This is a genomic window from Streptomyces sp. NPDC002868, from assembly GCF_055563295.1.
In genome coordinates this window covers 1-114,891 of the sequence record NZ_JBVHDR010000002.1, presented here as the reverse complement: position 1 = coordinate 114,891, position 114,891 = coordinate 1, and the positions used below count along the sequence as shown (strand labels likewise).

Below are 114,891 nucleotides of genomic sequence, written 5' to 3'. Positions count from 1 at the left end.
ACGAGCGAGGCCACCTGAAGCAGGATCACCGAGCCGAACGCCAGCGTCACCATCGCCAGCGGGCGGGTCCGGCGCCACAGGGGCAGCAGGCACAGCCATACGGCGAACACCACCGCCACCGGCCGCCACACGACGTTCTCGCGCAGGGTGGCCTCCAGCGCCACACCGGCAAGGCCCGCGGCGAGCAGCGCCCAGTCCCGCCGCACCCGGGCGGGCGCGTCGGGCGGCCGGGGTTCGGTCCACAGGGTTCGCAGGTCGTCTCGGAGCACGGTTCTCAGCCTAGGGACCGCGGCGTGCCGCGCATCAGCCGAAAGGACGGGTCGTCACTCCGCCCCGGGGCCGACGGATCCGCGGCCCGCGGGCCGATGCCGCGGAGCGCCGTGGCGACGAGCCTCGGCATCGGCGGCCGTACAAGGACGGCCGACGAGGTGGTTGGAGGACCCGATGCTCTCGAAAGCCCTGTTGCGCCTGGGCGCAAGCGCCGCCCGCCATCCCTGGCGGGTGATCGCGGCATGGCTGATCGCCGCCACGCTCGCCGTCCTCGCCGCCGTCGCCTTCGGCGGGCGGACCGCGGACTCGATGACCGCTCCGGGACTGGACTCCCAACGGGCCGCGGAACTGATCGAGCGGGCAGGCACCGGCCAGGAGGGGATGACCGCCCAAGTGGTCGTCACCCCCCTCGACGACGGTGCGACGTTCTTCGACGACGACGGCGCGCGCACCGCTCTCACGCGGCTGCAGACCGAGGTGAAGCGGCTGCCGCACGTGCTCGGCACGAGCGACCCGGCGGGGGCGCTCGACGCGGGCGGGGACACCGCCGTGCGCGGCGGCCTCGTTTCGGCCGACGGGCGGATCGCGGTCGTCCGGGTGCAGTACCCCGACCAGAGCCGGCTGTCGGCCGAAGACCTCGACGCCCTCGTCGATCTCGGCGACCGGCTGCGCGCCGAACTGCCGCTGCGCATCGAGATGGGCGGGAACCTCTTCTACGCCTTCTCCGACCCCGACGGCGGCGCGAGCGAGCTGATCGGCCTCCTCGCCGCGGCCGCGATCCTGTTCCTGGCGTTCGGTTCGCTCGTCGCCGCCGCGCTGCCGATCGGCATGGCGGTCTTCGGGCTGACCGTCGGGGTCGCCACGATGACGGTACTGGCGGGGGTGACAGAGGTCCCCACCTTCGCACCGGTCCTGGGCAGCATGGTCGGGCTCGGAGTGGGCATCGACTACGCGCTGTTCGTGCTCGCCAGGCACCGGGAGTACCTCGCGCGCGGGCTCGATCCGCAGGCGGCGGCCGGACGAGCGGTGGCAACGGCGGGGCGGCCCGTGGTCTTCGCCGGCGGCACCGTCGTCGTATCGATCCTCGGCCTGGCGGTCGCGAACGTGCCGTTCATGACGGTGGGCGGGCTCGCCGTCTCGATCGTCGTCCTGACGATGGTGCTCGCGTCGGTGACGCTGCTGCCGGCCTTCCTCGGCGCGGCGGGCCCGCGCCTGGCCCGGGCCGGCCGGATCGGCCGGGCTCTGCAGACCAGGAAGCTGGGCCGACTCGCACGGCGGCGGGACCCGGCGGCAGGCGCCGCCCACGCCGCCGGGTGGCGTCGCTGGATCGGGCACGTCAGCCAGCACCCGGTGCCGTACGCGGTCGGCGCGGCGGGGCTGCTGCTGACCGCGACGCTGCCCGTGCTCGGCCTGCGCGTCGGCCTGCCCGACGACGGCTCACTGCCCCACAGCCGTACCGAGCGCCGGGCCTACGACCTCGTCGCCGAGGGGTTCGGCCCGGGCACCAACGGTCCCCTCGTCATCGCCGCGGACCCCACCGGTGATCCGGGAGTGCTGGACCGACTCGTCGCAACGGTCGCGGCGGATCCGGGCATCGCATCCGTCGCGCCGACGCACATCGATCGGGCCACCGGCATCGCGACCCTCGTGGTGTTCCCGACCACCAGCCCTCAGGACAAGGCCACGGCCGACACCATCGCCCGGCTGCGCACCGACGTGCTGCCCACGGCGATCGGGCACGGCCCGGCCAGGGCCCACGTCGGCGGCGCCGCCGCGAGCCTGTCCGATGTGGGCCAACGCACCAGCCAACGCCTGCCGGTGTTCGTCGCCGCCGTGCTGGCGATGTCGTTCCTGCTGCTGATGCTGGTCTTCCGCTCGATACTCGTACCGCTCAAGGCGGTACTGCTGAATCTGCTGAGCATCGGCGCGGCCTACGGCATCATGGTCGCGGTCTTCCAGTGGGGCTGGGGAGGCGCACTCATCGGGCTGGAAGCGACGGTTCCGATCGTGTCGTTCATCCCGATGTTCCTCTTCGCCATCCTGTTCGGCCTGTCGATGGACTACGAGGTGTTCCTCCTCTCCCGCGTACGCGAGGAGTACCTGCGCACCGGCGACAACGGCACGGCGATCGTTGAGGGCGTCTCGCGCACCGCCCGGATCATCACCTCGGCCGCCCTCATCATGGTGGCGGTCTTCCTGTCCTTCGCCGTCGCCGAGGACCCCTCCACCAAAATGTTCGGGCTCGGCCTGGCCACCGCGATCTTCATCGACGCCACGGTCGTACGCATGGTGCTGGTACCGGCGACCATGACACTCCTCGGCCGGACCAACTGGTGGCTGCCGAAGTGGCTAGACTGGATGCTTCCCCGCGGCCCGGTCGGCACCGACGACACCGACGCGGAATCCACGGGTGAGGCCCCGCGTCCACGGCTGGTTGACCGTTGACTCAACTCCTGCCCGCCCTTGGCGTCCGGCACCTCAGCGCGTCACCTAGGGGCATATCGAGTCGTGATCATCGGGTGGTCCTGGTGAGGTCCTTGATCCAGATCATCGAGGCGCGCAGGTGGAGACCGGCGAGGTAGCTGTCGGGAGTCTTGTCGTATCGGGTGGCGATGCCTCGCCATGCTTTGAGCTTGTTGATCAGGCGTTCGACGGTGTTCCGCTCCTTGTAGAGATCGGCGTCGTGGCTGACGGGTCGGCCACCTCTGGAGCCCTTCTTCTTCCGGTTGGCGGCCTGGTCCTTCTTCTCCGGGATGACCGCCTTGATACGGCGTTTGCGCAGGTGGGCGCGGTTTCCGCGGGACGAGTACGCCTTGTCCCCGGCGACCGCGTCCGGCCGGATGCGGGGTCGGCCGACGGGCCCGCGTACCCGTACCTTCTTCAGGACGGGGATGAACTGCGGGCTGTCCGCTGCCTGGCCTGTGGTCAGGATGAACGCCAGCGGGCGGCACTTGCGGTCGGCGGCGAGGTGGACCTTGCTGGTCTGCCCGCCTCTGGAACGTCCGAGGAGGGCGGCCTTCAGCCGGAGTTTCCGCCGACGCCGGATGCGTCGTCGTTCTTCCAGCGCGGGATCACTTTCGGTCTCTTGCCCGTTTGCTCTTCGAGGCCGCCCCCTTTGACCTGGCCTTCTCCTCCTCGGCCGCGGCTTTCTCCAGGGCGGTGACGACGTCCTCGTCGAGGTGCATCCCGGCCGCGTCGTGGTGGGCTCGGGCGGTGGTGGAGTCGATGCTGACCAGGGACAGGTCCACCTCACCCCGCTTCGCGGCTTCCGTGATCAGGCCCTCCAGCAGGGCCTCGAAGACGCCGGCGTCACGCCACTGCCGGAAGCGGTTGTGGACGGTCGACCAGGCGCCGAACTCCGTCGGCATCTCCCGCCACTGCCCGCCCGTCTTGAACCGCCAGATCACGCCCTCGAACTGCTGCCGCAGTCGCTCGGGGTACGGGCCGTACTCGCCGATCGGCAGGTACGGCTCGATGAACTCCCAATCCGGATCGGTCAGTTGCACTCGCGTCACGTAAGACCGTCTATCGGACCGGACCGTGCCACGAAGGCACATCCCGCAAATTGATCACGACTCGATACGCGCCCTAGGACGAAGCGGGTATCTCTTCGCCGTGCTTTACGCCAAGAATGTGCTCCTGGGTGCAGCGTTCTATGTGGTCTGACATCCCCGGGGAGTTCGCGAGGTGAGGGTGAAGTTTCGTGCTGCTCGTGATGTGAGCCAGAAGGAGTTGCGCGGCTTCGACGATGGCTACGGATTCGCCGTTGGCGCCGAGATCGGTTTCGTGTAGGTCTGCTCCCGCGAGACTTGCTCCCTTGAGGAAAGCTCCCTGGAGCTGCGCAGATCGGAGATTCGCGTTACCGAGGTTGGCGTGCTCCAGATTGGCATGGCGCAGGTCTGCGCCTTGGTCGAGGTGTGCTCGACTGAGGTCACATCTTGCGAGATTTGCCGATCTTAGATCCGCGTCGGAGAAGCGGGCACCCATGAGCTGCTGCGCCGTTAAAGTCTGAGTTACTCATCTTGGCTTTGGTGAAGTCCGCGCCAAAGAGGGCACTTAGCTCAATGCCTGCGAGACTGACGCCGGCCAGGTTGGCGCGCCTGAAGTTGAGAGCGCGAGTCCTCTCCGTTCCAACGATGCCGTTGTTTCGGCGGGCAATGACCGCGAAGGCGGCTCGGTCGGGCTCGCGAACGGATGAGGGATTCGTGCCCTCGTTCTGCTCCCGCTGCGCCTTGCTGCTTTCCCTGATCGAGCCAGCCAACAACTGGATGATGGTGAGGGCGTCCTCCGGAGAGTCGGCCATGATGCGCTCCAGGGCATAGATACCGCCGAGTTGGGAGGTGGCGCTCTCGGCGGCGAGGAGTCCCACAGCCTTCACGTAGCGCTCGGTGACCTGGCCTTCGCGGGCCAGATCTTGCTTCTCCCTATCGATCGACCGCGTGTGTGCCAGGTTCTTCTGGGCGAGCGTGTGCTGTCTGTTGTCCCTCTCCTGTGTCTGCTCCAGGGCTTGGCGGGTCACCTGCAGGTTCTTCCATGTCAGGTAAGACCCGAGGACGGCCACGGTCGCGAGTCCGAAGGTCACTATCGCAGTGCGGAACCCAGTGACGAGTACCGCTTTTGGAGCGTCGTCTTTGGTCAGCTGGTCCAGGCGGCCATCGTCAAACAACCACACGCCTTGCACCAGCATCCAGCCCAGGCCGGAGATGGCTGCGAGCCCAGCTATCCATCCAAGGATCTGGAGAGTCCGGCTTGGCTTCTTCTTGGTCTGTTGCACCCATGGCCTCCAGGCAGCGGTGACGAGCGTCTCGCGCGATTCTCGCGGCGGGGGTGCCGGTTCGTCACGGCCCGACTTCACTGCTTGGCGACAGGGAGCATGCGTCTTACAAGGGCAGGACAGATGCAGTGGAGACTCACACGCTACTCACACGGGACCAGTGATAGGCAACGACAAAGAGCCGGACCCAGTGGGACTGGGTCCGGCTCTCAATGTCTGGCACATCTGCTGGTCAGCGGGTTGATCACGCTGGTCCGGATGAAGTGCCCCCGGCAGGATTCGAACCTGCGCACACGGCTCCGGAGGCCGTTGCTCTATCCCCTGAGCTACGGGGGCGTACGCCCCGCTGCTGCGCGGCGACGGGTAGAACCCTACCAGCTCCCACACGGTCCCCGTGAACAGGTATTTCCGCCTCCCCGAGCCCCGCCCCGAGCGCCTCCCGACCCCCGCCCCGAGGCCCGTCCCAGCACCCGCCAACCGCCAGCTCAGGTCGCCCGCACGGGGTGGAAGTGGGCAAAACCCGGACGCAGCCCTGCCCGCCGACCTACTCTCGAGTTGTGTCAGGCGCGTCCGGCCGAGTGCTCGTTGTCGACGACAACCGGGTCATCCGGCAGTTGATCAGGGTCAACCTCGAGCTGGAGGGCTTCGAGGTCGTGACCGCGGCCGATGGTGCCGAGTGCCTGGAGGTCGTGCATCGGGTCTGTCCCGATGTCGTCACCCTCGATGTCGTGATGCCCCGACTCGACGGGCTCCGGACCGCCGCGCTGCTGCGGGACGATCCACGGACCAGGCATCTGCCGGTCGCGATCATCAGCGCCTGTACGCAGTACGAGGTGGAGAGCGGCCTCGATGCCGGTGTTGACGCCTTTCTCGCCAAGCCCTTCGAGCCGGCCGAGCTGGTCCGGCTCGTACGGCAGTTGATGCACCGGGAGGGCCCCCCGTCCGTCGACGGCAGGCATGGTGCCGGGCGGGCGGAAAGCGCACGGGGCTGACCGCATCGCGAAACCGGTTCGCGAAGGGCCCCCCTCCCTCCCATACGCTTGTCCCGTGACCCCCGCTGAGCTCTCCCGTACCGTGCTGCACGCCGTGTGCCGCGCGGTGGAGGACGGTGTGCTGCGCGCGCCCGTGCCCGAGAGCGTCAGCGTCGAGCGGCCGCGGCCCGGGGGGTCCGGGGACTACGCCACCAATGTCGCCCTCCGACTGGCGGGGCCCGCCGGGCAGCAGCCCCGCGCCGTCGCCGAAGTCCTGCGGCCCCGTATCGCCCAGGCCCCCGGCATCGCCGGGATCGAGATCACCGGCCCGGGCTTCCTCAACATCACCCTGGACGACGGCGCGCAGCAGGCGCTCGTACGGCGGGTGCTGGAGCGGGGGTCCCGATACGGGCATGGGGACTCAGCCGCCGGCGTCTCCGTTCGCTTCCACGCCGTCGACGAGCTCCGCGCCCGCATCTGGGCCGAGACCGTCCGCCAGCTCCTTCGCTCTCAGGGGGCCGACGTCACGCACGGCGCCCCCGAAGCCCTGCACGTCGTCCCGGCCCCCGCCCCGGACCTCTTCGAGAGGCTCGGCCCCGACGCCGCCCGCTGGGCCCTCCTCCGGCCCGCCGCCCACGATCACCCTTCCGCCGGGGACGAGCTCCTCGTACAGCAGGAGAGCAATCCTCTCTTCAGGGTCCGGTACGCCTACTCCCGCACCCGCGCCCTCACCCGCAACGCCGAGCAGCTCGGCTTCGACAGCGCCCCCCAGACGCACGTCGGCGCCCCCGCCCTCACCACCGCCATAGGCGACTACCCCGCCGTCCTCGCCTCCGCGGCCCGCCTTCGCGCGCCCGACCGGCTCGCCCGGCATCTGGAAAGCACCGCCGACGCCCTTCTCGCCTTCCAGCACACCGTGCTTCCGCTCGGCGAGCTGCCCGTTGGCGACGAGAAACCCATGGCCGCCCACCGTTCCCGGCTCGCGCTCGCCGAAGCCGCCGGGGTGGTGCTCGCCGGTGGCCTGTCCCTGCTCGGCATCACCGCCCCTGACTACCTGTGAGAGAAGAATGAGCCGTTCCGCACACCCCGCCGGGCCCCGCCACGCAGACGTCCTGCCCGAAGGGCACTACACCGCCCCGCCCACCGACCTCAACGTCCTCGACGAGAAGGTCTGGGCGAGGACCGTCGCCAGAAACGACGACGGCGCCGTCACCGTCGGCGGGATCGAAGTGACGCGGCTCGCAGAGGAGTTCGGCACCCCCGCCTACTTCCTCGACGAGGCCGACTTCCGCGCCCGCTGCCGCGCCTGGGCCGACGCCTTCGGCAAGGACGCCGACGTGTTCTATGCCGGGAAGGCGTTCCTCTCGCGGGCAGTGGTGAAGTGGCTCTACGAAGAAGGGCTCAACCTCGACGTCTGCTCCGGCGGCGAGCTCACCACCGCCCTCGACGCCGGCATGCCCGCCGACCGCATCGCCTTCCACGGCAACAACAAGTCCGAGGAAGAGATCGAACGAGCCGTGAGCCTCGGCGTCGGACGCATCGTCCTCGACTCCTTCCAGGAGATCGTCCGCGTCGCGCACACCGCCCAGCGCCTCGGCAAGCGCCAGCGTGTCCAGATCCGCGTGACGGTGGGAGTGGAAGCGCACACCCATGAATTCATCGCGACCGCGCACGAGGATCAGAAGTTCGGGATTCCGCTCGCCGACGGGCAGGCCGCCGAAGCCGTACGACGCGCCCTCAAGCTCGACGGGCTCGAGCTCATCGGCATCCACTCCCACATCGGTTCGCAGATCTTCGACACCTCCGGCTTCGAGGTCGCCGCCCATCGCGTCGTCCGCCTTCTCGCCGAGATCCGGGACGAACACGGGATCGAGCTGCCCGAGATCGACCTCGGCGGCGGCCTCGGTATCGCGTACACCTCCGACGACGACCCGCGTGAGCCGCACGACATCGCCAAGGCTCTCAACGAGATCGTCACCCGCGAGTGCGAGGCCGCGAAGCTGCGTACGCCCCGTATTTCCGTCGAGCCCGGCCGCGCGATCGTCGGACCCACCGCCTTCACCCTGTACGAGGTCGGCACCATCAAGCCGCTCGACGGCCTGCGTACATACGTCAGTGTCGACGGCGGAATGTCGGACAACATCCGTACCGCGCTGTACGACGCCGAGTACAGCGTCTCGCTCGTGTCGAGGACGTCCGACGCCGCGCCGATGCTCGCCCGCGTCGTCGGCAAGCACTGCGAGAGCGGCGACATCGTGGTCAAGGACGCGTTCCTGCCCGCCGACCTCGCGCCCGGTGATCTGATCGCCGTGCCCGCCACCGGCGCGTACTGCCGCTCCATGGCGAGCAATTACAACCACGCACTCCGCCCGCCCGTCGTCGCGGTCAAGGACGGCCAGGCGCGCGTGATCGTCCGGCGTGAGACGGAGGAAGATCTCCTGCGTCTCGATGTCGGCTGATGAAATAGACGTCTCGTAATCTGGACAGGGGATAGAAACTTCCGTCCGGTGCGTGAGACTGGATCGCACTCAAGCTGTGAAGCTGAAGCAAGGAAACGAGGTCGGATGATGCGTACGCGTCCGCTGAAGGTGGCGCTGCTGGGCTGTGGAGTGGTCGGCTCAGAGGTGGCGCGCATCATGACGACGCACGCCGAAGACCTCGCCGCACGTATCGGCGCCCCGGTGGAGCTCGCCGGGGTCGCCGTCCGCCGGCCCTCCAAGGTGCGGGAGGGCATCGACCCCGCGCTCATCACCACCGACGCGACCGCCCTCGTCAAACGCGGTGACATCGACGTCGTCATCGAGGTCATCGGCGGCATCGAGCCCGCCCGCACCCTGATCACCTCCGCCTTCGAGCACGGCGCGTCCGTCGTCTCCGCCAATAAGGCGCTGCTCGCCGAAGACGGCGCGACCCTCTATGCCGCCGCCGAGGAGCATGAGAAGGATCTCTACTTCGAGGCAGCGGTCGCCGGCGCGATTCCGCTGATCCGGCCGCTGCGCGAGTCGCTCGCCGGCGACAAGGTCAACCGGGTGCTGGGAATCGTCAATGGGACGACGAACTTCATCCTGGACAAGATGGACAGCTCCGGTGCGGGCTACTCCGAGGCGCTCGACGAGGCCACCGCCCTCGGATACGCCGAGGCCGACCCGACCGCCGACGTCGAGGGCTTCGACGCCGCCGCCAAGGCCGCCATCCTCGCCGGGATCGCCTTCCACACCCGCGTACGCCTCGACGACGTCTACCGCGAGGGCCTGACCGACGTCAGCGCCGCCGACATCGCCTCCGCCAAGCGCATGGGCTGCACCGTCAAGCTCCTCGCCATCTGCGAGCGCGCGGCCGACGGGAAGTCCGTCACCGCCCGCGTCCACCCGGCGATGATTCCGCTCAGCCACCCGCTCGCCTCCGTCCGCGAGGCGTACAACGCCGTCTTCGTCGAGGCCGAGGCCGCCGGGCAGCTGATGTTCTACGGTCCGGGCGCGGGCGGTTCGCCCACCGCGTCCGCGGTCCTCGGCGACCTCGTCGCCGTATGCCGCAACAAGCTCGCCGAGGCCACCGGGCCCGGCGAGTCCGCGTACACCCAGCTGCCCGTGAGCCCCATGGGCGACGTGGTGACGCGGTACCACATCAGCCTCGACGTGGCCGACAAGCCGGGCGTGCTCGCCCAGGTCGCGACGGTCTTCGCCGAGCACGGCGTATCGATCGATACGGTTCGCCAGCAGGGCAAGGACGGCGAGGCATCCCTCGTCGTCGTCACCCACCGCGCGCCCGACGCCGCCCTCTCCGGGACCGTCGAGGCGCTGCGCAAGCTCGACACCGTGCGCGGTGTCGCCAGCATCATGCGTGTTGAAGGGGAGTAAGGGACCCATGACGACCAATGGCACCCACCAGTGGCGCGGCATCATCGAGGAGTACCGGGACCGTCTCCCGGTGACGGACACGACGCCGGTCGTCACGCTGCGCGAGGGTGGCACGCCGCTCGTCCCCGCGCAGGTCCTCTCCGAGCGCACGGGCTGCGAGGTGCACCTCAAGGTCGAGGGCGCCAACCCCACCGGGTCCTTCAAGGACCGCGGCATGACCATGGCCATCACCAAGGCCAAGGAGGAGGGCGCGAAGGCGGTCATCTGCGCCTCCACCGGCAACACGTCCGCCTCGGCCGCCGCCTACGCCGTACGGGCCGGAATGGTCTGCGCGGTCCTGGTCCCCCAGGGCAAGATCGCCCTCGGCAAGATGGGGCAGGCGCTGGTGTACGGCTCGCGCATCCTCCAGGTCGACGGGAACTTCGACGACTGCCTGAACCTCGCCCGCCGCCTCTCGGAGAACTACCCGGTGGCACTGGTCAATTCGGTCAATCCGTTCCGCATCGAGGGGCAGAAGACCGCTGCGTTCGAAATCGTCGACGCGCTCGGCGACGCCCCCGACATCCATGTGCTGCCCGTCGGCAACGCCGGCAACATCACGGCGTACTGGAAGGGGTACAAGGAGTACGCCGCGGACAAGATGTCGACGCAGGCTCCCCGGATGTGGGGCTTCCAGGCCTCCGGCTCGGCCCCGATCGTCCGCGGCGAGGTGGTCAAGGACCCCTCCACCATCGCCACCGCGATCCGGATCGGCAACCCGGCCTCCTGGCAGTACGCGCTCGCCGCGCGCGACGAGTCGGGCGGTCTCATCGACGAGGTGACGGACCGTGAGATTCTGCGCGCGTACCGGCTGTTGGCCTCGCAGGAGGGCGTCTTCGTGGAGCCCGCGTCGGCCGCGTCCGTCGCGGGTCTGCTGAAGGCCGCCGAAGCCGGCAAGGTCGACCCGGGCCAGCGGATCGTCTGCACGGTCACCGGCAACGGACTGAAGGACCCGGACTGGGCGGTCGCCGGAGCGCCGCAGCCGGTCACCGTGCCGGTGGACGCCGCCGCAGCCGCCCAGCACCTCGGTCTGGCGTAACCGCGCCACTTCTGCTTTCCCCGGGTTCCGGGGTGCCCGCCCCGGGGAAAGCAAGGCAAGCCGGACAACGGCGTACGTAGGGGCACAGGAGGCTTCCGACACGCATCGTGCGCCTACCGTGCGCCCTATGTCGCCACTGAACCTTCCTTCGATAAGCTGTACCGAACCCGCCCCGCCGCATATGCCGCGGTGTTGTTGCCGTTACGGCCCACGGGTGTTCGTACCTCTCGAAAAAATCTCGCAGTCAGAACCAAGGAGAGTCATCGAACGATGGCCGGTCCAGCGTTCCGCGCCGCCGCCGTCCGGGTGCGCGTCCCCGCCACCAGCGCCAATCTCGGCCCGGGCTTCGACGCCCTCGGGCTGTCCCTGGGGCTGTACGACGACGTCGTCGTCCGGGTCGCGGACTCCGGTCTGCACATCGACATCGCGGGCGAGGGCGCCACCACGCTGCCCCGCGATGAGAGCCATCTGCTCGTACGTTCCCTGCGTACGGCATTCGACCTGCTCGGCGGGCAGCCGCGCGGCCTCGAGGTGGTCTGTGCCAACCGCATCCCGCACGGGCGGGGCCTCGGATCGTCGTCCGCGGCCATCTGCGCCGGCATCGTCGCCGCACGCGCCGTGACCATAGGGGGCGACGCCAAGCTCGACGACGCGGCGCTGCTGGAGCTCGCCACCGAGATCGAGGGGCACCCCGACAATGTCGCCGCCTGTCTGCTGGGCGGCTTCACGCTTGCCTGGACCGACGGGGGAGCGGCGCGCGCCATCAGGATGGACCCTGTCGATTCCGTCGTTCCGGTGGTTTTCGTCCCCGGCAAGCCGGTGCTCACCGAGACGGCACGCGGACTGCTTCCGCGCACCGTCCCCCATGTGGACGCCGCGGCCAACGCGGGCCGGGCCGCCCTGCTCGTCGAGGCGCTGACCAGGCGTCCTGAGCTGCTGCTGCCGGCCACCGAGGACCGGCTCCACCAGGAGTACCGCGCCCCGGCGATGCCGGAGAGCGCGGCCCTGGTCAACCGACTGCGCGCCGACGGCGTCCCCGCAGTCATCTCCGGTGCGGGCCCCACGGTGCTCGCGCTGACCGAGGACGGTGTGGCCGACAAGGTCGCACGACTGGCGGGCGAGGGATGGGCGGCCAACCGGCTCACCTTCGACGCCGCGGGAGCGAGTGTTCTGCCGCTCGCCCCGTAGTGACACGAGATTGCCGGTGATGGAGAGGGGGAATGTTTGTTGGAGCCGGTAGTGTTAACCTCAAGTCTGCAGCCGACGTCTTTGTGGCGCAGTGCTTCGTGTCCCCATTCGGGACCAACATTCTTCCGGGAGCCTCCCCAACTGCCTGAGCAGCCTGCCTGTGCAGTTTCGAGCACGCTCCGGAACCGGCACGACCACCCCTCGCTTTTCCAGGAGTGGGCCGAGCAGGGGGACCTCGGGCCGGGCCTTGCATGTTTATCTCTCCGCCGTTAATTCCCGGCGGGACCACCGCCCCGGCACGGTCCGCACACCAGGACCGACGTCGGACAGCACAACCGGTCGCCGAGCCAGAAGGCCGACGTCCGCTCCAGGGAAGGACCCTTCGTGAGCGACACCACCGATCTGATGGGCGTGAGCGCCGACAGCAGTGTCGACACCTCCGCGCCCGCCGCAGGTGCTGCCTCTGGCACCACCTCACGGCGCCGCCGCTCCGGCACCGGCCTCGAGGGCATGGTCCTGGCCGAGCTGCAGCAGGTCGCGTCCGGCCTCGGGATCAGGGGCACCGCGCGGATGCGCAAGAGCCAGCTGATCGAGGTCATCAAGGAGGCGCAGGGCGGCTCCGCCGCTCCGGCCAAGAGTGCCGAGGCGGGCACCGGCAGCGCCGAGACCAAGCCGAAGCGGCGCGCCACCTCCAAGGCGCGTACGGGCGATGATGCCGCCGTCGCGGAGAAGTCCGACAAGGCCGACAAGGCCGAGAAGGCCGTGGCCCAGCAGCAGATCGACATTCCCGGCCAGCCGGCCAGCGACGACCAGCCGGCCGGTGAGCGCCGCCGTCGTCGGGCCACCGCGCAGGCGGGCAGTCCGGACGCCAAGACCGACGTCAAGGCCGAGGGTGCCGTCGACGTGAAGACGGAGGCGCCGGAGGCCAAGGCCGAGGCCGCCACCGCCGTGTCCCAGGACGGCGCCGAGGGCCGTCGCGACCGCCAGGAGCGCGGCCAGCGCGGCGACCGTGGTGAGCGCGGCGGCGAGCGCGGCGAGCGCCGTGACCGTCAGCGCGACCGCCGTGGCGGCAAGGGCGACGAGCAGCAGGGCGGCCAGCGCCAGCAGCGTCAGGGCGGCCCGCAGGGCCCGCAGGGCGCCGGCCCGCAGGACGACTTCGACGACGAGGCGGGCGGCCGTCGTGGCCGTCGTGGCCGTTACCGCGACCGCCGCGGCCGTCGTGGCCGCGACGACTTCGCCACCGGCGAGCCGCAGGTCTCCGAGGACGACGTCCTGATCCCCGTCGCGGGCATCCTGGACATCCTCGACAACTACGCGTTCATTCGTACGTCCGGCTACCTGCCGGGTCCGAACGACGTGTACGTCTCGCTCGCCCAGGTCCGTAAGAACGGTCTGCGCAAGGGTGACCACGTCACCGGCGCCGTGCGCCAGCCGAAGGAGGGCGAGCGCCGCGAGAAGTTCAACGCGCTGGTCCGCCTCGACTCGGCGAACGGCATGGCGGCCGAATCCGGCCGCGGGCGCCCGGAGTTCCAGAAGCTGACTCCGCTGTACCCGCAGGACCGGCTGCGCCTCGAGACCGACCCGGGCGTCCTGACGACCCGGATCGTCGACCTTGTCGCGCCGATCGGAAAGGGCCAGCGAGGCCTGATCGTGGCTCCGCCGAAGACCGGCAAGACCATGATCCTTCAGGCGATCGCCAACGCGATCACTGTCAACAGCCCCGAGTGCCACCTGATGGTCGTCCTGGTCGACGAGCGTCCGGAAGAGGTCACGGACATGCAGCGGTCGGTGAAGGGCGAGGTCATCTCCTCGACCTTCGACCGTCCGGCCGAGGACCACACCACCGTCGCCGAGCTGGCCATCGAGCGCGCCAAGCGTCTCGTCGAGCTGGGTCACGACGTGGTCGTCCTGCTGGACTCGATCACCCGCCTGGGCCGTGCGTACAACCTGGCGGCCCCGGCCTCCGGCCGCATCCTGTCCGGTGGTGTCGACTCGACCGCGCTCTACCCGCCGAAGCGCTTCTTCGGTGCGGCGCGCAACATCGAGGACGGCGGCTCGCTGACCATCCTGGCCACCGCGCTGGTCGAGACCGGCTCGCGCATGGACGAGGTGATCTTCGAGGAGTTCAAGGGCACCGGCAACATGGAGCTCAAGCTCGACCGCAAGCTCTCCGACAAGCGCATCTTCCCGGCGGTGGACGTGGACGCGTCCAGCACCCGTAAGGAAGAGATCCTGCTCGCCAGCGACGAGCTCGCCGTCGTCTGGAAGCTGCGCCGGGTGCTGCACGCTCTCGACCAGCAGCAGGCCATCGAGCTGCTGCTGGACAAGATGAAGCAGACGAAGTCGAACGCCGAGTTCCTGCTGCAGATCCAGAAGACGACCCCGTCCGCCGGAGGCAACGGCAACGACTGAGGTTCGCCGAGGCCGCGTGCGGGAGATCTTCGCCACAGCCGTCAGGCGTGACGCAGCTCCCGCGCCCCGACTCACCGCCCGCCGAACTCGCAGGTGAGGACGGAGAGTCGGGCCCCGCAAGCAGTACGCTGCGCCCACCGTGCACCGCACGGTGGGCGCAACGCGTTCTTAAGGAGTTCTCAGGCTGCTGTGCAACCCTTCATGGTCCCTCGCCGTCTGGACAAGTGCGACAGACCGCGCCTGATCACCACGGCAGGGGGTAGCGGGAACAGCGAGAGCCGAGGAGACCATGGCCGACCAGAGCACCAGCGGCAGCCGAATACGCGGCCGTGGCAAACGCCGTAAAGCGCCCACCAAGAGCCGCAGAGCCATGACCGTGGCCGGATGGTCCCTCGCAGGGCTGGTGCTGATCGGTGGATCCGGTCTCGGTTACGCCTACTTCAAGCTCAACGGCAACCTCCAGGGCGTCGACATCAACGCCGCACTCGGCGACGACCGCCCCCAGAACGTCGACAACGGCTCCATGGACATTCTGGTCCTGGGCTCCGATTCCCGCTCCGGCGCCAACGGCGAATACGGCGTGGACGAAGGCGCTGCGCGCTCCGACACCGCGATGGTCGTGCACGTCTACGAGGGCCACAAGAAGGCCAGCGTCGTCTCCATCCCGCGTGACACCCTCGTCGACCGCCCCCAGTGCGCGGACGGGGAGGGCAAGACCGTCTCCGGCGAGAAGCGTGCCATGTTCAACACGGCGTACGAGGTCGGCGGCCCCGCCTGCGCGGTGAAGACCATCGAGAAGATGTCCGGCATCCGCATGGACCACTACATCGAGGTCGACTTCACCGGCTTCAAGAAGCTCATCGACGAGCTGGGCGGTGTGGAGATCACCACCACCAAGCCCATCAACGACAGCAAGAGCCATCTGGACCTGCCGCCCGGCACGCACACCCTCAACGGGGAGCAGTCGCTCGGTCTCGTACGCACCCGCAAGAGCGTCGGCGACGGCAGCGACCTGGGCCGAATACAGCTCCAGCAGGCCTTCATGAAGGCCTTCATCAACCAGGTCAAGGACGTCGGCGTCCTCACCAACCCGAAGAAGCTCCTCGACATCGCCGACACCGCGACCAAGGCGATCAAGCCCGACTCGGAGCTCGACTCCGTCAACGAGCTGATGAGCTTCGCCAGGGGGCTGAGTGGCCTCGGTGCGCAGGACGTGCACATGATCACGATGCCGGTGGAGTACGACCCGGCGGATCCCAACCGCGTGGTCCCGCTCAAGGCCGCGTCCCAGCAGGTCTGGACGGCGCTGGCGCAGGACAGACCGATCCCCGCATCCGCCGTCAAGGACTCCGCGGGCGACAAGGGCGACGCCGGCACGGTCGTCCGGAGCCGCTAGGGCGCCCCGCCCCTGGGGAATAGTTCCGGCGGTACCCCGGTTTTGGGAGTTACGGCCGGTCCTGGCAGACTGGTACGTCGGCCCCGGTTCACGTACGAGCAATCCGCGCGTGCGACCCGGTGCCCTCCCGAAACTAGGAGACACCCTTGAAGCGCGACATCCACCCCGAGTACGTCGAGACGCAGGTCAGCTGCACCTGTGGCGCGTCGTTCACCACCCGTAGCACCATCGCGTCCGGCACCGTCCGGGCCGAGGTCTGCTCCGAGTGCCACCCGTTCTACACGGGCAAGCAGAAGATCCTCGACACCGGTGGCCGTGTGGCCCGCTTCGAGGCCCGCTTCGGCAAGGCTGCCGGCTCCGCCAAGAAGTAGCGAGCCACTGCGCCGGCCCTCGGCCGCCCCTGACCGGGGGTGGCCGAGGCCGGCGCTTTGTCCGTTCTGAGCAGCCCTTTTCGCGTACCAAACCCAGGAGCCCCCGATGTTCGAGGCGGTCGAGGAACTGATCGGCGAACACGCCGATCTCGAGAAGAAGCTCGCCGACCCTTCGGTCCACGCGGACCAGGCGAACGCGCGCAAGCTGGGCAAGCGCTACGCCGAGCTGACCCCGATCGTCGGCACGTACCGCTCCTGGAAGCAGACCGGGGACGACATCCAGACCGCGCGTGAACTCGCCGTCGACGACCCGGACTTCGCCGCCGAGGTCAAGGAGCTCGAGAAGCAGCGCGAGGAGCTCACCGAGAAGCTGCGGCTGCTGCTCGTACCGCGCGACCCCAGCGACGACAAGGACGTCATCCTCGAGGTCAAGGCGGGCGCCGGCGGCGACGAGTCGGCGCTGTTCGCCGGTGATCTGCTGCGGATGTATCTGCGCTACGCCGAGCGCGTCGGCTGGAAGACCGAGATCATCGACGCCACCGAGTCCGAGCTCGGCGGCTACAAGGATGTCCAGGTCGCGGTGAAGACCAAGGGCGGCAACGGCGCTACCGAGCCCGGGCAGGGCGTCTGGGCGCGGATGAAGTACGAGGGCGGAGTGCACCGCGTGCAGCGCGTGCCCGCCACCGAGTCCCAGGGCCGTATCCACACCTCGGCGGCCGGCGTTCTGGTCACGCCCGAAGCGGAGGAGATCGACGTCGAGATCCACGCCAACGATCTGCGGATCGACGTCTACCGCTCGTCGGGCCCCGGCGGCCAGTCCGTCAACACCACCGACTCCGCGGTGCGCATCACGCACCTGCCGACCGGCATCGTCGCCTCCTGCCAGAACGAGAAGAGCCAGCTCCAGAACAAGGAGCAGGCGATGCGTATCCTGCGCTCCAGGCTGCTGGCCGCGGCCCAGGAGGAGGCCGAGAAGGAAGCCGCGAGTGCCCGGCGCAGCCAGGTCCGCACAGTTGACCGCTCGGAGAAGATCCGTACGTACAACTTCCCGGAAAACCGCATCTCGGACCACCGTGTCGGCTTCAAGGCGTACAACTTGGACCAGGTGCTCGACGGTGATCTGGACGCGGTGATCCAGGCCTGTGTCGACGCCGACTCCGCCGCCAAGCTCGCCGACGCCCAGTAACACCCCCCTGCAACAACCCCCTGCAGTCCCGGAGGACCAAGGTGAACCTGCTGCTTGCCGAGGTGGCCCAGGCCACCCAGCGGCTGGCCGACGCCGGTGTGCCCTCACCGCGCTTCGACGCGGAGGAGCTCGCCGCGTTCGTGCACGGCGTGAAGCGGGGAGAGCTGCACAACGTCCCGAACGGTGACTTCGACGCCCGCTACTGGGAGGCGGTCGCCCGCCGCGAGGCCCGCGAACCGCTCCAGCACATCACCGGGCGCGCTTTCTTCCGCTTTCTGGAGCTGCAGGTCGGGCCCGGCGTCTTTGTGCCCCGCCCGGAGACCGAGTCGGTCGTCGGCTGGGCCATAGACGCCGTACGGGCCATGGATGTCGTCGAGCCGCTCATCGTCGATCTGTGTACGGGATCCGGGGCCATCGCGCTCGCCATGGCGCAGGAGGTGCCGCGCTCGCGGGTGCACGGCGTGGAGCTCTCCGAGGACGCGCTGAGGTGGACCCGTAAGAACGCCGAGGGCTCGCGCGTCACCATTCACCAGGGCGACGCCCTGTCCGCGCTTCCTGAGCTGGACGGGCAGGTCGACCTGGTCATCTCGAATCCGCCGTACATCCCGCTCACGGAGTGGGAGTATGTCGCCCCCGAGGCTCGCGACCACGACCCGGACATGGCTCTCTTCTCCGGCGAGGACGGCCTGGACACGATTCGCGGCATCGAGCGCACCGCCCACCGGCTGCTGCGGCCCGGCGGCCTCGTCGTCGTCGAGCACGCCGACACGCAGGGCGGCCAGGTGCCGTGGATCTTCAGCGAAGAGGCGGGCTGGGCGGACGCGGCCGACCACCCCGACCTGAACAAGCGGCCGCGCTTCGCGACCGCGCGCAAGGCAACGCCATGACCAAGCTTGTGTACGTGTCCATGTACGAGGAGGCCCGCTGATGGCTCGGCGATACGACTGCAACGACGCGACGGATCGCACCACCGGTCTGCGTGAAGCCGCATCGGCCGTCCGCCGCGGCGAGCTGGTCGTGCTGCCCACCGACACCGTGTACGGGATCGGTGCGGACGCCTTCGGTTCGGAGGCCGTCGCCGACCTGCTGGAAGCCAAGGGGCGCGGCCGCAATATGCCCACGCCTGTCCTCATCGGATCCCCGAACACCCTGCACGGCCTGGTCACCGACTTCTCCGAGCAGGCCTGGGAGCTTGTCGACGCCTTCTGGCCGGGCGCGCTGACGCTGGTCGCCAAGCACCAGCCGTCACTGCAGTGGGACCTGGGCGACACCCGGGGCACCGTCGCGATCCGGATGCCGCTGCACCCGGTCGCGATCGAACTGCTCACCGAGGTCGGCCCGATGGCGGTCTCCAGCGCCAACCTCACCGGGCACCCGGCGCCCGAGGACTGCGACGCCGCGCAGGAGATGCTCGGCGACTCGGTCTCGGTCTACCTGGACGGCGGCCCGACCCCGGGCAACGTGCCGTCCTCGATCGTCGACGTCACGGGCAAGGTCCCGGTGCTGCTGCGCGAGGGAGCGCTCTCACCGGACGAGCTGCGCAAAGTCGTACCCGACCTCGAGGTGGCCAATTGACCGCCCCTGAGGGGCGTGGCATAGCGGAATCCTGGGGGTCCCCCCGGACGGAGTCTGGAGGAAGCACCTCCACCTTCCGCATCCTCCACGTCAGCACCGGCAATGTCTGCCGCTCGCCGATCACCGAGCGGCTGACCCGCCATGCCCTGAGCGACCGCCTCGGCGATGGGCTCACGGGCGGCCTGATTGTGGAGAGCGCGGGCACCTGGGGTCACGAGGGCGCCCCGATGGAAGCCAACGCGGAGATCGTCCTGGCCGACTTCGGCGCGGACGCGACGGGTTTCGTGGGCCGCGAGCTGCTCGACGAGCATGTGATCCGCGCGGACCTGGTCCTCACGGCGACCCGGGACCACCGGGCGCAGGTGATCTCGATGGGCCATTCGGCGGGCCTGCGGACCTTCACGCTCAAGGAGTTCACCCGGCTGGTGCGCGCCATAGACCCGGCGACGCTGCCCGACCCGCGCGACGAGGGCGTCGTCGAACGCGCCCGCGCCCTGGTGCGCGCGGCGGCGGCGCTGCGGGGCTGGCTGCTTGCGCCGAGCCCGGATGCGGATGAGGTGTACGACCCGTACGGTGCGCCGATCACGTTCTTCCGATCGATCGGGGACGAGATCAACCAGGCGCTGGATCCTGTGGTGACGGCGCTGACGGGAGTCCCGGCCCGCCGCTGAGCCCCCTGCGGGGGCTTGCCCCCACCCCGCCCCTTCCCGTAACTGGGGCTCCGCCCCGGACCCCCCGCCTCAAAGGCCGGCGAGGCTGAACATTCGGCCCTGACCGGGGCTCCGCCCCGCGCCCCGCTCCGCAAACGCCGGAGGGGCTGGATTTCGCGTCCGGGACCGCTCCTCAATCTCCCCCAGACTTCGTCCGGGGGGACCCCCAGGGGCTCCAATGGAGACCGTCCGGCGATTGAGGGCAACGCCCGAAGGGCGAACGGGGGTCTGGGGGCGAAGCCCACAGTTACGGGAAGGGGCGGGGTTGGGGAAAGAAAGATCCCCCGGACACCGGGCAGGCCGCCGGACCCCGGCCTACATTGGAGGGGCCGCAACCCCACGCGCGAGGCCCGGAGCCCACCATGCCGGTCAGCACTGCACCTACCGCCGCCGCCCCCGCGGCATACGCGGACTTCGACACCCTGCGCCGCCAGGACCCCGAGATCGCCGAAGTGATCCTGGGGGAGTTGGGACGGCAGAGCGACAGCCTTCAGCTCATCGCCGCCGAGAACTTCACCTCACCCGCAGTCCTCGCCGCCCTCGGCTCCCCGCTCGCCAACAAGTACGCCGAGGGCTATCCCGGTGCCCGGCACCACGGCGGCTGTGAGCTCGTCGACGCCGCAGAGCGGATCGCCGTCGAGCGCGCCACCGCCCTGTTCGGCGCCGACCACGCCAACGTGCAGTCGCACTCCGGCTCCTCCGCCGTCCTCGCGGCATACGCTGCGCTGCTCAAGCCCGGTGACACCGTGCTCGCCATGGGCCTGACGTACGGCGGTCATCTCACCCACGGCTCGCCCGCCAACTTCTCCGGCCGCTGGTTCGACTTCGTCGGATACGGCGTCGAGGCGGAGTCCGGCCTCATCGACTACGACCAGGTGAGCACCCTCGCCCGGCATCACCGGCCCAAAGCCATCGTCTGCGGCTCGATCTCCTACCCCCGCCACCCCGACTACGCCACCTTCCGCGAGATCGCGGACGACGTCGGCGCGTATCTCATCGCGGATGCCGCCCACCCGATGGGCCTGATCGCGGGCGGTGCGGCCCCCAGTCCCGTGCCGTACGCCGATGTGGTGTGCGCCACCACACACAAGGTGCTGCGCGGGCCGCGCGGCGGGATGATCCTTTGCGGGGCGGAGCTGGCCGAGCGCATCGACCGGGCGGTCTTTCCGTTCACTCAGGGCGGCGCCCAGATGCACACGATCGCCGCCAAGGCCGTCGCCTTCGGCGAGGCGGCGACCCCCGCGTTCACGGCATACGCCCATCAGGTGGTCGCCAATGCCCGGGTGCTCGCCGACGAGCTCGAGGCCGAAGGCTTCGCCGTGCTGACCGGCGGCACCGACACCCATCTGATCAGCGCGGATCCGACCCCGCTCGGCGTGGACGGCAGGGCGGCCCGCGGCCGTCTCGCCGCGGCCGGACTGGTCCTCGACACCTGCGCCCTGCCGTACGGCGACGGCCGCGGCATCCGTCTTGGCACCGCGGCCATCACCACGCAGGGCATGGGCGAGGCCGAGATGAGACGGATCGCCGCGCTGTTCACGGCGGCGATGCGTGAAGAGGGGGAGGAGTCGCTGAAGGTACGTACAGAAGTACGCGCGCTGGCCGGTAGATTTCCCCCTTATCCGAGGTAGCCGCGAACTCCTGCAACCATCGCCGCCACCCGAATGTCCTCAAGCATGTGGCTACCAGAGCTAGGGTGTGGGGCTGAGATGGCCAGCGATTCCTGTGGGGCAGCCCGTGCGTGATTACCTGCTTACGCTCTGTGTCACGGCTGCGGTGACCTATCTGCTGACCGGTCCGGTGCGGAAGTTCGCCATCGCGACCGGAGCGATGCCGGAGATCCGCGCCCGCGATGTACACCGAGAGCCGACACCGCGACTCGGCGGCATTGCCATGTTCTTCGGGCTGTGCGCGGGACTTCTGGTCGCCGATCATCTGCAGAATCTGAACAGCGTCTTCGAGCTGTCGAACGAACCGCGTGCCCTGCTCTCCGGCGCCGCCCTGATCTGGATCATCGGCGTCCTGGACGACAAGTTCGAGATCGACGCCCTGATCAAGCTCGGCGGCCAGATGATCGCCGCGGGTGTGATGGTGATGCAAGGTCTGACGATCCTGTGGATCCCCGTCCCCGGCGTCGGCACGGTCTCGCTGACCTCATGGCAGGGCACCCTGCTGACAGTCGCGCTCGTCGTCATCACCATCAACGCGGTGAACTTCGTGGACGGCCTGGACGGCCTCGCCGCCGGCATGGTCTGCATCGCCGCCGCGGCCTTCTTCCTCTACTCGTACCGGATCTGGTTCGGGTACATGATCGAGGCGGCCGCCCCTGCGACCCTTTTCACCGCGATCCTGATGGGCATGTGCCTGGGCTTCCTGCCGCACAACATGCACCCCGCCCGGATCTTCATGGGCGATTCTGGCTCGATGCTGATCGGCCTGGTGCTCGCGGCGGCGGCGATCTCGGTGACCGGCCAGGTGGACCCGGACGCCCTGAAGATCTTCGAGGGCAGCACCCGCCAGGCCACGCACGCGGCGCTGCCGGTCTTCATCCCGCTGCTGCTGCCGCTGACCATCATCGCGATCCCGGTCGCCGACCTGGTGCTCGCGATCGTGCGCCGTACCTGGAACGGGCAGTCGCCGTTCGCCGCCGACCGCGGCCATCTCCACCACCGGCTCCTGGAGATCGGACACTCGCACAGCCGCGCAGTCCTGATCATGTACTTCTGGTCGGCGCTGATCGCCTTCGGCGTCGTCGCGTACTCCGTGCATTCGGCGTCGATGTGGATCGTGATGCTCATCGTCGCGCTGAGCGCGGTGGGCCTCGTGCTTCTGCTGCTGCCGCGCTTCACCCCGCGCGCCCCGCGCTGGGCGGAGGCCTTCGTGCCGCCGCGCTACCGACGCCGCAAGACGCTGCCACAGACGGTGCCTCCGCTCTCGTACACAGTGGGGGAGCAGGCCGAAGAGGTCCCCGAGGAGCTCACTCCGGTCCCGGCGGGCGTCAACGGGGCGACCGCCATCGGCCCCCGTTCGCGGTTCCCGGACCGAAGGAAGGCCGGGACGCGCGGCTGACGAGTCACCATATGGCCGCCTAATAGCAGACATACCGACGGCTTGTCCTGCACACACGCGCGCGGTAACTCTCATGTGTGACGGTTGGCACACTCTCTGGGTAAAGACCTATTCAAATAGTTTGTGATACGGTTCACGAGACCCGGAGACAGCGCCGAAGGACCGTAGTGCGACGGTCCCTTGGCCCCGAGGCACAACTCGGACCGGGATTACGCTCGTCCATGACGACACCACTGCCCCCACCAGCAAGCGGAGCTGCCGCCATGCCGTCCAACGACGTCCGGACTCTCCTGTACACCGCCGTACCCACCGCTGTCGCCGGCGCTGTCGCCGTTGCGATCAGTGCGGGCGTCGCCGGTGGAAAGGGAGCGCTCGGGGCGGCCGTCGGCACCCTGGTGGTCATCCTCTTCATGGGGATCGGGATGGTCGTGCTCCAGCGGACGGCCAAATCGCTTCCGCAGCTGTTCCAGGCCATGGGGCTGATGCTCTATACCGCGCAGTTGCTGCTGCTCTTCATCTTCATGGCGGTGTTCAAGGACACCACCCTGTTCAACCCCAAGGTCTTCGCCATCACCATCGTCGCGGTGACCGTCGTCTGGGTATCCGCACAGGCCCGTGCCTACCTGAAGGCAAAGATCCTCTACGTCGACCCCGAGTCCTCGAAGGCCGAAAAGCCCGAGAAGACGGGGTCGTCGTCATGACGGGTAGGGCCGGGATAAAAGCCAGTTCGGGATCCTGCTATCGTCCGAAGCCAACTGCGGCACTGCGGGCGCGGGCATCCGAGCTGACGCCTGTCCCAGCGCGAGGCTCGACGCCGAACCGCCGCCCCCACATCCGTAAGACCACCAGTCCAGTGCCGAACCGCGGCTGCGCGCCGCGCCGACACAACGAGGTTGCCGTACCTATGCGCCACGCTGAAGGAGCCCGCGGTGAGTGCTGACCAAACGCTTGCCTTTGACGCGAGCTGCCACATCTTCACCGGATGCGGATTCCCAGCTCCGGGCCTGCACACGTTCATGTACGAGCCCATGTTCAAGGTGGCCGGCTTCGAATTCACCAAGCCGATGCTGCTCGCGTTCCTGGGCTCGGCCGTGGTCGTCGGATTCTTCTGGGCCGCCTTCCACAAGCCGAAGCTGGTGCCGGGCAAGCTCCAGATGGTCGGTGAGGCCGGGTACGAGTTCGTACGGCGCGGAATCGTCTACGAAATCATCGGCAAGAAGGACGGCGAGAAGTACGTCCCGCTGATGGTCTCACTGTTCTTCTTCGTGTGGATGCTGAACCTCTGGTCGATCATTCCGCTCGCCCAGTTCCCGGTGACTTCGCTCATCGCGTTCCCCGCGGCGCTCGCCCTGATCGTCTACGTCGTGTGGGTCAGCCTCACCTTCAAGAAGCACGGTTTCGTCGGCGGCTGGAAGAACATCACCGGCTACGACAAGTCGCTCGGTGCCATCCTCCCGCTGGTCGTCGTACTCGAGTTCTTCTCGAACATGATCATCCGGCCCTTCACCCACGCGGTCCGGCTCTTCGCGAACATGTTCGCGGGTCACCTGCTGATCGCGATGTTCGCGATCGCGACCTGGTACCTGGCGAACGGCATCGGCCTCGTCTACGCCGGCACGTCCTTCGTGATGGCCGTCGTGATGACCGGCTTCGAACTCTTCATCCAGGCTGTCCAGGCGTACGTCTTCGTCCTCCTGGCCTGCAGCTACATCCAGGGCGCGCTCGCCGAGCACCACTGAGCAAGCCCCACCCGCTCGCTACAACCAGTCCTCCGGTGGCCAACCCCCACCGGGTCCTTGAAAGAGAAGGAAGAACCGGCATGTCCGCTCTCCAGACCCTCGCCGCTGTCGAAGGTAACGTTGCCTCGATCGGTTACGGCCTCGCTGCGATCGGCCCCGGCGTCGGCGTCGGCATCATCTTCGGTAACGGCACCCAGGCCCTGGCCCGTCAGCCTGAGGCGGCCGGTCTGATCCGTACCAACCAGATCATGGGTTTCGCCTTCTGTGAGGCGCTCGCCCTCATCGGCATCGTCATGGGCTTCGTCTACTAATCCGGTATCGACGACAGCCCGATCATTTTCACGGAAGGCACTGATGTGAACGCTCTGTTCCTTGCGGCGGCGGAGGAGCCCCAGCCTCCTCTCATCCCGCATCTCGACGAGCTCGTCATCGGCCTGATCGCCTTCGCCATCGTCTTCGGCTTCCTCGCCAAGAAGCTCCTCCCGAACATCAACAAGGTTCTGGAAGAGCGCCGCGAGGCCATCGAGGGTGGCATCGAGAAGGCCGATGCGGCCAAGATCGAGGCCGAGAGCGTGCTCGAGCAGTACAAGGCTCAGCTCGCCGAGGCCCGCCACGAGGCCGCCCGGATGCGCCAGGAGGCGACCGAGCAGGGCACCGCGATCATCCAGGAGATGAAGGCGGAAGGCCAGCGGCAGCGTGAGGAGATCATCGCGGCCGGCCACGCCCAGATCGAGGCCGACCGCAAGGCAGCGGCTGCGGCGCTGCGTCAGGACGTGGGCAAGCTCGCCGTCGACCTGGCCGGCAAGCTCGTCGGTGAGTCCATCGAGGACCACGCCCGGCAGAGCCGCACCATCGACCGCTTCCTCGATGAACTCGAGGACAGCGCTTCGAAGGCCGAGGCCACGCGATGAACGGAGCGAGCCGCGAGGCGCTGGCTGCCGCACGCGAGTCCCTTGACGCGCTGACCGACAACACGTCGGTCGACGTCGCCAAGCTCGCCGAGGAGCTCGCCGCCGTCACCACGCTGCTCCACCGTGAGGTGTCGCTGCGTCGGGTCCTGACCGACCCGGCGCAGGCCGGTGAGGCCAAGGCCGAGCTGGTGGGACGCCTGCTGGCCGGTCAGGTGGGCGGCGAGACCGTCGACCTGATCTCCGGCATGGTGCGTTCCCGCTGGTCGCAGTCGCGCGACCTGGTCGACTCGATCGAGGAGCTGGCGGCCACCGCCGACCTCACCGCGGCCCAGCGGGCCGACGCGCTCGACGACGTCGAGGACGAGCTGTTCCGGTTCGGCCGGATCATCGACTCCAGCCACGAGCTGCGGTCCGCGCTGACCGACAAGTCGGCTCCGGCGTCCGCCAAGGGCGAGCTGCTGCGCAGCCTGCTCGGCGGGAAGGCCAACCCGGTCACCGAGCGGCTGGTTGTCCGTCTTGTTACCCAGCCCCGGGGACGTAGCCTGGAAGCGGGACTCGAGTCCCTGTCCAAGCTCGCCGCGGCGCGCCGGGACCGGATGGTCGCGGTCGTCACCTCGGCGGTGCCGCTGACCGATCAGCAGAAGCAGCGCCTCGGCGCGAGCCTCGCGCGGATCTACGGCCGTGAGATGCACCTCAACCTCGACGTGGACCCTGAGGTCCTCGGCGGGATCTCGGTGCGCGTCGGCGACGAGATGATCAACGGCACCATCGCGGACCGTCTCGACGAGGCGACTCGTCGCATCGCCGGCTGACCAGCCACCAACTGAACACAGCAGTACGAGCGGCCCGGTTGGGCCGTGCAGAGATTGCAGAAGATTCCTGGGGGTCGGCCCCCAGACCCCTTAAGAAACTTCGGGCCCAACAAGGAGAGCAGGGAACCCAGATGGCGGAGCTCACGATCCGGCCGGAGGAGATCCGGGACGCGCTGGAGAACTTTGTCCAGTCGTACCAGCCGGACGCGGCCTCGCGCGAGGAGGTCGGTACGGTCAGCGTTGCCGGCGACGGCATCGCGAAGGTCGAGGGTCTTCCCTCGGCCATGGCGAACGAGCTGCTGAAGTTCGAGGACGGCACCCTCGGTCTTGCCCTCAACCTCGAGGAGCGCGAGATTGGTTGCGTCGTCCTCGGTGAGTTCAGCGGTATCGAGGAGGGACAGCCGGTGCAGCGCACCGGTGAGGTTCTCTCCGTCGGCGTCGGCGAGGGCTACCTCGGCCGCGTTGTCGACCCGCTCGGCAACCCGATCGACGGCCTCGGCGAGATCGCGACCGACAGCCGCCGCGCCCTCGAGCTGCAGGCACCGGGCGTCATGGTCCGTAAGTCGGTGCACGAGCCGATGCAGACCGGCTACAAGGCCGTCGACGCCATGGTGCCGATCGGCCGCGGCCAGCGTCAGCTGATCATTGGTGACCGTCAGACCGGCAAGACCGCTCTGGCCGTCGACACGATCATCAACCAGCGCGACAACTGGCGCTCGGGCGACCCGAAGAAGCAGGTCCGCTGCATCTACGTCGCCATCGGCCAGAAGGGCTCCACCATCGCGTCCGTGCGCGGTGCACTGGAGGAGGCCGGCGCCCTCGAGTACACGACGATCGTCGCCGCCCCGGCGTCCGACCCGGCCGGCTTCAAGTACCTGGCGCCGTACACCGGCTCGGCCATCGGCCAGCACTGGATGTACCAGGGCAAGCACGTCCTGATCATCTTCGACGACCTCTCGAAGCAGGCCGACGCCTACCGCGCCGTTTCCCTGCTGCTGCGCCGTCCGCCGGGCCGCGAGGCGTACCCCGGTGACGTCTTCTACCTGCACTCGCGTCTGCTGGAGCGCTGCGCGAAGCTGTCGGACGAGATGGGCGCCGGTTCGATGACGGGCCTCCCGATCGTCGAGACCAAGGCGAACGACGTGTCGGCGTTCATCCCGACCAACGTCATCTCCATCACCGACGGCCAGTGCTTCCTGGAGTCCGACCTGTTCAACGCCGGCCAGCGTCCGGCCCTGAACGTCGGTATCTCGGTCTCCCGTGTCGGTGGCTCCGCCCAGCACAAGGCCATGAAGCAGGTCTCCGGCCGGCTTCGTGTGGACCTCGCCCAGTACCGCGAGCTGGAGGCGTTCGCCGCCTTCGGTTCCGACCTGGACGCGGCCTCCAAGGCGCAGATGGAGCGCGGCAAGCGCATGGTCGAGCTGCTCAAGCAGGCTCAGTACCAGCCCATGCCCATCGAGGAGCAGGTCGTCTCCGTCTGGGCCGGTACCACCGGCAAGATGGACGACGTCCCGGTCCAGGACATCCGTCGCTTCGAGACCGAGCTGCTCGAGCACCTGCGCCGTGAGCGCAAGGAGCTGCTGACCAGCATCGCCGAGGGCGGCAAGATGTCGGACGACACGCTGCAGTCCGTCGCGGACGCGATCACCGCCTTCAAGCGTCAGTTCGAGACCTCGGACGGCAAGCTTCTGGGCGAAGACGCGCCGGTCAGCACGGCCAAGTGACGACGGAAGGGACCTGACTCATGGGAGCCCAGCTCCGGGTCTACAAGCGTCGCATCAAATCCGTCACCGCGACCAAGAAGATCACCAAGGCGATGGAGATGATCGCCGCCTCGCGCATCGTCAAGGCGCAGCGCCAGGTGGCGGCCTCCACTCCGTACGCGACCGAGCTCACCCGCGCGGTGACCGCGGTGGCGACGGGGTCGAACACCAAGCACCCCCTCACCACCGAGGTGGACGCTCCGGTCCGCGCCGCGATCCTGCTCATCACGAGCGACCGCGGTCTGGCCGGCGGCTACTCCGCCAACGCCATCAAGGCGGCGGAGCAGCTCACCGAGCGGCTCCGCGGCGAGGGCAAGGAGGTCGACACGTACATCGTCGGCCGCAAGGGTGTCTCGTACTACGGCTTCCGTGAGCGCAAGGTCACGGAGTCGTGGACCGGCTTCACCGACAACCCGACCTACGCCGACGCCAAGAAGGTCGCAGGACCGCTGATCGCGGCCGTCCAGCAGGACACGGCCGAGGGCGGCGTGGACGAGCTCCACATCGTCTTCACCGAGTTCGTCTCGATGCTGACGCAGACGCCGGTGCAGAACCGGCTGCTGCCGCTCAGCCTCGAGAAGGCCGCGGAAGAGTCCGGCACCAAGGGCGAGATCCTTCCGCTGTTCGACTTCGAGCCGTCGGCGGAGGACGTCCTCGACGCCCTGCTGCCGCGCTACGTCGAGAGCCGGATCTACAACGCGCTGCTCCAGGCCGCTGCTTCCAAGCACGCTGCCACCCGCCGCGCGATGAAGTCGGCGACCGACAACGCCGGGGACCTCATCAAGAGCCTCTCCCGGCTTGCCAACGCGGCCCGCCAGGCCGAAATCACCCAGGAAATCAGCGAGATCGTCGGTGGCGCCAGCGCCCTGGCCGACGCGACCGCGGGGAGTGACAAGTAATGACGACGACAGTTGAGACGGCCGCCGCCACGGGCCGCGTCGCCCGGGTGATCGGCCCGGTCGTCGACGTGGAGTTCCCCGTCGACGCGATGCCGGAGATCTACAACGCGCTGACGGTCCAGGTCGCTGACCCGGCCGAGGACGGCAAGCTCAAGATGCTGACCCTCGAAGTCGCCCAGCACCTGGGTGAAGGCCTGGTCCGTGCGATCTCGATGCAGCCCACCGACGGTCTGGTCCGCCAGGCCACGGTGACCGACACCGGCAACGGCATCACCGTTCCGGTCGGGGATGTCACCAAGGGCAAGGTGTTCAACACGCTCGGTGAGGTGCTGAACGCCTCCGGGGCCGACGCCGAGGTGACCGAGCGCTGGCCGATCCACCGCAAGGCCCCGGCCTTCGACCAGCTCGAGTCCAAGACCGAGATGTTCGAGACCGGCGTCAAGGTCATCGACCTTCTCACCCCGTACGTCAAGGGTGGAAAGATCGGTCTGTTCGGTGGTGCCGGTGTCGGCAAGACCGTTCTGATCCAGGAAATGATCTACCGCGTCGCCAACCTGCACGAGGGTGTGTCGGTGTTCGCGGGCGTCGGTGAGCGTACCCGTGAGGGCAACGACCTCATCGAGGAGATGACCGAGTCCGGCGTCATCGACAAGACGGCGCTTGTCTTCGGTCAGATGGACGAGCCCCCGGGCACCCGTCTGCGCGTCGCCCTGTCCGCTCTGACCATGGCGGAGTACTTCCGCGATGTGCAGAAGCAGGACGTGCTGCTCTTCATCGACAACATCTTCCGGTTCACCCAGGCCGGCTCCGAGGTGTCCACCCTGCTCGGCCGTATGCCGTCCGCGGTGGGTTACCAGCCGAACCTGGCCGACGAGATGGGCATCCTGCAGGAGCGCATCACCTCGACGCGTGGTCACTCGATCACCTCGATGCAGGCGATCTACGTCCCCGCGGACGACCTGACCGACCCGGCCCCGGCCACCACCTTCGCCCACCTCGACGCGACGACGGTTCTGTCCCGTCCGATCTCCGAGAAGGGCATCTACCCGGCCGTGGACCCGCTGGACTCCACGTCCCGGATTCTGGACCCGCGCTACATCGCGCAGGACCACTACGACGCCGCCACGCGCGTCAAGGGAATCCTGCAGAAGTACAAGGACCTCCAGGACATCATCGCGATTCTCGGTATCGACGAGCTGGGCGAGGAGGACAAGCTTGTTGTCCACCGTGCCCGTCGCGTCGAGCGCTTCCTGTCGCAGAACACCCACGTCGCCAAGCAGTTCACCGGCGTGGACGGTTCGGACGTGCCGCTCGAGGAGTCGATCGCCGCGTTCAACTCGATCTGCGACGGTGAGTACGACCACTTCCCCGAGCAGGCGTTCTTCATGTGCGGTGGCATTGAGGACCTCAAGGCCAACGCCAAGGAGCTCGGCGTCTCCTGAGTCTGCTGACTCGTGAAGGGGGGCGGGTGCGTCCTGCCCCCCTTCGTACGCCTACTAGAATTGACCCAACACCCGGCAGTTGTGCCGGGTGGTGACCCGAGGAGCCACCCTTGGCTGCTGAGCTGCATGTCGAGCTGGTCGCCGCGGACCGCAGTGTCTGGTCCGGCGAGGCCACCCTGGTCGTCGCGCGCACCACGTCCGGCGACATCGGCGTCATGCCCGGTCACCAGCCGCTGCTCGGTGTGCTGGAGTCGGGCCCGGTGACCATCCGTACGAGCGAGGGCGGGACCGTCGTCGCCGCTGTGCACGGCGGTTTCATCTCGTTCGCCGACAACAAGCTGTCCCTGCTGGCGGAGATCGCCGAGCTGGCGGACGAGATCGATGCCCAGCGCGCGGAGCGTGCGCTGGAGCGCGCCAAGTCGGACGACGACGACGCCGCCGAGCGGCGCGCCGATGTCCGGCTGCGTGCGGTGGCGGTGCACTGAGCACCCCGCTGACATTCCCTTCGGGGGTCTGGGGGTCGCTCCCCGGACAGACTCAGTCTCAGCCGCGGCCCGGGCTGGATTTCTCCAGACCGTGCCGCGGCTGAGGCAATGCAGGTGCACGTGGGATTGCGTGTGCGACTAGGACGAAAACGATGCGAGGAGGTCGGTGGAGATGTTCCTCGCTCTGCTTGTGAGCGGCCTGGTTGTTGTCACACTGGTTGCGGTCGGGCTGTTTGTCTTCGGACTGCGACGGCGGCTGATCCAGCGCTCGGGCGGCACCTTCGACTGCAGTCTGCGCTGGAATGTCCCGGAGGAGACCGACCTCTCCGGCAAGGGCTGGGTGTATGGCGTAGCCCGCTACAGCGGTGACCGGATCATGTGGTTCCGGGTCTTCTCGTACGCCCCCCGCCCGCGGCGTGTCCTGGAGCGCTCGGCGATCGAGGTCATCGCGCGCCGCACTCCCGAGGGCGAGGAGGAGCTGGCGCTGCTCTCCGACGCGGTGGTGCTCGGCTGTCTGCATCGGGGGACGCGGCTGGAGCTGGCGATGAGCGAGGACGCGCTGACCGGTTTCCTCGCCTGGCTGGAGGCGGCGCCGCCCGGCCAGAGAGTCAATGTCGCCTAGACGCAAGACGCACAGCGAAGCCCGGGAGTCAGGCTCTCCCGGGCTTCGCCGTTCGTACGGCTACTGCAGACCGCTGCTGATCGCGTTCGCCAGTTCGCCGTTGCTGGTGTCGCCGCTGAACTCCCAGAAGAACGCGCCCTTGAGGCCCTGGCTCTTCACGTAGTTCATCTTCCCGCTGATGGTGGCCGGGGTGTCATAGCTCCACCACTGGGTGCCGCAGTGTGCGTAGGCGGTCCCGGCGACGGTGCCGGTGGCGGGGCACTTCGTCTTGAGCTCCTTGTAGTCGTCGATGCCCTGCTCGTACTTTCCGGGGGCCGGTCCGGTGGCCGAGCCGCCGGGCGCCGCCTGAGTGACGCCGGTCCAGCCGCGGCCGTAGAAGCCGATGCCCAGGTTCAGCTTGCTGCCCGCGATCCCCTTGCCCTTGAGCTTCTGGATCGCCGCGTCGGAGTTGAAGCCCTGCTGCGGGATGCCGGAGTACGAGGTGAGAGGGGAGTGCGGGGCGGTCGGGCCCTGTGCGGCCCAGGCGCCGAAGAAGTCGTACGTCATCACGTTGTAGAAGTCGACGTACTGGGCGGCGCCGGCGTAGTCGGCCGCGTCGATCTTGCCGCCGGAGGACGCGTCCGCGGTGATGGCCGCGGTGACGAGCTTGCTGCCGAACTTGGCACGCATCGCCTGCATCATGTTCTTGAAGGACGCGGCGCCGCTGGTGTCGCAGGACAGACCGCAGGCGTTCGGGTACTCCCAGTCCAGGTCGATGCCGTCGAAGAGCCCGGCCCAGCGTGGGTCGTTGACCAGGTCGTAGCAGGACTGGGCGAAGGCCGTCGGGTTCGCCGCGGCCTGGCCGAAGCCGCCGGACCAGGTCCAGCCGCCGAACGACCACAGCACCTTGATGTTCGGGTACTGCGCCTTGAGCTTCTTCAGCTGGTTGAAGTTTCCGCGCAGCGGCTGGTCCCAGGTGTCGGCGACGCCGTCGACGCTCTGGTCGGCGGTGTACGACTTCTCGTACGCCGGGAATGCCTCGCCGACTGTGCACTTACCGCCTTGGACGTTGCCGAAGGCGTAGTTGATGTGCGTGATCTTCGAGGCGGAGCCGCTGGTGACCAGATTCTTGACGTGGTAGTTGCGGTCGTAGACGCCCCACTCGGTGAAGTAGCCGAGCTTGACCTTGCTGCCCGGGTCGGGGTTGGTGCCGCCGGTGGTGCGCACCGCGCGGGCGCCGCTGACCGGTCCTGTCTGGTCGGCGGTGTCACGGGCCTGGACGGTGTACGAGTAGTCGGTACCGGCGGTCAGCCCGGTGTTCGTGTACGTCGTGCCGGTCACCGTCGCGATCTTGGCGCCGTCGCGCAGTACGTCGTAGTTCTTGATGCCCTTGTCGTCGGTGGCGGCGGTCCAGGTCAGCTTCACCGAGGTGTTGGTGATGTCGGACGCGCTCGGGGTGCCGGGGGCGGACGGCGGGTTGTCGCCGGGGACGCTGCCGCCGTCGCAGGAGGCGCCGTTGAGCTTGCAGCCGGAGGGGGCGCCGGAGCCGGTGCCGTTGAAGCCGAAGGAGACGGATGCACCCGCGGCGAGAGTGCCGTTGTACGACTTGTTCTTGGCGGTCCAGTGGGTGCCGGAGCTGGTGACGTCCGCGTCCCAGGCGGAGGTGACCGCGGTGCCCGAGGGGAAGTCCCACTCGACGGTCCAGGAACTGAGCGATGTGGTGCCGGTGTTCTTCACCGTCCACTTGCCTTCGAAGCCGGTGCCCCAGTCGGAGACCTTGGTGTAGGTGGCGGTCGCCGAGGGAGCGGCCTCGGCGGGGGAGGCGAGGCCGACCATGGCGGCCAGGGGGAGGAGCAGCGCGGTCAGTCCCGCGACGGCTCTGGATCTGAGTCTGAATCTGGTGCTGTGCAGTGGGGGTTGCGTGTTCACGGGTGCTCCTCGAGGAGGTCCGGACGATCGGGGTGGTCCGTGCACTGCGCACCCTGCGTGGCTCACCGCAGCGTGTGTTTGCGGTGAGACTAGGAAGGTCTGGACCAATCGTCAATAGGTCCAGACCAAAGGTGTGAGGGGTGAGGAAGGGGAGGGGAGCTAGATGCCCAACTCCTGTGCCAGAACCGCCGCTTGGACCCGGCTGCGCATCTCCAGCTTGCCCAGCAGCCTGCTCACATGGGTCTTCACCGTCGCCTCCGCCATGTCGAGGTGTCCCGCGATCTCGGCGTTCGACATGCCCTTGCCGAGACACGACAGCACCTCGCGCTCGCGCCGGGTCAGCACATCGAGGATCGCGGAGTCGGGCGCGTCCGGGGACCGCGGGGAAGTCGGCGCAGCGAACTCCGCGATCAGCCGACGGGTCACGGCAGGCGCGATCAGCCCCTCGCCGCGCGCCACCGTGCGCACCGCCTCCAGCAGATCCTTGGCGTCGGTGTTCTTCAGCAGGAAGCCCGCGGCCCCCGCTCGCAGCGCCCCGAAGACGTACTCGTCCAGATCGAACGTGGTCAGTACGAGTACGTCGGCGAGCTGTTCGGCGACGACCTGCCGGGTCGCCGACACCCCGTCGAGCCGCGGCATCTGAACATCCATCAGCACCAGGTCCGGGCGCAGTTCTCGGGCCAGCCGCACGGCTTCCTCGCCGTCCGCCGCCTCGCCGGCCACCTCGATGTCCGGCGCGCTGCCCAGGATGAGGACCAGACCGGCGCGTACGGCGCTCTGGTCCTCCGCGACCAGTACCCGGATCGTCATGGCTTCCCGTTCCCTTCCTCGACGGGGAGCTCCGCCCGTACCTGCCAGACCTTGCGGCCGTCGCCATCGGTCACCGGTCCCGACTCGAACTGCCCGTCCAGCAGCGCCACACGCTCGCGCATGCCGACCAGACCGGCCCCCGAGCCAGGGGCGCGCGGCCCGGGCCGGTCGCCGTACGGGCTGGTGATCCGTACCGTCAGCGTCCGCTCGTCCTGCGCCAGGGCCACCGTGATCCGGCCGGGCGACGCGTGCTTGAGGGCGTTGGTCAGCGACTCCTGGATGATGCGGTACGCAGCGAGCTCGACCGGCGCGGGCAGCGCCAGGCTCGCCTCGCGGGTGTCGTCGAGCGTGCACTCCAGGCCGCTGGAGGCGCCGTTCGTCCGCGAGTGATCGAGGAGCGCGTCGACACCGGCGAGTGTCGGCGCGGCCGCGGGCTCCGCGTCGCCACCGCTGTCCCGCAGCAGCCCGATCAGCCGGCGCATCTCGGCGAGCCCGTCGACGCTGTTCTCGCGGATGACGCCGAGCGCCTCGCGGGAGGTCTTCGAGTCGTCGAGGGAGAGCGCGGCCGTGGAGTGGATCGCGATCGCCGAGAGGTGTCCCGCGACCAGGTCGTGCAGCTCTCGGGCCATCCGGGCGCGCTCGGCGGTAACCGCCTGGGTGCGGTCGATCTCGGCGAGCAGCGCGGTCTGCTCGGCGCGCAGCTGGGCGGCTTCGGCGGCGTCGCGATGGGTGCGTACGCTCACGCCGGTCCAGGCCGGGACCACCGTCAGTACGGCGAAGAGGAGGCCGGGCAGAATGGCCTGCGCATCCTGGTAGATGACGAGTGCGGTGACCGTGACGGCGGCGGTGGCCACCATGGACACGGCGGGGATACGGCGTGCGGCCGCGGGTGTGCCGTACAGAACGGCCGCGTAGATCAGATCCGTGAACATCGCGATGGTGGCGACATTCCCGACGGTGAACTGGTCGGCCAGCATCGTCAGGCAGCCGATCGCCAGCGAGGTGTTCGGCATCGTCCGGCGCAGCAGCTCCGCCCCGCTCATCACGGCCAGCGGCACCAGTGCGAGCGAGCGCGGTTCGAAGCCCTGGTCGCTATGGGTGTCCAGACCCAGCGACCACAGCAGCAGGCCTCCGAGAAATCCGGCCACGGCGATGAGCACGTCGTCGCGGTACGGGCGGGGGAAGGCGGTCACAGACCCATCAAACAGGGCGGGCGGCGCGCGGGCCTCCACGTCCAGGGTGAAGGCCCGCCACATCCGGCTACATCGAAGGATGCAGTGCCACTTCGTCACTGGCGACGACGATCGGCGGCCGGGCGGACGGGAGGCTGGAATCCAGAACGAAGGGAGAGTGCTGTGATCGTCACGCTGATCGTGATCTGCGAGGTCGGCTTCTGGGTGCTGCTGGCCGCTGGACTGGCCTTGCGCTACCTGGCGAAGATGCCGCGTCTCGGGGTGGCCGTCCTGCTCTGCGAGCCGCTGCTGGAGGTCATCCTGCTGGCCGTGACGGCGATCGACCTCAAGAACGGCGCAGAGCCGGACTGGAAGCACGGGCTCGCCGCCGTCTACATCGGCTTCACCGTGGCGCTGGGACACCGAACGATCAAATGGGTCGACGCGAAGTTCGCGCACCGCTTCGCGGGCGGCCCGCGGCCCGTCAAGCCGCCGAAATACGGCGCGGCCCGCACGGTCCACGAGTGGAAGACGGCCATCCGGTGGATCACCGCTGCGGTGATCGCCATGGGCCTGCTCCAGGCCGCGATCTGGTACGTCGGCGGCGACGGCGACATCGGCTCGCTGCGCAGCTGGCAGGAGACGATGCTCTTCGTCATCGGAATCAACGTGATCATCGCGGGGAGCTACACGCTCTTCCCGAAGCAGGCCCCGAAGTCCAAGCGCGAGCCCGTGCGCACTGAGCGTTAGCGCTCGCCGCCCGGCACCCAGAGCACGTCTCCGACCTCCTTGTTGGCCGTACGGGCCAGGATGAACAGGAGGTCGGAGAGGCGGTTGAGATACGTCGCGGTGAGCGGATTCATGATCTCCCCGTGCACCTCGAGCGCCGCCCACGTCGAGCGCTCCGCGCGCCGTACGACCGTGCAGGACTGATGCAGCAGCGCCGCGCCCGGTGTACCGCCGGGCAGGATGAAGCTGCGGAGCTTCTCCAGCTCCTCGTTGAAGCGGTCACAGTCCGCCTCCAGCTTGTCGATGTAGAACTGCTCGACCCGCAGCGGCGGATACTCCGGGTTCTCGACGACCGGGGTGGCGAGGTCCGCGCCCACGTCGAACAGGTCGTTCTGGACGCGGACGAGGACCTTCACGACCTCCTGCGGGAGCTGCCCGAGGGCGATGGCCGTGCCGATGACGGCATTGGCCTCATTGGCGTCGGCGTACGCCGCGATCCGCAGGTCGGTCTTGGCCGTGCGGCTCATGTCGCCGAGGGCTGTCGTGCCCTGGTCGCCGGTACGGGTATAGATGCGCGTCAGATTGACCATGCACCCAGCCTAGGTTCTGTCCGTCGATCAGGCCGGATCAGGAAGCGCGGGTGATCGGCGCGCGAGGTGGGGAGAAGGTGCTCAAGTAGGCGGTATGTGACCCTTGATGGGCCGTGCCGGTGTGATGTCCGTCATCTGAGACGTGACGCGCATCTCTTCACCGCCACACGGCCGCTCACGAGCGCTAACCTCCGCCGGAGAGCCGAAATGTAAACAGGTGTTAAGGGGTGCCGCAGTGGCCAGGAAGCTCGCCGTCATCGGGGCCGGACTCATGGGGTCCGGTATCGCGCAGGTCTCGGCCCAGGCGGGCTGGGAAGTCGTGCTGCGCGATGTCACCGACGCGGCGCTGACCCGCGGCACGGACGGCATCAAGGCCTCGTACGACAAGTTCGTCTCCAAGGGCAAGCTCGAAGCGGCCGACGCCGAGGCGGCATTGGCGCGCATCACCACCACCACCGACCTGGACGCCGCCGCCGACGCGGACATCGTCGTCGAGGCGGTCTTCGAGAAGCTCGAGGTCAAGCACGAGATCTTCCGTACGCTCGACAAGCTCGTACGGGACGACGCCGTCCTCGCCTCCAACACCTCCGCCATCCCGATCACGAAGATCGCGGCGGTGACGGAGCGTCCGGACCGCGTCGTCGGTGCGCACTTCTTCTCGCCCGTCCCGATGATGCAGCTGTGCGAGCTGGTGCGCGGCTACAAGACGAGCGACGAAACCCTCGCCACCACGCGGGAGTTCGCCGAGTCCGTCGGCAAGACCTGCATCGTCGTCAACCGCGATGTCGCCGGTTTTGTCACCACCCGCCTCATTTCGGCGCTGGTCGTCGAGGCCGCCAAGCTCTACGAATCGGGCGTAGCGTCCGCCGAGGACATCGACATCGCCTGCAAGCTGGGCTTCGGCCACGCCATGGGGCCGCTCGCCACCGCCGACCTGACGGGCGTGGACATCCTGCTGCATGCCACGAGCAACATCTACACCGAGTCCCAGGACGAGAAGTTCGCGCCGCCGGAGCTGATGCGCCGGATGGTGGACGCGGGTGACATCGGTCGCAAGAGCGGGCAGGGCTTCTACAAGCACTGACCCTCATTGACCGGTTTGGTATCACCCTCTGGGGTGAATTCGGTATCGGTTCGCTTACAGACGGCAACTTCCTCGCCCACGCGGCAGTCAGTTGTTGCAAGACAGAAGAGACAGACACAGGGCACTGAAGCACTCACGGGGAGCGCATATGCACATCAGGGGCGACCACGCCGAGCTGGTCGTCGGGGGCCGCCTCGACGTCCGCAGCGCGGCGGACGCCCGTACGGTCCTGCACTCGGCAGTCGACGACGGAGTCGGCGACCTCGTGCTCGACCTGACCGACCTCGATTCCTGGGATGCCACCGGGCTCGGGGTCATCATGGGTGCGCACCGGCGGGCCGGCCGGTGCGGTCGCCGGCTGGTGCTGCGCGGTGTGCCGCCACAGATGCAGAGACTGCTCGTCGCCACCCGGCTGCACCGCATTCTCGCCATCGAAGGCGGCCTCGCGGCCGAATCGCTCCCTCGGGTCTGAACCGTACGACGCTCGCAATCCTCACGAGACTGTGACGTCACGGGCGGGGTGGCACCCCGCCCGTTCGTAGATACTGAGCGAACGTCTAGGGTTCGGTCGCCTGCCGAATTGACGGACCCGTGTGACAGGCACAGCGCATCCTAGGGGGGCTTGGACCATGGACAACGACAGTTTCGGCGAGGGCGCGGGACAGGCCCGGCCCCCACGCGACGCCGGCACGCCCGACTTCGGACAGTCCGCGCCGGCGCTCGCCCGTACCGTCAAGCTCGTCACGGGCGACTTCCTGCTCACGGTCAACCCCGTCGACGGCAGCGAGATAGAGCCCTGCCCGCCCGGCGGCCCCTCCCAGGCCGATGGCCATGAGGGAGAACAGCCCGCGCGGCCGACCCGGTACAGCGCCGAGGAGCGCACCGAGCGGCAGCGCGCTGCGCAGCCGCCCGTGCCGGCGGGCCCGCCCGCGCCGCGGCTCCCGCTGCTCGAGCGCGACGAGGAGCGCGAGCGGCTGGTACGGCTGCTGGGCCGCGGTCGCTCGGTGCGGCTCACCGGACCCGCGGGATCCGGGCGCAGCACCCTGCTCGACATCGTCGCCGAAGACTGCGCGAACCTCGCACCCGACGGAGTCGTACGCCTCAGCGGCTACCACCGCACCCCCACCGAGCTGCTGTACGAGCTCTTCGCCGTCGTCCACAGCGCGCCGCGGCGCCGGCCCGACAGGGCGGGCCTGCTCGAGCATGTGAGGGACATCGGCGCGATCGTCGTACTCGACGACCTGGAGTTCGGCGGCGCTGCCCTCGGCGAGCTGCTGGACGCCGCGCCCGAGTGCGCCTTCCTGGTCGCCGCCACACCCGACATCGCGGCGCCCGCCGCCGACTCGCACCTCGAAGAGGTCTTCCTCGCGGGCCTCGGCCGCAGCGCCTCGCTGGAACTGCTGAAGCGCACCGTGGAGCGGCCGCTCACCGAGGACGAGGCGAACTGGGCGGGCGACCTCTGGTTCGAGTCCGAGGGCCTGCCGCTGCGCTTCGTACAGGCAGGCGCGCTGCTGCGGCAGGCCGACAGCCGGCGTCCCGACCCGGAGGACTCCGACGGGTTCGGCGTTTTCGACGCGGTCGACGGTGTCGAGGTCCCGCTGCCGACGCTGGGCGAGGGGGCCGCACCGGCGGCGCTGCTCGCCTCCCGGCTCAGCGAGTCCGCCCGCGACACCCTGCGCTTCGCCGTCGCGCTCGGCGGTGAAGTCCCGCACCAGGCGCATCTGCCGGCCCTCGTCGGTGACACGCACGCGGACGCCGCGCTCGGCGAGCTGATGAACTGCGGGCTGCTCTCCCCGGTCGGCCCCCGCTACCGGCTGGCGGCCGGCGTGATCGCGCAGCTGACGGAGAAGGGTTACGCAGACGACGCGGCCGCTCACGCCCACACCGCCGCCCAGCACTACGCCTGGTGGGCCGGACACCCCTCCGTCACCCCTGAGCGGGCGGTGGCCGAGGCGGACGCCGTCCTCGCCGCGCTGACCGCGCTGGTCCCGGGGCAGGAGGCCGGACACCCCAGCGCGGCCGTACTGCTGGCCCGCAGCGCCGCACCCGCCTTCGCGGCGGGGCTGCACTGGAGCGCCTGGGAGCGGGCCCTGCGGATCGGCTCCGAAGCGGCCCGGATATCGGGCGAAGTGGCCGAAGAGGCGTATTTCCACCATGAGTTGGGCGTACTGGCGCTCTGCACCGGCAGCCTCGAGCGTGCGCGCGCCGAGCTGGAGGCCTCGATCGGCATGCGCGGGGCGCTCGCCGACAAGCGCGGCACCGTCGCGGGACGCAGGGCGCTGGCGCTCGTCGCGGACCGCGCGGGCGGCCTCGTACTCGGCGGACGCACCCCGGCGGGCGAGGAGGTGCCGGCCGCGCGCTACGAGGAGTCGGCGTCGCCGCCCGGAGGCGTACCGGCGGCCGTGCTGCCGCTGGGGGCCTCGGGGAAGTCGAAGCGGCCGGAGGAGCCCGCGACGCTGGTGGCGCGGCCGAAGTCGCCCGCGGGCGGCGCGAAGCTGCGCGGCCCCCTCTCCATAGTCGGTGGCGCACGCCGCAATCTGGTCGCCGCGGGCGCGGGCGCGCTGCTGGCCGCGGTGCTCGGCACGGTGGTGACGCTCGGGGCGACCTCGGACCAGCAGGACCCGCCCGGCGGCAAGGTCAGGAACGGCCAGTCCGCGAATGAGGACGACGCGGACAACGGCCTGGACGCGGACGAGCCGACCGACGGCTCGACCCGCCGCCCGGGTGGCCCCGCGGACCCGACGGGGGTGGTGACGCCGGGCTCCAGCTCGTCGGCGAGTGAATCGTCGAAGCCGGGGGGTGAGCCGTCGCCGAGTTCGTCGAAGCCGGGCAGCAAGCCGACGTCGTCAGGCAGGCCCCCGACGAATCCGGGGACCAAGCCGCCGACGACCCCGCCGACGAAGCCCCCGACGACTGCGCCCTCTACGCCGCCGCCCACCACGCCACCGCCCACGTCGACCAGCCCGTCACCGTCGGCGTCGACCGCGCCCGAAGGATCAACCTCCGCCAGCGCTCCGATCACCACCAGCAGCGCCCCCGAGTCCTCCGCGAGCACAAGCAGCTCGCCCGTCATCTGACGGCCCCGAGAACGCAGTACGGCCCCGAGCGGCACTGCCGCCCGGGGCCGTCTCCGTACCTGCCCGTATCAGTACTGTCCTCAGAACAGCCTGAGCTTGTCGTCCTCGATGCCCCGCAGCGCGTCGTAGTCCAGCACCACACACCCGATGCCGCGGTCCGTCGCCAGCACCCGCGCCTGCGGTTTGATCTCCTGCGCCGCGAACAGGCCCTTCACCGGCGCCAGATGGGGGTCGCGGTTCAGCAGCTCCAGATAGCGCGTGAGCTGCTCGACCCCGTCGATCTCACCGCGCCGCTTGATCTCCACGGCCACCGTCGCGCCGTCGGAGTCCCGGCACAGGATGTCCACCGGGCCGATGGCCGTGGGATATTCGCGCCGGATCAGGCTGTATCCCTCGCCCAGCGTCTCGATGCGGTCGGCGAGCAGTTCCTGGAGGTGCGCCTCCACGCCGTCCTTGATCAGGCCGGGGTCCACGCCCAGTTCGTGCGAGGAGTCGTGGAGGATTTCCTCCATCGTGATGATCAGTTTCTCGCCCGCTTTGTTGATGACCGTCCAGACGCTGCCGTCACCCTCTTTGAGGGTGCAGGGAGGAGACATCCAGTTCAGTGGTTTGTACGCCCTGTCGTCCGCGTGGATGGAGACGCTCCCGTCTGCCTTGACCAGGATCAGACGGGGAGCGGAGGGCAGGTGGGCGGTGAGCCGGCCCGCGTAGTCGACGGAGCAGCGGGCGATGACAAGACGCATGGTCGGCAACGCTACTCGACACACACCGCTGCGCGCGATTCGCCCCCGGAAGCCCCGTTCGTAATTGGCCGGTTGTGTTCCCAATCTCCTGGTGCGCTCCGGACAGCGCACTTACCGTGGAAGCAGGAGGTCGTCGGTCGTGCACTCTGAGTCGTCATGCGTCGTTCGTATGCCGTCGCGCCCGTCATCCTCCTTCCCTGCCCGTAAGACCCCGTTCACCGGGGTCGCGAGAGGAGAACCCATGTCGCTCGACGTCTCACCGGCGCTGTTGGAACAGGCCGAGCGAGGCGAGGTCGACGAAGATGCCTTCGTCGACTGCGTCCGGACCTCCCTGCCCTTCGCATGGGAGATGATCAGTTCTCTGGTGGCTCAGCTGAAGGTGGACGGCGGGGACTTCGCCGACAACCAGACGCCTCCGCCGGACGAGCAGGCACGTGGTCAGCTGCTGCGCGCGCTCGCGAGTGACGCGATTCGCGGTGCGCTCCAGCGGCACTTCGGGGTGCGTCTGGCATTCCAGAACTGCCACCGCGTCGCGGTGTTCCCGCTGGACTCTTCGGTGGATGAGCGGCTCGCCCGCTTTACTTCCGTGCGAGCCCAGTTGCTCAATCAGTCGCCCGAACTGCGCGACTGCTGAAGTCTTTTGCTGCCGCTCCACACCGCGGGAGGTGCAACTGGTGTCGGAGCGGCAGCACCTCCGGGTATGGCTCGGGCCGCAACGATCGGGGGCTCAGCTCAGCAGCGGCAGGACCTCTGTGCCGAGGCGCCGCACATTCTCCTCGGTGGCCGCGAGATCGCCCGAGCCCTCGGCGAGCAGCGCGAAGCGCGTGATGCCGGTACGTTCCGCGGTGGCCGCGATGCGGTCCGCGGCGAGCCGCGGCGGGCCCACCGGGTGCATCTCGCAGAGCAGTTCTGTGTACGCCACGGGGTCCCGCATCGCGCGGCGCCGCCCGTCGACCGTCACATGGGCGTCCAGGCCCCGCTTGAGCCAGCCCGGCATCGCCTTCAGCAGCATCTCGGAGGCATCGGCCCTGCAGTCCGCGATCTGGGCCACGCCGGCCGACACATGCCCGGCGTGCTCGACCTCCTCGGGCGGGCGGCCCGCGGCGAGCGCGTCCGTACGCCACCGGGCGACCATCTCCGCCTTCTCCTCGTCGTCGCAGTGCATCCCGAGCAGCATCGGCAGCCCGCGCTCGGCGGCGAGCTTCACGCTCTTCGGGGACGTACACGCGACGATCACCTCGGGGCCCTCGGGGGGACCGCCGATCAGCTCGTCCGGCCTTGGCACGACAGGGACTTCACGGAAGGTGAATCGTTCGCCCCGGGTGGCGACGCGGGGTTCGCGCAGCCAGCGCAGCAGCAGGTCCAGGGACTCCGGAAAGTCCTTCTCGTACGCATCGAGGCCCGTGCCGAAGACCTCCAGATCGACCCAGGGGCCGCCCCGCCCCACACCGAGGGAGAACCGCCCTCCGCTTGTGAGATGCAGCAGTGCCGTCTGCTCACCCAGCGAGACGGGATGGGCGTTCGGCAGCACGCTCACGGCTGTGCCCACCCGGATCCGCCGGGTGCGGCCGAGCAGCAGCGCGGCGAGTGTCACGGCCGACGGGCACACGCCGTACGGTACAAAATGGTGCTCGGCGAGCCAGACCGAATCCAGCCCGGACTCCTCCGCGACCTCGGCGGACCGCACCGCACGGTGCAGCGCCTCCCCCTGTCCCTGGCCCGGGAATTGGGCCGCCAGTACGAAAGTTCCCACGCGCATCGCCTATTGCCTCCTTGCGGCCGACGCGTCACTCCCCCTACCGGCAACAACGTCTGACACGTGCCAAAGGCACGGCCATTCGTGAAGTTGTTGCGATTTTCCGGTAACTGGCCCCTTTGGGTGCCACGGTCTCACGCTGTGCGGTACGTGTACCCCGGACTGCGGCCCGTAGGCTGGATGGGAACTGTCCGGACTTGCCCCGTGAGGTGTCACGTGTCCCCGCGCCGCAACCGCCCCCGAGGCGGCGAGAAGCCCACCGAGCAGCCCGGCGAGCCGGGCGACAGGTACGGCGGCTTCGGCCGGAGCGAGTCCTGGCAGGGCGAGGAGTGGTCGGTCCGCCATGTCGCCGGCGCAAGTGCCGTCGGCAAGCGGTACCGCTGCCCCGGCTGCGACCAGGAGATCCCCTCGGGCGTCCCGCATGTGGTGGCCTGGCCGGAGCACGGCGGTGGCGTCGATGAACGGCGGCACTGGCACAAGGCGTGCTGGAACGCGAAGGACCGCCGCACCACGCGGGTGCAGCGGTCCCGTAACGCGCCGAAGTACTGAGGCTTGAGGAGCCTCGTGTGCCTTTAGACGTCGCGCGCCTTGAGCGAGGCGTACGCGCCGGCCAGTGCCGCCGCCGTCACGCCCAGCATGATCCACAGCGGGTCCCAGCCGGCCGGACCCGACTCGGTGACGGCGGTGTCGTACAGCACGCCGATCTGGTTGGGGATCGAGTACTCGAAAAGCGCCTGCTGCAGATCCCGCAGCGACTCCGAGAACATGAACATGGCCAGCACCAGCGGCAGCAGCACGACGCCGATCATGACCGTGATCGCGCCCGCCGAGTGGCGGATCAGGGTGCCGACGGCGAGCGAGAGCAGGCCGAGGGTCGCGACGTAGAGGGCGATTCCGATCGTCGCGCGGAACCAGTCCTCGCCGGTGGACGAGCCCTGGTCCACGATCGCGGTCTGCAGGGCGCCCACGATCGCGGTGATCACCGTGGTGAGGATGAAGACGAGCAGGAAGAAGACGATCGCCTTGGCGGTCAGCACGCGGGCGCGGCTGGGGCAGGCGGTCAGCGTGGTCCTGATCATCCCCGTGCCGTACTCGGAGGCAATGGTCAGCACGCCCAGCGTGATCACGCAGATGGAGCCGAGCAGTACGCCGAAGAAGCCGAGGGAGAGGACCGACTGATCCTGGAGATCGGCGTCCGCGGCGGAGACGGCGACCGCGGAGAGCGCGCCGATGCCGACCATCAGCACGATCATGACGCCGAGCGTCCACATCGTGGAGCGTACGGAACGGATCTTGGTCCACTCGGAGGCGAGGGCGTCGCCGAGGTGAGCGTCGCGCACCGGGATCGGCGAGGAGTACACGGCGCCGGGCGCGCCCTGCTGCTGGTAGGGCGCCTGCTGCTGGTAGGGGGTGGTCATCGGGCGTCCTCGGGCTTGGTCAGGTCGGCGGGGCTGGGGGAGGCCGGGGGCACGGGCGGAGCGCCGACGGGCGCGACAGGAGCCGCGCCGGCGTACGGGTTCTGGCCGGGCTGGGGCGGCGGCGGGGCGTACCAGCCCTGTTGCGGCACCTCGGGGATCTGCTGCTGCGGCGGGAGGTAGCCCATCGGCGGCTGCTGCATCAGGCCCGACTTCTGGTCGGCGGTCGAGCGGTAGTCGACCGCGCCCTGTGTCATCCGCATGTACGCCTCCTCCAGCGAGGCCTGGTGCGGCGACAGCTCCCACAGCCGGACGTCGGCGGAGTGCGCCAGATCGCTGATCTGCGGCAGCGGCAGCCCGGTGACCCGCAGTGCGCCGTCCGGCTCCGGCATGACCTGACCGCCGGCCTCGGTGAGCGCGGCGGACAGCTTCTCGCGCTGCTGCGGCTCGGTCTGCGGCGTACGCACCCGGGCGAAGTCCGCGGAGTTGTGCGAGATGAAGTCCTTGACGCTCATGTCCGAGAGCAGCTGGCCACGGCCGATCACGATCAAGTGGTCGGCGGTGAGCGCCATTTCGCTCATCAGGTGCGAGGAGACGAAGACCGTACGGCCTTCGGCGGCGAGCTGCTTCATCAGATTGCGGACCCAGAGGATGCCTTCCGGGTCCAGGCCGTTGACCGGCTCGTCGAAGAGCAGCACCTGCGGGTCGCCGAGGAGCGCCGCCGCGATACCGAGCCGCTGCCCCATACCGAGCGAGAAGCCCTTGGAGCGCTTCTTGGCGACTTCCTGAAGCCCGACGACACCGAGCACCTCGTCGACCCGGCGGGCCGGGATACCGGAGAGCTGCGCCAGCGAAAGCAGGTGATTGCGCGCGCTGCGGCCACCGTGCACCGCCTTGGCGTCGAGCAGGGCACCGACCTGCCGGGGCGCGTTCGGCAGCTGCCGGAAGGGGCGGCCGCCGATGGTCACGTGACCCTCGGTCGGCTGGTCGAGCCCGAGGATCATCCGCATCGTCGTCGACTTGCCGGCGCCGTTGGGGCCGAGGAACCCGGTGACGGCGCCGGGCCGTACCTGGAAGGAAAGGTTGTACACGGCCGTCTTCGCGCCATAGCGCTTCGTCAGGCCGACTGCCTCGATCATTCTCCAGCCCCATCGACATTCGGGTCGTCGGGGCCCAGGCCGTCCGGCCGTACGCCCCCGTAAGAGTTAGGAGGATATCCGGGCCTTGACGGTTCCGGCCAAGCCGTAACGCTACGGTTTCGGCCGCGCCGAGTCGCCGCCGCCCTCTAGGCGTCGCGTTTCTTGAGCACCAGATAGCCGCCGAGCAGCGCCACCGCCACCCAGATCACCATGATCCCGAGCCCGCCCCACGGCCCGTACGGCGCCTTGTCGCTGCCCATCGCGTCCGGGACCACCTGCATGATCTTGGATCCGGCCTGGTCGGGGAAGTAGCGCGCGACCGTCTTCGCCTTCGGTACGGACGCGAGGATCTGCGAGACCAGGAAGAAGAACGGCATCAGGATGCCGAGCGAGAGCGTCGAGCTGCGCAGCATCGTCGCCACGCCCATCGAGAACAGCGCAATCAGGCCCATGTACAGGCCGCCGCCGACCACCGCGCGCAGGACGTTGTCCGCGCCGATCGTCGTACGGTGCTCGCCCAGCAGCGCCTGGCCGAGGAAGAAGGCGAGAAAGCTGGTCGCCATCCCGACGACCAGGGCCAGTACGGTGGCCACCGCGATCTTGCTGAAGATGAAGGTGGCGCGCTGGGGTACGGCGGCGAGCGAGGTACGGATCATGCCCGAGCTGTACTCCGTGCCGACCACCAGCACCCCGAAGACCACCATAGCCAGCTGACCCAGGATCATCCCGGAGAAGCTGATGAAGGTCGGGTCGAAGGTGAGCTGCTCCTGAGGCGACAGATCGTCGAACGTCGACTTCAGCAGCGCGCTGAGCGCCGCGCCCATCGCGACGGTGACGACCAGCGCGCTCACCAGCGTCCAGGTGGTCGAGGAAACGGTACGGATCTTGGTCCACTCGGACTGGAGAACGGCGGGTACCGAGGCCATGGGTCAGGCTCCCTTGCTGCTCTGGTAGCTCTGGCCCCACTGGGGACCCGGTGGGGGTGCCGACGGGGGCGCCGCCTCACCCGTCGAATGCGCGTGGTACTCCACCGCTCCCGCCGTCATCTGCATGAACGCCTCCTCCAGCGAGGCGCGCTGCGCGCTCAGTTCATGCAGGACGAGCTGGTGCCGGGCGGCCAGCTCACCGATCGCCTCGGTGGTGGCGCCGTCGATCTCCAGCGTGCCGTTGCCCGACTCGACCGCCGTGAAGCCCGATTTGTGCAGCACATCGCGCATGCGCTCCGGCTGCGGGGAGCGCAGCCGTACATAACTCCGGGAGTTCTCGTGGATGAAAACGGCCATCGATGTATCGGCCAGAAGTCGCCCCTGTCCGATAACGATCAAGTGGTCGGCGGTGAGCGCCATTTCACTCATCAGATGCGAGGAGACGAAGATCGTGCGTCCTTCCGATGCAAGAGTCTTCATCAAATTGCGGATCCAGTGAATTCCTTCGGGATCAAGACCGTTGACCGGCTCGTCGAACATCAGGATCTCAGGATCGCCCAGCAGAGCCGACGCGATGCCCAGCCGCTGTCCCATACCGAGCGAGAAGCCCTTGGACTTCTTCCTCGCCACCGACGTCAGCCCGACGACGTCCAGGACCTCGGCGACCCGCGAGGCGGGGATGCGGTTCGACTGGGCGAGACAGAGCAGGTTGTTGTACGCGCTCCGCCCGCCGTGCATCGCCTTCGCGTCCAGCAGCGCACCGATGTACTTCAGTGGCTCCTCGAGATCGCGGTAGTGCTTGCCGTCGATCCGCACCGTTCCGCTGGTCGGGTTGTCGAGATCGAGCATCATCCGCATCGTCGTGGACTTGCCCGCGCCGTTGGGGCCGAGGAAGCCGGTCACCACACCCGGCCTGACCTGAAACGAGAGATGGTCGACCGCGGTCGTGCTGCCGAAGCGCTTCGTCAGGCCCTCGAGCTCGATCATGCGGCCACGCTAAGTGCGCGCAAAGCCCCCCGCCACTGGAGTGACAGGGGGCTTGACGCATTCTTGACTTACACAACGGACCCCGCGAAAGGGGACATGCTCAGCGGGTCTGCTGAGCCGGGACGCCGCGGGAGACCGGCTCGTCGTCGGCGGGGGTACTGGTCGCGGCCACCGCCGCACCGGTCAGCGTGGCCAGCATCTCGCGGACGTTGGTCAGCTGCGCGTTGATCGAGTCGCGGCGGTTGGTGAGCGCCGCCAGCTCGCGCTCCGATTCGCTGCGGATCCGGTCGGCCTTGGCGTTCGCGTCGGCCACGATGTCCTCGGCCTGGCGCTGCGCGGTCTCCACCGTCTGACGGGCCCGGCGCTCCGCGTCCGTACGCAGCTTCTCGGCCTCCAGACGCAGCTGCTCGGCGCGGTGCTCGATCTCCGCCAGGCGCTTCTCCGCCTTCGCCTGACGCGAAGCCAGGTCCCGCTCGGACTGCTCGCGGCGCTTGGCGAGGTTCGTCTCGAAGTCCGCGGCGGCCTGGGCGGCCTTGGCGCGGGTCTCCTCGAAGAGCGCGTCGGCCTCCTCGCGCTTGGACTGCGCGTCCTTCTGCGCCTCGCTGCGCAGTGTAGAGGCTTCGCCCTTCGCCTTCTCGACGATACGGACGCCCTCGTCCTCGGCCTTCGCCTTGCGCTCGGCCGCGAACGACTCGGCGTCGTTGCGCACCTGCTGGGCGGCGGACTCGGCGAGCTCACGGTGCTGCTCGGCCGCGCGACGGGCCTCCTCGCGCAGGTCCTTCGCCTCCTCCTCGGCGAGGCGGAGGATCTTCTCGACGCGTGCACCGAGACCGGCGTACGACGGCTCCGCGTCGCTGACCTGGGCCTGGGCGTTCTGCGTCTCGAGGTGGAGTTCCTCGATGCGCTTTTCCAGAGAGGTGATTCGGGCCAGAGCACTATCACGGTCGGCGACGAGTTTGGTAATGCGGTCGTCCACCTGACCGCGGTCGTAACCACGCCGCACGAGCTCGAAGCCGAAGGGGGAGGAAGTGTCGCTCATGGGGTTCCTGTCGAATGAGACCGGTGAGGTGATAGGGGGAATCCTAGGGGCCGAAGCGGCGTGTCATCGAGCGGATGACCGTTTGATCTGGAGAATGTCCAGCCTTTTGAGTGGCTAGCCGTCGGACGACTTGCCACTCGAACGTGTAACCCCTGCTGTCGCGCCCGCTCTGACGGCACCTGCGGCGGAGCCGCTGGTGGATGCAGCCTTGGTGCCCCCTGACGGAGCCTCGAATGACTCCAACGCTTCAAGCACGTCCTGGACACGGGAAATCTCCGCCTGAATGTCCTCGCGCCGGCGCACGAGCACATCGAGCTCGCGCTGGCCCTCGGTGACCAGCCGCTCGGCCTCGGCCTCGGCCTCCGCTTTGACCCGCTCGGCCTCGCGGACCAGCTCGGCCTTCTTCTGCTCGGCCTCCTTGAGGAGCCCCTCCGCCTTGCGCACCGCGGCGATGCGGACCTTACTGGCCTCCGAATTGGCATCGGACACCAGCTCCTTGGCCTTCGCCTCGGCCTCGGCCCGCTGTTCCTCGGCGGTCTTCACCAGATGATCGACGCGCTCGCCGGCCGTCTTCATCTGCTCGGCCGTCTCCCGGCGGGCGCGCTCGTGCAGCTCCTCGATCTCGGCCTCGACACGGGTACGCAGCTCCTCGCCGCGCTCCCTTATGGCGGTGGAGTCCCGGCGCGCGCCGACCAGCAGCTCGTCCGCGTCCGTGCGGGCCTTCTCCACCAGGGAGTTGCCCTCCACGGTCGCCTCGGAGACCAGCCGCTCGGCCTCGTTGCGGGCCGCGCCGACCATGGTGTCGGCCTGCTCCTCGGCCTCGGTGGCCGCGCGCAGCGCCTCCTCCTGGGCCTTGTTGATGAGCTGGTCGGCCTGCTCGGCGGCGTCCGCACGACGTTTGGCCGCCGCCTCGCGCGCCTCGTCGAGCGCACGGTCGGCCTCTTCGCGGGCCTTCGCAAGCATCTGCTCGGCCGCCGCCTCCGCGTCCGCCTTGACCTTCTGGGCCTCGGACTTGATGCGCTCGGCGGCCTGCTGGGCCGAGCCCACCGTCTCCGCCGCCTCGGCGCGCAGCCTCTCGGCCTCGCCGCTCGCCTCCGAGATCAGCTGGTCGGCCTGGGCCGCGGCGTCGGCACGGCGCTTGTCGGCGGCCTGGCGCGCCTCGTCCAGGATCTGCTCGCCGTCCGCGCGGATCGCGGCGTGCAGCCGCTCGGCCTCGGCCTCGGCCGCCGCCTTGACCTGCTCGGCGCCGGACAGCGCCTCGGCCGCCTCCCTGCGCAGCCGCTCGCTCTCGCTCGACGCCTCGCCGATCAGCCGGTCGGCCTGGGCGGCGGCGTCCGAGCGGATGCGGTTGGCGTCCTCGCGGGCCTCGGCGCGGGCGCGCGAAGCGTCCTGCTCGGCCGAGGCGAGCACGTCCGTCGCTTCCGTACGCATCCGCTGCGTGTACTCGGCGGTGTCGGCGCGCAGCCGGTCCGACTCGGTGATCGCCTCCCCGACGGTCCGCTCCGCGAGCGCATTGGCCGCGTCGGTCTCCTCCTGGGCCCTGGCCCGCAGCCGGCTCGCGTCCTCCGCCGCCCGCTCCCGCTCGGCATACGCGTCGGCGCGGACCCGGTCCGCCTCTTCCTGCGCCTCGGTCCTGGTGCGGTCGGCAGCGTGCTCGGCGGCCGAGCGCAGCCCGGCGATCTCCTGCTCGGCCTGCTCCTGGAGGCCATTGACCGAGTCCCGTACCTGCTGGGCGGTCTGCTCGGCGGCGGAAACCATTTCGGTGGCGCGGCGGTCGGCCTCCTCGACCAGCCGCTGTGCCTCGGTCTGCGCCTCCTCGACCCGCTTGCGGGCGGAGGCCAGCAGCTCCTCGCTCTGCTCGCGGGCCAGCTCGCGTTCCTGATCCGCCTCGCCACGCGCGGAGTCGAGGATCTCCTCGGCCTCCCGGCGGCGGCGGTTCGCCTCCTCCTGCGCGGCGGCCAGCGCCTCGGCGGCCTCGGTGCCCACGCGTTCGGCGGCGGCCGCGGCTTCCGCGCGCAGCCGGTCGGCGCTGTCCTGCGCCTCGTTCTTGAGCCGCTCCGCCTCGTTGGCCGCGTCGCTGCGCAGCCGTACCGCGACGTTCTCCGCCTCGGCGCGGGTGGTCGACGCGTCCGACGCGGCCTCGGTACGCAGCCGCTCGGCCTCGTGCTCGGCCTGCGCCTGGAGCGTACGGATCCGCTCGGCGGCCTCGGCGCGCTGCCGCTCGGTCTCCTCGGCGGCCTCGCGGCGGATCCGCTCGGCCTCGCCGCGGGAGTCGGCGAGGTTCTGCTCGGCGGCGGCAAGGCGGGACTCGGCCTCGGTGTGCAGCCGGGTCAGCTCTTCGGCGGCCTCGGCCTGGCGTGCCGTGATGCCGCGCTCGGCCTCCTCGCGCAGTACGGCCGCGGCCTGCTCGGCCGCGGACTTGACGCTCTCCGCCTGCTCCTCGGCATCCGCGCGCAGCCGCTCGGCCTCGGCGCGGGTGCGCTCCAGGGTCTCCTCGGCCTGCTTGCGCAGGGTGGTGGCGCGCTCGATCGCCTCGGTGCGGACCCGCTCGCTGTCGCTGCTCGCCGTGGCGCGCATCTCGTCGGCGTCGGCCCGCGCCTTCGTCAGCAGCTCCTCGGCGGTACTGGCCGCCTCCTCGATCTGCTGGACGGCCTCCCGGCGGGCCTCGCCGCGGATCCGCTCACCCTCGGCGACCGCCTCGGCGCGCAGCTGCTCGGCCTCGCCGCGCAGCCGGCGCGCCTCCTCCTGCAGCTCGACGGTCTTGGCGCGGTACTCCTTGGTGTCGTCCTTGGCCGCGCCCTTGAGCTGATCGGCCTGCTCGGCGGCCTCGCCGCGCAGCCGGTCCGCCTCCGCCTCGGCCTCGCGGCGGATCCGCTCGGCCTCCTCGCTCGCCGCGCGCGTGGTGGCCTGGGCGTCGTCGGAGGCCTTGGTCAGGACCTCCTCTGCGGTACGGGCCGCCTTGGCGAGCTGCGCCGCGGAGTCCTCGGCCGCGACCGTACGGGCCTTCTCCCCCGCGGCCGCGACCAGCTTCTCGGCCTCGGCCCGGGCGTCGGCGACCGCCTGCTCGGCCTCCGCCTTGAGCGCCTCGGACTCCTTGGTGGCCTCGCTGACCAGCCGGGCGATCTCCGCCTTGGCGGTACGGGTGCGCTGCTCGTTGACCGACTCGGCGGACGCCAGCTGCTTGGCCGCCGACTCCTTGGCCTCGGTCAGGAGCTTCTCGGACTCCGCGCGGGCCTCGCGCAGCTTCTCTTCGGCCTCCTGGATCCGCTGCTCGGCGGTGCGGCTCAACTCGGCGGCCTGCTGGCGGGCCTGGTCCGACTCGGCGGAGGTGGAGGAGCGCAGCTGCTCGGCGTGGCTGGTGGCCTCCTGCGCCTGGTTGGAGGCGGCGTTCAGCAGGCGTTCGGCGTCCTTGCGGGCGCGCAGCAGGATCGCCTCGGCCTCCCCCCGGGCGGATTCCGCCTCGGAGCCGAGCCGCTGACGGGCCTCCTCGGCGACCCTGGCGGCCTCCGCGCGGGCGGCGGCCAGGGACTGCTCGGCCTCGGCGCGGGACTCGTCGAGGAGCCGGCGGGCCTGTGCCTCGGTGCGGGCACGCAGTTGCTCGGCCCAGGCGACGTTCTCGTTGACGTGCGTCTCGACGGTCTGGCGGCGCTCGGCCAGCTCGTGGTCCAGGCGCTGACGGCGCTGGACCGCCTCGGAGTGCAGCTCGGCCTGGAGGCGGGCCTGGTGCTCGGCGTGCTCCTGGAGGATGCGCTGGGTCTGTGCGCGGACCTCACGCAGCTCGCGCTCGGCGTCGGAGCGCAGCTGGTCGGCCTGGATCTGGGCGTTACGAAGCAGCTGTTCGGCCTGGTAGCCGATGTCGGCGCTGTCGTAGGCAGGACGGGAGGCGAGGTTGCGGCGCGCCTCGTGGAGCTTGGCGCGCAAGACCTCGACCTGGTAACCGAGGTCCTCGGCGTGCTGGACGGCCTTCTCTCGCTCGGTCTTCAGCCGGTCCATCTCGGCTTCGAACCGCGAGAGGTGGTCGTCGTCAGCTCGGTGGCTCTCCTGGCGTTCGTAGCCCCGCACTGCGCGGTCCCATCCGTCCCCTGGTCGCAACTTTCTCCGTACGAGCACCGTTCGCCGGCGAACGGCCCCCCGGGGAATGGTGACAGATCCAACGGAGGGGACGCGGCGCGGCCCCGACCCGGCCCCGGCCCGGAATCGCCCACTCTACCGGGCCGGGAATGCGGAGGTCAGTGCTCCGTTGCAGAGGTGACGAGTTCGGTGAGAACGCCGTGGCAGTCCTTGGGGTGGAGAAAGGTAATACGGGAGCCCATGGAGCCGATACGTGGCTCGTCGTAGAGAACGCGCACACCCTTGTCCCGGATCGACTGTGCGTCACCGTCCACGTCCGCGGTGCCGAAGGCGATGTGGTGGACCCCCTCGCCGTTCTTGGCCAGCCACTTTCCGACCGCGGAGTCCTCGCGGGTCGGCTCCAGGAGCTGGAGGTAGGAGGCGCCGCCGTCGGACGTCTCATTGATCTTGAGCATGGCTTCACGTACGCCCTGCTCCTCGTTGATCTCGGTGTGGAACACCTCGAAGCCGTATGTGGCCCGGTAGAACTCGACAGTCTTGTCGAGGTCGAAGCAGGCGATCCCGATGTGGTCGATTCGCGTCAGCATTCCCCCAGTGCAGCGCCCCGGACCGTGGTTACGCAACGTGCGCGCGATCACACCGGCTGCCCGGTGACCGCAGCACGTACCGCTCAGTACATTTGAGGTAAACCCTCGTTCACTCCTCAGCTTCGCGCTGGAAGGGGATCGTGCCTCATGTCAGGAACGACCGGTAACACCTCAGTGATCGTCGCGGGCGCCCGTACGCCCATGGGACGCCTGCTCGGCTCGCTCAAAACCTTCTCCGGCGCTGATCTCGGCGGCTTCGCCATCAAGGCGGCGCTGGACCGGGCGGGCATCGGCGGTGACCAGGTGCAGTACGTGATCATGGGCCAGGTGCTGCAGGCCGGGGCAGGGCAGATCCCGGCGCGCCAGGCCGCGGTCAAGGCGGGCATCCCGATGAGCGTGCCCGCGCTCACCGTCAACAAGGTCTGTCTCTCCGGGCTGGACGCCATCGCGCTGGCCGACCAGCTGATCCGTGCCGGTGAGTTCGACGTGATCGTCGCAGGCGGCCAGGAGTCCATGACCAACGCGCCGCATCTGCTGCCGAAGTCACGCGAAGGGGTCAAGTACGGCGCGATCGAGATGCTCGACTCGATGGCGCACGACGGCCTCACCGACTCCTTCGAGGGCATCGCCATGGGCGAGTCCACCGAGAACCACAACAAGCGCCTCGGCATCGGCCGGCGCGAGCAGGACGAGATCGCGGCGCTCTCGCACCAGCGGGCCGCGGCCGCTCAGAAGAACGGCATCTTCGAGGCCGAGATCACGCCGGTCGAGGTCCCGCAGCGCAAGGGCGACCCGGTCGTCTGCACCAAGGACGAGGGCATCCGCCCCGAGACCACGGCCGACACGCTCGGCAAGCTGCGGCCCTCGTTCGCCAAGGACGGCACGATCACGGCGGGTTCGTCGTCGCCGATCTCGGACGGCGCGGCGGCGGTCGTGGTGATGAGCAAGGCGAAGGCGCAGGAGCTCGGCCTTCAGTGGATCGCGGAGATCGGCGCCCACGGCAATGTGGCGGGCCCGGACAACTCCCTGCAGTCGCAGCCGTCGAACGCGATCCGCAACGCGATCGGCAAGGAGGGCATCGGCGTCGAGGACCTCGACCTCATCGAGATCAACGAGGCGTTCGGCTCGGTCCTGGTGCAGTCAATGAAGGACCTCGGGGTGTCCCCGGAAAAGGTGAATGTAAACGGCGGCGCGATCGCACTCGGACACCCGATCGGCATGTCCGGCGCGCGGGTGGTGCTCCACCTGGCGCTGGAGCTGAAGCGGCGCGGCGGCGGCGTGGGTGCGGCGGCGCTGTGCGGTGGCGGCGGGCAGGGCGACGCGCTGATCGTGCGTGTCCCGGGCAACGGCAAGTAGGAGCACTCACATGGTGGACGTCCCCCAACTGGTTGCCCAGGCGAGGGAGGGCCGGCCGCGGGCCGTGGCCCGGCTGATCTCACTCGTCGAGGGGGCGTCCCCGCAGCTGCGCGAGGTGATGGCGGCGCTGGCTCCGCTGACCGGCGGGGCTTACGTGATCGGCCTGACCGGCTCACCGGGTGTCGGCAAGTCGACATCCACGTCGGCGCTGGTGACGGCGTACCGGCGGGCCGGGAAGCGGGTCGGCGTCCTGGCCGTCGACCCGTCCTCGCCCTTTTCGGGCGGGGCGCTGCTCGGCGACCGGGTCCGGATGTCGGAGCACGCCTCCGACCCGGGCGTCTACATCCGCTCGATGGCCACGCGCGGGCATCTGGGCGGCCTCGCCTGGGCCGCGCCGCAGGCGATCCGCGTCCTGGACGCGGCCGGCTGCGACGTGATCCTGGTGGAGACGGTGGGCGTCGGCCAGTCCGAGGTCGAGATCGCGGCCCAGGCGGACACGTCGGTCGTCCTTCTCGCCCCCGGGATGGGCGACGGCATCCAGGCGGCGAAGGCGGGCATCCTCGAGATCGGCGATGTGTACGTCGTCAACAAGGCGGACCGGGACGGGGCGGACGCGACGGCCCGCGAGCTGAACCACATGCTGGGCTTGGGCGAGTCCCGCGGCCCTGGCGACTGGCGCCCGCCGATCGTCAAGACGGTCGCGGCACGGGGCGAGGGCATCGACGAGGTGGTCGAGGCGCTGGAGAAGCACCGCGCGTGGATGGAGGAGCACGGCGTGCTCCCCGACCGTCGCGCCCGCCGCGCGGCGGGCGAGGTGGAGACGATCGCTGTGACGGCGCTGCGGGAGCGGATCGGGGACCTGCACGGGGACCGGCGGCTGGGGTCGCTGGCGGAGCGGATAGTGGCGGGGGAGCTGGATCCGTACACGGCGGCGGACGAGCTGGTGGCGGGCCTGACGGAGGGCTGAGGCGACGGGGTTCGCAGGCCCCGGTGCTTCCCGAGGCCGGGGGCGAGCCCCCGGCCTCGCGGCTACCCCGGGTCAGTCGTCGGAGCCCTCGTCGTGGTCGTCCTTGGAGCCCTTGTCGTCCTTGGAGTCCTTCTGGCCGTCCTTGCTGTCGTCCGCGGCGTCCTTGCCGTCGTCGGTGCCGGACAGTGACGCCTGGGCCGTCTTCGCGTCGACCTTCACCTCGTGGTCGCGGTCGTCCTTGGCGTGGACCTCGACCTCCCACCGGCCGTCGAACTCGACCGACGTCACCGTGCCCGGCTGGAGGGCGAGCGCGGCCGCCGCGGCCTGCTGGGCGTCCACCTTGGCCGCGCGCAGGGCCGACCGCTCCATGCGGTCGTCGGCGTCGTCGTCCTGCCCGTCGTCGTCCTTCGCCGCGCGGACCGTGCCCGTCGCCGCGTCGACCCCCAGCTCGTGCTCACGGGCGTCCCTGCCGATGACATCGACCTCCCAACGCCCCTTCGACTCGTCGTCGAGGTCGACGGACTCCACCACACCCGGAGTGTGCTTCAGCGCGGCGGCCGCGGCCTGGGCCGCGGTGAGCTGCGGCGCACCCGCGGCGTTCCCCGTCGTGGCGACGGCGGTGTACGTCCCGCCGCCCACAAGGGCGGCCGCGGCGACCGCTGCGATGACGAGCTTGCGCTTCATGAGGGTTCCTCCCGAGTCGTTCGGTTGCGTCGCGTCGTTCGGCTGCGACGGGACCAATCTGGCTGGGCGATGCTGAAGCGGAGCTGAAGTCACCTGAAGGAATCTTCAGCTTCGGTTTGCGACCCTGAGCGCATGCGTTTGCTGATCGTGGAGGACGAGAAGCGGCTGGCTCTCTCCCTCGCCAAGGGCCTCACGGCCGAGGGTTACGCCGTGGACGTCGTCCACGACGGCCTCGAAGGGCTGCACGCCGCCGCCGAAGGCTGGTACGACCTCCTCGTCCTCGACATCATGCTGCCCGGGATGAACGGCTACCGGGTGTGCTCAACGCTGAGGGCCGCGGGCAACGATCTGCCGATCCTCATGCTCACCGCCAAGGACGGCGAGTACGACGAGGCCGAGGGCCTGGACACCGGCGCCGACGACTATCTGACCAAGCCCTTCTCGTACGTCGTCCTCGTCGCACGGATCAAGGCGCTGCTGCGCCGCCGCGGCCGGTCCGGCGGCTCGCCCGTCGTCACCGTCGGTGAGCTGCGGGTGGAGACCGCCGCCCGCCGGGTGTTCCGGGGTGAGGACGAAGTCGCCCTCACCGCAAAGGAGTTCGCGGTGCTGGAGCAGCTCGCCGTACGCGCCGGCGATGTCGTCAGCAAGCCGCAGATCCTCGAGCACGTCTGGGACTTCGCCTATGACGGCGACCCGAACATCATCGAGGTCTACATCAGCGCCCTGCGCCGCAAACTCGGCGCGGACCGCATCCAGACCGTGCGCGGCGCGGGCTACCGCCTGGTGGCCGCGCCATGAGCTCGGTACGGGCAAGAGCCGCGCTCGGCGCCACCCTCGTCGTGGCCGTCGCCCTGATCGCCGCAGGCTTCGCCGTCCTGCTCGTACTGCGGTCGAACCTCATCGGCCAGACGGACCTCCAGGCCGAGGTCGCCGCCCGCGCGGCGGCCTCGCAGATCGCGCTCGATGTGCCGTACGACAAGCTCGATCTGCCGGACGGCGAGAACCGGCCGGTCCAGATCGTCGACGAGGCCGGGCGCGTGCTCGCCGTGAGCGACGGTCTGGAGGCGATCTCCGGCGCCGGAAGCGGGCAGGTGAAGCCGCAGGCCGACAGCCCGGGCGAGGCAGAGGAGGAGGACGACGACGATCCGCGGCGCGGCGAGGTCTCCGCCGATGAGCCCCGGTTCAGTTCGGGCAGCGCCACCGTGGACGGTGACAGCGCCGCGTACCGCTTCGCCGCCGTCAAGGCGACCACCGGCGCGGACCGCACGGTCACCGTCTATGCCGGCGCGCCGCTCGCCACCGAGGAGGACGCGGTGGGAACGGTGCGCGACGCGATGCTCGTCGGGCTGCCGCTGCTGCTCGCGGTCGTCGGCTCGGTGACCTGGCTGGTGACCCGGCGGGCGCTGAGGCCCGTCGAGGGCATCAGGAGCGAGATGGCGGCGATCACCGCGTCCGAGGACCTCTCCCGGCGCGTCCCGGAGCCCGGCTCGCGTGACGAAGTGGCGCGGCTGGCCCGTACGACCAACGAGACGCTGGCCGCGCTCGAAGCGTCGGTGGAGCGGCAGCGACGCTTCGTCGCGGACGCCTCGCACGAGCTGCGCAGCCCCATCGCCTCGCTGCGGACCCAGCTCGAAGTGGGCGCGGCCCACCCGGAGTTGCTGGACGTCCCGGGCGCGGTGGCGGACACCGTACGACTGCAGCAGCTCGCCGGTGATCTGCTGCTGCTGGCCCGCCTCGACGCGGGGGAGCGGCCGGGGCAGTCCCGGCTCGACCTTGCCGCACTGGTCCGCGAGGAGGCCTCACAGCGATCCGGGGACCGCATCCCGGTGACGGTCACCGCGGCCGGCGGTCTCGAAGTGACGGGCTCGCGCGGCCAGTTGGCGCGCGTGCTGGGCAATCTGCTGGACAACGCGCAGCGCCACGCCCGTACTTTGGTCACCGCATCGGTGCGCAGGGACGGCGACAGCGTGGTGCTGGCGGTCGCCGACGACGGCACGGGTGTGCCGGAGCCGGAACGGGAGCGGATCTTCGAGCGCTTCGTACGCCTCGACGACGCCCGCACCCGGGATGACGGCGGTGCGGGGCTGGGTCTGGCGATCGCCCGAGACGTGGCCCAGCGCCACGGCGGCACGCTCACTGTGAGCCAGGGCCCGCAGGGCGGCGCGCTGTTCGAACTCCGGCTCCCCACAGTCGTGTGAGCTGCCTCTGGGCGGCGCGTTGTTCGGGCTGCGCGTGCCCGCCGCCTGACGGACCGGCCTCCTGCCGTCGCCTACTGCTTGCCGCGCTGCCCGCGCAGATGCTCGGCCACCGGCGACAGCGACTCCCGCAGGTCCGCCAGCGCCTCCGGCGTCAGCAGGTCGATGAAGTGCTTGCGTACGGACGCGACATGATGCGGCGCGACCTTCTGCATCGTCTCCATGCCCTGCTCGGTCAGCACGGCGTACAGCCCGCGCCGGTCCGACTCGCAGTTCTCTCTGCGGACCAGTCCTGCGTTCTCCATGCGGGTGATCTGGTGGGAGAGCCGGCTCTTGGACTGCAGCGTTGCCGCGGCGAGGTCGCTCATCCGCAGCCGCCGCTCTGCCGACTCCGAGAGGTTGACCAGGATCTCGTAGTCGTTGTTGGTCAGGCCGAACGGCTGGAGGTCCTTCTCGAGCTGGTGCATCAGCAGTCGGCTGACGTCCAGGTGGGTGCGCCAGGCGCACTGCTCGTCATCGGTCAGCCAGCGGGTGGCCGTCTCGGTCTCCATATATGGATTCTACCTAAGAAGTTGAAAGACGGACGAAGTCGGGGGGTGTGACGCCTGGCACCCAGCGCGCGAGAAGCCGCACGAGAAGCGATCCGCGCACAAGGGTGCAGGCGTTCGACGTCACACTCCGCAGACTACCGCTCACAGGCCGAAGCGACGCTGGAGGTCCCCCAGCTGACCGGGAAGACGGGGCGTCGCCCCGTGTTGGCCTGGGGCTCCGGCTCCCGCGTGACCACCCGGGACACCCGCCTGCTGCGGCACCGCGCCCGTCGCCGTCTCCGCCATCAGCGCCTCGGTCGACTGCAGCAGCACCGTTCCGGCGCCGACGAACTCGAACTGGTGCTCCTCGCCCGAGGCCCCGCCGATCCCCGTCATCGCCCGGAGGCCGCCCATCACGCCCGTCATATAGCTGTGGTCGTAGTGGTGGCACGGGGAGGGGCAGTCCGCCCAGCCCACCAGCGCCTGCGGATCCACCCGGATCGGCGGCTCCATGAAGACCACCGGACCATTGGACGCGGCCACGAACTTCCCCGTGCCGATCAGCGTCAGGAAGCCCGGCACGATCGACTGCTTCAGCGCCAGGGTCGGCTGGTACGCCAGCAGATTCCCGGACCGGATCGTCAGATTCCCTTCGTCCAGGTCGTACGAATTCACATCGAAGGCGCGGTCGGCGAGCAGCATCTTGCCGCTGCCCTCCGCCACCACCCAGTCGCTCGCGTGCAGCGGCGAGTGGAACGACGTGCGCAGCAGCCGGTCGAGCCGGCCGTGGCCGATGCCGTTGAAGTCGATGCGCCCGTAGTAGGCGATCATCTTCCCCTTCTGCAGGAACCACTGGCTGCCCTTGAGCTCCACGCAGAAGGTGTACGGATTGACGTTCTCGTCGCTCGGCAGCGTCATCGGGTCGAAGACCACAGGACCGGTCACAGCTTCTCCTCCGAGGCCTGTACGTACACCGCGCCACTGCCGCTCAGCTCCAGCTGGAAGGCCTCGCCCGAGCCGCGCCCCACCATGTCGCGCCAACCCAGCGCGGTGGAGAGCTTGTTGCGTACGTCACCGTGGTGCGCGACGTACGCCTGCGGGTCCACATGGACCGCACGCCCCGGCGTGATCGGCAGCTCGATCACACCGCCGTGCGCCATCACCGCCACCGCGCCATGGCCCTTGAGCGTGGTTGTGAAGAGCCCCTGACCGGTCACCTGACCGCGCACCATGCCCATGACCCCGCCCTGCGAGCCCATGAACATCGTGCCCTGCTGCAAGGTCCCGTCGAAGGCGAGCAGCCGGTCCGCCTCGACGTACAGGGTGTCGCCGGTCAGCTGGATCACCTGGATGTGATGGCCGCCGTGGCCGAACATCACCGTGCCGCTGCCCTCGACCGTCATCAGCGGCGTCGCCTCATTGGCCACCCGCCGCCCGATCATCGACGCCAGGCCGCCCTGGCCGCCCTGGATGTTCGGCGTGAACGAAACCTCGCCCTTGTATGCGAGCATCGCCCCGCGCTGGCTGAACATCTTCTGGCCGGGCACGACCGTCGCCTCGACCATCCTGGAATTGATCTCGCGGAACGGCATCAGACGTCGCCCCCGATGGTGTTGCGCTCGCTGGGCTGTACGTAGACGAGTCCGTCGCCCTCGAAGCGGATCTGGAAGGCCTCGCCGCCGCCCTCGCCCAGGATGGTCCTGAAGGTCACGCCGGACTGGAAGTCCTGCCGCAGATTGCCCTGGTGCGCGATGTACGCGCCGGGGTCGACGGACAACGGGTACTGGGGCGTCACCCGCAGCACCACGGCAGCGCCGTCAGACATGATCGCCGCCTGGCCGGTGCCCTCGACGGTGGTGGTGAACAGGCCATTGCCGCTCGCCCCGCCGCGCAGCCCGGTGAAGGTCGTCCCGGTGCGCAGCCCGGCGTCGGTGCAGAGCAGATTGCTCGCCTCTACATAGAGCTTGTCGCCGTGCAGGTTCACCAGATTGATCTCGGACGCGCGATCGGCGAAGTAGCAGGTGCCCTGCCCCTTCACTTCCATCACGGTCATCTGCTCGCCGGTGATGCGGCGGGTGACCATCCCGCGGATGCCCTCACCGCCGCCGGACATCTTCTTGAAGGCCATCTGGCCGTCGTAGGCGACCATCGAGCCGTTTTTCGCTTTGACGGCGTCGCCGGTCATGTCGACGGCGAGCACCTTGCTGCCTTGGAGTCGGAACGTTGCCACGCAGTGACGTTAGCTGGTGGTTCCGCCCCGGAACAGGTCCTCAAGGAGGATCCCGACCCTGACACTGCGTGTTTCCGGGGACACCCCGGACCCCGCCCGGCGAAGTGGGCTGCCACAATGGACCGGGCGCTTGTGCATGTGTTCACAAGAACCCCCGCAAGATAAGTCCTCCTCCCACCGAAGGTGCCCTCGTGGACATCAAGACCGCCTCGTCCCTCCACCGCCTCCGCCTGGTCTCCGCGCCGGAGGCCGTCTCCTTCCTCCTGCTGCTCGTCTGCTCGGTGCTCAAGCGCACGACGGAGTTCAACGCGGTCCCGGTCATGGGCGCGATCCACGGCGTGCTCTTCATCCTGTACGTGCTCTTCTGGCTGGACGCCTGGAACCGCACCAAGTGGAACGCGAAGACCGCGGCCCTCTACTTCGTGCTCTCCGTCCTCCCCTTCGGCGGCTTCGTCGCCGAGCGCAGGCTGAAGCGCGCGGCCGACGACGAGGTCATCGCCGCCCGCGCCCGCCGCGAGGGCAAGGTCAACGCATGATCGTCGCCTTCTCCGTCACTCCGCTGGGTGTCGGCGAGGACGTAGGCGAGTACGTCGCCGACGCCGTGCGCGTCGTCCGCGAGTCCGGTCTGCCCAACCGTACGGACGCGATGTTCACCTCGATCGAGGGTGACTGGGACGAGGTGATGGACGTCGTCAAACGCGCCGTCGCCGCAGTCGAGGCCCGCGCCCCGCGCGTGTCCGTCGTCCTCAAGGCCGACATCAGACAGGGCGTCACCGACGGTCTCAGCTCCAAGGTCGAGACCGTGGAACGGCATCTCTCCGCCTAGACCGGAACGGTGGGCTGCGACACCGCCAGCGCGATCCCCAGCGGCGTCCGCTCGTACAGCACCTGATGACCATGGCGGCGCGAGGTCAGCAGGCCCGCATCGCGCAGTACGGACAGATGTGCCGATACGGAGGAGGGGGCGAGGCCGAGCCGGTGTGCCAGGGCGGTGGTCGTGCCCGGCTCGTCGAGCGCGGCCAGCACGGCGGCGCGCTTGGTGCCGAGCAGGCGGGCGAGCGCCTGAGGGGTGCGGCCGGCGGGCTCGGTCCACAGGACGCCGATGCCGCGGGCCGGGTAGGCGATGGTGGGCTGCCACGGCGGCTCGAAGCCGGTCACCACATCCGGCCAGCAGAAGACGCTGGGCAGCAGCATCAGTCCCTGGCCGCCGAGTTCGCGCACATGCTCGCTCCGGCCGGACAGGGTCAGGGTGCGGTCGGCCCAGCTGAGCCGTGGATGCAGCTCGGCGAACAGCCCCTCCAGGCCGGCCTGCGCCAACCGCCCCGAGTGGAACGCCACATCAGCTTCGAGCAGCGCGCGCAGCCGGGGCCACTCGGGCTCGATGAGCGTGTGCCAGGCCTGCTCCATCGCATCGGCCAACTCCCGCACGGCCCGCACGGGATCGGCGAGCAACGCGCGCCCCTGCGGGCTGTCGAGAGCCCCCGGGGTGTCGGAGAGCGCCCACGCCATGTCGTGCCGCGCCGCCTCGGGGTCCACGGCGCGTACGGCGGCGATCTCCTCGTCGAACGAGGCGGCGGGCCCGATGGGCGGCGGCCCCAGAAAGTCCGGGGTGTGCCCGCGGCGCGGCATGAGCAGCCACAGCGAGGTGAGGTCGAGCCCGAGCGCCGCCTGCCGGATCCGCCGCAGCCAGGGGAGGTGATAGCCGTGCCGTTCGGGGCGCTTGAGGGTGCGTACGGCTTCCTGGGTCTCCCAGAGCGGAGACACGGCGAACCGGATGCGCAGGAGGTCGGCCTCGCCGAAGTGCATGTACGACGGCATGGCCCTGGCGGCTCCGGAAGATTCGGCGTGTGCCGAAAGTCTACGGCCGGGCGTGACGGGCTCGGCAGGCTGTCGGCCATGCCAGAAGAGAAGTTCACGGGCCCCGCCGGGCCTGGTGCGGACGGTGTGCCCGCGCCTGCTGCGGCCTTGGGCTCTGCCCGGCCGACGGGCGGCGTGACGCCGTCGGGGCCGGGAACCGGCGCGCCCGACGGTCGCGATGCGCCCGCGCCCGCCGTGGCCCAGGGTTCGGCGCCCGCCGTTAGTCAGGGCCACGTGCCCGCCGTCGGCCAGGGCCCCGCGCCCGCCCTGACGGCGGGCAGCCCCTCGCCGAAGCGACGTCGCGCCGACGAGGGCGGTCGGGCCGGGTCCCGCCGGTACCGGGATGTCTTCGAAGTACCCGAGTTCCGGGCCGTCTTCGGTGCGCACCTCATGTCGTTGCTCGGCGTCGTCGTCAGCGAGATCGCGCTCACCGTGCTCGTCTACCGGCTCACCGGGTCGCCCATGCTCAGCGCGCTCACCTTCGCCCTCGGGTTTCTGCCCTACCTCCTCGGCGGGACGCTGCTCGCCGGCGTCGCCGACAAGTACCCCGCCCGCCGGGTGCTCGTCGTGTGCGATCTCCTCTGTGCCGGGTGCGCCGCCGTCATGGTGCTGCCCGTGACGCCCGTCGCCGCTCTGCTCGTGCTGCGCTGCTTCATCGCCGCCATCTCGCCCGTGTTCAACGGCACCCGGATGGCGACACTCGCCGACATCCTGGGGGAGGGCGACCTGTTCGTCCTCGGCCGGTCGCTGCTGCGCATCGTCTCGCAGAGCGCCGTGCTCACCGGGTTCGGACTCGGCGGGCTGCTGCTCGCCGTCGTCGCCCCGCGCGGCGCGCTCGCCATCACCGTGTGCACCTTCCTCGGCTCGGCGCTGCTGCTCCGATTCGGCACGAAGCGGCGTCCCGCCCGCAGCCGCGACAGCGGCGCCCTGCTTCGCTCCTCCCTCTCCGGCGCACGCCAGATCCTCGCCAACCGCCGACTCCGCGTGCTGATGCTGCTGTTCTGGGCGCCGCCCATGTTCAGCGTGGCGCCCGAGGCCCTCGCCGCCCCGTACGCGGACGAGATCGGCATCGGCTCCGCGGGCCTCGGCCTCCTGATGTGTGCGCTGCCGGTCGGCACGATCGCCGGAGAGCTGTACGCCGGATCCGCGCTCGGCCCCGCCGCCCGCTCCCGTATCGTCCTGCCGCTCGCCGCCACCACCCTGCTGCCGCTGACCGTCTACGCAGTCACCCCCGGCCTCGGCTGGGCGCTGCTCGCGCTCACGCTGGCCGGCGCGGGATCCGCGTACACCCTGGGTCTCGACCGGTGGCTCATCGAGGAGATCCCCGAGGAACTGCGCGGCAGGGCGATGACCTTGCTGACCGCCGGGCTGATGACGATCCAGGGCGTCGGCATGGCGCTGGCCGGAGTCGCCGCGGAATTCCTCCAGGTGAGCACCGTCGTCGCGGGTGCCGGCGCCATCGGCACGCTCTGCTGTCTGCTGCTCGTCGCGGAGACCAGGCGGACCGAAGGGCGGACCCGGGGCGGCAGAAGGGCGGACCGAAGGGCGAGACGGGGCTGACCGCCATATGACCAGTCGGTAGGGTCGGTGCCGTGCCGAAGCCGCTCAGCCTCCCCTTCGACCCCATCGCCAGAGCCGACGAGCTCTGGCAGCAGCGATGGGGACCCGTGCCCTCGATGTCCGCGATCACTTCGATCATGCGCGCGCACCAGATCCTGCTCGCCGAGGTCGATGCCGTCGTCAAACCGTACGGACTGACCTTTGCGCGCTACGAGGCGCTGGTGCTGCTCACCTTCTCCAAGGCCGGCGAGCTGCCGATGTCCAAGATCGGCGAGCGGCTGATGGTCCACCCGACCTCGGTGACGAACACCGTGGACCGGCTGGTGAGGTCCGGTCTGGTCGACAAGCGGCCCAATCCGAACGACGGGCGCGGCACGCTCGCCTCCATCACCGAGAAGGGCCGGGAAGTCGTGGAGGCGGCCACCCGCGACCTGATGGAGATGGACTTCGGGCTCGGTGCGTACGACGCCGAGGAGTGCGCGGAGATCTTCGCGATGCTCCGCCCGCTGCGCGTAGCCGCGCGGGATTTCGAGGACGCGGGCTGAGATAGGCCCGTACGGCGTAACCCCAGGTCCGGACGATCGCACGCTCCCCGGGTCCGTGGGGATTTTCCGGGCCGTTACGCTCGTATGCATGAAACAGAGCGTGCTGTCCCGTTACCGGGTGATGGCGTACGTCACCGCCGTCTGGCTGCTGGTCTTCACCGCGGCGATCATCCTGAAGTACGCCTTCGAGGTCGGCGACACCATGCTGATCTCGCAGGTCCACGGTGTGCTGTTCATTATCTACGTGATCTTCGCCTTCGATCTGGGCTCCAAGGCGAAGTGGCCGTTCGGCAAGCTGCTCTGGGTGCTGGCCGCCGGCTGTATCCCGGTGGCCTCCTTCTTCGTCGAGCCGAAGATCACCCGTGAGGTCCGTCCGCTGGTCACGGACGGTAACGCGGCGACCGCCGAGGCGTAACCCTCGCGGATCCATCTGAGCCCCGTACGCATGTGCGGGGCTTCAGCCATCGACATTTACTAGGACGTCCTAGTAAATTCAGGGTATGGACGCTGACGCCATCGAGGAAGGCCGCCGACGCTGGCAGGCCCGTTACGACAAGGCCCGCAAGCGGGACGCGGACTTCTCCACGCTCTCCGGGGACCCGGTCGAGCCCGTGTACGGGCCCAGGCCCGGGGACACCTACGACGGCTTCGAGCGGATCGGCTGGCCGGGGGAGTACCCCTTCACCCGTGGCCTGTACCCGACCGGCTACCGCGGCCGCACCTGGACCATCCGCCAGTTCGCGGGCTTCGGCAACGCCGAGCAGACCAACGAGCGCTACAAGATGATCCTGGCCAACGGCGGTGGCGGGCTCTCCGTCGCCTTCGACATGCCGACCCTGATGGGCCGTGACTCCGACGACCCGCGATCGCTCGGCGAGGTCGGCCACTGCGGCGTGGCCATCGACTCCGCCGCCGACATGGAGGTCCTGTTCAAGGACATCCCGCTCGGTGACGTCACGACGTCCATGACGATCTCCGGGCCCGCCGTCCCGGTCTTCTGCATGTACCTGGTCGCCGCCGAGCGCCAGGGCGTCGACCCGGCCGTGCTCAACGGCACACTGCAGACCGACATCTTCAAGGAGTACATCGCGCAGAAGGAGTGGCTCTTCCAGCCCGAGCCGCATCTGCGTCTGATCGGCGACCTGATGGAGCACTGCGCGCAGGGCATCCCCGCGTACAAGCCGCTGTCGGTCTCCGGCTACCACATCCGCGAGGCGGGCGCGACGGCCGCGCAGGAGCTCGCGTACACGCTCGCGGACGGCTTCGGCTACGTCGAGCTGGGGCTGAGCCGCGGCCTGGACGTGGACACCTTCGCGCCCGGCCTGTCCTTCTTCTTCGACGCGCACCTCGACTTCTTCGAGGAAATCGCCAAGTTCCGCGCGGCACGCCGGATCTGGGCGCGCTGGATGAAGGAGGTGTACGGCGCGCAGACCGACAAGGCGCAGTGGCTGCGCTTCCACACCCAGACCGCGGGTGTCTCGCTCACCGCCCAGCAGCCGTACAACAACGTCGTACGCACCGCGGTCGAGGCGCTCTCCGCGATCCTCGGCGGCACCAACTCCCTGCACACCAACGCCCTGGACGAGACCCTCGCCCTGCCCAGCGAGCAGGCCGCGGAGATCGCGCTGCGCACGCAGCAGGTGCTGATGGAGGAGACCGGCGTCGCCAATGTCGCCGATCCGCTGGGCGGCTCCTGGTTCGTCGAGCAGCTCACCGACCGTATCGAGGCCGACGCCGAGAAGATCTTCGACCAGATCAAGGAGCGCGGCCGTCGGGCGCACCCGGACGGGCAGCACCCGATCGGCCCGGTCACCTCCGGCATCCTGCGCGGCATCGAGGACGGCTGGTTCACCGGCGAGATCGCCGAGTCGGCCTTCCGCTACCAGCAGTCCCTGGAGAAGGGCGACAAGCGGGTCGTCGGCGTCAACGTCCACCACGGCTCGGTCACCGGCGACCTGGAGATCCTGCGGGTCAGCCACGAGGTCGAGCGCGAGCAGGTACGCGTCCTGGCGGACCGCAAGACCGGCCGTGACGACGTGCGCGTCCGGTCCTCGCTGGACAAGATGCTGGCCGCGGCCCGGGACGGCTCGAACATGATCGAGCCGATGCTGGAGGCGGTCCGCGCAGAGGCCACGCTGGGCGAGATCTGCGATGCGCTGCGGGACGAGTGGGGGACGTACACCGAGCCGCCCGGCTTCTGACGTTCCGTACGGCCTGTACGCCGGCCCGGTCCGCATGCTTGCGGACCGGGCCGGCGGCCCTTCCGTCGGCCCTTCTGCCGGCTCTTTGTGTTCAGCCCTGCAGCGAGGCCAGCCCCGACACCAGCAGCGTCGTGAAGCTGCGCGCCCACGCCTCGTCCACCGGCTCCGCGCTGACCAGCGCCCGGTGCACCACCGCTCCCGCGATCACGTCGAAGATCAGGTCCGCGCTGCGGGCCGCCGCCTCCGCGTCCTCCTCGTACGGCAGTTCACCGCGGGCCTGCGCGCGTGCCCGGCCCTCGAGCACCAGCCGCTTCTGCCGGTCGACGATCGCCGAGCGGATCCGTACGCGCAGGGCGTCGTCCCGTGTCGACTCCGCGACCACCGCCATCAGCGAGGTCTTCGCCTCCGGCCGGGCGAGCAGCGAGGCGAACTGCAGCACCACGCCCTCCACATCGGCGATCAGGCTTCCGCGGTCGGGGAGTTCGAGCTCGTCGAAGAGGATGGCGACGGCGTCGACGACAAGCTCGTTCTTGTTCGCCCAGCGGCGGTAGAGGGTGGTCTTGGCGACCCCCGCGCGGGTTGCCACATCCCCCATCGTCAGCTTCGACCAGCCCAGCTCGACGAGCGCCGCCCGGGTCGCATCGAGGATCGCGGCGTCGGCCTCGACGCTGCGGGGGCGTCCCGTACGACCCGTACGTACGGTTTTGGGGCGGGTGTGGCTGCACATGACGGCGACCATACCGGCGGGTAGGCGATCCGCTGTGATCCAGTTCACCGGGGAATCTCACACGCGGCGAGGCCGACGGAGTTACGCTACGACTCGTAGCGAAAGCCTTGACCGGCTCGAGCGACGACCACTGGCGCCGGGTGGGGACCCGGTGCCGAACATTTTCGCCAGTGCGGCGGTCTCTTGGCCGTCCTTTTCACATGCGCGCGCGGAGGGGGGAGGATGTACTCATGCAGCCTAGGAACATGTCCATGAGCGGCGTCGTCGACCTCGCCGCTGTGAAGGCGGCCAGTGAGGCCAAGGCAAAGGCGGAGCAGGCCCGTGCCCAGGCCGCCCGCGAGGGCGGCGGCGGTGCCGTATCCCCTACGAGTCTTGTGATCGACGTCGATGAGGCGGGCTTCGAGCGCGACGTCCTCCAGCGCTCCACCGAAGTCCCGGTCGTCATCGACTTCTGGGCCGAGTGGTGCGAGCCGTGCAAGCAGCTCAGCCCGCTGCTGGAGCGACTGGCGCAGGAGTACAACGGCCGGTTCGTGCTGGCCAAGATCGACGTCGACGCCAATCAGATGCTGATGCAGCAGTTCGGGATCCAGGGCATCCCGGCCGTCTTCGCGGTGGTGGCCGGCCAGGCCCTGCCGCTCTTCCAGGGCGCGGCCCCGGAGGCTCAGATCCGCCAGACGCTGGACCAGCTGATCCAGGTCGCCGAGGAGCGCTTCGGCCTCACCGGCATCGCGGTCAGCCCGGACGAGGCGGGCGTCGAGGCTTCGGCCGCACCCGTCGTGCCCGAGGGTCCGTACGACGCCCTGCTGGAAGCGGCCGTACAGGCGCTGGACGCGGGCGACTTCGGCGGCGCTGTCCAGGCGTACAAGAACGTGCTGTCCGACGACCCAGGCAACACCGAGGCGAAGCTGGGCCTGGCCCAGGCCGAACTGCTCGCCCGCGTACAGGACCTGGACCCGCAGAAGGTGCGCCAGGAAGCGGCCGACAATCCGGCCGATGTGCAGGCCCAGATCGCGGCGGCCGACCTGGACCTGGTCGGCGGTCATGTCGAGGACGCCTTCGGCCGACTGGTCGAGACGGTGCGTCGCACGACGGGCGAGGACCGCGACGCGGCACGGGTGCGGCTCCTCGAACTCTTCGAGGTGGTCGGCCCTGAGGACCCGAGGGTGACGGCGGCGCGCTCGGCGCTGGCGCGGGTGCTGTTCTGAGTCATGTTTGAAAGACCTGTCCTGAACGCTCCGTTCGGCCAGGTCTGATGGTTTTGCGGCGGCGGCGCCGGTGAAGCGCCGCCGCCGTTTTGGCGACACAGTGACAAAACGCGACTGCGCTTTACCAAAACTTGGCAAAAGCAGGCTCTGTTACTCGCAGTAAATCAGGGCTCTTGTTCTGTCCGCTTATTGTCGGCAATCCACCCTTCTGGCGCACCGCTGTGTGGCACCCTGTGTTGCCACCCGGCATCAGGCCGTCGTGGCGTGGTTATCAGGCCGTTACTAGTGAGTAACGAACCCCCTTGTGCCCCGGCCTGGAATGGACCAACATCGGCGACGCTCGGTCCAAAACCGCACCAGCTCGGCCCCCAGCCGTGCCGCGGAACCTTGGGTCCCCACCGGGTCGGTCGGCGGCAGTGGCGCCGGCCGCGGACAGGGGGGTTCCTGCCGAACGGCAGGGCCTGTCCGGCAGGTTGCGCGAAGGCGTGGCCAGTGGTTGTCGCTCGGGGGTGATCGCCGGTGTTTCGGACGCAGCACGCGCCTGAAGAAACGGGCGCTCTCCTTCCCGAGGACGTAGCACTTCTCCCATCCCAGGACGGACCCACGGTCCGGACCGGAGATGTACGTCCGAGAAGGAGGAAAGTCATGGAGTCTGTGGCTCGTGGCGGAACCAGATGGAAGCGGTTCGCCCTAGTCATGGTGCCGAGTGTGGCCGCAACGGCTGCGATAGGCATCGGCCTGGCACAGGGGGCGCTCGCCGCGTCCTTCAGCATTTCCGGCCAGGAATTCAAGGTCAAGGCCAAGAGCCTGACCGGCACCAACTTCGTTCAGTACGGCAGTGTGGCAACCGGTAAGACGCTGGACGGCAAGGACTTCGCGGCTCCGGTCGCGGTATCCGGCTTCAAGACCGCCACCATCGTCGACATGTGCCAGTCGGTCGTCACTCCGAACGTGCCGTTCATCGGCAGCGTGAGCCTTGAGCTGAGGGCCGGTCAGGACAAGAACCACCCGGTCGAGGCCACGGACATCTACCTGGATGTCTCGGACCTCAAGGCCGACGCGGAGTTCAAGGACATCGACATCGGCGTCGCAGCGGGTCAGCTCAAGGACCCGGGCATTCAGCCCGGTACCAGGGCCAACCCGTACGGTTTCGCACAGCGCGCGAGGGTGGCGGAGCTGACCGGTGTGGAGCAGAAGGCGTGGGCGACCACGGCCGGCACGTTCAAGCTCAGCGGTCTGCAGCTGAAGCTTCACAAGGGCGTCAAGGAGTGCTTCTAGGAGCATCCGCTCCGTCAGCACTTCGGACGGGCCGGGGTCGTCTGTGCGAGGCCCCTGCCCGATCCACCCATCTCACTTTCTTTGAGTAAGACCGTTCCAGGGAGCTGTTTTCCATGAGCGCCGAGTCCACTGGTTCCCGCGGATTCACCTACTGGCGGCTGCGCTTCCGCGCATGGCGTGGCAACCGGCCCTTCTGGGCAGGCCTGTTCACCCTGCTCGGTGGCATCCCGATCGCCTACTTGCCGTACGCCGACCTCCGGCTCGGCAATCTCACGATCGCCATGGCCACCACGGCGGGAGCGGGCTCGCTGATCATCGGCGTCCTGTTGATGACGCTCGGCCTGACGATGTGGTTCCACGCTGTCGTCCGGGTGTTCGCGGGTGTCGCCACCATCGTTCTCGGGCTGATCTCGATCCCGGTCGCGAACATCGGCGGGTTTCTGATCGGATTCCTGCTCTCCCTGATCGGTGGCGCGATGTCGATCTCTTGGGCACCCGCCAAGCCGGCGGTTGCCGAGCCCGTCAAGGAGTCCGAGCCGGAAGGGACCCCGGGCCCGGACGGCTATGCGGGTGACCTGGATTTTCCCGAGCCGCGAGCTGACGAGGGATACGACCCGAACGTGACCGGAACGACTGCCCACGCCAACGGCGGGAGGAACAGTGCGGGGTGACGAAACGCAGCGGAGCGCGGCTGATGGTGGTGATTCCGCCAGGGCCAAGACCGGGCCGCGGCATGCGGCTCCAAGGAAATCGCTCCTGACCAAGCTGCAGATACCCGCCAGCAAGGCGATAGCTCTGGCCGCGATGCCCACTGCCGTATTCGTGGGCATGGGACTCACCCCCAGGCTGGCAGTTGCGGATGACAAGGAAATCCCCTTCGCCCCGGGTCCGTGTGTGACCCGCTCTGACGAGCCGGCGGAGTCCGAGTCGCCGAAGCCGTCGGAGTCGGAGTCGGAGAAGCCTTCCGAGTCTCCGTCGGAGGAGCCCGACCCGACCCCGAGCGGTTCGGCGGGCGGCAACGACGAGGCCGAGCCGACGCCCGGCACGACCCCGTCGGCCGACGCGGGCAAGCCCGCGGACGCGAACACGCCCTCGGCGAGCCCGTCTCCGACACCGAGCGAGACGCAGACCAGGAACCCGCTGGACCCGCTGGGTGTCGGCGACGCGATCAAGGACATCCTGGACGGCCCCGACGAGGAGCCGACCAGCAGCCCGACGCCGAGCGCCACAGCGACCACCGAGCCGACGCCGTCGACAACTCCGTCCGCGAAGCCGTCCACGCAGCCGTCCGCCAAGCCGTCCACGGAGCCCACCGACACGGTGGACGAGGTGGACGAGACGGTGGACAAGACCAAGGACGCCATCAAGGACGCGGCGGACAAGGCCGGGGCGACGACCGAGGAGCTGGACGAGGCGGTCAAGAGCCTCGACCCCAAGTTGGACGTGGACATTCCGGACGGGGCCAAGCCGCCCTTCCCGTGCCCGACCACGGACCCGAAGGCGCTCGCCGCGGCGGACCTGGAGCCGGGTCTCCCGCTGCTCCCGGACGACCCGTGGATCCTGGAGAGCTCGAAGCTCACGCTGAACGGCCTGGACTACAAGGGCATCGTCGAGGTGAAGACGGGCAGCGGAAAGATCAAGAAGGTGCTGAAGTTCACGGCTTCGAGCGTGGACATCAAGGACCTCCACCAGCTGGTCGTCGGCCCGAACGGCACGACCGCGCACGTCGAGGCGGACAAGGGCTCCACCTCGACGATCCGTAACGGCACGGTGACGATGTACACGGAGGAGCTGAAGGGCAACCTCTTCGGCCTCATCCCGGTCACCTTCAGCCCGCAGACCCCTCCGCCGCTGAATGTTCCCTTCGCCTTCTTCACCGACGTGAAGGTGACGCAGGCGGGCCAGTTCGGCGGGACGCTGACGGTTCCCGGCCTGCACAACCACTTCACCGGTGGCAGTAACTAAGACCTTCCGGGAGCCGCACAAGGCTGTGGGCCGCACCTCGACTTGAGGTGCGGCCCACAGTCGTCCGCAGCGGACGAGACGTCAGCCGCGGTGCTCCCCGCCCAGGTGGTGCACCCGCACCATGTTCGTCGTGCCCGGGACTCCCGGGGGCGAGCCCGCCGTGATGATCATGATGTCGCCCTCGTTGTGCCGCTGGAGCTTCAGCAGCTCCGCGTCGACCAGGTCCACCATCGCGTCCGTGTTGTTCACGTGCGGAACCACATACGACTCCACGCCCCAGCTCAGCGCCAGTTGGCTGCGGGTCGCCGCGTCCGTCGTGAAGGCCAGGATCGGCTGGGCCACGCGGTAACGGGACAGGCGGCGGGCCGTGTCGCCGGACTTGGTGAAGGCGACCAGGGCCTTGCCGTCCAGGAAGTCCGCGATCTCGCAGGCCGCGCGGGCCACCGAGCCGCCCTGGGTGCGCGGCTTCTTGCCCGGGACCAGGGGCTGGAGGCCCTTGGAGAGCAGCTCCTCCTCCGCCGCGACGACGATCTTCGACATCGTCTTGACCGTCTCGATCGGGTATGCGCCGACCGAGGACTCGGCCGAGAGCATGACCGCGTCCGCGCCGTCCAGGATCGCGTTCGCGACGTCGGACGCCTCGGCGCGGGTCGGGCGGGAGTTGGTGATCATCGACTCCATCATCTGGGTCGCCACGATCACCGGCTTGGCGTTGCGGCGGCACAGCTCGATGAGGCGCTTCTGCACCATCGGGACCTTCTCGAGCGGGTACTCGACGGCCAGGTCGCCACGCGCAACCATCACGCCGTCGAACGCCATCACGACGTCCTGCATGTTCTCGACCGCCTGAGGCTTCTCCACCTTGGCGATGACCGGGACCCGGCGGCCCACCTCGTCCATCACCTTGTGGACGTCCTTGACGTCGCTCGCATCCCGTACGAAGGAGAGCGCGACCAGATCGCAGCCCATCCGCAGGGCGAAGCGCAGGTCCTCGACGTCCTTCTCGGACAGGGCCGGGACATTGACCGCCGCGCCGGGCAGGTTGATGCCCTTGTGGTCGGAGATCACACCGCCCTCGACGACGATCGTCTTGACCCGCGGACCCTCGACCTCGACGACCCGCAGCTCGACATTGCCGTCGTTGATCAGGATCTGGTCGCCCTTGGACACATCGCCGGGCAGGCCCTTGTAGGTCGTGCCGCAGATCGACTTGTTGCCGGCGACGTCCTCGGTGGTGATGGTGAATTCGTCGCCGCGGACCAGTTCGACCGGCCCCTCGGCGAAGGTTTCCAGACGGATCTTGGGGCCCTGGAGGTCGGCGAGCACGCCGACCGCGCGGCCGGTGTCTTCCGACGCCTTGCGCACGCGGTGATACCGCTCCTCGTGCTCAGCGTGGGTGCCATGGCTCATGTTGAAACGGGCCACGTTCATGCCGGCCTCGATGAGCGCTTTCAGCTGCTCGTAGGAGTCGACGGCGGGGCCCAGTGTGCAGACGATTTTGGAACGGCGCATAAGGCGGATCCTATCGGTTTGTTTCGTTGCGGAATATTCCGTCTGGTGGAAAGTACAAATGGGCGGGCAGCCGCTCAGGCGAGGGCCACCGGGGCCGTTCTCAGACGCCCTCCGGAGCGACCAGAGCGAAGGTCTGCTGCGCGATCTCCAATTCCTCGTCCGTCGGGACAACGGCCACCGCGACCCGTGCGGAGTTGGGCGAGATCAGCCGCGGCTCGTCGCTGCGTACGGCATTCAGGTCCGCGTCCACCGCGAGCCCCAGCTCCTCCAGGCCCGCGACGGCTGCCTCGCGCACCGGCGCCGCGTTCTCACCGACCCCGGCCGTGAACGCGATCGCGTCCACCCGGCCGAGTACCGCGTAATACGCGCCGATGTACTTCTTCAGCCGGTGGATATAGATGTCGAAGGCGAGCCGTGCGCGCTCGTCCCCCTCATCGATCCTGCGGCGGATCTCCCGCATGTCGTTGTCGCCGCACAGACCCATCAGACCGCTCTTCTTGTTGAGCAGTTCGTCGATCTCATCCGCCGACATTCCCGCGACCCGCTTGAGGTGGAACGTAACCGCCGGGTCAATGTCACCGGAGCGGGTACCCATCACCAGGCCCTCCAGCGGCGTCAGTCCCATCGAGGTCTCCACGCACCGGCCGCCCGCCACCGCCGATGCGGATGCGCCGTTGCCCAGGTGCAGGACGATGACGTTCACCTCGGACGGGTCCTTGCCCAGCAGCGCCGCGGTCCGGCGCGAGACATACGCGTGCGACGTGCCGTGGAAGCCGTAGCGGCGAATCCGGTGTGCGTCCGCCGTCCCTACGTCGATCGCGTAGCGGGCCGCGGACTCCGGCATCGTCGTATGGAAGGCCGTGTCGAAGACCGCGACCTGGGGGAGATCCGGGCGCAGCGCACGGGCGGTGCGGATGCCGGCGATGTTCGCCGGGTTGTGCAGCGGGGCCACCGGGACCAGCCGCTCCACCTCCGCGAGCACCTCCTCGGTGATCAGGGTCGGCTCGGTGAACCTCAGCCCGCCGTGGACCACCCGGTGACCGATCGCCGCCAGCTCGGGGGAGTCCAGGCCCAGCCCGTCGTGCGTCAGCTCGTCGGCGACCGCCTTGAGCGCCGCGCCGTGATCGGCGATCGGGCCGGTGCGCTCGCGCTTCTCGGCGCCGCCGGTCAGCGGGGTGTGCACAAGACGGGAGGTCTCCTCGCCGATCCGCTCGACCAGCCCGACCGCCAGGCGCGAACTGTCGCGCATGTCGAGCAGCTGGTACTTCACCGACGAGGAGCCGGAGTTGAGGACGAGGACGCGGGTGGCATTCGCGGTCACGGCGGTCGTGCTTTCTGTAGGCGTGGTCATACGGATTCGGTCTGCACGGGCTGCGACTGGATCGCGGTGATCGCGACCGTGTTCACGATGTCGCTGACGAGCGCGCCGCGCGACAGGTCGTTCACCGGCTTGCGCAGACCCTGCAGCACCGGCCCGACGGCCACGGCGCCGGCCGAGCGCTGCACGGCCTTGTAGGTGTTGTTGCCGGTGTTGAGGTCCGGGAAGATCAGCACCGTCGCCTCGCCCGCCACCTCGGAGTCCGGCAGCTTCGTCGCCGCGACGGACGGCTCGACCGCCGCGTCGTACTGGATCGGGCCCTCGATCCGCAGGTCCGGACGCGACGCCCGGACCAGCTTGGTCGCCTCCCGCACCTTGTCGACGTCCGCGCCGGAGCCGGAGGTGCCGGTGGAGTACGAGAGCATCGCGATCCGCGGCTCCACGCCGAAGCGGGCCGCCGTCACCGCCGACTGGACCGCGATGTCCGCGAGCTCCTCGGCGTTCGGGTCCGGGTTGACCGCGCAGTCGCCGTACACCAGCACCTTGTCGGCCAGGCACATGAAGAAGACCGACGAGACGATCGAGGCTCCCCCAGAGGCTTCGCCCTGGGAGGTGCCCCCAGGCTTCGTCTTGATGATCTCGAAGGCGGGGCGGATCGTCGCGGCCGTCGAGTGCACCGAGCCCGACACCATGCCGTCGGCCAGGCCCTCCTGGACCATCAGGGTGCCGAAGTAGTTCACATCCGCCACCACGTCGTACGCCAGCTCCACCGTCACGCCCTTGTGGGCGCGCAGCTGTGCGTAACGCTCGGCGAAGACCTGGCGCAGCTCGGAGGTCTGCGGGTCGATCAGCTGGGTGGCGCCGGCGCTCAGGTCGATGCCCAGGTCCGCGGCCTTCTTGCGGATGACCTCCGTGTCGCCGAGCAGGGTCAGCTCGCAGACGTCGCGGCGCAGAAGTACGTCGGCGGCGCGCAGCACCCGCTCCTCGGTGCCCTCGGGCAGCACGACACGACGGCGGTCGGCGCGGGCCTGCTCCAGCAGATCGTGCTCGAACATCATCGGGGTGACCCGGCCGCTGCGGGCCACCGAGATACGGGCCAGCAGATCGCCGGTGTCGACATGCCGCTCGAACAGGCCCAGCGCGGTCTCCGCCTTGCGCGGCGTCGAGGCGTTCAACTTGCCTTCCAGCGCGAAGAGTTCGGCCGCGGTGGGGAAGCTGGTGCCGGAGACGAGGACCACCGGGGTGCCGGGCGCGAGCCGGGAAGCCAGCGTCAGGACCTGCTCGCTCGGCCGCTCGTTCAGCGTCAGCAGTACGCCCGCGATGGGCGGGGTGCCCGCGGAGTGCGCGGCCAGCGCGCCCACCACCAGGTCGGCGCGGTCGCCGGGGGTGACCACCATGCAGCCGGGGGTCAGGGCGTTCAGGACGTTGGGCAGCATCGCCCCGCCGAAGACGAAGTCCAGCGCGTCACGGGACAGGCCCGCGTCGTCGCCGAGGAGCACCGTGCCGCCCAGCGCATGGGTGATCTGGGCGACCGTGGGGGCCGCGAGCGCCGGATCGTCGGGCAGCGCGTAGCAGGGCACCGGGAGGCGGGCCACCAGCCGCTCGGCTATGCTCTCGCGCTCCTCGGGGGCGACCCGGTTGACGACCATGGCGAGGACGTTGCAGCCCAGGACCTCGTACGCGCGATAGGCGTTACGGGTCTCGGCCCGTACCGACTCGGCGGTCTGGCCCTTGCCGCCGACCACCGGGATGACCGAGGCGCCGAATTCATTGGCCAGCCGGGCATTGAGCGCGAGCTCGTCGGGGAGCTGGGTGCCGTGGTAGTCGGTGCCGAGGACGAGCACGACCTCGTAGTCCCGCGCCACCTGGTGGAAGCGCTCGACGAGCCGGGAGACCAGCTCGTCGGTGCCCTTCTCGGCCTGCAGCGCGGCGGCCTCGTGGTAGTCCAGGCCGTGGACGGACGCGGGGTCCTGCGACAGCCGGTAGCGGGCACGCAGCAGCTCGAACAACCGGTCGGGGCCGTCGTGGACCAGCGGGCGGAAGACACCCACCCGGTCCACCTGGCGGGTCAGGAGCTCCATGACTCCCAGCTCGACGACCTGTCGGCCGTCTCCGCGGTCGATCCCGGTCACGTACACGCTGCGCGTCACGCATGCTCTCCCGTCATGTCCATGTTTGTGCATACAAAAAAGCCGCTTGGGGCGGCATTGCCCTCTTGACAATACCTCTGCGGGTGGATAGAGCGCCCGCCGGACGGGGCCCGGATCAGGCCGGGATTCAGGCCGGGATTCAGGCCGGGATTAAGGCCCGGATCGGGCACGGACGGAGTCGGGTCCAAAGGCTCGCGAGCAAGGGCCTGGCGCAGTACGGCGGAGTAGCTGAAAGCGCGGGTTCCCCGGGGTCCGTGGAACAATCGAACCTGGGCTCACCTGTACCAATGACGAGCAGGAGACACAGCACGATGCGCATCGGAGTTCTCACGGCAGGCGGCGACTGCCCGGGCCTGAACGCAGTGATCCGGTCGGTCGTGCACCGTGCCCTGACCGGACACGGCGATGAAGTCATAGGTTTCGAGGACGGGTTCAAGGGGCTGCTCGACGGCCACTACCGCCCGCTCGACCTCAACGCCGTCAGCGGCATACTCGCCCGCGGCGGTACGATCCTGGGCTCCGCGCGCCTCGAGCGCGGCCGGCTGCGCGAAGCCGCAGAGAATTCCGCGGAGTTGGCGAAGCAGTACGGCATCGACGCGCTCATCCCGATCGGCGGCGAGGGCACGCTCACCGCGTCCCGGATGCTCGCCGAAGCGGGGATGCCCGTCGTCGGCGTACCGAAGACCATCGACAACGACATCTCCGCCACCGACCGCACCTTCGGCTTCGACACCGCCGTCACTGTCGCCACCGAGGCCATCGACCGCCTCAAGACCACGGCCGAGTCGCACCAGCGCGTGATGGTCGTCGAGGTCATGGGCCGGCACGCGGGCTGGATCGCGCTGGAGTCCGGCATGGCGGGCGGCGCGCACGGCATCTGTCTGCCCGAGCGGCGTTTCCAGGTCGAGGACCTGGTCAAGATGGTCGAGGAGCGATTCTCGCGCGGTAAGAAGTTCGCTGTGGTGTGCGTCGCGGAGGGTGCGCATCCGGCCGAGGGCTCGATGGATTACGCGAAGGGCGAGATCGACCAGTTCGGGCACGAGCGCTTCGAGGGGATCGGCAACCGCCTCGCCGCGGAGCTGGAGCTGCGGCTCGGCAAGGAGGCGCGGCCCGTGATTCTCGGTCATGTGCAGCGCGGTGGCACGCCGACCGCGTACGACCGGGTGCTGGCGACGCGCTTCGGCTGGCACGCGGTTGAGGCGGCGCACCGCGGCGAGTTCGGCATGATGACCGCGCTGCGCGGGACGGACGTTGTCATGGTGCCGCTGGCGGCGGCGGTCGCCCAGCTGAAGACCGTGCCCGAGGACCGGGTGTACGAAGCGGAGTCGGTCTTCTGAACCCTGCGGGCTTCGGCTTCGGTTGCCCAGTGGCCTTGATCGCGACCCCCGGTCCGGCCTGACCTACCGGGAGTTGACCGCGCGGGCGGACGCGGTCGGCGACGTACTGCCGCGCTCGACCGTCGCCAATATGCTCAGCCGCAGCACGGTGCCGCGCGAGGAACTCGTGGTGGCTCAGGAGTGCGGCAAGCGCGGCCCCGCCGAGGCCTTCCTGCTGGAGCCGGTGGGGCAGCCGGTGCGCGGCTACCGGCTGCGGCCCCTGCACAGCGACCTGTGCGCCGGGGTGCCTCAGGCCACGACGAAGCCCGGCGCCGAGCTACGACAACTGGCCTGCACCAAGGACGCGAAGGGCCAGTTGTTCGCGTTCGACCGGGATCCCAACGGGATTTAGCCGCGGGCCAGTTCCCAGAAGTGCTCCACTATCCGGTCCAGGAACTCCCGGCCCGGCTCCCTGGTGTCCTGCGACGCGGTGCCCCAGTTGAGGGTGGCCACCATCCGGGACTGGTAGTCGGCGTGCAGCTCCTGCAGTACGTCCTCGAGGTGGCCGCGGTCCATCGGCAGCATCTTCCCGACCGGACGGACGTACGCCTGCCAGCGCGCCTTCACCGCGTCCCGCAGCAGGTCGGCGAGGTCCTCGTCCCGGCCGGTCGCGGTCAGCAGCTCGCGGGGGCCCAGGTCCAGCACCTCGGCGAGCGCGGTGGTCTGCCGCTCATTGCCGCGCCAGCGCCCCGACTCCTCCATCCGCACATACGAGGTGGCGTCCACGCCCACCCGCCGCGCCAGGTCGTCGGGGGCGAGGCCGCGTGCCATCCGGTGCTCGCGCAGGGTGGTCGCGGCGGTGAGCAGATCGGTGGGCGAACACCACAACACCCCGGCGAGCGCGGTCAGTTCGTGCGAACCGGGGGCGTCGAGTCCGCGTTCCCAGGCGACCACCGTGTCGGGGGTGATGTGGAGTCCGTACTGGGCACGGAGGCCGTACGCGACATGGCCGGGCGCCATTCCGAGGGCCTCGCGCAGTCGGCGTGCGGCGGGGGCGTTGAAGGGTGGGGAGGGGGTGTGGTGCACGCACACACGCTAGGGGGCCGGAGGGGGCGGCGACTACGGTGCGTTCCCCCAGAGCGACTTATCGTAGGAACGTCCGAGCTGATCGTTACCGCTTGGTAACGTCACGTGACGGTGCATGCCGGCACTCACCCCTTGACGGCGCCGCCCAGCGCGAACCCGCCGCCCAGCCTCCGGGCGATCAACATGTACAGCACCAGCACCGGCGCCGAGTACAGGATCGAGAACGCCGCGAGCTGCCCGTAGATCACCGAGCCGTAGTTGCCGAAGAAGCTGAAGATCGAGACGGACGCCGGCAACTGCTCGGGGGAGAGGATCAGCATGAACGGTACGAAGAAGTTCCCCCAGAGCTGGATGAAGGTGTAGATCGTCACCACGGTCAGCCCCGGGCCCATCAGCGGCAGGACGACCCTGGTCAGCGTCTGCAGATTCGACGCGCCGTCCGTCCAGGCCGCCTCCTCCAGGACCACCGGTACGCCGTCCATGAAATTCTTCATCAGCCAGATGGAGAACGGCAGTTGGGACGTGGCGAGGAACAGGCCCGTGCCGTACATCGTGTCGATCAGATTGACCTGCACGAACAGTCCGTAGACCGGGACCATGACCGCGGTGATCGGCAGACACGTCGTGAACAGGATCGTCAGCAGATACGGACGGCCCCAGCGCGAGTGATGGCGCGAGAGCGGATACGCGGCGAGCGCCGCGCACACCACCGTCAGCAGGGTCGCGCCGCCGCACAGCAGCAGGCTGTTGAGCATCGGCGTGAAGGTGATCTCGTCGGTGAGCACCGCGTCGAAATTGTCGGCGGTGAACGACGAGGGCGCCCGCACCCGCAGATCCGCCTCCGTGTCCACCGAGGCCAGCAGCAGCCACACCAGCGGAATCGCGAAAGCCGCGGCGGTCAGCAGCAGGGCGGCGTTGGCGGCGAGCCGGGCCTGGGTGGTCCGGCGCATCACACCTCCACCTTCATCAGGCGCAGATAGACGATCGAGAACAGCGAGCCCACCAGCAGAAGCAGCAGCGCCACCGCCGTGCCGTAGCCGATCAGGCTCTTCAGGAACGCCTGGTCGTACATGAACACCGGCAGTGTCTGGCTGCGATTGCCCGGGCCGCCGCGCGTCATCGCCCAGATCAGGCCGAAGACCGACAGCGTCGAGAGCGTGTTCAGCATCAGATTGGTGCCGATCGAGCGGCGGATCATCGGCAGCGTGATGTGCCAGACCCGGCGCGGGCCGCTCGCCCCGTCGACCTCCGCCGCCTCCGTGATGTCGCGCGGGATCTCGGCGAGCGCGGCGGAGTAGATCAGCATCGAGAAGGCAGTGCCGCGCCAGACATTGGCGAACGACACCGCGAGGATCGGCAGTGTGAACAGCCAGTTCTGGGAGGGCAGATGGAGCCAGTCCAGCAGGGCGTTCAGCGTTCCCTCGCGGCGGAAGAAGGTGTACAGCAGGAACGCCGCGACGATCTCCGGCAGCACCCAGGCCGTGATGACGAGGGTGCCGGTGAGGGTCCGTACGGGACGGGACGCGGCCCGCATCAGACCGGCCAGCGCCAGGCCCAGCGTGTTCTGGCCGACTACTGCCGAGACGAAGGTGAAGACGAGCGTGAGCCAGACGGCGTTACGGAAATCGTCGTCGGCGAAGGCCCGGCGGAAATTGTCCAGGCCGACGAAGTCGGAGCCGGACGCGCCCGTCAGCTGCGTGTCGGTGAACGCGATCCAGACGCAGTAGCCGATCGGTCCTGCCAGAAAGAGAAGCAGAAGGATGGTGGCGGGGGCGAGCGGTACCCACCGCCACCATCCCGTTCCGGTGGCGCTCACTTGGTGAGGACCGCGCCGTCGACGATCGTCTTCAGCTGGTCGTCGTACGCCTTCGCCGCGTCCGCCGCCGATGCGTCACCCGTCGTCACCTTCTCCATCGCCTCGCCGATGGCCGTCGAGACCTGCGGATAGACGGGCAGCGCGGGCCGGTAGTGGGTGTACTGCACAAGGCCGGTGAAGAAGTCGATGCCCGGCATGGACTTCAGATACTTCGGGTCGGCCGCCACATCGTTGCGTACGGCGATCTGCGCGGCGACCACGCACCACTGCGTCGCGTTCTCCGCCGTCTGCAGCGTTTTGATGAAGTCGAAGGCGAGATCGGGGTTCTTGGCTTTCTGCGGGATCGACCAGGCCCAGCCGCCGGACATGGACACCTTGCCGGGCGCCTGCCCGGTCTGCGTCGGCATCGGGGTCTGGGCGAGCTCCTTGCTCCAGTCCGGCCACTCCTTGGGGCCCTTGTTGATCCAGTTCTGGCCCATCCAGGAGCCGTCCAGGGAGATCGCCAGCTTGCCCTCGGGGAGCCACTCGGTGGCGACGCGTGTGCCGACGTTGGGGTCGAGGGCGTCCGAGACGTCCGGGCCGAGCTTCTCCGCGTACACCGTCCGTACGAAGTCGAGCGAGTCCTTGAAGCCCTTGCCGCCCGTGACCCACTTCTTGGCGGAGGCGTCGTAGAGGGGGTCCTTGCCGGTGCCGTACAGCAGCATCTCGAAGCCCTGCATCACGGCCGCCTCGCCGGGGCCCTTGCCGGTGTAGACGTTGAGCGGGATGACGCCGGGGACCTTCTGTTTGACGGTACGGGCCGCGGTGAGGATCTCCGCCCAGTTCTTGGGCTGCCAGTCGGCGGGCAGGCCCGCCTTCGCGAAGATCGCCTTGTTGAACCAGAGGCCGCGGGTGTCGGTGCCGTCGGGGATGCCGTACGTCTTGCCGTCCTCCGCCTTGGCCGCCGCCTTCGCCGTGTCGACGAACTGGCTCCACTGGTCCCACTTGGGGAGATAGCCGTCCAGCGGCTTCAAGTACCCGGCCTTGATGTCGGAGTTGATGCGGAAGGTGTCCTCGTAGACCAGATCCGGGGCGGTCTTGGGGGAGCGCATCATCTGCTGCGCCTTGGTGGCGTAGTCGTTGTCCGGGGCCTGGATCGGTATGAGCTTGATCTTCTTGCCCGGGTGTTCCTTCTCGAACTGCTTCTTGGCGGCCTCGAGATGGGCGTCCTTGAACCGGATCTTGTTGTCGGTGGACCGGTTGTAGGCGACCTTGACGGTGTCGGGGTCGCCTCCGGCGTCGCCGCCGCAGGCCGTGAGCGTTGCCGCGGCTAGTGCGGTGACGGTGGTGACGAGGATCAGTGGGGCGGTGGGGCGCACGGGCACGACCTCCTCTGAGCCGGGGGCGTCCGAGCCGGAGGGCTGCGGGCACGGGGGCTGCCCGGTGACCGTAGGACCGGCCCGTTCACAAGGTCAATCCCCGTGCAGGCCAAGGTCGTTGGGGCGGCCATTCAATGTGCGGCGGGCTTCCAGCGGTACTGGAGCTCGGGCCGCCCGATCTGCCCGTACTGCGGGCTGCGCACGGCCCGCCTTTCGGTGACGAGATGCTCGAGATAGCGGCGCGCGGTGATCCGCGAGATGCCGACGGCGGCGCCGGCCTCGGCGGCGGTGAGCCCGGTGGCGGATTCGCGCAGGGTACGGGTGACGGCCGCCAGCGTGGGGGCGCTGAGCCCTTTGGGCAGACCGCCGCCCTCGGGCGCCCGGAGCGCGGCGAGCGCCCGGTCGACCTCGTCCTGGCCGCTGGCCTCACCGGCGGCGGCGCGGAACTCGGCGTACCGGCAGAGGCGGTCGCGGAGGGTGGCGAAGGTGAAGGGCTTCAGGACGTACTGGACGACCCCGAGGGAGACGCCTTCGCGGACGATGGCGAGGTCGCGGGCGGAGGTGACGGCGATGACGTCGGCCGAGTGCCCGGCGGCGCGCAGCGACCGTACGAGGTGGAGGCCGTGCCCGTCGGGAAGGTACAGGTCGAGCAGGAGCAGATCGACCTCGGCGCGTTCGAGAATCCGTACGGCTTCGGCGCGCGAGTGCGCGACCCCGGCGACGGTGAACCCGGCGACGCGGCCGACGTAGAGGGCGTGCGCGTCGGCGGCGACGGGGTCGTCCTCGACGACGAGAACTCTGATGGGGTCGCTGCTCACTCGGCCACCTCCGCGGTGCGCGGCGGCCGGGCACTTGGCGCGGCGGGGCGCGGGGGAGGCACGGCCTGGGTGGTGGTCATGCCGGGACCTCCGCCGTTTGCAGCGGCAGTCGTACGGTGAACTCCGCGCCGCCGTCCGGACCCTGGGCCAGGGTCACCGTGCCTCGGCCGCGGTGCGCGGCCTGCTTGACCAGCGCGAGGCCAAGCCCGCGCCCCGCGCCGTGCGTGGACCAGCCGCGCCGGAACACCTCGTCCGCGTCGGCCGGGTCGATGCCCGCGCCCGAGTCCGCGACGCGCAGCAGCAGTTCGTCGCGGTCCGCGCGCGCCGTGACGGCGACCCGGGCGCGCAGCGGCCGCCCGGGCACGGGCCCGGGTTCGAGCGGGTCGCTGCCCCACCCCGTCGCCGCCTCCGACGCCGCGTCGACCGCGTTGTCGATCAGGTTGCCCAGGATCGTCACCAGGTCACGCGCCGGCAGCGACGGCGGAAGGACCCCGTCGTCGATCCGGCTGTCCTCCGTGATGACCAGCTCAACGCCGCGCTCGTTCGCCTGCGCCGTCTTGCCGAGCAGCAGCGCGGCCAGCACCGGCTCGCCGACCGCGCCGACGACCCGGTCGGTCAGGTCCTGGGCCAGTTCCAGCTCGGCGGTCGCGAAGTCGACGGCCTCGTCCGCACGGCCGAGCTCGATCAGCGAGACGACCGTGTGGAGGCGGTTGGCCGCCTCGTGCGCCTGTGAGCGCAGGGCCTGGGTGAAGCCGCGCTCGGAGTCCAACTCCCCCGAGAGCGCCTGGAGTTCGGTGTGGTCGCGGAGCGTGACCACGGTCCCGCGCTGCTTGGCACCGACGACCGGGCTGGTGTTCACGACGACGACGCGGTCGGCGGTCAGATGCACCTCGTCGACCCGCGGCTCGGACGCCAGCAGCGCGCCCATGAGCGGGGCCGGCAGCCCGAGCTCGGCCACCGGGCGGCCGACCGCGTCGTCGTCCAGTCCGAGGAGCTCGCGCGCGCCGTCGTTGAACAGGGCGATCCGCCGCTGCCCGTCGAGCATCATCAGCCCCTCGCGCACGGCGTGCAGCGCGGCCTGGTGGTAGTCGTGCATATGGCTCAGCTCGGCCGCGTTCATGCCGTGAGTATGCCGCCGCAGCCGCGCGTTGATCACGTATGTGCCGATGCCGCCCAGTGCGAGCGCCGCCCCCGCAACGCCGAGCAGCGCGGTGACCTGCTTGCGCGCCTGCTCGCTGATCTTCTGGACGGTGATGCCCGCGCTGACGAGCCCGGTGATCTTCTTGCCGTCGTATACGGGGACCACCGTCCGCACCGAGGAGCCGAGCGTGCCCACGTATGTCTCGCTGTGCACCTTGCCCCGCAGCGCAGGGCCGATGTGCCCCAGATACGTCTTGCCGATCTGGCCCGGCTCCGGGTGCGTCCAGCGCGTCCCGTCCGGGGCCATGATCACCACGAAGTTGACCCCCGTGGTCTTGCGCAGTGCCTCCGCGTACGGCTGGAGCCGGCGCGACGGGTTGTCGGAGCGCGCGGCCTCGATGACGGAGGGTGAGCGCGCGGCGGCCGCCGCCGTGGCCCTGGACTGCAGGCGCGCGGTCTCCTCGGCCTGCGAGCGGTCGGTGAAGTACGCGAAGAGCGCGCAGCCCGCCACGATCGCGGCGACCAGCACGACCTGCATGGCGAAGAGCTGGCCGGCGAGGCTGCGGGCAACGGGTATGCGCATGTAACAAGTCTGCCTGGCCGTTTTCATGTGAACGAAACGCACGCAACGGTGACCCCTGTCACAGCCTCGTGAATAGTCACGGACATCCATCGGGACATGGACGCCCAAATCAACGAGGAGGCACCCCGTGGCTGCTGGAGCCGTCAGGCGGGATCGTACCCACTATCTCTATATCGCCGTGATCATCGCGGTCGTGCTCGGCATCGCCGTGGGCCTGGTCGCCCCCGAGTTCGCCACTGAGCTCAAGCCGCTCGGTACCGGCTTCGTGAACCTGATCAAGATGATGATCTCGCCGATCATCTTCTGCACGATCGTGCTGGGCATCGGCTCGGTACGAAAGGCCGCAAAGGTCGGCGCGGTCGGCGGCATCGCGCTCGGCTACTTCATGGTCATGTCGCTGGTCGCCCTGACCATCGGCCTGGTCGTCGGCAACATCCTGCACCCGGGTGACGGCCTGGCGGTGACCGACGCGGTCAAGGAGGCGGGCCAGGGCCAGGTGGCGGAGGAGGCCAAGGACACGGTCGAATTCCTGCTCGGGATCATCCCGACCACGATGGTCTCCGCCTTCACCGCGGGCGAGGTCCTGCAGACTCTCCTCGTCGCGCTGCTCGTCGGCTTCGCGCTGCAGGCCATGGGTTCGGTCGGTGAGCCGGTGCTGCGCGGTGTCGAGCACATTCAGCGGCTCGTCTTCCGCATCCTCGCCATGGTGATGTGGGCCGCGCCGATCGGTGCCTTCGGCGCGATCGCCGCCGTCACCGGCTCCGCCGGTCTGGACGCCCTCAAGAGCCTCGCCGTGCTCATGATCGGCTTCTACATCACCTGCTTCCTCTTCGTCTTCATCGTGCTCGCCGCGCTGCTGCGCATCGTGGCGGGTCTCAACATCCTCACGCTCTTCAAGTACCTGGGCCGTGAGTTCCTGCTGATCCTGTCCACCTCCTCCTCCGAGTCCGCGCTCCCGCGGCTCATCGCGAAGATGGAGCACTTGGGCGTGAGCAAGCCGGTGGTCGGTATCACCGTCCCGACGGGCTACTCCTTCAACCTCGACGGCACGATGATCTACATGACGATGGCCTCGCTCTTCATCGCGGACTCGATGGGCAACCCGATGTCGCTCGGGGAGCAGATCCCGCTTCTCCTCTTCCTCTTCGTCGCGTCGAAGGGAGCGGCAGGCGTCAGCGGAGCCGGGCTGGCCACGCTGGCGGGCGGTCTGCAGTCGCACCGGCCGGAGCTGGTCGACGGCGTCGGACTGATCGTCGGTATCGACCGCTTCATGAGCGAGGCGCGTGCGCTGACCAACTTCGCGGGCAACGCGGTCGCGACGGTGCTGATCGGAACGTGGACGAAGGAGATCGACAGGGCGCAGGTCGAAGAGGTGCTGGCCGGGCGGCTGCCGTTCGACGAGAAGACGCTGCTCGACGACGGTCACGGGATGCCGGAGGCGGTCGAGGACGTGGCTGTGGTCGATGGCGCGGACACGGACCTGCCGGAGCAGCGGGACGCGGACGGGGTGCGCGCCAAGGTCTGACGGTTGGCGGGCGAGTCGTGCAGCGGCTGGGCGGCGGGCGGCCTGACGGGCCGGCCCACCGACCAGCCGCTGACCGCGGTCCGGGACGCCCTGACCCGCAGGCCGCTGGGCATCCCGGACCCGGAAACGGATGAGTCACTGCTGGATCGGATTGCCGTCCGTCCCGCAGATGTAGCCCGCGTTGATGCAGTTGGCCACCCGGCGCTTCAGCTCACCGTCGTCCCAGGCGTTGAAGAAATCGCCGTGGAAGGTGTAGCCGGGCGCGTTCGTGACATTGGCGCCGTTCCTGGTGCCCGCGAGGGTGAGCCCGCCGCCGTTGACCGGCCAGGTGATCAGCAGCTCGAGCCGCGGCACGACCACGGGGTGCGAGGCCGGGCAGGTCTGCCCCGCCGCGTACGCCATGTGGTCCCGGTGGTTCGCGCTGTCCAGGTTCTTTCCGTCCCAGCAGGTGGGGAAGTCCAGATAGTTCTCCAGCTTGGTGCCGGGCGGGCAGTTGATGAAGTCCCGGCTGGACTCCGGCCGGCCCACGCACGACCAGCGTGCGGCGGGATTCTGGTCGGGGGAGGTGGCCAGGGCGTTGCCGACGACATACCGCAGACCGCGCGGATGGGCGACGGCACGGGTGTGGTCGGTGATGCCCTGGTAGTAGACGGTGACCCGCTCGGGGGCCACCGGGGCTCCGTTCTGGTAGAGGGTGGGGGTCCAGTACGAGGAAAGGTCCGTCTTCGGCGTGCAGTTGGTGGTGCCGGCGGCCAGCGACTGGAGCGTCGAGGCCGCGTCGGCGGTCCTGTTCCCGTAGAACTCATGGATGTGCGAGCGGCCCGCCTGGCCGGGGAAGACGATCGGGTCGTCGCCCTGGCGGTGGCTGGAGAAGCAGTCCGCACGGAATTCGCTGCCGCGCAACGGGGCCGCCGCCTGCGCGACGATCGCGGCCTGCTGGGCCTTGGTGAAGGTGTACGCGTGGCCCGCGTGGCGCGAGGCCGCATCGGGGGCTGGTGAGTCGATCCTCGTGGTCACCCATCCCGCCGTGACCAGGAAGATCACGGCGGCGGTGCTCGCGAGCAGTCGGCGGAGCATGTGTTCCTCCTGATCGGTCAGTCGAAGGGGATGCGTACGACGGACTGGTTGCCGACGCCGACCGTGCTGGGGCCGCCGCCGATGGCGCTCCAGACCTCGATCCGGACCTTGCCGTTCGCGAGATCGCCGAGCGGTCCGGTGGACGACTTCAGGCCCTTCACCTGCGTGTAGTGCTCATAGCCCGCCACGGGGTCGGTGGCGAAGTAGTTGTACGTCTCCGTCCGGTCCCAGGTGCCGTCGCCCGTACGGTCGTAACTCACCCTGACCTGCTGGCCGTTGGCGACCGTGGAGCCCGCGTCGACGAAGAGATCGAACTGTGTCGACCCGCCGTTGTATTTCCGGGTGATCCCGGAAGAGGTGAAGACCTGCGGGTTGTGCGGGGTGCCGTCGTAGTTGGCGCCGCCCGCCGACGCCAGGCTCACCGTCGAGGCCGATGCCGCGGCGTCGCCCGCGCCGCCTCCCGTACGCAGATACAGCTGCGAGGAGCCGGACGGCGGCGGGGTGGTGGGCGGATCGGTGGTGGGCGGGGTCGTCGGGTCGCCGCCACCGCCCCTGGTCCAGACGGCGACGTAGTCGACGAGCATGGGGCGGCCGGGGACGGTCGCGGCCGTCGGGGTCTTGCCGGCCAGGGCGTCGGGGAACGCGCCGCCGATCGCGACATTGAGCAGAATGAAGTAGCCCGCGTGATCGGTCATGTTCGCCCAGGTCCCGGCGTCCACGCGGTTCTGGTTGACGCTGTGGAAGAGCTGGCCGTCCACGTACCAGCGCAGCTCATTGGGGGACAGGGAGCGGTCCCACTCGAAGCGGTACGTGTGGAAGGCGGACTGGCAACTGGCGCCGGGGCAGGCACGGTTGTTGGCGATTCCGCTGGTCTCGTTGCAGGGGCCGCCGGGGTTGACCCCGCAGTGCAGCACACCCCAGACGGAGTTGATGCCGTTGACGTTCTCCATGATGTCGAACTCGCCGATGGACGGCCAGTTCCAGAAGTTGCCGCGGTACGGGGCGCCGAGGGCCCAGAAGGCGGGCCAGTAGCCGAGCGCGGCCTGGCCGGTCACATTCGGCATCTGGATACGGCTCTCGATACGCAGGGTGCCGCCCGCCGGGGCCTTGAAGTTGGCGCGCTGGGTTTCGATACGGCCGGAGGTCCAGTTTCCCGCACCGTCCCGGAGCGGGGTGATGCGCAGATTGCCGTTGCCGTCGTGGCTGAGGTTGTCGGGGTTGTTGGTGTAGTTCTGGATTTCACCGGTGCCCCAGTTGCCGGGCCCGCCGGGGTAGGCGTGCCCGAGGTCGATCTGCCAGTTGGCGGACGACGGCAGGGTTCTGTTGGCGCCGTTGAAGTCGTCGCTCCACTGGAGGTTCCAGCCGGGCGTGGGGGGTACGTCGCCGCGCGCCGACCCCGCGCCGGTGACGGCGATGAAGCCGGCGAGGGCGACGGCGAGGGCGACGAGGATGGTGAGGAAGGGGGTGCGTTTGATGCGGCTCGTGCTCAAGGAACACCTCCGGGAGGGTGGTGCCGAGGGTGGTGTCGGGAGGGTTGAGAGCGCTCTCAAACAGTTTTGTAGATGTATGCAGTGCGGCCGTCAATGGCTGGGCACCGTTAACTTCCTGAAGACATCGGGTAGCTGTGCTGAATGGCTGGTCAGGAGCGGGGACGTGCTGGAGCAGATCTCGGCGCTGGGGGCGTACAGCGACGCCGATCGTGCTGACGTCGCCGCTGGAGCGGAAGCCAAGCCGCTGACGTCGCCGCAGGAGCGGAAGCCAAGCCGCTGCTGCCGCCGCAGAGCTGACCGCGCTGACCTCGATGTTTACCTATCGGTGGGTACCTGACTTATTTGTAGGTACTTGTGGGGGAGTGCGTGGCGAAGAAGCATTGCGGTCATGTCCACCACCGAGAACACCCCCCTTACTTCTGTCACCGTCATCGGCCTCGGCGCGATGGGCCAGGCGCTCGCCGGCGCCCTACTCGACGCAGGCCACCCCACCACCGTATGGAACCGCTCTCAGGGCAAGGGTGACGAGCTCGTCGCACGTGGCGCGGTCCTCGCCGCCACCGCCGAAGAGGCCGTACGCGCAACTGAATTGACCATTGTCTGCGTGGTCGACTACGACGCGTCCCACGCGATCCTGGCCCCGCTCGCCGACGCCCTCGCGGGCCGCGTCCTGGTCAACCTCACCTCCGACACCCCCGAGCGCTCCCGCGAGGCGGCGGCCTGGGCGGAGTCCCACGGCATCAGTTACCTGGACGGCGCGGTGATGGTGCCGACCCCGCTGATCGGCTCGCCCGATGCGCTGCTCTTCTACTCCGGAGCGCAGGGAGCTTTCGAGCGCTACGAGTCCACCCTGAAGTCGCTGGGCGGCAAAGCCGCCTTCGTCGGCACGGACCCCGGGCTCGCCGCGCTCTATGACCTGTCGTTGCTCGACTTCTTCTACGGCAGCATCTCGGGCCTGGTGCACGCGTATGCACTGGCCACGGCAGACGGGGTCAAGGCCGCCGACATCGCCCCGTATCTGAACACCATCGTCCAGATCCTGCCGCCCATCGCGGAGTACACGGCGGCCAACATCGACGCGGGCAGCTACCCGGGGGCGCAGGCCAACCTCGGCATGATGGCCGCGGGCGTCGAGCACATCCTGCACGCCGCGCGCACCCGCGGGCTCGACGTCTCCCAGCTGGAGGCCGTCAAGTCCGTCGCGGACCGGGCGATTGCGAAGGGCCACGGCTCCGACGACTGGGCGAGCACGTACGAGGTATTGCGGGACTGAACCGCTTGCCTTGACGCCGACGTCAAGGATTACCGTCGAAGACATGCGAATCGGCGAGCTGGCGGAGCGGGCGGGCACCACCACACGCACCCTGCGCTACTACGAGTCCCGCGGGCTCCTGCCCGCCCGGCGCGCGGTGAACGGCTACCGCTCCTACAACGAGGACGATGTGCGGCTGCTCCAGCAGATCCGGACCTTGCAGGATTTCGGGTTCGACCTGGAGGAGACCAGACCGTTCGTCGACTGCCTGCGCGCCGGCCATCCGGCGGGGGACTCCTGCCCCGCCTCGCTCGCCGTGTACCGGGCGAAGCTCGGCGAACTGGACACGCTGATAGAGCAGTTGCAGTCGGTGCGCGCCCAGGTCGGGGCACAGCTCGCGCGGGCCGAGGCGGAGCTGCCGGCCGGACCGGAACCACGTTGTGAATTCGGAGGCTGACGAATGATTCAGGCAGAGGGCGTCGCCGCGGTGACGGACGCGGACTTCGACGCCGAGGTGCTGGGGGCGGACCGCCCGGTCCTGGTCGAGTTCACTGCGGACTGGTGCGGCCCGTGCCGCCAGCTCGCGCCGGTGCTGAGCGCGCTCGCGAGCGAGGAGACCGGCCGGCTGAAGGTCGTGCAGCTTGATGTGGACACCAACCCGGAGATCACGACGCGGTACGGCGTGCTGTCGATGCCGACGCTGATGGTGTTCCGCGAGGGCGAGCCGGTGAAGTCGATGGTGGGCGCGCGTCCGAAGCGGCGGCTGCTCCAGGAGCTGGAGGACGTGATCTAGGCAGTACCTCGGCGAACTTGGGGATCGGGCGACGGGGTCCGTCCGTGCGTTCTCTCGTGGCCGCTTAGGATCTGGTTGTGATAGCTGACCTGCAGTGTGTGGTGCTGGACTGCCCCGAGCCAGTGCAACTTGCCGAGTTCTACCGCTCACTGATCGGCGGGACGGTCAATCAGCAGGATCAGCGGTGGGCGTTCGACGAGGACTGGGCGACGCTGCACTCGCCGTCCGGTCTTGTGCTCGCTTTCCAGCGGGCAGCGGATTACCGGCCACCGCAGTGGCCGGATCCCGCCCGGCCCCAGCAGTTCCATCTGGACTTCGGTGTTGCGGACCTGGATCGAGCGCAGGAGCAGGTGCTGGTCCGGGGCGCGACGGTGCTGGATGACGGCGCTGACGGGCGGAGCTGGCGTATCTATGCGGACCCGGCGGGGCATCCTTTCTGCCTTGTCCGCCACTGAGCGCAGGCGACCGGATGCCCGGAGTTCGTTCACCAGGACGTCCCGGCCACCCCGCCCTCTTCAGGCGGATCCGCCCACCTATGTAGACGGTGACCCGTTATTGACACGGCCGACGACAAGCCTGATTGCGCTGATCGTCAGGTCAGGATCACGGATCTGCACGTAGTGATCGCTTCCCGTGGCCAGGAAATGGGGGGTCTGCGGCTCCAGTTCCACCAGTGTCTGCTGAACTTTCGGCCAGGCCCGCTCAAGGCTTGTCAGGAGAGACTTCGGGCTTCCGGGCGGAAGGGCGAAGGGCTTCGTCTTACTGAGAACGGCGAGGGTTTCCGGCATCGGTTGCGCTCTGGTAACTGCTTCGATTGCACCGTCGACGTCAATGGTCTCGAATCCACGTTTTGTGTCGAGGGCTGTACCGGGATGGTTGAGCAACCCCAGGTAGGACGTCCAGTCCTTGCCGAAGAACGGCTTCATGTTCGTTCCGAAGGCGTCGACGAAGACAAGGCCGGCCGTCTGTTTCGGATGGATCTGGGCGTACAGCCGCGTGACCATTCCTCCGAAGGAGTGGCCGACGAGTAGGTACGGGCCGGGGACTTTCGCCGCTGTCAGCAGCTTGTCGAGATCACCGACCATGCTCGTCAAGGAGCGCGGGCCGGTCACGGGCGTGCTGCGCGCGGTGAGTGTGGGGGGCTTCGTATACCGGATGGTTCCGGGCCGGTCGTATTCGCAAACACGGGTGAACGTTGCGACACCGGGGAAGACCGCTGGGGACTTCGGCACGGGCGGTTGTGTATCGGTCACGTTCCAGGTGTCGGACGAGTCGTGGAACCCGGACTCCAGAATGACCGTGGGGCTCCCGCTTCCTTTGCAGTGCAGATAGATTTTCCGACCGCCGCCTATATCGACCTGGCCGGAGAACTCCTCGGCCGCCGGCGTAGGGGCCCGGGCGGCTGCGGTGTTGGTTTCGAGCGAGGTGCTGTCGCACCCCGACAATGCGATCGGTGCTGCCGCAGCCAACACAATGCTGAAGACCGGAAGGCATTTTCGCATCAAACACTCCAGCGTGACGTTGCCGCCGAGCCTAGCGTCAATCTTGATCAATCACGCTCGCCCAGCACGCGGGTGCCACGCAGAAGTCGGCGCGATGCAGCGAGCGGGCGGGGCATGGCAGCGGCCGGCAGCCACCAGGTCGTGCACGGGCCCGCACGGCCGCAGCTCCGGCCGTGCGCCCCAGACCGTCACTCTCTCGTGCACCGGACTTCTCGGCGCACAAAAACACCCCGGTACCGAATTGACGGCCGGGGTATTCCTCTGCGAATATTGAGTGTTTCACGTCCATGCACAACTAGGCGCATGGAGAGGTTGATTGGTGACACCATATCGCGTCAGGAGCTGAATTGTCAACCGAGGAATTGCATAATGAACAGCAATTCGTCTCTCTGCTCTACGAGCGCCTCGACGCACTCCGCGAGCAGGCCGAAGCCGCAGTCCGGACCACGATCGGGCAGGTCAGCACCGGTTTGCAGGCCCGGGTCGAGCGGGATGTGCTCGTCGCCGAGCAGTCCGGGCTGCTCTCCGGGCTGAATGCAGTGGACTCCGGGCTATGTTTCGGACGTATCGATCTCAAGGACGGCGTGCACCATCACATCGGGCGTATCGGAATGCGAGAGGGTGATACGGAACGTACCCCGCTGCTCATCGACTGGCGCGCACCCGTCGCCCGGCCCTTTTACCTCGCCACCGGTCATGAGCCGATGGGGCTGCGCCGGCGGCGGCACATCACCACCAAGGGGCGCACCGTCACCGCCCTCCACGACGAGATCCTCGACCTCGCCGACACCACCCGCACCGGGTACGAGGAGCATGACGCGGACGCCGTTCTGCTCGCCGCGCTCGGGGCCGCGCGCACCGGGCGGATGGCCGACATCGTGCAGACCATCCAGGCCGAGCAGGACCGCATCATCCGGGCACCACGGCACGGCGTCCTCGTCGTCGAGGGAGGTCCCGGCACCGGGAAGACCGCCGTCGCGCTGCACCGGGCGGCGTATCTGCTCTACGCGCACCGCGAGCAGCTGGCCAGGCGCGCCGTGCTGATCGTGGGGCCCAACCCGGCGTTCCTCGGCTACATCGGCCAGGTGCTGCCTTCGCTCGGTGAGACGGGCGTGCTGCTGTCGACGATGGCCGAGCTCTTCCCCGGTGTACGGGCCACCGGCGCCGACACCCCCGAGGCCGCCGAGGTGAAGGGCCGCGCCGAGATGGCCGATGTGCTGGCCCGTGCCGTACGCGACCGGCAGGCGCTGCCCGAGTCCGCGCCGGAGTCCGACCGCGAGATTGATGAGGAGGACCCGGACCACCTGCCCGGGCCCGCGCTGGAGATCGACCACGAGGAGTACGGAATCCTGCGGCTCGACCGTGAGATGGCGTACGACGCCCGCGACCGTGCCCGTGCCACCGGGCTGCCGCACAATCTCGCCCGGCCGCACTTCGCCTTCCGGATCATCGACGCGCTGACCGCCCAGCTCACCGACCGGCTCGGCGCGGATCCCCTCGGAGGGCCGAACCTCCTCGGCCTCGACGACATCGCCCAGCTCGGCAAGGAGATCGCCACCAGTGCCGAGGTGCACGCGGCGATCGACGAGCTGTGGCCCCTGCTCACCCCGGAGCAGCTCGTCGCGGACTTCCTCGCCGCGCCCGAGGCGCAACTGGCCAAGAAGGACGCCGAGTTGGTCCGGCGTATCGCCGGTCCCTGGACACCCGCCGATGTGCCGCTGCTCGACGAGGCCGCCGAACTCCTCGGCGTCGACGACAGCGCCGAGCGCGCCGCCGAAGAGGCCGAGCGGCAGGAGCGGATCGCCTACGCGCAGGGTGTGCTGGAGCTGTCCGAGGGCTCGAAGACGTACGAGTTCGAGGACCAGGAGTCCGAAGTGCTCGCCGCGCACGACATCATCGACGCCGAGCGGATGGCGGAGCGCCAGGAGGAGGCCGACCACCGCAGCGCCGCCGAACGTGCCGCCGCCGACCGGACCTGGGCCTTCGGGCACATCATCGTCGACGAGGCGCAGGAGCTGTCCGCGATGGCGTGGCGGCTGCTGATGCGCCGCTGCCCCACCCGCTCCATGACCCTGGTCGGCGACCCTGCCCAGACCGGCGACGCGGCGGGCTGCGGCTCGTGGCAGCGCATTCTCGAGCCGTACGTCGGCGACCGCTGGCAGCACACCCGCCTCGAGGTCAACTACCGTACGCCCGCCGAGATCATGGAGCTTGCGGCGGACGTGCGGCGGAGCGAGGACCCGGCCTTCGAGCCGCCGCGCTCCGTGCGCTCGACGGGCGTGAAGCCGTGGGTGGCGTCCGTGTCCGCGGACGAAGTGGCCCGTACGGTCGCCGGGCGGGTGGCCGGGGCGCCCCATGAGGGACGGCTCGCGGTGATCGCCCCGGGCGGGCTCCACGCCGCCCTCGCGGCCGAGTTGCCCGATGCCGGCCAAGGGGCCGAACCGGACCTCACCCGGCCCGTCGTGCTGCTCGACCCGCGGCAGGCGAAGGGCCTGGAGTTCGACACGGTGATCGTCGTCGAGCCGGAGCTGATCCGCTCCGGCTCGGAACACGGGACGAACGACCTCTATGTGGCGCTCACCCGGGCCACCCAGCGCCTGGGGGTGGTGTCCTCAGTCACCCGACGGGCCTGAATTTCAGGCGCTCCGGCAGGCCCGTCCGGGCGCGGCGCTCACGCCGGCCGCAGCCACAACGTCGCCAGCGGCGGCAGCGTCAGCTGAATGCTCGCCGGACGGCCGTGCGACGGCACCGACTCCGGCTTCAGCGGGTCCGGGTTGAGCACATCGCTGCCGCCGTACCGCGCCCCGTCCGTGTTGAGTGCCTCCGTCCACGCCTGGACCGCGTCCGGCACACCGAGCCGGTACTCGTGCCGCACCACCGGCGAGAAGTGGCACACGGCGAGCAGCGGCGAGCCCGAGGCGTCGTAGCGCAGGAACGCGAAGACATTGTCCTCGGCGGCGTCGCCGTCCACCCAGGCGAAGCCCCCGGGGTCGGTGTCCCGCTGCCAGAGCGCGGGGGTGGCGCCGTACACCGTGTTCAGATCGCGCACCAGATCCCGCACCCCGCGGTGGTCCGGCTCCGCCGCGTAGGACGGGTCGAGCAGCCACCAGTCCGGACCGTGGCCCTCCGACCACTCCGCGCCCTGCGCGAACTCCTGGCCCATGAAGAGGAGTTGCTTTCCGGGATGGGCCCACATGAAGCCCAGATAGGCGCGGTGGTTGGCGCGCTGCTGCCACCAGTCGCCGGGCATCTTGCTCACCAGCGACCGCTTGCCGTGCACCACCTCGTCGTGCGAGATCGGCAGCACATAGTTCTCGCTGTACGCGTACACCATCGAGAACGTCATCTCGTTGTGGTGGAACTTGCGGTGCACCGGCTCGTGCGAGACATAACCCAGCGAGTCGTGCATCCAGCCCATGTTCCACTTCAGGCCGAAGCCGAGGCCGCCGAAGCCGCCCGGGCCGACATGGTGGGTGGCGCGGGTGACCCCGTCCCAGGCCGTGGACTCCTCGGCGATCGTCACGACGCCGGGGCAGCGCCGGTAGACGGTGGCGTTCATCTCCTGCAGGAAGTCGACCGCGTCCAGGTTCTCCCGGCCGCCGTGCACATTCGGCGTCCACTCGCCCTGCTCGCGGGAGTAGTCGAGGTAGAGCATCGAGGCGACGGCGTCCACCCGCAGTCCGTCGATGTGGAACTCCTCGCACCAGTACGTCGCGTTGGCGACCAGGAAGTTGCGCACCTCCTTGCGGCCGTAGTCGAACTCGAGGGTGCCCCAGTCGGGGTGCGCGGCACGCGCCGGGTCCTCGTGCTCGTACAGCGGGCGGCCGTCGAACTCCGCGAGCGCCCAGTCGTCCTTCGGGAAGTGCGCCGGCACCCAGTCGACGATCACGCCGATGCCCGCCCGGTGCAGGGCGTCGACAAGATGGCGGAAGTCGTCGGGGGTGCCCATCCGGGAGGTCGGGGCGTAGAAGCCGGTGACCTGATAGCCCCACGAGCCGCCGAAGGGGTGCTCGGCGACCGGCATGAACTCCACATGCGTGAAGCCCAAATCCTTTACGTACGACGGAAGTTGGACGGCCAGTTGGCGGTAGGTCAGGCCCGGACGCCAAGAGGAGAGATGCACCTCGTAGACGGAGAACGGCGACTCGTGCAACGGCCGCTCGGCGCGCTGCGCCATCCACTCCTCGTCGTGCCACACATGGTGTGATTCGGTCACGATCGAGGCGTTGGCGGGCGGCACCTCGGCGCGCCGCGCCATCGGGTCGGCCCGCAGGGTGTGCGAACCGTCCGGGCGGGTGATGTCGAACTTGTAGAGCGCTCCCTCGCCGACGCCGGGAACGAACAGTTCCCAGATGCCCGTCGAGCCGAGCGAGCGCATCGGATGGCCGGTGCCGTCCCAGTAGTTGAAGTCGCCGACGACCCGCACCCCGCGGGCATTGGGTGCCCACAGCGTGAACCGGGTGCCGGTGACGCCCTGGTGCGCCATCGGATGCGCGCCCAGCGCCCGCCACAGCTCCTCGTGCCGCCCCTCGCCGATCAGATGCAGATCGAGCTCGCCGAGCGAGGGCAGGAAGCGGTACGGATCCTGCACCTCGATCTCGATCTCGGTCCCGGCGTCGGTGCCGTCGTCGTACGCGACCAGCAGCTGGTACTCCGGGGCCGCGCGCAGCGGCAGCACACCCGAGAAGAACCCGCCGCCGTCCTCGTGCAGCTCGGCCCGCAGCCCCTTGGCGAGCACGGTCACCGACCGCGCGAACGGACGCAGTACGCGCAGCTCCACACCGCCCCGCATCTCGTGCGCGCCGAGCAGCGCGTGCGGATCGTGATGCGCGCCGGCCAGCAGCCGCTCCCGGTCACCGTCATCGAGCGGCCGGGCGGCCCGCACGCCATGGCTGGCGCCGGCACGCGGCTTCGGCGCTGCCGCCTTCTTCCCCAGGGGCGCGGTGTCGGCCACCTGTTTGGGCACATCGGGGTCGGAGGAATTGCGGGACGGGGGTCGGGCGCTCACGGGGGTCGGCCTCCTTGGGCAGTGGGGGATCAGGTGGTTGCGGCCAGGCGGTCGATCGCCGCCATCGGCACCGGAAGCCAGTCGGGGCGGTGCCGGGCCTCGTAGACGACCTCGTACACGGCCTTGTCCGTCTCGTACGCGCGCAGCAGTTCGGCCTCGGCGCGCGGATCGTCGCCGCCGGCCTCGGCGTAGCCCTCGCAGTACGCCGTACGGCAAAGCTCGGCCCAGTCGGGGTTCCACGGGCGGTGCGTGCGTGCCGCGTAGTCGAACGAGCGGAGCATGCCGGCGACATCGCGCACCGGGGGCTGCGGCCTGCGGCGTTCACCGAGCGGCCGGGCGGGTTCGCCCTCGAAGTCGATGACCGACCAGTGGCCGTCGCCGTGCGGGCCGCCGCCGCGCAGGGTCTGCCCCAGATGGAGATCGCCGTGGACGCGCTGGGCCCGCCAGGCACGGCCGCGCCTGCCCAGCGCGGCCAGTGCGTCGAAGGCGGTCCGCAGCTGTGGCACATACGGCAGCAGCGCGGGCACCGCCTGCGCGGCCGCTTCAAGACGCTGGGCCATCGCGTCCGCCAGGTGCTCGGTCTGCGGCCGGCGCAGCATCACGGTGGGCAGCTCGCCCGCGAGTGCGGTGTGCACCTCGGCGGTGACGCGGCCGAGCGCGCGGGCCTCGTCGGTGAAGGAGTGCCCGGCGGCCAGCGAGTCCAGCGCGAGCAGCCAGCCGTCCTGCGAGCCGCGGAGGAACGGCTGCAGCACGCCGAGGGTGTACGGCTCGGGCGAAGTGGCCTCGTACCAGGCGACCGGCACCGGCACCCGGTCGCACCCGGCGCGGGCCAGCGCGAGCGGCAGCTCCAGATCGGGGTTGGGGCCGGGGTGAACGCGGCGGAAGAACTTGAGGATGTACGCATCGCCGTACACCAGCGAGGAGTTGGACTGCTCGGCGTCCAGCGGGCGCGCGGCGAGAGAGGCGGGGATGGCGGGGGCGCGGTCGAACCGGTCGAAGCGGAGCGGCCCGAGAGCGCCCGGCGTGCGCAGCCGCTCCAGGATCAGCTCCGCGAGCCGCGGATCGTGCAGGCCCTCGTAGACCGTCCGCCCGGCCAGCGGGCCCTCGGCCAGATGGCCGATCAGCGCGGGCGCGAGATGCGGCGGCAGTGTCTCGCGTACGCCGAGGAGGAGTTGGTAGCAGTCCTGCGAGGAGGGGGCAGGAAGCCCCGGCTGCTTCACCCGTACGAGCATATGCAGCAGCCCGGGACCCGACCCGCAGTCCAACGGCAGCAGCTCGGTCGCCGAGACGAGCGAGAAGCCGGTGACCGGGTGGCCCTTGCCGGCGAACCATCGCTGGTGGGGCAGCCAGGCGTGCAGCAGAGGGGCGAGCGACGGGAGAAGAGCGACGGGAGTCCGGGTGGATGCAGCCTCCGACATGGCATCGCGTCCTTTCCCCGAGATGCACTCCAATGGCGCTGTATGCGCAGAGTGTCCCGGATTACAGCTGTGGCTGTCCGGCGGCGCGCGGGGATGAGGGTGAGAGTGCCCGGTGCGGGGCGGCGGAAACCGCCCCGCGGGAGGTACCTCTCGTTACTTGTGGGTCAGCCGGTCGCGGTGTCCTTTCTGATCCGGAACCAGTAGAAGCCGTGGCCCGCGAGAGTGAGCAGATAGGGCCACTGGCCGATGGCCGGGAACCGAACCCCGCCGATCAGCTCAACCGGATGCCGTCCGTTGAACGCCCGCAGATCGAGCTCGGTGGGCTGCGCGAACCGCGAGAAGTTGTGCACGCAGAGCACGAGATCGTCCTTGTACTCGCGGGTGAAGGCGAGCACGGCCGGGTTCGACGACGGTAGTTCGGTGTACGAGCCGAGCCCGAAGGCGCGGTTCTGCTTACGGATCTCGATCATCCGCCGGGTCCAGTGCAGCAGCGAGGACGGCGAGGCCATCGACGCCTCGACATTGGTGACCTGGTAGCCGTAGACCGGATCCATGATGGTGGGCAGATAGAGCCGGCCGGGGTCGCAGGAGGAGAATCCGGCGTTCCGGTCGGGCGTCCACTGCATCGGGGTCCGCACGGCGTCCCGGTCGCCCAGCCAGATGTTGTCGCCCATCCCGATCTCGTCGCCGTAATACAGAATCGGCGATCCGGGCAGTGACAGCAGCAGCGCCGTGAACAGCTCGATCTGATTGCGGTCGTTGTCCAGCAGCGGGGCGAGCCTGCGACGGATGCCGATGTTGGCGCGCATCCGCGGGTCCTTGGCGTACTCCGCGTACATGTAGTCGCGCTCTTCGTCCGTGACCATCTCGAGGGTGAGCTCGTCGTGGTTGCGCAGGAAGATGCCCCACTGACAGTTCTGCGGGATCGCCGGGGTCTTGGAGAGAATTTCGGAGACCGGATAGCGGGACTCGCGCCGTACGGCCATGAAGATCCGCGGCATCACCGGGAAGTGGAACGCCATGTGGCATTCGTCGCCGCCGGCCGTGAAGTCGCCGAAGTAATCGACGACGTCCTCCGGCCACTGGTTGGCCTCGGCGAGGAGCACGGTGTCCGGGTAGTGCGCGTCGATCTCCTTGCGCACCCGCCTGAGGAAGGAGTGGGTGGCGGGGAGGTTCTCGCAGTTGGTGCCCTCCTCCTGGTACAGGTACGGCACGGCGTCAAGACGGAAGCCGTCGATACCCAGGTCCAGCCAGAAGCGCAGCGCCGAGACGATCTCCTCCTGCACTGCTGGGTTCTCGTAGTTGAGATCCGGCTGGTGGGAGAAGAAGCGGTGCCAGTAGTACTGCTTGCGCACCGGGTCGAAGGTCCAGTTGGACGTCTCGGTGTCGACGAAGATGATCCGGGCGTCCTGGTACTGCTTGTCGTCGTCCGCCCAGACGTAGTAGTCGCCGTAGGGTCCCTCAGGGTTGCTGCGGGACTCCTGGAACCACGGGTGCTGATCGCTGGTGTGGTTCATGACGAAGTCGATGATGACGCGCATGCCGCGCTGGTGTGCGGCGTCCACGAACTCCACGAAGTCGGCCAGGTCGCCGAAGTCGGGAAGGACGGCGGTGTAGTCGGAGACGTCGTAACCGCCGTCCCGCAGAGGGGACTTGAAGAAGGGTGGCAGCCAAAGGCAGTCGACGCCCAGCCACTGCAGATAGTCCAGCTTGGCGGTGATGCCCTTGAGGTCGCCGATGCCGTCGCCGTTGCTGTCCTGGAAGGATCGCACCAGGACTTCGTAGAACACGGCCCGCTTGAACCAGTCGGGGTCGCGGTCCTTGGCGGGGGTGTCCTCGAACAGGTCGTGGACGGGTTCATTGACGATCATGATGTGGGTGACCCTCCGATCGGCGGGGACGGTCGCAGAACGACGATGTGCGCGGGCGTGATGCCCGGCTCGAGGCGCACATAGTTGGCCCTGCCCCAGTGATAGGTCTCGCCGGTGAGCTCGTCGCGCACCGGTGCGCTCTCGTGCCAGTCGAGGCCGAGGTGCGGCATGTCCAACGAGACCGTGGCCTCCTGGGTGTGGTGGGGGTCGAGGTTGGCGATCACAATGACGGTGTCGCCGGTGTCCGGTCCCGAAGGGCCCTCGGCGGATTTCGAGTAGGCGATCACCGCGTCGTTGTCGGTGTGGTGGAAGTGGATGTCGCGCAGCTGCTGCAGCGCGGGGTGGCGGCGCCGGATCCGGTTGAGGGCGGTGATCAGGGGTGTGATGGTGCGACCCTCCCGTTCCGCCGACTCCCAGTCACGCGGCCGTAGTTGGTATTTTTCCGAGTCCAGATACTCCTCGCTTCCGCCGCGCAGCGGGATGTTTTCGCACAGTTCGTAGCCGGCGTACACACCCCAGGAAGGCGACAGCGTCGCGGCGAGCACCGCCCGCACCTCGAACGCCGGGCGGCCGCCGTGCTGGAGGTAGGCGTGCAGGATGTCCGGGGTGTTCACAAAGAAGTTGGGGCGCATGTACGAGGCGGAGTCGCCGGAGAGCTCGGTGAGGTACTCGGTCAGCTCCTGCTTGGTGTTGCGCCAGGTGAAGTACGTGTACGACTGCTGGAAGCCGATGGCGGCGAGGGTGTGCATCATCGCCGGGCGGGTGAACGCCTCGGCCAGGAAGACCACGTCCGGGTCCGAGCGGTTGATGTCCGTGATCACCTTCTCCCAGAAGACGACGGGCTTGGTGTGCGGGTTGTCGACGCGGAAGATCCGTACGCCGTGGTCCATCCAGAAGCGCAGGATGCGCACGGTCTCATTGACCAGCCCGCGCAAGTCCTGGTCGAAGGCCACCGGGTAGATGTCCTGGTACTTCTTGGGCGGGTTCTCGGCGTAGGCGATGGAGCCGTCGGCGCGGTGGTGGAACCACTCGGGGTGCTTCTCCACCCAGGGGTGGTCGGGCGAGCACTGGAGCGCGAAGTCCAGGGCGACCTCCATGCGCAGGCCGCGCGCCGTCTCGACGAAGTGGTCGAAGTCGTCGAACGTGCCGAGATCGGCGTGGAGCGCGTCGTGACCGCCGTCTGCGGAGCCGATGGCCCAGGGGACGCCGACATCGTGGGCGCCGGGGGAGAGGGTGTTGTTGGGGCCCTTGCGGTGGGTGGTGCCGATGGGGTGGACGGGCGGCAGATAGACGACGTCGAATCCCATCGCGGCGACCGCCGGCAGCCGCTCGGCGGCGGTGCGGAAGGTGCCGGATACGGGCGGCTCACCCTCGGTGACGACGGCGCCCTCGGAGCGCGGGAACAGCTCGTACCAGGAGCCGAAGAGCGCGCGCCGGCGCTCGACGATGAGGGACAACGGGCGGGAGGCGGTGACCAGTTCGCGCAACGGGTGGCGGGTGAGCGCGGCGCGGGCGTCGGGGGCGAGGGCCGCGGCGAGCCGGGCGGCGGCGGGCCGCGCCTCGTCACGCAGCGCGTCGACGGCGGCGAGCACGGCCTCCCGGCCGTCGCGCTTGGGCACCCCGGCAGCGGCGCGCTCGTACAGCGCGGCGCCCTCGGCGAGCACCAGCGCGGTGTCGATGCCGGCGGGGATCTTGATCTGTGCGTTGTGCCGCCAGGTGGCGACCGGGTCGCTCCAGGCCTCGACGGCGTACGTCCAGCGCCCTTCGGAGTCCGGCGTGACATCGGCGCCCCACCGGTCGGTGCCGGGCGCGAGTTCGCGCATGGGGCTCCAGGGTCCGGGGCGTCCGCTCGGGTCGCGCAGAACGACGTTGGCGGCCACCGCGTCATGGCCCTCGCGGAACACGGTGGCGGTGACCTGGAAGGTCTCACCGGTCACGGCTTTTGCGGGCCTTCTTCCGCAGTCGACTTGGGGGCGGACGTCCAGGACGGGGATGCGACCGATCATGAGATCACCTGAGGGCTGTGCGAGCAGGGTGGATTGGGCGGGATGTGCCGTTTTAGGGATACGGGTGTTTCTTTGTAGCTGCTCGGTCGACGACTGGCGTGCTGCGGGCATGGCCGCTCCTGTCCGCGTTCACTCGGGTGGGCGGAAAGAATGTTGAGAGGGGTGCGGTGGCCTGCGTACCGCATGAGCCTTCCCATGGGGTTCGGGTGGGCAATCCGGTGGATTGTTAACTACTAGGGCGTAGGTGGGTGCACAAGGACTTCGCGGGGCGCGATCTGTTTCTGCTGGGGTCCGGGGGTCGTCCCCCGGGGGATGCAGCACTACGAGGGCGTAGCGGGGTGCACAAGGACTTCGCGGCGCGCGATCTGTTTCTGCTGACCCGGACAGCACGCGAGCCCCGACGCATTTCGCGCCGAGGCCCGCACCCGCACCCGTACCTCCTCAGAGCACCGCGCCCCAGCTGGGCTCCGCGCCCCAGCTCGGCTCGGGCCTCCTCGTCGCCCTCATGACTGCTCCCCCGACCACATCTGCCACGGCTGGCGCGCCACCCACTCGTCCACCGGCGCCGGCTTGACCGACAGCGCCTCCGTCGACGCGCCCTTGTCGCCCGCCATCAGACGCGGCTCCAGGCCCGTCGCCATGTAGTGGTAGATCCCCGCAATCCCCGCCGCCGACTCCGCGTCCAGGATCTGCGCGAGACCCTGCTCGAAGACGAGTGGCTCCAGCGGTACATAGCGGATCTCGCGCCCGAGGCCTTGGCCGAACGCCGTCGCCAGTTCATGGCCCGTCAGCGTCTGTGCGCCGCCGATGTCGAAGGTGCGGCCCGCCACCCCATCCACCGTGAGCGCCGCGTAGACCGCCTCGGCCAGGTCCCGGTGGGAGATCCACGCGGTGGGTGTGTCGGCCGGCAGCGGGTAGGCGAGCACGCCCTCGTTCACCAGGGCCGGGCCGTTCCACGGGCTGAACAGGTTCTCCAGGTAGACCGGGGGGCGTACGACCACCACCTCCACGCCGCTCTGCGCGAGGCTCTCGCGGAACACCGTCTCGGCGAGCCGGCGGGTCTCGAAGGCCGCGACATTCGTGGTCCGGTCCGGGATGCGGGTGTTCGCGTTGTAGACCAGCCGGCGCACCCCGGACTCGCGCGCCGCCTTCGCGATGTACTGGGCGTACCGCATCACCTTCTCGGCCTGGTACACCAGCGGCAGCATCACCGCCGCGTGCGTGGCACCTTCGAAGAGCTGGCGCACATCCTCGTACCGCCCGAGGTCGCCGCCGGCGACAGAGACACCGGGGAGCTCCGGGCGGTCCGCCGCGGGCTTGCGGCTCAGCGTGCGGACCCGGTGTTTCCGTTCGGCCAGCAGGCGGGCCGTCGCACCGCCCTGGAAGCCGGTCGCCCCCACGACCGCTACGCGCATCGGAATGTGATCGGACATGTGTCTTAAGGGCCCCTTCGATAGGGTGTGGCTGCCTGCCGTGAACGGCTCTTCCAGGCTCGCGTCGGTGAGTTCGGCCGATCAATTAACAAACCGGGGCGGAGGTTGAAGGATCGTCCAATGGAAGCGACGGACAGCGAAAGCGATGACCTCCTCAGCGAGCTGCTGAAACCCCTGCGTCTGACCGGGGTCTTCGACAGCCGATGGCACGTCAGCGCTCCCTGGGCCATCGAGGGCGACGCTGAACAGAGCTGCGCCGTCCTCCACTTCATCACCGAGGGCGGCTGCTGGATCACCGGCGAGGACCAGAACCCGCTCGAACTGCACGCAGGCGACCTCGCCGTCTTCCCGACCGGCACGGCCCACCGGCTCTCCGACCGGCCCGACCGGCGGGGCGTCGCGCTCGGCGCCGTACTCCCCGAGCGGGCGCCCGGCACCTCCGGCGAGATCAGGATCGAGGGGGAGGGACCGGAGAGCCGGCTGCTCTGCGCCGGGCTGCACTACGACGCGTCCGCCGCCACCGGCCTCTACCAGGCGCTGCCCTGGGCGCTGGTGCTCGACGGCTCCCAGGTGGACAAGGAGCCGCTGCTGCGCGACACGCTGCGGCTGCTCGCCGCCACCGACCGCCCGGTCGGCCCCGGCGACCGGCTGGTCACGCTGCGCGCCTTCGAGATGGCGCTGGTTCTCGCACTGCGCCCGCTGCTGCGCGAACTGGCCGACAACCCCTCCGCGCTGCCCGTGCTGCGCCATCCCGGCATCAGCAAGGCGATGGTGATCATCGCGACCCGGTTCGCGGAGCCCTGGACCATCGAGTCGCTCGCCCGCGAGGTCGGCATGTCCCGCTCCGCGTTCACCGCCGCCTTCAGGGAGCTCGTCGGCGAGGCGCCCGCCAGGCATCTGACCGGGCGTCGGATGCAGGAGGCGGCCCGGCTGCTCGGCGAGACCTCGCTGCCCCAGTCGGCAGTGCCGGAGCGTGTCGGCTACCAGAGCGCCGTCGGCTTCCACCTCGCCTTCCGCAAGTGGTACGGGATGACGCCGGGCGAGTACCGATCGGGAAGCCCCTCAGCTGCATGACTGGCCGGTTCTTAATCACCGCTGGACGGTCGTTCATTGCCCTGCGTCCTCGGCGGGAGACAGGCTCGACCGAGTCGAGAGCCCTTCCGCTTGCGCCGTTTGAGGAGAGACGTTGACCAGGTCCGGCCAGGAATACCTCGAATCGCTGGGTGACGGGCGCGAGGTGTGGCTCGACGGCGAACGGGTCAAGGACGTCACCCGGCACCACGCCTTCCGCAACACCGCAGCGTCGATCGCGCACCTCTACGACCTGGCACACGACTCCGCGCACCGCGATGTGCTCACCTCCGGCGGGGTACACCGCGCCTTCGTCGTGCCCCGCAGTTACGAAGACCTGGTCGCGCGGCGCAGGGCGTACAAGGTGTGGGCCGAGTCGAGCTTCGGCTTCCTGGGCCGTACACCCGACTACATGGCGGGCGGCGCCGCGGGCTTCGCCGCCGTGCCCCAGCTGTTCACCACCGACTCCTTCGACGGCGCCGAGAACGCTCTCGCGTACCACCGCAGGCTCGCCGAGGGCGACCTGTACGCGGCCTTCACCATCAGCAACCCGCAGTCCGGCGAAGGAGACGACGACCTCGTGGTGCGGGTCGTCGCCGAGAAGGACGGCGGCATCGTGGTGCGCGGCGCCAAGACGATCGGCACCGGCGCGGTCTTCGCCGACGAGGTGATCGTCGGCACGATCGAGCCGCTGGCCCCCGAGGACGTGGAGCACGCGCTGTGCTTCTCGGTGCCCGTCGACACACCCGGCCTGAAGTTCGTCTCGCGTACGTCGTACGAGGCACAGGCCCGCAGCGTCTTCGACAACCCGCTCTCCTCCCGCTTCGACGAGAACGACGCGCTGCTGGTGTGCGACGACGTCTTCGTACCGTGGGAGCGGGTGCTGACCTACCGCAACGTCGAGGCGACCGCCGCGATGTGGTGGCAGACCCCCGCCTACCTCAACTTCGGTCACCAGGCGGCCACCCGCTTCTGGACCAAGCTCGAGTTCCTCACCGGTCTCGCCATCCTGTTGACCCGCACCAACAAGACGTACCAACTGCCGCCCGTCACCCAGGCGGTCGGTCGACTGCTCGGCATGGTCGCCCAGGCCAAGGCCTTCGTGCTGGCCGCCGAGGCCGACTGCGAACAGGTCGACGGCGGCCGCGGCGGCGTCATGCCCGGCCAGGAGATCTCCTTCGCCCAGCGCATCATGGCCGGCGAGCTCTACCCGCGCGCCGTCCAGGACATCAAGCTGCTGGCGGGCGGCGGGGTCATCCAGCTGCCGGCGTCCGCCGGGGATCTGCTCCACCCCGAGCTCGGGCCGGTCGTGAGGAAGTATCTGCGCGCGCCCGGAACTCCGGCCGAGGACCGGATCAAGCTGCTCAAACTGGTCTGGGACGCGCTCGGTTCGGAGTTCGCCGGACGCCATGAGCAGTACGAGCGCTTCTACCACGGCGCCCCACACGTCTATCTGGCCATGCAGACGCGGGCGGGCGGGGCCGATAGCTGCGAGCAGCTGGCCCAGGACTGTCTCGACGGCTACGGCCTAGGGACCGGACAGGACCTGGGGACCGGCCGGTGACCTCGGCCCGCCCGGGCGCCGCGCTTGCGCTGCTCGCCTCCACCCAGCTGCTGCTGATCATGGATACCGCGATCGTCAACGTCGCGCTGCCGTCGGTCGGCGACGACCTCGGCTCCGGCTCGGCCGGGCTCTCCTGGGTCGCCAACGCCTACCTGATCACCTTCGGCGGGCTGCTGCTGCTCGGCGGCCGCACGGCCGATCTCCTCGGCCACCGGCGGCTCTACCTCACCGGACTCGGCCTGCTCGCCGCCGCGTCCGCGGCCGGCGGCCTCGCCGGGACGGCGGGCACGCTGATCGCCGCGCGGGCCGCACAGGGCGTGGGGGCCGCCCTCGCCGCCGCGGCCGCCTTCGCGCTGCTGCTGGGCCTCTTCCCGGACGGGCCGGGGCGGCACAAGGCCCTCGGCGCGTTCGCCGCGATGGGCGGACTCGGCGGCGTGCTGGGCACCGTCCTCGGCGGCGTACTCACCGATCTGCTCGGCTGGCGCTCCACATTCTGGCTCAATGTGCTCGTCGGGCTGGCGCTCGGGCTGCTCGCACTGCGCCTTCTCGACGGGGGGACGCGCAGCGCACAGCCCGGCTTCGACCTCGGCGGCGCGCTCACCGCCACCGGCGGCCTCGGGCTCGTCGCCTACGCACTCGTCGGCGCGGGCGAGTGGGGCTGGACCAGTGCCCGCACCCTCGCCGCGGGCGGCGCCGGCCTCGTGCTGCTGGCAGCTTTCGCTGTACTGGAATCGAGGATCGCCCACCCACTCGTGCCGCCCGCCGTGCTGCGGCGGCCCGCGCTGCGCGACGCCAACATCCTCAGCGCGCTCGCCCAGATGGCACTCTTCCCGATGTTCTTCCTGGTCAGCCTCTATCTGCAGAGGGTGCTCGAACAGTCCCCGCTGACCGGCGGCCTCGGACTGCTGCCGCTGTCACTCGTCGTCGTCGCCGTCGCGCCCCAGACCGGCCGCCTCATCTTCAGGATCGGGCTCAGATCCACCATGACGCTCGGCTTCGCACTGCTCTTCGCCGGCATGGTGTGGCTGGCGCTCGCGCTCACCGCCGACGGCACCTTCGCCGGTACCGTCCTCGCGCCCAGCCTGGTCCTCGGCGTCGCTCTGCCGCTCGTCATGGTCACCACCAATGTGGCCGCCACCGCCGAGGCCGCGCCCAAGGAGACCGGGCTCGCCTCCGGACTCATCAACACCAGCCAGCAGTTCGGCTCGGTGCTCGGACTCGCTGTCCTGGTGGCCGTCGCCACCGCCTCAGGCGGATCGTCGCCCGCTGCCCAGACCTCCGGTTTCCGTTCCGCGCTGCTGGCCGGGGCCGCCTTCGCGGCCCTGGCCGCCCTGCTTTCCGTACGGCTGCGGCTGCCCGTGCCCGCGACGGCGCCACGGCGCCAGGACCCTGTGGGCGGCGCCGTGGAGTGACCGTGTGCGGCGAGAGCGTGCGGTGTACGTGTACGCATGCGGCGAAAGCGTCCGGTGACCGCATGACGCCACCAGGCCCGCATCCCACCCAATGAACCGATGTTGCCCGAGGGGGGCATTCCGTTGACCTTGTACGACCTTGTCGCGCCCGGTCTCGATCTGCACGGCGAACCGCGCTACCGGATAGCCGAGATATGCGCGGCCGACCCGCTCGGCGCCGACGCCCTGCTCGCCGCGCTGCCCGGTATGAACGCCGATGCCGATGCGCCCGCGCTCACCGTCGCCCTGCGCACCCTGGTGCCCGACCCGGACCGGGTCGCCGCCCTCGCCATCACCGACGCGCTCGCCGCCATGCGCGACCTTGGGATGCTCCTCGGCTCGCTCAAACGGCACGGCGTCGAGCCCGTCGCCGCCGTGCCCGAAGTCCTGCCGGTGCTCGAAGAGCTGGGCCGGCGCACCGACATGGTGCCGCGCGACACCGTGCACCACTACACGACGTGGAACCCCCTCGGCGCCCGGCGGCGGATGTACACCGGCGACCGGATGGAGAGCAGTCTCCAGGACGCGGTCCGGATGGTCTTCCCCAGCCTGGTCGCCTCGCTCGACACCTGCGCGGAGCTCGCCCGCCTCGAACCGTACGACCCGGGCTTCGCCCTCGCTCTCGACCGCACCGCCCAGCATGTTCAGTCCATGGTCGACTCCATCGACTTCACCGTCGCCAATGTCTCCCCGGCCTTCTTCGCGCGGGAGATGCGCTCCTACTTCGAGGAGATCGACATCGCGGGCGTCGACTACCTCGGCCCGGCCGCCGCCCAGGTGCCCCTCTGGCTGGTCGATCTGACGCTGTGGCAGTGCGACCGCAACAATCCCGCCTACGACGCCTTCCTCGACGACTCGGTGCAGTACAGCCTCCCGTCCTGGCGCGACCACTACGCCAAGCACAAGGGCGGCACCTCCGCCGTCTCCAAGCTGTCCGCCGCCGTCAGCTGGGAGGCGACCGACCGGCCGCCCCCGCAGCTCGCCGCGTCCGCAGTCTCCCTCGCCCGCGTGCTGCGCATCCTCAAGACCTTCCGCGCCCGTCATATGACCATCGCCCGCAAGGCGTACAGCGACGAGGTACGGCTGTACGACGTGGGCAGCGGCGGCGCCCCGATCGCGCTGCTGCGCTCGGTGCTCGACCTGACCCGGGACAACGAGACCCTCGTACGCCGCTCCGTCGAGCGGCCGCGCACCCCCGCTGCCTGACCGTCCCAGGAGGTCCGACACCCATGACCCACATCATGATCGCCGGCGGTGGAATAGCCGGGCTCACCGCCGCACTCGCCCTGCACACCGCCGGATTCGAGCGCATCACCGTCGTCGAGGCGGCCTGCGAGATCCACCCGGTCGGCGCCGGGCTGAACATCATGCCCAACGCGGTACGCGAACTCGACGCGCTCGGCCTCCTCGACCGCCTCGAAGAACGCGCCGTACGCACCCGCGAGCTGCGCTACTACCACCGCAGCGGCGGCCTGATCTCCCGCGAGCCGCGCGGCCTCGGCGCCGGATACCACTGGCCGCAGCTCTCCATCCAGCGCGGCGAACTCCAGCTCGCGCTGGCCGACGCGGTACGCACCCGGCTCGGCCCCAGCGCCCTGGTGGGCGGCGTCAAGGTCACCGGCCTCGAACCGCTCCCCGACGGGCGCCCCCGGGTCCAGCTGGAGCACCGCGACGGCGCCCGCCGCGGCAAGGCGTCCCTCGAACCGGACGTCCTCATCGGCGCCGACGGCATCCGTTCGACGGTCCGCGCGGCCCTCAACCCGGGCGAGGGCGAGCCGCCGTGGAACGGCATGCTCGTGTGGCGCGGCGTCTCCTCGCTGCCCGCCCACCGGAGCGGCACCTTCATGTTCATCGCGGGCGACGACCGCCAAAAGGCCGTCGTCTACCCGATGACCGAGCCCGCCACGGACACCGGCGAGGTGCTGGTCAACTGGGCGCTCGCGATGCCCGCCGAATCCATCGACGACGCTACGCGCGGAGACTGGAACCGGCCGGTGCCGGTCGCCAAATTCCTGCACCACTACGAGGGCTGGGACTTCGACGGCGTCAGCGTCCCTGAAGTGCTCCGGGCCGCGGAGGGTGCCTTCGAGTACCCGATGGTGGACCGCGAGCCGCTGCCGCGCTGGTCCCTCGGCCGTACGACGCTGATCGGCGACGCCGCCCACGCCATGTACCCGATCGGCTCCAACGGCGCGACCCAGTCCATCGTCGACGGCCGCGCCCTCGCGCATGCCATGGCCCTGCACGCCGACCCGGCCGACGCACTCGCCGCGTACGAGGCCTGGCGCAGGCCCGCCACGACAGAGCTTCAGCGGGCCAATCGGCAGCTGGGCCCCGAGGTCGTCATCAACCTCGCCCACGAACGCGCCCCCGGCGGTTTCACCGACATCCACGAGGTGATCCCGCAGTCGGAACTGGACGAGATCGCCGCCCGGTACGCGGCCACCGGGGCGTTCGACCCGCAGAGCGTCAACCAGGGCTCTCCCTACGGTCCGACGGTGCGCGCGCCACGCTGAATGCCCCGGCGGGAATCCGCCGGACGGCCGTGCGCCGTGGTTGCGGGGGCAGGGCTGGCACTACCGTCTGTGGGTGACGGAGAGGCGCACACCGTCGTGCGTCCCCTCGGATGTGTACCTCCCCTGCGAAGGTGGGACCCGTGAAGGCCATTCGTCGATTCACCGTCCGCCCCGTCCTCCCCGAACCGCTCCGACCGCTCAGCGACCTAGCGCGCAATCTGCGCTGGTCCTGGCACACCGAGACCCGTGACCTCTTCCAGGCTGTCGACCCCGAGGGGTGGCAGGCGGCAGGAGGCGACCCCGTGCGGCTGCTCGGGTCCGCGTCCGCCGTCCGGCTGGCAGAACTGGCCGGAGACCGCCGATTTCTGCGCAGACTGGCCGCCGTCGCCGATGACCTGGACGACTACCTGCACGGGCGCAGGTGGTACCAGGCACACAGCGGCTCCGCCGGGGACAGCGGCCCCACCGGGCCCGAATTCCCGGCAGCGGTCGCCTACTTCTCGCCCGAGTTCGGCGTCACCGCCGCACTGCCCCAGTACTCCGGTGGCCTCGGCATCCTCGCCGGCGACCATCTCAAGGCCGCGAGCGACCTCGGCGTACCGCTGATCGGCGTCGGGCTGCTCTACCGCCACGGCTACTTCCGCCAGTCGCTGTCCCGCGACGGCTGGCAGCAGGAGCACTACCCCCTCCTCGACCCCAACGAGCTGCCGGTCAGCCTGCTGCGGGAGTCCGAAGGGACACCCGCCCGGGTGTCGCTCGCGCTGCCCGGCGGGCGCTCGCTGCACGCCCACATCTGGGTGGCGCAGGTCGGCCGCGTACCACTGCTGATGCTCGACTCGGACGTCGAGGAGAACGGCCCCGGCGAGCGCGATGTCACCGACCGGCTGTACGGCGGCGGCAGCGAGCACCGGCTGCTGCAGGAGATGCTGCTGGGGATCGGGGGCGTACGGGCGGTGCGGACCTACTGCCGCCTGACCGGCCATCTGGCCCCCGAGGTGTTCCACACCAACGAGGGACATGCCGGCTTCCTCGGCCTGGAACGCATCCGCGAACTGGGGGAGCCCCCCGAAAGCGGCGGCCAGGGCCTGGACTTCGACTCCGCACTGGAGGCCGTGCGCGCCGGGACCGTGTTCACCACCCATACCCCGGTCCCCGCCGGGATCGACCGCTTCGACCGCGAGCTCGTCGCCCAGCACTTCGGGGACCGCGGGGAACTGCCCGGAGTGCCGGTCGAGAAGGTGCTCCAGCTCGGCATGGAGACCTATCCGGGCGGCGAGGCCAACCTGTTCAACATGGCGGTGATGGGGCTGCGGCTGGCCCAGCGCGCCAACGGCGTCTCCACCCTGCACGGTGCCGTCAGCCGCGGCATGTTCGCCGGTCTGTGGCCCGGCTTCGACGCCGAGGAGGTGCCCATCACCTCCGTCACCAACGGTGTGCACGCGCCGACCTGGGTGGCCCCCGAGGTGTTCCGGCTCGGCGCGCGCCAGATCGGCACGAGCCGAACCGAGGACGCCCTGTCCGTCGGCGGCTCCGAACGCTGGGACTCCGTCGCCGACATCCCGGACAACGACATCTGGGAGCTCCGCCGCGAGCTGCGCGAACAGCTGGTCATGGAGGTACGGGACCGGCTGCGGGCCTCCTGGCGACAGCGCGGCGCGGGCGCCGCGGAACTGGGCTGGATCGACGGGGTGCTGGACCCCGACGTGCTCACCATCGGCTTCGCCCGCCGGGTCCCCTCGTACAAGCGGCTCACCCTGATGCTGCGCGACCGCGACCGGCTGATGGAACTGCTGCTCCATCCGACCAGGCCGATCCAGATCGTCGTCGCGGGCAAGGCGCACCCGGCGGACGACGGCGGCAAGCGTCTCGTACAGGAGCTGGTGCGGTTCGCGGACGATCCGCGGGTGCGGCACCGGATCGTCTTCCTGCCGGACTACGGCATGGCGATGGCGCAGAAGCTGTATCCCGGCTGCGACGTCTGGCTCAACAACCCTCTCCGTCCCCTGGAGGCGTGCGGGACGAGTGGGATGAAGGCCGCGCTCAACGGCTGCCTCAATCTGTCCGTGCTGGACGGCTGGTGGGACGAGTGGTTCGAGCCGGACTTCGGCTGGGCGATTCCGACCGCCGACGGCTCGGCGACCGACGAGGACCGCCGCGACGATCTGGAGGCGGGCGCGCTGTACGAGCTGATCGAGAACCGGGTGGCGCCCCGCTTCTACGACCGGGGCGCCGGCGGGCAGCCGCAGCGCTGGATCGAGATGGTCCGCCGCACGCTGACCACGCTCGGACCCAAGGTGCTCGCGGGCCGCATGGTGCGGGAGTACGTGGAGCGGTTGTACGCCCCCGCCGCCCGGGCCCACCGGTCCATGGACGCGGACGCGGCACGGGAACTGGCGGCCTGGAAGGCACGGGTGCGGGTGGCCTGGCCACAGGTGGCCGTCGACCATGTGGAGGCCCTGGAGGAGGCCGCGGCGGAGGGCACGGCGGAGCTGGGCGCGACGCTCGCGCTGCGGGTGCGGGTCGCCCTCGGCGAACTACAGCCGGACGACGTGGATGTGCAGGCGGTGGCCGGCCGCGTCGACTCCGACGACGCGATCGCCGACGCCCAGACCTCCCCGCTGAAGCCGGCGGGCGGCCCGGACCTGGACGGCCGCTGGGTCTACGAGGGGCCGCTCTCGCTGGACCGCACGGGCCCCTTCGGCTACACGGTGCGCATCCTGCCGGCCCACCCGCTGCTTGCGGCCAGCGCGGACCTGGGTCTGGTGGCGCTGCCGACGGAGGCGACGGGGGAGGGCGCGGGAGTGCTGATGCGCTGAGGAGGGGAGGGCGGCGGGGGGGGGGGGGGGGGGCCCCCCCCCCCCCCCGTTTTATATTGTTTTTTAAAGCAGTTTAACTATATGTTTTATTGGGCCAAAGGTTGAGTTTTTATAATTGAGAAAAAAGGGGGGTTTATC

The 114,891-nt window shown here is 69.5% G+C and carries 100 protein-coding genes, 1 tRNA gene and 2 pseudogenes (1 of these 103 only partly in view); 61 read left to right on the top strand and 42 right to left on the bottom strand.

All coding sequences use genetic code 11. The annotated features are described in order from the left end of the window. Positions 1-269: the beginning of a sensor histidine kinase gene (locus tag ACZ3H8_RS06400; protein ID WP_467398207.1), read on the bottom strand. 904 nt of this gene lie to the left of the window's left edge; only the first 269 of its 1,173 coding nucleotides appear in the window; it begins with the start codon at positions 267-269; its stop codon lies beyond the left edge, outside the window. A 175-nt stretch (positions 270-444) separates the two neighbouring features. Between ACZ3H8_RS06400 and ACZ3H8_RS06395 the strand changes: the two genes are divergently transcribed. After that, the gene (locus ACZ3H8_RS06395) at positions 445-2,715 is read left to right on the top strand and encodes an MMPL family transporter (protein WP_467398205.1); all 2,271 of its coding nucleotides are present in this window, start codon (positions 445-447) and stop codon (positions 2,713-2,715) included. Between the two features lie 67 nt (positions 2,716-2,782). Here ACZ3H8_RS06395 and ACZ3H8_RS06390 read toward each other — a convergent pair. The 4 genes and pseudogenes from ACZ3H8_RS06390 to ACZ3H8_RS06375 all read right to left on the bottom strand — a co-directional run bounded on the left by ACZ3H8_RS06390 (position 2,783) and on the right by ACZ3H8_RS06375 (position 5,380). Then, positions 2,783-3,785 (bottom strand): annotated as a pseudogene (locus tag ACZ3H8_RS06390) (IS5 family transposase). A 301-nt stretch (positions 3,786-4,086) separates the two neighbouring features. Further along, positions 4,087-4,257: pseudogene (locus ACZ3H8_RS06385) on the bottom strand (pentapeptide repeat-containing protein); the annotation flags it as partial. Then, positions 4,202-5,044, bottom strand: coding sequence for a pentapeptide repeat-containing protein (locus ACZ3H8_RS06380; RefSeq protein ID WP_467398202.1), 843 nt, complete (start codon positions 5,042-5,044; stop codon positions 4,202-4,204). The gene ACZ3H8_RS06380 and the pseudogene ACZ3H8_RS06385, both read right to left, overlap by 56 nt. A gap of 264 nt (positions 5,045-5,308) precedes the next feature. After that, positions 5,309-5,380 (bottom strand) — tRNA-Arg (locus ACZ3H8_RS06375). Positions 5,381-5,553: 173 nt separating this feature from the next. Between ACZ3H8_RS06375 and ACZ3H8_RS06370 the strand changes: the two genes are divergently transcribed. From ACZ3H8_RS06370 to ACZ3H8_RS06250, 25 genes are all read left to right on the top strand, one after another. Then, complete coding sequence (locus ACZ3H8_RS06370) at positions 5,554-6,036, top strand: response regulator (RefSeq protein ID WP_467398200.1); 483 nt, start codon at positions 5,554-5,556, stop codon at positions 6,034-6,036. A 55-nt stretch (positions 6,037-6,091) separates the two neighbouring features. Next, positions 6,092-7,075, top strand: a complete 984-nt coding sequence (gene nrtL, locus ACZ3H8_RS06365; RefSeq protein ID WP_467398197.1) for an ArgS-related anticodon-binding protein NrtL — start codon at positions 6,092-6,094, stop codon at positions 7,073-7,075. Between the two features lie 7 nt (positions 7,076-7,082). Next, positions 7,083-8,474, top strand: coding sequence for a diaminopimelate decarboxylase (gene lysA / locus ACZ3H8_RS06360; RefSeq protein WP_467398195.1), 1,392 nt, complete (start codon positions 7,083-7,085; stop codon positions 8,472-8,474). Positions 8,475-8,582: 108 nt separating this feature from the next. Then, positions 8,583-9,872, top strand: coding sequence for a homoserine dehydrogenase (locus ACZ3H8_RS06355; protein WP_398984816.1), 1,290 nt, complete (start codon positions 8,583-8,585; stop codon positions 9,870-9,872). A gap of 7 nt (positions 9,873-9,879) precedes the next feature. Continuing rightward, complete coding sequence (gene thrC / locus ACZ3H8_RS06350) at positions 9,880-10,950, top strand: threonine synthase (protein WP_467398193.1); 1,071 nt, start codon at positions 9,880-9,882, stop codon at positions 10,948-10,950. Positions 10,951-11,220: 270 nt separating this feature from the next. Then, positions 11,221-12,138 carry a homoserine kinase gene (gene thrB / locus ACZ3H8_RS06345; RefSeq protein ID WP_467398190.1) on the top strand — a complete coding sequence of 306 codons (918 nt, stop codon included), beginning with the start codon at positions 11,221-11,223 and terminating at the stop codon, positions 12,136-12,138. Positions 12,139-12,522: 384 nt separating this feature from the next. Next, a complete protein-coding gene (gene rho / locus ACZ3H8_RS06340) occupies positions 12,523-14,550 on the top strand; it encodes a transcription termination factor Rho (RefSeq protein ID WP_467398188.1) in 2,028 nt (675 codons plus the stop codon). A 289-nt stretch (positions 14,551-14,839) separates the two neighbouring features. Beyond that, a complete protein-coding gene (locus tag ACZ3H8_RS06335; protein WP_467398185.1) occupies positions 14,840-15,946 on the top strand; it encodes an LCP family protein in 1,107 nt (368 codons plus the stop codon). A gap of 146 nt (positions 15,947-16,092) precedes the next feature. After that, positions 16,093-16,317 (top strand): 50S ribosomal protein L31, encoded by a 225-nt coding sequence (gene rpmE / locus ACZ3H8_RS06330; protein WP_307661074.1) that lies wholly within the window; start codon positions 16,093-16,095, stop codon positions 16,315-16,317. A gap of 106 nt (positions 16,318-16,423) precedes the next feature. Then, positions 16,424-17,503, top strand: a complete 1,080-nt coding sequence (gene prfA / locus ACZ3H8_RS06325; protein WP_307661073.1) for a peptide chain release factor 1 — start codon at positions 16,424-16,426, stop codon at positions 17,501-17,503. Positions 17,504-17,544: 41 nt separating this feature from the next. Continuing rightward, complete coding sequence (prmC, locus tag ACZ3H8_RS06320; protein ID WP_467398181.1) at positions 17,545-18,390, top strand: peptide chain release factor N(5)-glutamine methyltransferase; 846 nt, start codon at positions 17,545-17,547, stop codon at positions 18,388-18,390. Between the two features lie 40 nt (positions 18,391-18,430). Further along, the gene (locus ACZ3H8_RS06315) at positions 18,431-19,078 is read left to right on the top strand and encodes an L-threonylcarbamoyladenylate synthase (RefSeq protein WP_307661071.1); all 648 of its coding nucleotides are present in this window, start codon (positions 18,431-18,433) and stop codon (positions 19,076-19,078) included. Beyond that, the gene (locus ACZ3H8_RS06310) at positions 19,075-19,749 is read left to right on the top strand and encodes an arsenate reductase/protein-tyrosine-phosphatase family protein (protein WP_467398177.1); all 675 of its coding nucleotides are present in this window, start codon (positions 19,075-19,077) and stop codon (positions 19,747-19,749) included. Before ACZ3H8_RS06315 ends, ACZ3H8_RS06310 begins: the two co-directional genes overlap by 4 nt. A 401-nt stretch (positions 19,750-20,150) precedes the next feature. Further along, positions 20,151-21,419 carry a serine hydroxymethyltransferase gene (locus tag ACZ3H8_RS06305; RefSeq protein ID WP_467398175.1) on the top strand — a complete coding sequence of 423 codons (1,269 nt, stop codon included), beginning with the start codon at positions 20,151-20,153 and terminating at the stop codon, positions 21,417-21,419. Between the two features lie 106 nt (positions 21,420-21,525). After that, on the top strand, positions 21,526-22,857 hold the full coding sequence (locus ACZ3H8_RS06300) for an MraY family glycosyltransferase (protein ID WP_467398173.1): 1,332 nt from the start codon (positions 21,526-21,528) through the stop codon (positions 22,855-22,857). A 263-nt stretch (positions 22,858-23,120) separates the two neighbouring features. After that, positions 23,121-23,558, top strand: coding sequence for a hypothetical protein (locus ACZ3H8_RS06295; RefSeq protein ID WP_398984328.1), 438 nt, complete (start codon positions 23,121-23,123; stop codon positions 23,556-23,558). 228 nt (positions 23,559-23,786) lie between these two features. Beyond that, positions 23,787-24,596: a F0F1 ATP synthase subunit A gene (atpB, locus tag ACZ3H8_RS06290; RefSeq protein ID WP_398984330.1), complete on the top strand. Its 810-nt coding sequence runs from the start codon at positions 23,787-23,789 to the stop codon at positions 24,594-24,596. Positions 24,597-24,676: 80 nt separating this feature from the next. Then, positions 24,677-24,907, top strand: a complete 231-nt coding sequence (gene atpE / locus ACZ3H8_RS06285) for an ATP synthase F0 subunit C (RefSeq protein WP_137993321.1) — start codon at positions 24,677-24,679, stop codon at positions 24,905-24,907. A gap of 45 nt (positions 24,908-24,952) precedes the next feature. Beyond that, positions 24,953-25,507, top strand: a complete 555-nt coding sequence (locus ACZ3H8_RS06280; protein ID WP_467398168.1) for a F0F1 ATP synthase subunit B — start codon at positions 24,953-24,955, stop codon at positions 25,505-25,507. Further along, positions 25,504-26,319 carry a F0F1 ATP synthase subunit delta gene (locus ACZ3H8_RS06275; protein ID WP_467398167.1) on the top strand — a complete coding sequence of 272 codons (816 nt, stop codon included), beginning with the start codon at positions 25,504-25,506 and terminating at the stop codon, positions 26,317-26,319. The genes ACZ3H8_RS06280 and ACZ3H8_RS06275 overlap by 4 nt, the downstream gene beginning before the upstream one ends. A gap of 131 nt (positions 26,320-26,450) precedes the next feature. Next, positions 26,451-28,043, top strand: a complete 1,593-nt coding sequence (gene atpA, locus ACZ3H8_RS06270) for a F0F1 ATP synthase subunit alpha (protein WP_467398165.1) — start codon at positions 26,451-26,453, stop codon at positions 28,041-28,043. 20 nt (positions 28,044-28,063) lie between these two features. Further along, positions 28,064-28,981 (top strand): F0F1 ATP synthase subunit gamma, encoded by a 918-nt coding sequence (locus tag ACZ3H8_RS06265; protein WP_467398162.1) that lies wholly within the window; start codon positions 28,064-28,066, stop codon positions 28,979-28,981. Continuing rightward, on the top strand, positions 28,981-30,423 hold the full coding sequence (atpD, locus tag ACZ3H8_RS06260; RefSeq protein WP_467398160.1) for a F0F1 ATP synthase subunit beta: 1,443 nt from the start codon (positions 28,981-28,983) through the stop codon (positions 30,421-30,423). The genes ACZ3H8_RS06265 and atpD overlap by 1 nt, the downstream gene beginning before the upstream one ends. A 110-nt stretch (positions 30,424-30,533) precedes the next feature. Beyond that, positions 30,534-30,908 (top strand): F0F1 ATP synthase subunit epsilon, encoded by a 375-nt coding sequence (locus ACZ3H8_RS06255; RefSeq protein ID WP_398984341.1) that lies wholly within the window; start codon positions 30,534-30,536, stop codon positions 30,906-30,908. A 172-nt stretch (positions 30,909-31,080) separates the two neighbouring features. Then, positions 31,081-31,530 (top strand): DUF2550 domain-containing protein, encoded by a 450-nt coding sequence (locus ACZ3H8_RS06250; RefSeq protein ID WP_307661061.1) that lies wholly within the window; start codon positions 31,081-31,083, stop codon positions 31,528-31,530. 60 nt (positions 31,531-31,590) lie between these two features. Here ACZ3H8_RS06250 and ACZ3H8_RS06245 read toward each other — a convergent pair whose 3' ends face one another. From ACZ3H8_RS06245 to ACZ3H8_RS06235, 3 genes are all read right to left on the bottom strand, one after another. Next, positions 31,591-33,438, bottom strand: coding sequence for a glycosyl hydrolase family 18 protein (locus ACZ3H8_RS06245; RefSeq protein ID WP_467398157.1), 1,848 nt, complete (start codon positions 33,436-33,438; stop codon positions 31,591-31,593). 159 nt (positions 33,439-33,597) lie between these two features. After that, the gene (locus ACZ3H8_RS06240; RefSeq protein WP_467398155.1) at positions 33,598-34,248 is read right to left on the bottom strand and encodes a response regulator; all 651 of its coding nucleotides are present in this window, start codon (positions 34,246-34,248) and stop codon (positions 33,598-33,600) included. After that, positions 34,245-35,441, bottom strand: coding sequence for a sensor histidine kinase (locus ACZ3H8_RS06235; protein WP_467398152.1), 1,197 nt, complete (start codon positions 35,439-35,441; stop codon positions 34,245-34,247). Before ACZ3H8_RS06235 ends, ACZ3H8_RS06240 begins: the two co-directional genes overlap by 4 nt. A gap of 162 nt (positions 35,442-35,603) precedes the next feature. On the opposite strand from ACZ3H8_RS06235, the gene ACZ3H8_RS06230 reads away from it, so the two are divergent. After that, positions 35,604-36,170, top strand: coding sequence for a hypothetical protein (locus tag ACZ3H8_RS06230; protein ID WP_467398150.1), 567 nt, complete (start codon positions 35,604-35,606; stop codon positions 36,168-36,170). Here ACZ3H8_RS06230 and ACZ3H8_RS06225 read toward each other — a convergent pair. Beyond that, a complete protein-coding gene (locus ACZ3H8_RS06225) occupies positions 36,167-36,739 on the bottom strand; it encodes a cob(I)yrinic acid a,c-diamide adenosyltransferase (RefSeq protein WP_356226137.1) in 573 nt (190 codons plus the stop codon). The two genes, ACZ3H8_RS06230 and ACZ3H8_RS06225, sit on opposite strands and share 4 nt — an antisense overlap. A 235-nt stretch (positions 36,740-36,974) precedes the next feature. Here ACZ3H8_RS06225 and ACZ3H8_RS06220 point away from each other — a divergent pair, with 235 nt between their 5' ends. The 3 genes from ACZ3H8_RS06220 (at position 36,975) to ACZ3H8_RS06210 (ending at position 40,900) form a co-directional block, all read left to right on the top strand. Further along, complete coding sequence (locus ACZ3H8_RS06220; protein WP_467398147.1) at positions 36,975-37,823, top strand: 3-hydroxyacyl-CoA dehydrogenase family protein; 849 nt, start codon at positions 36,975-36,977, stop codon at positions 37,821-37,823. Between the two features lie 148 nt (positions 37,824-37,971). Beyond that, on the top strand, positions 37,972-38,295 hold the full coding sequence (locus ACZ3H8_RS06215) for an STAS domain-containing protein (RefSeq protein WP_100109176.1): 324 nt from the start codon (positions 37,972-37,974) through the stop codon (positions 38,293-38,295). A gap of 157 nt (positions 38,296-38,452) precedes the next feature. Then, positions 38,453-40,900 carry an ATP-binding protein gene (locus ACZ3H8_RS06210; RefSeq protein ID WP_467398143.1) on the top strand — a complete coding sequence of 816 codons (2,448 nt, stop codon included), beginning with the start codon at positions 38,453-38,455 and terminating at the stop codon, positions 40,898-40,900. A gap of 80 nt (positions 40,901-40,980) precedes the next feature. Here the strand turns inward: ACZ3H8_RS06210 and nucS are convergent, their stop codons facing one another. Then, the gene (nucS, locus tag ACZ3H8_RS06205) at positions 40,981-41,643 is read right to left on the bottom strand and encodes an endonuclease NucS (RefSeq protein ID WP_467398141.1); all 663 of its coding nucleotides are present in this window, start codon (positions 41,641-41,643) and stop codon (positions 40,981-40,983) included. 241 nt (positions 41,644-41,884) lie between these two features. Between nucS and ACZ3H8_RS06200 the strand changes: the two genes are divergently transcribed. Beyond that, entirely contained in the window at positions 41,885-42,277 is a 393-nt protein-coding gene (locus tag ACZ3H8_RS06200; protein WP_307661054.1) for an SCO5389 family protein, read from the top strand. 93 nt (positions 42,278-42,370) lie between these two features. On the opposite strand, the gene ACZ3H8_RS06195 is transcribed toward ACZ3H8_RS06200, so the two are convergent. Then, positions 42,371-43,402 carry an LLM class flavin-dependent oxidoreductase gene (locus ACZ3H8_RS06195; protein ID WP_467398139.1) on the bottom strand — a complete coding sequence of 344 codons (1,032 nt, stop codon included), beginning with the start codon at positions 43,400-43,402 and terminating at the stop codon, positions 42,371-42,373. Between the two features lie 213 nt (positions 43,403-43,615). Between ACZ3H8_RS06195 and ACZ3H8_RS06190 the strand changes: the two genes are divergently transcribed. Next, positions 43,616-43,948: an ATP/GTP-binding protein gene (locus tag ACZ3H8_RS06190; RefSeq protein ID WP_467398136.1), complete on the top strand. Its 333-nt coding sequence runs from the start codon at positions 43,616-43,618 to the stop codon at positions 43,946-43,948. A gap of 23 nt (positions 43,949-43,971) precedes the next feature. Here ACZ3H8_RS06190 and ACZ3H8_RS06185 read toward each other — a convergent pair whose 3' ends face one another. From ACZ3H8_RS06185 to mce, 7 genes are all read right to left on the bottom strand, one after another. Beyond that, entirely contained in the window at positions 43,972-44,817 is an 846-nt protein-coding gene (locus tag ACZ3H8_RS06185; RefSeq protein ID WP_356226143.1) for an ABC transporter permease, read from the bottom strand. Beyond that, positions 44,814-45,953, bottom strand: coding sequence for an ABC transporter ATP-binding protein (locus tag ACZ3H8_RS06180; protein WP_467398134.1), 1,140 nt, complete (start codon positions 45,951-45,953; stop codon positions 44,814-44,816). Before ACZ3H8_RS06180 ends, ACZ3H8_RS06185 begins: the two co-directional genes overlap by 4 nt. Before the next feature lie 146 nt (positions 45,954-46,099). Continuing rightward, positions 46,100-46,879, bottom strand: a complete 780-nt coding sequence (locus tag ACZ3H8_RS06175) for an ABC transporter permease (protein WP_467398131.1) — start codon at positions 46,877-46,879, stop codon at positions 46,100-46,102. A 3-nt stretch (positions 46,880-46,882) separates the two neighbouring features. Next, the gene (locus ACZ3H8_RS06170) at positions 46,883-47,866 is read right to left on the bottom strand and encodes an ABC transporter ATP-binding protein (protein ID WP_467398129.1); all 984 of its coding nucleotides are present in this window, start codon (positions 47,864-47,866) and stop codon (positions 46,883-46,885) included. Positions 47,867-47,966: 100 nt separating this feature from the next. Then, positions 47,967-48,905, bottom strand: coding sequence for a cellulose-binding protein (locus ACZ3H8_RS06165; RefSeq protein WP_467398126.1), 939 nt, complete (start codon positions 48,903-48,905; stop codon positions 47,967-47,969). Between the two features lie 114 nt (positions 48,906-49,019). Continuing rightward, complete coding sequence (scy, locus tag ACZ3H8_RS06160; protein WP_467398125.1) at positions 49,020-52,967, bottom strand: polarized growth protein Scy; 3,948 nt, start codon at positions 52,965-52,967, stop codon at positions 49,020-49,022. Between the two features lie 167 nt (positions 52,968-53,134). Next, a complete protein-coding gene (gene mce / locus ACZ3H8_RS06155) occupies positions 53,135-53,563 on the bottom strand; it encodes a methylmalonyl-CoA epimerase (RefSeq protein WP_215092821.1) in 429 nt (142 codons plus the stop codon). 147 nt (positions 53,564-53,710) lie between these two features. Here mce and ACZ3H8_RS06150 point away from each other — a divergent pair, with 147 nt between their 5' ends. Both ACZ3H8_RS06150 and meaB read left to right on the top strand, forming a co-directional pair. Further along, complete coding sequence (locus ACZ3H8_RS06150) at positions 53,711-54,919, top strand: acetyl-CoA C-acetyltransferase (RefSeq protein ID WP_467398121.1); 1,209 nt, start codon at positions 53,711-53,713, stop codon at positions 54,917-54,919. Positions 54,920-54,929: 10 nt separating this feature from the next. Further along, the gene (gene meaB, locus ACZ3H8_RS06145) at positions 54,930-55,886 is read left to right on the top strand and encodes a methylmalonyl Co-A mutase-associated GTPase MeaB (RefSeq protein WP_398984376.1); all 957 of its coding nucleotides are present in this window, start codon (positions 54,930-54,932) and stop codon (positions 55,884-55,886) included. Between the two features lie 72 nt (positions 55,887-55,958). Here meaB and ACZ3H8_RS06140 read toward each other — a convergent pair whose 3' ends face one another. After that, positions 55,959-56,570 (bottom strand): PepSY domain-containing protein, encoded by a 612-nt coding sequence (locus ACZ3H8_RS06140; protein WP_467398117.1) that lies wholly within the window; start codon positions 56,568-56,570, stop codon positions 55,959-55,961. A 132-nt stretch (positions 56,571-56,702) separates the two neighbouring features. On the opposite strand from ACZ3H8_RS06140, the gene ACZ3H8_RS06135 reads away from it, so the two are divergent. Then, a complete protein-coding gene (locus ACZ3H8_RS06135; protein WP_467398115.1) occupies positions 56,703-57,368 on the top strand; it encodes a response regulator transcription factor in 666 nt (221 codons plus the stop codon). Beyond that, complete coding sequence (locus ACZ3H8_RS06130) at positions 57,365-58,768, top strand: sensor histidine kinase (protein WP_467398112.1); 1,404 nt, start codon at positions 57,365-57,367, stop codon at positions 58,766-58,768. The genes ACZ3H8_RS06135 and ACZ3H8_RS06130 overlap by 4 nt, the downstream gene beginning before the upstream one ends. Before the next feature lie 71 nt (positions 58,769-58,839). Here the strand turns inward: ACZ3H8_RS06130 and ACZ3H8_RS06125 are convergent, their stop codons facing one another. The 4 genes from ACZ3H8_RS06125 to ACZ3H8_RS06110 form a co-directional block, all read right to left on the bottom strand. Next, a complete protein-coding gene (locus ACZ3H8_RS06125; protein ID WP_398984378.1) occupies positions 58,840-59,316 on the bottom strand; it encodes a MarR family winged helix-turn-helix transcriptional regulator in 477 nt (158 codons plus the stop codon). A 141-nt stretch (positions 59,317-59,457) separates the two neighbouring features. Then, positions 59,458-60,213 carry an AIM24 family protein gene (locus ACZ3H8_RS06120; protein ID WP_467399912.1) on the bottom strand — a complete coding sequence of 252 codons (756 nt, stop codon included), beginning with the start codon at positions 60,211-60,213 and terminating at the stop codon, positions 59,458-59,460. 23 nt (positions 60,214-60,236) lie between these two features. Beyond that, positions 60,237-60,887, bottom strand: a complete 651-nt coding sequence (locus tag ACZ3H8_RS06115; protein ID WP_307661040.1) for an AIM24 family protein — start codon at positions 60,885-60,887, stop codon at positions 60,237-60,239. Then, positions 60,887-61,525: an AIM24 family protein gene (locus ACZ3H8_RS06110; RefSeq protein ID WP_356226151.1), complete on the bottom strand. Its 639-nt coding sequence runs from the start codon at positions 61,523-61,525 to the stop codon at positions 60,887-60,889. The genes ACZ3H8_RS06115 and ACZ3H8_RS06110 overlap by 1 nt, the downstream gene beginning before the upstream one ends. 191 nt (positions 61,526-61,716) lie before the next feature. On the opposite strand from ACZ3H8_RS06110, the gene ACZ3H8_RS06105 reads away from it, so the two are divergent. Both ACZ3H8_RS06105 and ACZ3H8_RS06100 read left to right on the top strand, forming a co-directional pair. After that, on the top strand, positions 61,717-62,061 hold the full coding sequence (locus ACZ3H8_RS06105; protein ID WP_467398109.1) for a DUF3817 domain-containing protein: 345 nt from the start codon (positions 61,717-61,719) through the stop codon (positions 62,059-62,061). Next, positions 62,058-62,351, top strand: a complete 294-nt coding sequence (locus tag ACZ3H8_RS06100) for an MTH1187 family thiamine-binding protein (RefSeq protein WP_307661037.1) — start codon at positions 62,058-62,060, stop codon at positions 62,349-62,351. Before ACZ3H8_RS06105 ends, ACZ3H8_RS06100 begins: the two co-directional genes overlap by 4 nt. Here ACZ3H8_RS06100 and ACZ3H8_RS06095 read toward each other — a convergent pair. Then, a complete protein-coding gene (locus ACZ3H8_RS06095; protein WP_467398106.1) occupies positions 62,348-63,343 on the bottom strand; it encodes an ArsR/SmtB family transcription factor in 996 nt (331 codons plus the stop codon). The genes ACZ3H8_RS06100 and ACZ3H8_RS06095 overlap by 4 nt on opposite strands. Before the next feature lie 273 nt (positions 63,344-63,616). On the opposite strand from ACZ3H8_RS06095, the gene ACZ3H8_RS06090 reads away from it, so the two are divergent. From ACZ3H8_RS06090 to ACZ3H8_RS06075, 4 genes are all read left to right on the top strand, one after another. Continuing rightward, positions 63,617-64,942 carry an MFS transporter gene (locus ACZ3H8_RS06090; RefSeq protein WP_467398103.1) on the top strand — a complete coding sequence of 442 codons (1,326 nt, stop codon included), beginning with the start codon at positions 63,617-63,619 and terminating at the stop codon, positions 64,940-64,942. A 32-nt stretch (positions 64,943-64,974) separates the two neighbouring features. Further along, positions 64,975-65,487, top strand: a complete 513-nt coding sequence (locus ACZ3H8_RS06085; protein WP_467398102.1) for a MarR family winged helix-turn-helix transcriptional regulator — start codon at positions 64,975-64,977, stop codon at positions 65,485-65,487. A gap of 88 nt (positions 65,488-65,575) precedes the next feature. Next, entirely contained in the window at positions 65,576-65,902 is a 327-nt protein-coding gene (locus ACZ3H8_RS06080; RefSeq protein ID WP_467398101.1) for a DUF3817 domain-containing protein, read from the top strand. A gap of 85 nt (positions 65,903-65,987) precedes the next feature. After that, positions 65,988-67,688 carry an acyl-CoA mutase large subunit family protein gene (locus ACZ3H8_RS06075; RefSeq protein ID WP_467398098.1) on the top strand — a complete coding sequence of 567 codons (1,701 nt, stop codon included), beginning with the start codon at positions 65,988-65,990 and terminating at the stop codon, positions 67,686-67,688. 91 nt (positions 67,689-67,779) lie between these two features. Here the strand turns inward: ACZ3H8_RS06075 and ACZ3H8_RS06070 are convergent, their stop codons facing one another. Further along, the gene (locus tag ACZ3H8_RS06070; RefSeq protein WP_467399910.1) at positions 67,780-68,427 is read right to left on the bottom strand and encodes a TetR/AcrR family transcriptional regulator; all 648 of its coding nucleotides are present in this window, start codon (positions 68,425-68,427) and stop codon (positions 67,780-67,782) included. 218 nt (positions 68,428-68,645) lie between these two features. Between ACZ3H8_RS06070 and ACZ3H8_RS06065 the strand changes: the two genes are divergently transcribed. The 4 genes from ACZ3H8_RS06065 to ACZ3H8_RS06050 all read left to right on the top strand — a co-directional run bounded on the left by ACZ3H8_RS06065 (position 68,646) and on the right by ACZ3H8_RS06050 (position 72,863). Then, on the top strand, positions 68,646-69,620 hold the full coding sequence (locus tag ACZ3H8_RS06065) for a tetratricopeptide repeat protein (protein WP_467398096.1): 975 nt from the start codon (positions 68,646-68,648) through the stop codon (positions 69,618-69,620). Between the two features lie 645 nt (positions 69,621-70,265). Next, a complete protein-coding gene (locus ACZ3H8_RS06060) occupies positions 70,266-70,898 on the top strand; it encodes a DUF6230 family protein (protein WP_467398093.1) in 633 nt (210 codons plus the stop codon). 113 nt (positions 70,899-71,011) lie between these two features. Then, positions 71,012-71,569 (top strand): DUF6114 domain-containing protein, encoded by a 558-nt coding sequence (locus ACZ3H8_RS06055; protein ID WP_467398091.1) that lies wholly within the window; start codon positions 71,012-71,014, stop codon positions 71,567-71,569. Continuing rightward, positions 71,559-72,863: a hypothetical protein gene (locus ACZ3H8_RS06050; protein WP_467398089.1), complete on the top strand. Its 1,305-nt coding sequence runs from the start codon at positions 71,559-71,561 to the stop codon at positions 72,861-72,863. Before ACZ3H8_RS06055 ends, ACZ3H8_RS06050 begins: the two co-directional genes overlap by 11 nt. Before the next feature lie 81 nt (positions 72,864-72,944). On the opposite strand, the gene pyk is transcribed toward ACZ3H8_RS06050, so the two are convergent. The 3 genes from pyk to pta all read right to left on the bottom strand — a co-directional run bounded on the left by pyk (position 72,945) and on the right by pta (position 77,843). Continuing rightward, on the bottom strand, positions 72,945-74,375 hold the full coding sequence (gene pyk, locus ACZ3H8_RS06045; RefSeq protein WP_467398086.1) for a pyruvate kinase: 1,431 nt from the start codon (positions 74,373-74,375) through the stop codon (positions 72,945-72,947). Between the two features lie 100 nt (positions 74,376-74,475). Next, positions 74,476-75,726: an acetate kinase gene (locus ACZ3H8_RS06040; RefSeq protein ID WP_467398084.1), complete on the bottom strand. Its 1,251-nt coding sequence runs from the start codon at positions 75,724-75,726 to the stop codon at positions 74,476-74,478. Then, on the bottom strand, positions 75,723-77,843 hold the full coding sequence (gene pta / locus ACZ3H8_RS06035; RefSeq protein WP_467398082.1) for a phosphate acetyltransferase: 2,121 nt from the start codon (positions 77,841-77,843) through the stop codon (positions 75,723-75,725). Before pta ends, ACZ3H8_RS06040 begins: the two co-directional genes overlap by 4 nt. Positions 77,844-78,154: 311 nt before the next feature. Here pta and ACZ3H8_RS06030 point away from each other — a divergent pair, with 311 nt between their 5' ends. Both ACZ3H8_RS06030 and ACZ3H8_RS06025 read left to right on the top strand, forming a co-directional pair. Beyond that, positions 78,155-79,180, top strand: a complete 1,026-nt coding sequence (locus ACZ3H8_RS06030; protein ID WP_398984409.1) for an ATP-dependent 6-phosphofructokinase — start codon at positions 78,155-78,157, stop codon at positions 79,178-79,180. A gap of 22 nt (positions 79,181-79,202) precedes the next feature. Then, positions 79,203-79,571 (top strand): RICIN domain-containing protein, encoded by a 369-nt coding sequence (locus ACZ3H8_RS06025; RefSeq protein WP_467398078.1) that lies wholly within the window; start codon positions 79,203-79,205, stop codon positions 79,569-79,571. On the opposite strand, the gene ACZ3H8_RS06020 is transcribed toward ACZ3H8_RS06025, so the two are convergent. The 6 genes from ACZ3H8_RS06020 to ACZ3H8_RS05995 all read right to left on the bottom strand — a co-directional run bounded on the left by ACZ3H8_RS06020 (position 79,568) and on the right by ACZ3H8_RS05995 (position 85,960). Beyond that, positions 79,568-80,251 carry a helix-turn-helix domain-containing protein gene (locus ACZ3H8_RS06020; RefSeq protein ID WP_467398075.1) on the bottom strand — a complete coding sequence of 228 codons (684 nt, stop codon included), beginning with the start codon at positions 80,249-80,251 and terminating at the stop codon, positions 79,568-79,570. The genes ACZ3H8_RS06025 and ACZ3H8_RS06020 overlap by 4 nt on opposite strands. A 119-nt stretch (positions 80,252-80,370) precedes the next feature. Then, positions 80,371-81,195, bottom strand: coding sequence for a carbohydrate ABC transporter permease (locus ACZ3H8_RS06015; RefSeq protein ID WP_467398073.1), 825 nt, complete (start codon positions 81,193-81,195; stop codon positions 80,371-80,373). Then, positions 81,195-82,061 (bottom strand): carbohydrate ABC transporter permease, encoded by an 867-nt coding sequence (locus ACZ3H8_RS06010; RefSeq protein ID WP_467398070.1) that lies wholly within the window; start codon positions 82,059-82,061, stop codon positions 81,195-81,197. Before ACZ3H8_RS06010 ends, ACZ3H8_RS06015 begins: the two co-directional genes overlap by 1 nt. Continuing rightward, a complete protein-coding gene (locus ACZ3H8_RS06005; protein WP_467398068.1) occupies positions 82,058-83,425 on the bottom strand; it encodes an extracellular solute-binding protein in 1,368 nt (455 codons plus the stop codon). The genes ACZ3H8_RS06010 and ACZ3H8_RS06005 overlap by 4 nt, the downstream gene beginning before the upstream one ends. 125 nt (positions 83,426-83,550) lie before the next feature. Next, on the bottom strand, positions 83,551-84,237 hold the full coding sequence (locus ACZ3H8_RS06000) for a response regulator (RefSeq protein WP_467398065.1): 687 nt from the start codon (positions 84,235-84,237) through the stop codon (positions 83,551-83,553). 76 nt (positions 84,238-84,313) lie between these two features. Then, positions 84,314-85,960 carry a sensor histidine kinase gene (locus ACZ3H8_RS05995; protein ID WP_467398063.1) on the bottom strand — a complete coding sequence of 549 codons (1,647 nt, stop codon included), beginning with the start codon at positions 85,958-85,960 and terminating at the stop codon, positions 84,314-84,316. A 127-nt stretch (positions 85,961-86,087) separates the two neighbouring features. Between ACZ3H8_RS05995 and ACZ3H8_RS05990 the strand changes: the two genes are divergently transcribed. Next, the gene (locus ACZ3H8_RS05990) at positions 86,088-87,485 is read left to right on the top strand and encodes a cation:dicarboxylate symporter family transporter (protein WP_467398059.1); all 1,398 of its coding nucleotides are present in this window, start codon (positions 86,088-86,090) and stop codon (positions 87,483-87,485) included. 135 nt (positions 87,486-87,620) lie between these two features. Here the strand turns inward: ACZ3H8_RS05990 and ACZ3H8_RS05985 are convergent, their stop codons facing one another. Next, a complete protein-coding gene (locus tag ACZ3H8_RS05985; RefSeq protein ID WP_467398057.1) occupies positions 87,621-88,562 on the bottom strand; it encodes a DUF1996 domain-containing protein in 942 nt (313 codons plus the stop codon). A gap of 17 nt (positions 88,563-88,579) precedes the next feature. After that, entirely contained in the window at positions 88,580-90,052 is a 1,473-nt protein-coding gene (locus tag ACZ3H8_RS05980) for a glycoside hydrolase family 16 protein (RefSeq protein WP_467398054.1), read from the bottom strand. Between ACZ3H8_RS05980 and ACZ3H8_RS05975 the strand changes: the two genes are divergently transcribed. The 5 genes from ACZ3H8_RS05975 to ACZ3H8_RS05955 all read left to right on the top strand — a co-directional run bounded on the left by ACZ3H8_RS05975 (position 90,036) and on the right by ACZ3H8_RS05955 (position 92,552). Continuing rightward, positions 90,036-90,389, top strand: coding sequence for a hypothetical protein (locus ACZ3H8_RS05975; RefSeq protein WP_467398052.1), 354 nt, complete (start codon positions 90,036-90,038; stop codon positions 90,387-90,389). The two genes, ACZ3H8_RS05980 and ACZ3H8_RS05975, sit on opposite strands and share 17 nt — an antisense overlap. A gap of 51 nt (positions 90,390-90,440) precedes the next feature. Next, positions 90,441-91,325, top strand: a complete 885-nt coding sequence (locus ACZ3H8_RS05970; protein ID WP_467398049.1) for an NAD(P)-dependent oxidoreductase — start codon at positions 90,441-90,443, stop codon at positions 91,323-91,325. Between the two features lie 43 nt (positions 91,326-91,368). Continuing rightward, positions 91,369-91,761: a MerR family transcriptional regulator gene (locus ACZ3H8_RS05965; RefSeq protein WP_467398048.1), complete on the top strand. Its 393-nt coding sequence runs from the start codon at positions 91,369-91,371 to the stop codon at positions 91,759-91,761. 3 nt (positions 91,762-91,764) lie between these two features. Further along, positions 91,765-92,097 carry a thioredoxin gene (gene trxA / locus ACZ3H8_RS05960; RefSeq protein WP_467398046.1) on the top strand — a complete coding sequence of 111 codons (333 nt, stop codon included), beginning with the start codon at positions 91,765-91,767 and terminating at the stop codon, positions 92,095-92,097. A gap of 77 nt (positions 92,098-92,174) precedes the next feature. Beyond that, positions 92,175-92,552: a VOC family protein gene (locus tag ACZ3H8_RS05955; RefSeq protein WP_467398043.1), complete on the top strand. Its 378-nt coding sequence runs from the start codon at positions 92,175-92,177 to the stop codon at positions 92,550-92,552. A gap of 78 nt (positions 92,553-92,630) precedes the next feature. Here ACZ3H8_RS05955 and ACZ3H8_RS05950 read toward each other — a convergent pair whose 3' ends face one another. Next, positions 92,631-93,650, bottom strand: a complete 1,020-nt coding sequence (locus ACZ3H8_RS05950; protein ID WP_467398041.1) for an alpha/beta fold hydrolase — start codon at positions 93,648-93,650, stop codon at positions 92,631-92,633. 296 nt (positions 93,651-93,946) lie between these two features. Here ACZ3H8_RS05950 and ACZ3H8_RS05945 point away from each other — a divergent pair, with 296 nt between their 5' ends. Further along, positions 93,947-96,232: a HelD family protein gene (locus ACZ3H8_RS05945; RefSeq protein WP_467398038.1), complete on the top strand. Its 2,286-nt coding sequence runs from the start codon at positions 93,947-93,949 to the stop codon at positions 96,230-96,232. A gap of 38 nt (positions 96,233-96,270) precedes the next feature. On the opposite strand, the gene glgB is transcribed toward ACZ3H8_RS05945, so the two are convergent. The 5 genes from glgB to ACZ3H8_RS05920 form a co-directional block, all read right to left on the bottom strand. Next, positions 96,271-98,535, bottom strand: a complete 2,265-nt coding sequence (gene glgB / locus ACZ3H8_RS05940) for a 1,4-alpha-glucan branching enzyme (RefSeq protein WP_467399908.1) — start codon at positions 98,533-98,535, stop codon at positions 96,271-96,273. 101 nt (positions 98,536-98,636) lie between these two features. Then, the gene (locus tag ACZ3H8_RS05935; protein ID WP_467398036.1) at positions 98,637-100,025 is read right to left on the bottom strand and encodes a maltokinase N-terminal cap-like domain-containing protein; all 1,389 of its coding nucleotides are present in this window, start codon (positions 100,023-100,025) and stop codon (positions 98,637-98,639) included. A 164-nt stretch (positions 100,026-100,189) separates the two neighbouring features. Continuing rightward, positions 100,190-101,896, bottom strand: coding sequence for a maltose alpha-D-glucosyltransferase (treS, locus tag ACZ3H8_RS05930; protein ID WP_467398033.1), 1,707 nt, complete (start codon positions 101,894-101,896; stop codon positions 100,190-100,192). Continuing rightward, on the bottom strand, positions 101,893-103,902 hold the full coding sequence (locus ACZ3H8_RS05925; RefSeq protein ID WP_467398031.1) for an alpha-1,4-glucan--maltose-1-phosphate maltosyltransferase: 2,010 nt from the start codon (positions 103,900-103,902) through the stop codon (positions 101,893-101,895). The genes treS and ACZ3H8_RS05925 overlap by 4 nt, the downstream gene beginning before the upstream one ends. 503 nt (positions 103,903-104,405) lie before the next feature. After that, positions 104,406-105,335: an SDR family oxidoreductase gene (locus ACZ3H8_RS05920; protein WP_467398029.1), complete on the bottom strand. Its 930-nt coding sequence runs from the start codon at positions 105,333-105,335 to the stop codon at positions 104,406-104,408. 120 nt (positions 105,336-105,455) lie between these two features. Here ACZ3H8_RS05920 and ACZ3H8_RS05915 point away from each other — a divergent pair, with 120 nt between their 5' ends. The 6 genes from ACZ3H8_RS05915 (at position 105,456) to glgP (ending at position 114,753) form a co-directional block, all read left to right on the top strand. After that, the gene (locus ACZ3H8_RS05915; RefSeq protein WP_467398026.1) at positions 105,456-106,409 is read left to right on the top strand and encodes an AraC family transcriptional regulator; all 954 of its coding nucleotides are present in this window, start codon (positions 105,456-105,458) and stop codon (positions 106,407-106,409) included. Positions 106,410-106,521: 112 nt separating this feature from the next. Next, the gene (locus ACZ3H8_RS05910) at positions 106,522-107,970 is read left to right on the top strand and encodes a 4-hydroxyphenylacetate 3-hydroxylase family protein (RefSeq protein WP_467398024.1); all 1,449 of its coding nucleotides are present in this window, start codon (positions 106,522-106,524) and stop codon (positions 107,968-107,970) included. After that, a complete protein-coding gene (locus ACZ3H8_RS05905) occupies positions 107,967-109,382 on the top strand; it encodes an MFS transporter (protein WP_467398021.1) in 1,416 nt (471 codons plus the stop codon). Before ACZ3H8_RS05910 ends, ACZ3H8_RS05905 begins: the two co-directional genes overlap by 4 nt. A gap of 123 nt (positions 109,383-109,505) precedes the next feature. Then, positions 109,506-110,627: a monodechloroaminopyrrolnitrin synthase PrnB family protein gene (locus ACZ3H8_RS05900; RefSeq protein WP_467398019.1), complete on the top strand. Its 1,122-nt coding sequence runs from the start codon at positions 109,506-109,508 to the stop codon at positions 110,625-110,627. A 23-nt stretch (positions 110,628-110,650) separates the two neighbouring features. After that, positions 110,651-111,937, top strand: a complete 1,287-nt coding sequence (locus tag ACZ3H8_RS05895) for a flavin-dependent oxidoreductase (RefSeq protein WP_467398017.1) — start codon at positions 110,651-110,653, stop codon at positions 111,935-111,937. Between the two features lie 140 nt (positions 111,938-112,077). Then, on the top strand, positions 112,078-114,753 hold the full coding sequence (gene glgP, locus ACZ3H8_RS05890; protein WP_467398014.1) for an alpha-glucan family phosphorylase: 2,676 nt from the start codon (positions 112,078-112,080) through the stop codon (positions 114,751-114,753). Positions 114,754-114,891: the final 138 nt, after the last annotated feature.

What these genes read in the sequence shown, in the direction of transcription:
- ACZ3H8_RS06395 (WP_467398205.1), top strand. Translation starts at nt 445, where the DNA reads ATGCTCTCGAAAGCCCTGTTGCGCCTGGGCGCAAGCGCCGCCCGCCAT.
- ACZ3H8_RS06175 (WP_467398131.1), bottom strand. Translation starts at nt 46,879, where the DNA reads ATGGCCTCGGTACCCGCCGTTCTCCAGTCCGAGTGGACCAAGATCCGT.
- ACZ3H8_RS06355 (WP_398984816.1), top strand. Translation starts at nt 8,583, where the DNA reads ATGCGTACGCGTCCGCTGAAGGTGGCGCTGCTGGGCTGTGGAGTGGTC.
- ACZ3H8_RS05935 (WP_467398036.1), bottom strand. Translation starts at nt 100,025, where the DNA reads ATGTCGGAGGCTGCATCCACCCGGACTCCCGTCGCTCTTCTCCCGTCG.
- ACZ3H8_RS05965 (WP_467398048.1), top strand. Translation starts at nt 91,369, where the DNA reads ATGCGAATCGGCGAGCTGGCGGAGCGGGCGGGCACCACCACACGCACC.
- trxA (WP_467398046.1), top strand. Translation starts at nt 91,765, where the DNA reads ATGATTCAGGCAGAGGGCGTCGCCGCGGTGACGGACGCGGACTTCGAC.
- ACZ3H8_RS06120 (WP_467399912.1), bottom strand. Translation starts at nt 60,213, where the DNA reads ATGACGCTGCCGAGCGACGAGAACGTCAATCCGTACACCTTCTGCGTG.
- ACZ3H8_RS06295 (WP_398984328.1), top strand. Translation starts at nt 23,121, where the DNA reads ATGCCGTCCAACGACGTCCGGACTCTCCTGTACACCGCCGTACCCACC.
- ACZ3H8_RS05970 (WP_467398049.1), top strand. Translation starts at nt 90,441, where the DNA reads ATGTCCACCACCGAGAACACCCCCCTTACTTCTGTCACCGTCATCGGC.
- ACZ3H8_RS06135 (WP_467398115.1), top strand. Translation starts at nt 56,703, where the DNA reads ATGCGTTTGCTGATCGTGGAGGACGAGAAGCGGCTGGCTCTCTCCCTC.
- ACZ3H8_RS06125 (WP_398984378.1), bottom strand. Translation starts at nt 59,316, where the DNA reads ATGGAGACCGAGACGGCCACCCGCTGGCTGACCGATGACGAGCAGTGC.
- ACZ3H8_RS06080 (WP_467398101.1), top strand. Translation starts at nt 65,576, where the DNA reads ATGAAACAGAGCGTGCTGTCCCGTTACCGGGTGATGGCGTACGTCACC.
- ACZ3H8_RS06180 (WP_467398134.1), bottom strand. Translation starts at nt 45,953, where the DNA reads ATGATCGAGGCAGTCGGCCTGACGAAGCGCTATGGCGCGAAGACGGCC.
- ACZ3H8_RS06265 (WP_467398162.1), top strand. Translation starts at nt 28,064, where the DNA reads ATGGGAGCCCAGCTCCGGGTCTACAAGCGTCGCATCAAATCCGTCACC.
- ACZ3H8_RS06315 (WP_307661071.1), top strand. Translation starts at nt 18,431, where the DNA reads ATGGCTCGGCGATACGACTGCAACGACGCGACGGATCGCACCACCGGT.
- ACZ3H8_RS05995 (WP_467398063.1), bottom strand. Translation starts at nt 85,960, where the DNA reads ATGCGCATACCCGTTGCCCGCAGCCTCGCCGGCCAGCTCTTCGCCATG.
- ACZ3H8_RS06130 (WP_467398112.1), top strand. Translation starts at nt 57,365, where the DNA reads ATGAGCTCGGTACGGGCAAGAGCCGCGCTCGGCGCCACCCTCGTCGTG.
- thrC (WP_467398193.1), top strand. Translation starts at nt 9,880, where the DNA reads ATGACGACCAATGGCACCCACCAGTGGCGCGGCATCATCGAGGAGTAC.
- ACZ3H8_RS05915 (WP_467398026.1), top strand. Translation starts at nt 105,456, where the DNA reads ATGGAAGCGACGGACAGCGAAAGCGATGACCTCCTCAGCGAGCTGCTG.
- meaB (WP_398984376.1), top strand. Translation starts at nt 54,930, where the DNA reads ATGGTGGACGTCCCCCAACTGGTTGCCCAGGCGAGGGAGGGCCGGCCG.
- ACZ3H8_RS06170 (WP_467398129.1), bottom strand. Translation starts at nt 47,866, where the DNA reads ATGATCGAGCTCGAGGGCCTGACGAAGCGCTTCGGCAGCACGACCGCG.
- ACZ3H8_RS06335 (WP_467398185.1), top strand. Translation starts at nt 14,840, where the DNA reads ATGGCCGACCAGAGCACCAGCGGCAGCCGAATACGCGGCCGTGGCAAA.
- ACZ3H8_RS05985 (WP_467398057.1), bottom strand. Translation starts at nt 88,562, where the DNA reads ATGCTCCGCCGACTGCTCGCGAGCACCGCCGCCGTGATCTTCCTGGTC.
- ACZ3H8_RS06015 (WP_467398073.1), bottom strand. Translation starts at nt 81,195, where the DNA reads ATGCGCCGGACCACCCAGGCCCGGCTCGCCGCCAACGCCGCCCTGCTG.
- nucS (WP_467398141.1), bottom strand. Translation starts at nt 41,643, where the DNA reads ATGCGTCTTGTCATCGCCCGCTGCTCCGTCGACTACGCGGGCCGGCTC.
- prfA (WP_307661073.1), top strand. Translation starts at nt 16,424, where the DNA reads ATGTTCGAGGCGGTCGAGGAACTGATCGGCGAACACGCCGATCTCGAG.
- ACZ3H8_RS06070 (WP_467399910.1), bottom strand. Translation starts at nt 68,427, where the DNA reads ATGGTCGCCGTCATGTGCAGCCACACCCGCCCCAAAACCGTACGTACG.
- ACZ3H8_RS06040 (WP_467398084.1), bottom strand. Translation starts at nt 75,726, where the DNA reads ATGACCACGCCTACAGAAAGCACGACCGCCGTGACCGCGAATGCCACC.
- treS (WP_467398033.1), bottom strand. Translation starts at nt 101,896, where the DNA reads ATGATCGTCAATGAACCCGTCCACGACCTGTTCGAGGACACCCCCGCC.
- ACZ3H8_RS06165 (WP_467398126.1), bottom strand. Translation starts at nt 48,905, where the DNA reads ATGAGCGACACTTCCTCCCCCTTCGGCTTCGAGCTCGTGCGGCGTGGT.
- ACZ3H8_RS06100 (WP_307661037.1), top strand. Translation starts at nt 62,058, where the DNA reads ATGATCGTCGCCTTCTCCGTCACTCCGCTGGGTGTCGGCGAGGACGTA.
- ACZ3H8_RS06240 (WP_467398155.1), bottom strand. Translation starts at nt 34,248, where the DNA reads ATGACGATCCGGGTACTGGTCGCGGAGGACCAGAGCGCCGTACGCGCC.
- ACZ3H8_RS06305 (WP_467398175.1), top strand. Translation starts at nt 20,151, where the DNA reads ATGCCGGTCAGCACTGCACCTACCGCCGCCGCCCCCGCGGCATACGCG.
- ACZ3H8_RS06200 (WP_307661054.1), top strand. Translation starts at nt 41,885, where the DNA reads ATGTCGCTCGACGTCTCACCGGCGCTGTTGGAACAGGCCGAGCGAGGC.
- atpA (WP_467398165.1), top strand. Translation starts at nt 26,451, where the DNA reads ATGGCGGAGCTCACGATCCGGCCGGAGGAGATCCGGGACGCGCTGGAG.
- ACZ3H8_RS06225 (WP_356226137.1), bottom strand. Translation starts at nt 36,739, where the DNA reads ATGGTCAATCTGACGCGCATCTATACCCGTACCGGCGACCAGGGCACG.
- ACZ3H8_RS06215 (WP_100109176.1), top strand. Translation starts at nt 37,972, where the DNA reads ATGCACATCAGGGGCGACCACGCCGAGCTGGTCGTCGGGGGCCGCCTC.
- ACZ3H8_RS06065 (WP_467398096.1), top strand. Translation starts at nt 68,646, where the DNA reads ATGCAGCCTAGGAACATGTCCATGAGCGGCGTCGTCGACCTCGCCGCT.
- ACZ3H8_RS05920 (WP_467398029.1), bottom strand. Translation starts at nt 105,335, where the DNA reads ATGTCCGATCACATTCCGATGCGCGTAGCGGTCGTGGGGGCGACCGGC.
- ACZ3H8_RS06115 (WP_307661040.1), bottom strand. Translation starts at nt 60,887, where the DNA reads ATGCCGTTCCGCGAGATCAATTCCAGGATGGTCGAGGCGACGGTCGTG.
- ACZ3H8_RS06250 (WP_307661061.1), top strand. Translation starts at nt 31,081, where the DNA reads ATGTTCCTCGCTCTGCTTGTGAGCGGCCTGGTTGTTGTCACACTGGTT.
- ACZ3H8_RS06185 (WP_356226143.1), bottom strand. Translation starts at nt 44,817, where the DNA reads ATGACCACCCCCTACCAGCAGCAGGCGCCCTACCAGCAGCAGGGCGCG.
- ACZ3H8_RS05925 (WP_467398031.1), bottom strand. Translation starts at nt 103,902, where the DNA reads ATGATCGGTCGCATCCCCGTCCTGGACGTCCGCCCCCAAGTCGACTGC.
- ACZ3H8_RS05895 (WP_467398017.1), top strand. Translation starts at nt 110,651, where the DNA reads ATGACCCACATCATGATCGCCGGCGGTGGAATAGCCGGGCTCACCGCC.
- thrB (WP_467398190.1), top strand. Translation starts at nt 11,221, where the DNA reads ATGGCCGGTCCAGCGTTCCGCGCCGCCGCCGTCCGGGTGCGCGTCCCC.
- atpD (WP_467398160.1), top strand. Translation starts at nt 28,981, where the DNA reads ATGACGACGACAGTTGAGACGGCCGCCGCCACGGGCCGCGTCGCCCGG.
- ACZ3H8_RS06075 (WP_467398098.1), top strand. Translation starts at nt 65,988, where the DNA reads ATGGACGCTGACGCCATCGAGGAAGGCCGCCGACGCTGGCAGGCCCGT.
- ACZ3H8_RS06210 (WP_467398143.1), top strand. Translation starts at nt 38,453, where the DNA reads ATGGACAACGACAGTTTCGGCGAGGGCGCGGGACAGGCCCGGCCCCCA.
- ACZ3H8_RS06055 (WP_467398091.1), top strand. Translation starts at nt 71,012, where the DNA reads ATGAGCGCCGAGTCCACTGGTTCCCGCGGATTCACCTACTGGCGGCTG.
- ACZ3H8_RS06150 (WP_467398121.1), top strand. Translation starts at nt 53,711, where the DNA reads ATGTCAGGAACGACCGGTAACACCTCAGTGATCGTCGCGGGCGCCCGT.
- ACZ3H8_RS06095 (WP_467398106.1), bottom strand. Translation starts at nt 63,343, where the DNA reads ATGCCGTCGTACATGCACTTCGGCGAGGCCGACCTCCTGCGCATCCGG.
- ACZ3H8_RS06030 (WP_398984409.1), top strand. Translation starts at nt 78,155, where the DNA reads ATGCGCATCGGAGTTCTCACGGCAGGCGGCGACTGCCCGGGCCTGAAC.
- ACZ3H8_RS06275 (WP_467398167.1), top strand. Translation starts at nt 25,504, where the DNA reads ATGAACGGAGCGAGCCGCGAGGCGCTGGCTGCCGCACGCGAGTCCCTT.
- ACZ3H8_RS06195 (WP_467398139.1), bottom strand. Translation starts at nt 43,402, where the DNA reads ATGCGCGTGGGAACTTTCGTACTGGCGGCCCAATTCCCGGGCCAGGGA.
- atpE (WP_137993321.1), top strand. Translation starts at nt 24,677, where the DNA reads ATGTCCGCTCTCCAGACCCTCGCCGCTGTCGAAGGTAACGTTGCCTCG.
- pyk (WP_467398086.1), bottom strand. Translation starts at nt 74,375, where the DNA reads ATGCGCCGTTCCAAAATCGTCTGCACACTGGGCCCCGCCGTCGACTCC.
- lysA (WP_467398195.1), top strand. Translation starts at nt 7,083, where the DNA reads ATGAGCCGTTCCGCACACCCCGCCGGGCCCCGCCACGCAGACGTCCTG.
- ACZ3H8_RS06060 (WP_467398093.1), top strand. Translation starts at nt 70,266, where the DNA reads ATGGAGTCTGTGGCTCGTGGCGGAACCAGATGGAAGCGGTTCGCCCTA.
- ACZ3H8_RS06140 (WP_467398117.1), bottom strand. Translation starts at nt 56,570, where the DNA reads ATGAAGCGCAAGCTCGTCATCGCAGCGGTCGCCGCGGCCGCCCTTGTG.
- ACZ3H8_RS05975 (WP_467398052.1), top strand. Translation starts at nt 90,036, where the DNA reads ATGCGGCTCGTGCTCAAGGAACACCTCCGGGAGGGTGGTGCCGAGGGT.
- mce (WP_215092821.1), bottom strand. Translation starts at nt 53,563, where the DNA reads ATGCTGACGCGAATCGACCACATCGGGATCGCCTGCTTCGACCTCGAC.